Annotated in this window: 78 protein-coding genes and 1 tRNA gene (2 of these 79 cut by a window edge); 47 read left to right on the top strand and 32 right to left on the bottom strand. The window is 66.0% G+C overall.

What is annotated here, in order from left to right; translation table 11 throughout:
* Window positions 1–317, top strand: partial view of a DMT family transporter gene (locus IG122_RS14425; RefSeq protein WP_193184667.1) — the final stretch only. It extends 604 nt beyond the left edge of the window; 317 of the gene's 921 nt are visible here — the last part of the coding sequence; its start codon lies off the left edge, out of view; the stop codon is at window positions 315–317.
* A gap of 15 nt (window positions 318–332) precedes the next feature.
* Here IG122_RS14425 and IG122_RS14420 read toward each other — a convergent pair whose 3' ends face one another.
* From IG122_RS14420 to cobS, 6 genes are all read right to left on the bottom strand, one after another.
* Window positions 333–800 carry a DUF2269 family protein gene (locus IG122_RS14420; protein ID WP_193184665.1) on the bottom strand — a complete coding sequence of 156 codons (468 nt, stop codon included), beginning with the start codon at window positions 798–800 and terminating at the stop codon, window positions 333–335.
* A gap of 86 nt (window positions 801–886) precedes the next feature.
* Window positions 887–1804 carry a dihydrodipicolinate synthase family protein gene (locus tag IG122_RS14415; RefSeq protein WP_193184663.1) on the bottom strand — a complete coding sequence of 306 codons (918 nt, stop codon included), beginning with the start codon at window positions 1802–1804 and terminating at the stop codon, window positions 887–889.
* Between the two features lie 128 nt (window positions 1805–1932).
* Window positions 1933–2538, bottom strand: coding sequence for an SCO family protein (locus IG122_RS14410; protein ID WP_193184661.1), 606 nt, complete (start codon window positions 2536–2538; stop codon window positions 1933–1935).
* 71 nt (window positions 2539–2609) lie between these two features.
* Window positions 2610–3281, bottom strand: coding sequence for a lipid-binding SYLF domain-containing protein (locus IG122_RS14405; protein ID WP_193184659.1), 672 nt, complete (start codon window positions 3279–3281; stop codon window positions 2610–2612).
* A 76-nt stretch (window positions 3282–3357) separates the two neighbouring features.
* On the bottom strand, window positions 3358–3981 hold the full coding sequence (locus IG122_RS14400; protein ID WP_193184657.1) for a histidine phosphatase family protein: 624 nt from the start codon (window positions 3979–3981) through the stop codon (window positions 3358–3360).
* Window positions 3978–4793 (bottom strand): adenosylcobinamide-GDP ribazoletransferase, encoded by an 816-nt coding sequence (cobS, locus tag IG122_RS14395; protein ID WP_193184656.1) that lies wholly within the window; start codon window positions 4791–4793, stop codon window positions 3978–3980. Before cobS ends, IG122_RS14400 begins: the two co-directional genes overlap by 4 nt.
* Window positions 4794–4920: 127 nt before the next feature.
* Between cobS and cobT the strand changes: the two genes are divergently transcribed.
* Together cobT and IG122_RS14385 are read left to right on the top strand one after the other, a co-directional pair.
* Window positions 4921–5955, top strand: coding sequence for a nicotinate-nucleotide--dimethylbenzimidazole phosphoribosyltransferase (gene cobT, locus IG122_RS14390; RefSeq protein ID WP_193184653.1), 1035 nt, complete (start codon window positions 4921–4923; stop codon window positions 5953–5955).
* Window positions 5956–5975: 20 nt separating this feature from the next.
* Window positions 5976–6584 (top strand): NUDIX hydrolase, encoded by a 609-nt coding sequence (locus IG122_RS14385; RefSeq protein WP_193184652.1) that lies wholly within the window; start codon window positions 5976–5978, stop codon window positions 6582–6584.
* On the opposite strand, the gene IG122_RS14380 is transcribed toward IG122_RS14385, so the two are convergent.
* Both IG122_RS14380 and IG122_RS14375 read right to left on the bottom strand, forming a co-directional pair.
* A complete protein-coding gene (locus IG122_RS14380; RefSeq protein ID WP_193184650.1) occupies window positions 6569–7402 on the bottom strand; it encodes an ABC transporter permease in 834 nt (277 codons plus the stop codon). The two genes, IG122_RS14385 and IG122_RS14380, sit on opposite strands and share 16 nt — an antisense overlap.
* Complete coding sequence (locus tag IG122_RS14375) at window positions 7399–8166, bottom strand: ABC transporter ATP-binding protein (RefSeq protein WP_193184648.1); 768 nt, start codon at window positions 8164–8166, stop codon at window positions 7399–7401. Before IG122_RS14375 ends, IG122_RS14380 begins: the two co-directional genes overlap by 4 nt.
* Window positions 8167–8274: 108 nt before the next feature.
* Here IG122_RS14375 and IG122_RS14370 point away from each other — a divergent pair, with 108 nt between their 5' ends.
* Both IG122_RS14370 and IG122_RS14365 read left to right on the top strand, forming a co-directional pair.
* Window positions 8275–9642, top strand: a complete 1368-nt coding sequence (locus tag IG122_RS14370) for an ActS/PrrB/RegB family redox-sensitive histidine kinase (RefSeq protein WP_319024891.1) — start codon at window positions 8275–8277, stop codon at window positions 9640–9642.
* Window positions 9643–9707: 65 nt separating this feature from the next.
* A complete protein-coding gene (locus IG122_RS14365; protein ID WP_193184644.1) occupies window positions 9708–10262 on the top strand; it encodes an ActR/PrrA/RegA family redox response regulator transcription factor in 555 nt (184 codons plus the stop codon).
* Between the two features lie 96 nt (window positions 10263–10358).
* Here IG122_RS14365 and IG122_RS14360 read toward each other — a convergent pair whose 3' ends face one another.
* Window positions 10359–11603, bottom strand: a complete 1245-nt coding sequence (locus IG122_RS14360) for an EAL domain-containing protein (protein WP_193184642.1) — start codon at window positions 11601–11603, stop codon at window positions 10359–10361.
* Between the two features lie 334 nt (window positions 11604–11937).
* On the opposite strand from IG122_RS14360, the gene IG122_RS14355 reads away from it, so the two are divergent.
* The 4 genes from IG122_RS14355 to IG122_RS14340 are packed head-to-tail and all read left to right on the top strand — an operon-like array spanning window position 11938 to window position 17737.
* Window positions 11938–13317, top strand: a complete 1380-nt coding sequence (locus tag IG122_RS14355; protein WP_193184640.1) for an outer membrane beta-barrel protein — start codon at window positions 11938–11940, stop codon at window positions 13315–13317.
* Window positions 13318–13326: 9 nt separating this feature from the next.
* Window positions 13327–13914, top strand: a complete 588-nt coding sequence (locus IG122_RS14350; RefSeq protein ID WP_193184638.1) for a polysaccharide biosynthesis/export family protein — start codon at window positions 13327–13329, stop codon at window positions 13912–13914.
* A gap of 8 nt (window positions 13915–13922) precedes the next feature.
* A complete protein-coding gene (locus tag IG122_RS14345; RefSeq protein WP_193184636.1) occupies window positions 13923–16307 on the top strand; it encodes a GumC family protein in 2385 nt (794 codons plus the stop codon).
* Between the two features lie 29 nt (window positions 16308–16336).
* The gene (locus IG122_RS14340; RefSeq protein WP_193184634.1) at window positions 16337–17737 is read left to right on the top strand and encodes an undecaprenyl-phosphate glucose phosphotransferase; all 1401 of its coding nucleotides are present in this window, start codon (window positions 16337–16339) and stop codon (window positions 17735–17737) included.
* Here IG122_RS14340 and IG122_RS14335 read toward each other — a convergent pair.
* From IG122_RS14335 to IG122_RS14310, 6 genes are read right to left on the bottom strand one after another with little or no spacing between them, the layout of a single operon-like run.
* On the bottom strand, window positions 17731–18645 hold the full coding sequence (locus IG122_RS14335) for an NAD-dependent epimerase/dehydratase family protein (RefSeq protein WP_193184632.1): 915 nt from the start codon (window positions 18643–18645) through the stop codon (window positions 17731–17733). The genes IG122_RS14340 and IG122_RS14335 overlap by 7 nt on opposite strands.
* Window positions 18645–19421 (bottom strand): WecB/TagA/CpsF family glycosyltransferase, encoded by a 777-nt coding sequence (locus tag IG122_RS14330; RefSeq protein ID WP_193184630.1) that lies wholly within the window; start codon window positions 19419–19421, stop codon window positions 18645–18647. Before IG122_RS14330 ends, IG122_RS14335 begins: the two co-directional genes overlap by 1 nt.
* The gene (locus IG122_RS14325) at window positions 19418–20590 is read right to left on the bottom strand and encodes a glycosyltransferase (RefSeq protein ID WP_226893575.1); all 1173 of its coding nucleotides are present in this window, start codon (window positions 20588–20590) and stop codon (window positions 19418–19420) included. The genes IG122_RS14330 and IG122_RS14325 overlap by 4 nt, the downstream gene beginning before the upstream one ends.
* Complete coding sequence (locus IG122_RS14320) at window positions 20587–21738, bottom strand: glycosyltransferase family 4 protein (RefSeq protein ID WP_193184626.1); 1152 nt, start codon at window positions 21736–21738, stop codon at window positions 20587–20589. Before IG122_RS14320 ends, IG122_RS14325 begins: the two co-directional genes overlap by 4 nt.
* Window positions 21707–23008, bottom strand: coding sequence for an O-antigen ligase family protein (locus IG122_RS14315; protein WP_193184624.1), 1302 nt, complete (start codon window positions 23006–23008; stop codon window positions 21707–21709). The genes IG122_RS14320 and IG122_RS14315 overlap by 32 nt, the downstream gene beginning before the upstream one ends.
* A 3-nt stretch (window positions 23009–23011) precedes the next feature.
* Window positions 23012–23833 carry a glycosyltransferase family 2 protein gene (locus IG122_RS14310; protein WP_193184623.1) on the bottom strand — a complete coding sequence of 274 codons (822 nt, stop codon included), beginning with the start codon at window positions 23831–23833 and terminating at the stop codon, window positions 23012–23014.
* A 147-nt stretch (window positions 23834–23980) separates the two neighbouring features.
* On the opposite strand from IG122_RS14310, the gene IG122_RS14305 reads away from it, so the two are divergent.
* A complete protein-coding gene (locus tag IG122_RS14305; RefSeq protein WP_404924609.1) occupies window positions 23981–24607 on the top strand; it encodes a methyltransferase domain-containing protein in 627 nt (208 codons plus the stop codon).
* On the opposite strand, the gene IG122_RS14300 is transcribed toward IG122_RS14305, so the two are convergent.
* Together IG122_RS14300 and IG122_RS14295 are read right to left on the bottom strand one after the other, a co-directional pair.
* A complete protein-coding gene (locus tag IG122_RS14300) occupies window positions 24597–26213 on the bottom strand; it encodes a hypothetical protein (RefSeq protein ID WP_193184619.1) in 1617 nt (538 codons plus the stop codon). The two genes, IG122_RS14305 and IG122_RS14300, sit on opposite strands and share 11 nt — an antisense overlap.
* Window positions 26200–26976, bottom strand: a complete 777-nt coding sequence (locus IG122_RS14295; RefSeq protein ID WP_193184617.1) for a hypothetical protein — start codon at window positions 26974–26976, stop codon at window positions 26200–26202. Before IG122_RS14295 ends, IG122_RS14300 begins: the two co-directional genes overlap by 14 nt.
* A 53-nt stretch (window positions 26977–27029) precedes the next feature.
* Between IG122_RS14295 and IG122_RS14290 the strand changes: the two genes are divergently transcribed.
* A complete protein-coding gene (locus IG122_RS14290) occupies window positions 27030–28415 on the top strand; it encodes an oligosaccharide flippase family protein (protein WP_193184615.1) in 1386 nt (461 codons plus the stop codon).
* 32 nt (window positions 28416–28447) lie between these two features.
* Here the strand turns inward: IG122_RS14290 and IG122_RS14285 are convergent, their stop codons facing one another.
* From IG122_RS14285 to IG122_RS14275, 3 genes are all read right to left on the bottom strand, one after another.
* Complete coding sequence (locus IG122_RS14285) at window positions 28448–32074, bottom strand: FG-GAP-like repeat-containing protein (RefSeq protein WP_193184613.1); 3627 nt, start codon at window positions 32072–32074, stop codon at window positions 28448–28450.
* Between the two features lie 214 nt (window positions 32075–32288).
* On the bottom strand, window positions 32289–36038 hold the full coding sequence (locus IG122_RS14280; RefSeq protein ID WP_193184611.1) for an FG-GAP-like repeat-containing protein: 3750 nt from the start codon (window positions 36036–36038) through the stop codon (window positions 32289–32291).
* A 362-nt stretch (window positions 36039–36400) separates the two neighbouring features.
* Window positions 36401–52105 (bottom strand): hypothetical protein, encoded by a 15705-nt coding sequence (locus IG122_RS14275; protein ID WP_193184610.1) that lies wholly within the window; start codon window positions 52103–52105, stop codon window positions 36401–36403.
* Window positions 52106–52495: 390 nt separating this feature from the next.
* Here IG122_RS14275 and IG122_RS14270 point away from each other — a divergent pair, with 390 nt between their 5' ends.
* Window positions 52496–53167 (top strand): glutathione S-transferase family protein, encoded by a 672-nt coding sequence (locus tag IG122_RS14270; RefSeq protein ID WP_193184608.1) that lies wholly within the window; start codon window positions 52496–52498, stop codon window positions 53165–53167.
* A gap of 51 nt (window positions 53168–53218) precedes the next feature.
* Here the strand turns inward: IG122_RS14270 and IG122_RS24095 are convergent, their stop codons facing one another.
* Window positions 53219–68776 (bottom strand): calcium-binding protein, encoded by a 15558-nt coding sequence (locus tag IG122_RS24095; RefSeq protein ID WP_319024890.1) that lies wholly within the window; start codon window positions 68774–68776, stop codon window positions 53219–53221.
* A 386-nt stretch (window positions 68777–69162) separates the two neighbouring features.
* On the opposite strand from IG122_RS24095, the gene IG122_RS14135 reads away from it, so the two are divergent.
* The 3 genes from IG122_RS14135 (at window position 69163) to IG122_RS14125 (ending at window position 71895) form a co-directional block, all read left to right on the top strand.
* A complete protein-coding gene (locus tag IG122_RS14135) occupies window positions 69163–69747 on the top strand; it encodes an SIS domain-containing protein (RefSeq protein WP_193184606.1) in 585 nt (194 codons plus the stop codon).
* Window positions 69747–71222, top strand: a complete 1476-nt coding sequence (gene rfaE1 / locus IG122_RS14130; RefSeq protein WP_193184604.1) for a D-glycero-beta-D-manno-heptose-7-phosphate kinase — start codon at window positions 69747–69749, stop codon at window positions 71220–71222. The genes IG122_RS14135 and rfaE1 overlap by 1 nt, the downstream gene beginning before the upstream one ends.
* Before the next feature lie 130 nt (window positions 71223–71352).
* Window positions 71353–71895 carry a cupin domain-containing protein gene (locus IG122_RS14125; protein WP_193184602.1) on the top strand — a complete coding sequence of 181 codons (543 nt, stop codon included), beginning with the start codon at window positions 71353–71355 and terminating at the stop codon, window positions 71893–71895.
* On the opposite strand, the gene IG122_RS14120 is transcribed toward IG122_RS14125, so the two are convergent.
* On the bottom strand, window positions 71876–74059 hold the full coding sequence (locus IG122_RS14120) for a tetratricopeptide repeat protein (protein ID WP_193184600.1): 2184 nt from the start codon (window positions 74057–74059) through the stop codon (window positions 71876–71878). The two genes, IG122_RS14125 and IG122_RS14120, sit on opposite strands and share 20 nt — an antisense overlap.
* Before the next feature lie 127 nt (window positions 74060–74186).
* Here IG122_RS14120 and IG122_RS14115 point away from each other — a divergent pair, with 127 nt between their 5' ends.
* The 4 genes from IG122_RS14115 to IG122_RS14100 are packed head-to-tail and all read left to right on the top strand — an operon-like array spanning window position 74187 to window position 76499.
* Window positions 74187–74936 carry a biotin/lipoate--protein ligase family protein gene (locus IG122_RS14115; RefSeq protein WP_193184598.1) on the top strand — a complete coding sequence of 250 codons (750 nt, stop codon included), beginning with the start codon at window positions 74187–74189 and terminating at the stop codon, window positions 74934–74936.
* Between the two features lie 18 nt (window positions 74937–74954).
* Entirely contained in the window at window positions 74955–75977 is a 1023-nt protein-coding gene (locus IG122_RS14110) for a DUF6352 family protein (RefSeq protein ID WP_193184596.1), read from the top strand.
* 32 nt (window positions 75978–76009) lie between these two features.
* Window positions 76010–76210: a DUF6494 family protein gene (locus IG122_RS14105; RefSeq protein ID WP_193184594.1), complete on the top strand. Its 201-nt coding sequence runs from the start codon at window positions 76010–76012 to the stop codon at window positions 76208–76210.
* A 4-nt stretch (window positions 76211–76214) separates the two neighbouring features.
* Window positions 76215–76499: a hypothetical protein gene (locus IG122_RS14100; protein ID WP_193184592.1), complete on the top strand. Its 285-nt coding sequence runs from the start codon at window positions 76215–76217 to the stop codon at window positions 76497–76499.
* Between the two features lie 15 nt (window positions 76500–76514).
* Here IG122_RS14100 and IG122_RS14095 read toward each other — a convergent pair whose 3' ends face one another.
* Window positions 76515–78548: a 4Fe-4S binding protein gene (locus IG122_RS14095; RefSeq protein WP_193184590.1), complete on the bottom strand. Its 2034-nt coding sequence runs from the start codon at window positions 78546–78548 to the stop codon at window positions 76515–76517.
* Window positions 78549–78668: 120 nt separating this feature from the next.
* Here IG122_RS14095 and IG122_RS14090 point away from each other — a divergent pair, with 120 nt between their 5' ends.
* The 12 genes from IG122_RS14090 to IG122_RS14040 all read left to right on the top strand — a co-directional run bounded on the left by IG122_RS14090 (window position 78669) and on the right by IG122_RS14040 (window position 88851).
* Window positions 78669–79211 (top strand): DUF3305 domain-containing protein, encoded by a 543-nt coding sequence (locus IG122_RS14090; RefSeq protein ID WP_193184588.1) that lies wholly within the window; start codon window positions 78669–78671, stop codon window positions 79209–79211.
* Window positions 79204–79827, top strand: coding sequence for a DUF3306 domain-containing protein (locus IG122_RS14085; RefSeq protein ID WP_226893573.1), 624 nt, complete (start codon window positions 79204–79206; stop codon window positions 79825–79827). Before IG122_RS14090 ends, IG122_RS14085 begins: the two co-directional genes overlap by 8 nt.
* A gap of 170 nt (window positions 79828–79997) precedes the next feature.
* The gene (locus tag IG122_RS14080; protein ID WP_193184586.1) at window positions 79998–80600 is read left to right on the top strand and encodes a TorD/DmsD family molecular chaperone; all 603 of its coding nucleotides are present in this window, start codon (window positions 79998–80000) and stop codon (window positions 80598–80600) included.
* Between the two features lie 91 nt (window positions 80601–80691).
* On the top strand, window positions 80692–80886 hold the full coding sequence (locus IG122_RS14075) for a twin-arginine translocation signal domain-containing protein (RefSeq protein WP_193184584.1): 195 nt from the start codon (window positions 80692–80694) through the stop codon (window positions 80884–80886).
* 111 nt (window positions 80887–80997) lie between these two features.
* The gene (locus IG122_RS14070; protein WP_193184582.1) at window positions 80998–83868 is read left to right on the top strand and encodes a formate dehydrogenase subunit alpha; all 2871 of its coding nucleotides are present in this window, start codon (window positions 80998–81000) and stop codon (window positions 83866–83868) included.
* Window positions 83869–83880: 12 nt separating this feature from the next.
* Window positions 83881–84477 (top strand): formate dehydrogenase FDH3 subunit beta, encoded by a 597-nt coding sequence (gene fdh3B / locus IG122_RS14065; RefSeq protein WP_193184576.1) that lies wholly within the window; start codon window positions 83881–83883, stop codon window positions 84475–84477.
* Window positions 84478–84661: 184 nt separating this feature from the next.
* Window positions 84662–84868 (top strand): hypothetical protein, encoded by a 207-nt coding sequence (locus IG122_RS14060; protein WP_193184574.1) that lies wholly within the window; start codon window positions 84662–84664, stop codon window positions 84866–84868.
* A gap of 19 nt (window positions 84869–84887) precedes the next feature.
* Entirely contained in the window at window positions 84888–85970 is a 1083-nt protein-coding gene (locus IG122_RS14055; RefSeq protein ID WP_193184572.1) for a formate dehydrogenase subunit gamma, read from the top strand.
* A 21-nt stretch (window positions 85971–85991) separates the two neighbouring features.
* Window positions 85992–87365 (top strand): c-type cytochrome, encoded by a 1374-nt coding sequence (locus tag IG122_RS14050; RefSeq protein ID WP_319024889.1) that lies wholly within the window; start codon window positions 85992–85994, stop codon window positions 87363–87365.
* Window positions 87366–87378: 13 nt separating this feature from the next.
* Window positions 87379–87510, top strand: coding sequence for a hypothetical protein (locus IG122_RS24325; RefSeq protein ID WP_264299725.1), 132 nt, complete (start codon window positions 87379–87381; stop codon window positions 87508–87510).
* Window positions 87510–87878 (top strand): c-type cytochrome, encoded by a 369-nt coding sequence (locus IG122_RS14045; RefSeq protein ID WP_193184568.1) that lies wholly within the window; start codon window positions 87510–87512, stop codon window positions 87876–87878. Before IG122_RS24325 ends, IG122_RS14045 begins: the two co-directional genes overlap by 1 nt.
* Window positions 87879–87951: 73 nt before the next feature.
* Window positions 87952–88851 (top strand): helix-turn-helix transcriptional regulator, encoded by a 900-nt coding sequence (locus IG122_RS14040; RefSeq protein ID WP_193184566.1) that lies wholly within the window; start codon window positions 87952–87954, stop codon window positions 88849–88851.
* A gap of 21 nt (window positions 88852–88872) precedes the next feature.
* Here IG122_RS14040 and IG122_RS14035 read toward each other — a convergent pair whose 3' ends face one another.
* From IG122_RS14035 to IG122_RS14025, 3 genes are read right to left on the bottom strand one after another with little or no spacing between them, the layout of a single operon-like run.
* A complete protein-coding gene (locus tag IG122_RS14035) occupies window positions 88873–89703 on the bottom strand; it encodes a substrate-binding domain-containing protein (protein ID WP_193184564.1) in 831 nt (276 codons plus the stop codon).
* 35 nt (window positions 89704–89738) lie between these two features.
* A complete protein-coding gene (locus IG122_RS14030; protein ID WP_193184562.1) occupies window positions 89739–90518 on the bottom strand; it encodes an ATP-binding cassette domain-containing protein in 780 nt (259 codons plus the stop codon).
* On the bottom strand, window positions 90511–91218 hold the full coding sequence (locus IG122_RS14025; RefSeq protein WP_193184560.1) for an ABC transporter permease: 708 nt from the start codon (window positions 91216–91218) through the stop codon (window positions 90511–90513). Before IG122_RS14025 ends, IG122_RS14030 begins: the two co-directional genes overlap by 8 nt.
* A gap of 187 nt (window positions 91219–91405) precedes the next feature.
* Between IG122_RS14025 and boxC the strand changes: the two genes are divergently transcribed.
* The gene (gene boxC / locus IG122_RS14020) at window positions 91406–93058 is read left to right on the top strand and encodes a 2,3-epoxybenzoyl-CoA dihydrolase (RefSeq protein WP_193184558.1); all 1653 of its coding nucleotides are present in this window, start codon (window positions 91406–91408) and stop codon (window positions 93056–93058) included.
* A 51-nt stretch (window positions 93059–93109) separates the two neighbouring features.
* Window positions 93110–94558 carry a benzoyl-CoA 2,3-epoxidase subunit BoxB gene (gene boxB, locus IG122_RS14015; protein ID WP_193184556.1) on the top strand — a complete coding sequence of 483 codons (1449 nt, stop codon included), beginning with the start codon at window positions 93110–93112 and terminating at the stop codon, window positions 94556–94558.
* Between the two features lie 66 nt (window positions 94559–94624).
* Here the strand turns inward: boxB and arsB are convergent, their stop codons facing one another.
* The 3 genes from arsB to IG122_RS14000 are packed head-to-tail and all read right to left on the bottom strand — an operon-like array spanning window position 94625 to window position 96598.
* Window positions 94625–95704, bottom strand: coding sequence for an ACR3 family arsenite efflux transporter (arsB, locus tag IG122_RS14010; RefSeq protein WP_193184554.1), 1080 nt, complete (start codon window positions 95702–95704; stop codon window positions 94625–94627).
* 25 nt (window positions 95705–95729) lie between these two features.
* Complete coding sequence (locus IG122_RS14005) at window positions 95730–96248, bottom strand: arsenate reductase ArsC (protein ID WP_193184552.1); 519 nt, start codon at window positions 96246–96248, stop codon at window positions 95730–95732.
* Window positions 96245–96598, bottom strand: coding sequence for an ArsR/SmtB family transcription factor (locus IG122_RS14000; RefSeq protein WP_193184550.1), 354 nt, complete (start codon window positions 96596–96598; stop codon window positions 96245–96247). The genes IG122_RS14005 and IG122_RS14000 overlap by 4 nt, the downstream gene beginning before the upstream one ends.
* Before the next feature lie 104 nt (window positions 96599–96702).
* Here IG122_RS14000 and IG122_RS13995 point away from each other — a divergent pair, with 104 nt between their 5' ends.
* From IG122_RS13995 to IG122_RS13985, 3 genes are all read left to right on the top strand, one after another.
* Window positions 96703–97716 (top strand): ArsJ-associated glyceraldehyde-3-phosphate dehydrogenase, encoded by a 1014-nt coding sequence (locus tag IG122_RS13995; protein WP_193184548.1) that lies wholly within the window; start codon window positions 96703–96705, stop codon window positions 97714–97716.
* Window positions 97713–98978: an organoarsenical effux MFS transporter ArsJ gene (gene arsJ / locus IG122_RS13990; protein WP_193184546.1), complete on the top strand. Its 1266-nt coding sequence runs from the start codon at window positions 97713–97715 to the stop codon at window positions 98976–98978. The genes IG122_RS13995 and arsJ overlap by 4 nt, the downstream gene beginning before the upstream one ends.
* Before the next feature lie 71 nt (window positions 98979–99049).
* The gene (locus IG122_RS13985) at window positions 99050–99367 is read left to right on the top strand and encodes a nucleoside triphosphate pyrophosphohydrolase family protein (protein WP_193184544.1); all 318 of its coding nucleotides are present in this window, start codon (window positions 99050–99052) and stop codon (window positions 99365–99367) included.
* Here IG122_RS13985 and IG122_RS13980 read toward each other — a convergent pair.
* The gene (locus IG122_RS13980; RefSeq protein WP_193184542.1) at window positions 99364–100407 is read right to left on the bottom strand and encodes a methyl-accepting chemotaxis protein; all 1044 of its coding nucleotides are present in this window, start codon (window positions 100405–100407) and stop codon (window positions 99364–99366) included. The genes IG122_RS13985 and IG122_RS13980 overlap by 4 nt on opposite strands.
* Window positions 100408–100817: 410 nt before the next feature.
* On the opposite strand from IG122_RS13980, the gene IG122_RS13975 reads away from it, so the two are divergent.
* From IG122_RS13975 to IG122_RS13940, 8 genes are all read left to right on the top strand, one after another.
* Entirely contained in the window at window positions 100818–102374 is a 1557-nt protein-coding gene (locus IG122_RS13975) for a calcium-binding protein (RefSeq protein ID WP_193184540.1), read from the top strand.
* 30 nt (window positions 102375–102404) lie between these two features.
* Window positions 102405–105119 (top strand): glycosyltransferase family 2 protein, encoded by a 2715-nt coding sequence (locus IG122_RS13970; protein WP_193184538.1) that lies wholly within the window; start codon window positions 102405–102407, stop codon window positions 105117–105119.
* Between the two features lie 115 nt (window positions 105120–105234).
* Window positions 105235–106425, top strand: a complete 1191-nt coding sequence (locus IG122_RS13965; protein WP_193184536.1) for a thiolase family protein — start codon at window positions 105235–105237, stop codon at window positions 106423–106425.
* A 14-nt stretch (window positions 106426–106439) separates the two neighbouring features.
* Window positions 106440–107192, top strand: a complete 753-nt coding sequence (locus tag IG122_RS13960) for an SDR family NAD(P)-dependent oxidoreductase (RefSeq protein ID WP_193184534.1) — start codon at window positions 106440–106442, stop codon at window positions 107190–107192.
* 12 nt (window positions 107193–107204) lie between these two features.
* Window positions 107205–109013: an acyl-CoA dehydrogenase gene (locus IG122_RS13955; protein ID WP_193184532.1), complete on the top strand. Its 1809-nt coding sequence runs from the start codon at window positions 107205–107207 to the stop codon at window positions 109011–109013.
* Window positions 109014–109099: 86 nt separating this feature from the next.
* Window positions 109100–109975 (top strand): 3-hydroxyacyl-CoA dehydrogenase family protein, encoded by an 876-nt coding sequence (locus IG122_RS13950; RefSeq protein WP_193184530.1) that lies wholly within the window; start codon window positions 109100–109102, stop codon window positions 109973–109975.
* 129 nt (window positions 109976–110104) lie between these two features.
* Complete coding sequence (locus IG122_RS13945; protein WP_193184528.1) at window positions 110105–111913, top strand: isocitrate dehydrogenase kinase/phosphatase AceK regulatory subunit; 1809 nt, start codon at window positions 110105–110107, stop codon at window positions 111911–111913.
* 16 nt (window positions 111914–111929) lie between these two features.
* Window positions 111930–112913: a zinc-dependent alcohol dehydrogenase family protein gene (locus IG122_RS13940; RefSeq protein ID WP_193184526.1), complete on the top strand. Its 984-nt coding sequence runs from the start codon at window positions 111930–111932 to the stop codon at window positions 112911–112913.
* 121 nt (window positions 112914–113034) lie between these two features.
* Here the strand turns inward: IG122_RS13940 and IG122_RS13935 are convergent.
* Both IG122_RS13935 and IG122_RS24085 read right to left on the bottom strand, forming a co-directional pair.
* Window positions 113035–113111: transfer RNA gene (locus IG122_RS13935), tRNA-Arg, on the bottom strand.
* A gap of 496 nt (window positions 113112–113607) precedes the next feature.
* The gene (locus IG122_RS24085) at window positions 113608–113763 is read right to left on the bottom strand and encodes a hypothetical protein (protein ID WP_226893572.1); all 156 of its coding nucleotides are present in this window, start codon (window positions 113761–113763) and stop codon (window positions 113608–113610) included.
* On the opposite strand from IG122_RS24085, the gene IG122_RS13930 reads away from it, so the two are divergent.
* From IG122_RS13930 to gpt, 3 genes are all read left to right on the top strand, one after another.
* Window positions 113753–114670, top strand: a complete 918-nt coding sequence (locus IG122_RS13930) for a hypothetical protein (protein WP_319024888.1) — start codon at window positions 113753–113755, stop codon at window positions 114668–114670. The two genes, IG122_RS24085 and IG122_RS13930, sit on opposite strands and share 11 nt — an antisense overlap.
* Before the next feature lie 128 nt (window positions 114671–114798).
* Window positions 114799–115233, top strand: coding sequence for a DUF4864 domain-containing protein (locus tag IG122_RS13925; RefSeq protein ID WP_226893571.1), 435 nt, complete (start codon window positions 114799–114801; stop codon window positions 115231–115233).
* 109 nt (window positions 115234–115342) lie between these two features.
* On the top strand, window position 115343 holds a 1-nt sliver of the coding sequence (gene gpt / locus IG122_RS13920; RefSeq protein WP_193184522.1) for a xanthine phosphoribosyltransferase. The gene runs 497 nt beyond the window's last position; a 1-nt sliver of its 498-nt coding sequence is all that appears in the window; only part of the start codon is in view: it crosses the right edge, with 1 base visible at window position 115343; the stop codon falls past the right edge of the window.

Raw genomic sequence — 115343 nt, 5'->3', positions numbered from 1 at the left:
TCGTCGCCTCGCTCGGCACCCTGCCGCTGATGCTGGCGGCGGACGGCTTCTATCCGCTGATGGCCGATCCGGGGCCGACCGACTACGCCATGCTCGGCCAGATCGCGATCTCCTCGGTCGCCTATATCCTCTATTTCGAGGTGCTGAAGCGGGCCGGGCCGGTCTTTCTCAGCCTGGTCTCCTACATGGTCAACCTGTTCGGCCTGTTCTGGGGCTGGGTGGTGTTCGGCGAGATCCACTCGCTCTGGATCTGGGGTGCGGTCGGCTGCGTCTTCACCTCGATGATCCTGGTCAATCTCGGCCGCCGGGCGCGCTGAGGCGGACGTCGGCGGTCAGAGCGACGGCCGGGTGAGCATCAACCAGACGATGGCGAGCACGGCCCCGAAGGCCGGGAAGCCGAAGGCGAACCACCAGCGGTAGAGCCTGTAATACTGCGCGGGCAAAGGCGTTCCGGCATCGCGCGCGGCGATCGCGAGATTGCGCATCCTGATCTGCATCCAGACGACCGGGAGCCAGAAGGCGCCGACCAGCACGTAGAGCAGGAGCGACCAGGCGACCCAGCCCTGCAGGATCGGCCAGCCGGCCTCCCGCGCCAGCAGATAGCCGGTGACCGGCTGAAGAACCACCGCGCTGGCGGTGAAGACGGTATCGGCGAGGACGACGATCCCGGCGACATGCGCGACCAGCCGCGCATCCCCGCTCCGGTGGGAGACGACCATGAAGAAGGCGATTCCGGCCCCGGTTCCGAGCAGGACCGTCGCTCCGATGACGTGCAGGAAACGGAGGATATCGTAGGTCATCTTCCTTCCTTCGCCTGTCCGCTGGGCCGAAAAAGAAAACGCCCCGGCCGGGACCGGGGCGCTCTCACCGAAAATGTGCCGGTGCCTTACGCGGCCAGCGCGAAGTTCACCGCGTCGAGTTCGGCGACCAGCGAGCTGGCCTTTTCCGCCGGCAGCGGCATGAACGGGGCGCGGACATTGCGCCAGCTCGCCTTGCCGCTCTCGCGGGCGAGCAGTTCCTTCAGCGCCGCGGCGGCCGGATAGTTCTGCAGCGTCAGGCGCTCGCGGGTCAGCTGCTCCTGCAGCGCCTCGGCATCGGCCGAGCCGGCTTTCCAGGCGCTGTAGACCTTGGCGCAGCCGCCGACCGTGACGTTGCCGGTCGCGGTGATGGTACCGACGCCGCCAACCTTCAGCACGTCGAGCAGGTAGCGCTCGGTGCCGGCGAAGACGTCGAAGCCCGGGAACTTCTCGGCCATCGCCTTCATGTTCTCGAAATCGCCGGAGCTGTCCTTCACGCCGCAGATCAGGCCCGGGAATTCCTGCAGCAGGCGGCCGATCAGGTCATGGCTGAAGGGCACCGCGGACATCTGCGGGAAGTGGTAGAGATAGACCTTCATGGCGTCGCTGCCGACGGCCTCGAAGGTGCGGGCGAAATGGGTGAAGAGGCCCGCGTCGCTCGGGTTCTTGTAATAGAAGGGCGGCAGCATCAGGACATGCTCGATGCCGATCTCAAGACTCTTCTTCGTCAGCGCGACGGTATCCGGCAAGGCGCAGCAGCCGGTGCCGATCATCAGGCGGTCCTTCGGCAGCTTCGAGGCGCCGAGCTTGTCGAGGAAAGTCAGCCGCTCCTCGACGGAGAGCGAGTTCGCCTCGCCGGTGGTGCCGAACAGCAGCACGCCGTCGCAGCCTTTATCCAGCAGCCAGGCGGTATGCTCGAGGGTGAGGTCGGTATCGACCGAAAGATCGTCGTTGAAGGCGGTGAGGCCGGCGGCCATCACACCCTTGATGCGCGGGCTGGAGCTCATGCGCGCTCTCCTTGTCTGGCAGGGCGAAAAGAAGCGGGAGCTTAGTCCGGCGCGGATTTTCCGGCAAGCGGGGCCGCGCCCGCGATGCGGAAGAAGTTTCGTGCCGGAGGGGCTGAAATCGGCGGGTTTTACCCGGCGATGCGCTTGGTCAGGTCTGCGGCGATCTCGCTTGGCTCGCTGTTGAAGCCGTAATGGCTGACATAGCGGCCGTCCGGCCCCATCAGATAGGTCACGGTCGAGTGGTCCATCAGATAGTCGCTGAATTCCTCGCTCTCGACCTTCTGGTAGAACACCCGGTAGGCCTTGGCGACCTCGGCGATCTGTTCCGGCGTGCCGGTCAGGTAATGGATCTTGTCGTGGAAATGCTGCGAATAGGCGGCCAGCGCGGCGGAGGTGTCGCGCGCCGGATCGATGGTGATGAAGACCGGCTCGACCTTGTCTCGGACGGTGGGCTCCAGCATGTCGAGCGCCTGGGTCACCACGGTGAGTGTCGTCGGGCAGACGTCCGGGCAGTAGGTGTAGCCGAAGAAGACCATCATGTAGCGGCCCTTCAGATCCTCGTTCGAGAGCGTCGCACCGGTCTCGTCGGTCAGGCTGAAGGGGCCGCCGACGAGATCCGCGGTCTCCAGCTGGCCGATCCGCCCGCCGCTGACCAGCCAGTAGCCGGCGGCGATCGAGCCCACGAGCGCGAGGCCGAGGAAGGAGACGAGGAAGAAGAAGGTCTTTTTCGACATGAATCTATCCGGAAATCTCTGCCGGTCCGTTTCCGGACCGGCCGTTCACGGCGCAATATGGCGGCGCGGCCTCAGTATTTCGAGAGTGCGTTGCGCAAACCGTCCGCCTCGGCCGAGGTGAAGCGCCTTTCTATCAGGATTTGCTTGGGAGAGGCGGCGGTGCGGTAAAACGCCTCATTCTGCTCGGGCTGGGTCTTGATCACCGCTCCATCGAGGGCGCCGCCGCCGAAGAGGCCCTTGGACTTGGCGAAGGCGATGAAGTCCGCACCGAGGGACCCGGCGCTGGAGGCCCCGACCCCGCCGCCGATGGTGCCGACCGCGACGCTCGCATCGGCGCCGAATTTCAGCTGGTCGCTCATCAGCGAGTTCAGGCCCTTCTCGGTCATCACGACAAGCAGGATCTGTTTCGCCTCGACGCCGATCTGCAGGCCGATGCTGCCGGCGGTGAGCGAGTAAAAGGCGGGATCGCTCCAATTGCCCGGTCCGGTGCGGGCGACGAGCACGCCTGTGCCGTATTCGCCGCCGACGATGAGCCCGGCCTTGACCAGCTCCGGGATGATCAGCACGCCCTTGGCCTTTTTCAGATAGTCGGCGACCGGGCCGACCACGTTGGGATCCGTGGTGAGGTCCTGCAGCGTCAGGCGCGCCTTTTCGACGGTGAGGGCGGGGCTGTCGCCGGCCCGCGCCGGGCCGGCCAGAAGTGCGGTTGCGAGCAGCAGTGCGGCAAAAATCGTGAAACGCATGATTGGTCCCCTTTGGCCCTGGCCGTCTGTACGGCGGGCAAAATACTAAATGGCGCTTGTGGCGGGAATGTGAAGGTCAAAGCCCGGCCGGAAGGTTCGTGCCGCGCAGCCGCCAGGAGGGCTCTCCGGCGTCGTTCGCGAAGTGATCGGCGAGGCTGAGGGAGAGCGGCGCGATCTCGAGCGACAGGGCGACCTCCGGTGTCAGTTTCAGCACTACCGCGAGTATGGCCCGGATCGATCCGCCATGGCCGACGAGAACAATCTCGCGTCCCTTGAACCGGTCGTTGAGGGTCGCGACGGCAGGCGCGACGCGCGCCTGGAGGTCGGAGAAGCTTTCGCCGCCTGGCGGGCGGTTGCGGGCGGGGTCGTCCCAGAAAGACCGGTAATCTTCCGCCCCCGTCTCTGAGAGTGCCGCGTGGGTCAGGCCTTCCCAGGCACCGAAATCCTGTTCGCGGAACGCTTCCTCGACGATCACCTCGCCCGGTGTCCATCCCGTATCGCGCAGCATCCGGGCAGTGTCGGCCGTCCGCCGGAGCGGCGTGGTGATCAGCACCGCGCTCTCCGGCAGCCGGGCCGCGATCCCGCGCAACAGGTCCGGGTCCCGATCTGCCGCCGCGACGTCGGTCCGGCCGTAGATCGTGCCTTTTTCGACGGCGGCCGGGGCGTGCCGCAGCAGGTGCCAGCGGGTCACGGCGCTCATAGCGGCCAGAGGAACCCGGCGGCACCGGCCGGAAGCGCGGAAAGGGTCAGCAGGACGAAACACTCGACCACCTGCTCGCTGCTGCCAAGCACGTCGCCGGTATAGCCGCCGATCTGGCGTTGCGCGAGCAGGGCGGTGGCGAGAATGGCGAGGCTCGTCGCGGCAAGGGCCGCAATGAATCCGATACCGGGGAGGAGCGAGAAGGCGAGCAGCGTTCCAAGGGCGACGCAAAGCCCGGTGGTGACTGCTTTCGGCCGTCCGGCTCCGGTTCCGAGACCACTCGACGTCGCCGGGGCGAGGAAGAAGGCGATCGGCAGGATCGCGCTCCGGCCGAGGATCTGCGCCGCCGCGAAGGCGAACGCGGCGAGGATAGGGGAGGCGATGGCGATGTTGGCGAGCGCGGCAGCCTTGAGTCCGGTCGCGAGTACCAGCGCGAGCACGCCGTAGCTGCCGACGCGGCTGTCCCGCATGATCTCGATCTTGCGTTCTTTCGTGGCCCCACCGCCGAAGCCGTCGGCGAGATCCGCAAGACCGTCTTCATGCAGCGCGCCGGTGAGGAAGGCGGTGACGGCCAGCGCGCCGAGCGCGGCCGCGAGCATCGGCAGGCCGGCCGAGGCGCCGAGCCAGAGCACGCCGCCGCCGAGCGTACCTGTCAGGAGCCCGATCAGCGGAAAGGCCCAGCCCGCATGCATCAAGGGGCGATCCGTACGGACGGGCGCCGGGACGGGCAGACGGGTCAGGAACATCGCGGCATGGGCAAGGTCGTCGGCCCACCAGGGGCGCCGCACGGGCGCTGGTCTCTCGCTCGCCATCTTTCCCCGCTCTCGTCGTGCCGGATTGCCTTCGCGGCGGCGCGGGCCGTCGCCCGCGGACTATGCATTGGCCGCCCGGACCTGTATAGGGGGCGGCAATCCGAAAGACACTTCCCGGCTGGCGATCATGAGCGACGAACGTTTTACCCCAGAGAGCGCGACCTTCGACGAGATCCGCGGCCTGTTCCGCGCGCTGCCGCCCGCCGATCTCGAGGCGGGCACCGACGCGGCCAGCCGCGAGGCGCAGCTGACCAAGCCGGCGGGCGCGCTCGGCAAGCTGGAGGAACTGACGCGCTGGGTCGCCGCCTGGCAGGGCAAGCATCCGCCGAGCGTCGCGCATCCCCGGATCTGCGTCTTCGCCGCCAATCACGGCGTCACCGCCAAGGGCGTCTCGGCCTACCCGTCGGACGTCACTCATCAGATGGTGCAGAACTTCATCTCCGGCGGCGCCGCCGTGAACCAGCTCGCCGAGCTGTTCGACGCCGATCTCCGTGTCTACGAGATGGCGCTGGAGCAACCGACCGCCGACTTCACCGAAGCGCCGGCCATGTCCGAGGACGAATGCGCCAAGGCGATAGCCTATGGGATGATGGCGGTGGAACCGGGCATAGACCTGCTCTGCCTCGGCGAGATGGGGATCGGCAACTCGACCTCCGCCGCTGCGATCTGCCACGCACTCTACGGCGGCGCGGCCGAGGACTGGACCGGCCCCGGCACCGGCGTCACCGGCGCCGCCTATGCGGCCAAGGTGAAGGCGGTGGCCGACGGCGTCGCCCTGCACAAGGCGCGTACCTCGGACCCTCTGGAACTCTTCGCCGCCGTCGGCGGTCTCGAACTGGCGGCGATCACGGGGGCCATTCTCGCGGCGCGGATGGGCCGGGTCCCGGTACTGCTCGACGGCTTTGCCTGCACGGCGGCCGCCGCGGTACTCCACGCCGCCGATCCGCGCAGCATCGAACATTGCCAGGTCGCGCATTGCTCGGCCGAGCCGGGCCACCGGCTGCTGCTGGAAAAGATCGGCAAGGCGCCGATCCTCGATCTCGGCATGCGGCTCGGCGAAGCCTCCGGCGCGGCGGTCGCGATCGGCATTATCAAGGCTGCCGTCGCCTGCCACAACGGCATGGCGACCTTCGCCGATGCCGGCGTCAGCGGTCCGGCCTGAGCTCCCGGGGACATCATCCCATGCCGAAGCCCTGGCGCGTGCTCGACAGCCGGATCAATTACAGCGACCGGTACGTCACCCACCGCATGGACCGCTGCGAGACCGCGCACGGCGTCATCGTCGAGCCCTATCATGTGATCGAGCTGCCGAACTGGGTGAACATGGTCGCGGTGACCGACGACGCCCGGGTTCTGATGATCAACGAGTACCGCCACGGGATCGGCGAGGTCGTGTTCGGCCTGCCGAGCGGCACCGTCGATCCGGGCGAGACCGATCCGCTCCGGACGGCGCAGCGCGAGCTTGCCGAGGAGACCGGGGCCGAGGCGTCGCACTGGGTCGAGACCGGCCGGATGTTCCCAAACGCCGCGGTCAACTCCAACACCTGCTTCAGCTTCCTCGCCACCGGCGCCCGGATCACCGGAGAAACCTCGTTCGACGAGGCCGAGGATATCGAGACCGTGCCGGTGCCGCTGGACGAGCTTTACCGCCGGCTGCTCGCGCGCGATCTCCGGATGACGGCGATGCATCTGGTCGGGCTGCACGAAGCCGGGCTCTATATCCTGACCTCGGGCGATCCGAAGGTGGCACGGCTGAAGGAGATCCTGGCGCCGCTCTATTCGCCGAGCTGAAGCAGCCGTCCGTCGCGCCGGGCGCTGCGGTAGGCGAGCCAGAAGATGAACGCGCCGATCGCGAAATAGATCACGTTCATGACCATCGCGCCGGCAATCAGGTCGAGCCTGAAATCGCCGTGGAAGAGCACCGCGCGCATGCCCTCGAAGACATAGGCGGACGGCGTGCACCAGGCGATGGTCTGGAGCCATTCCGGCATGGTCTCGACCGGGTAGTAGACCGCCGAGATCGGTGCGAAGGCGAAGACCAGCACCCATGCGAGGCTCTCCGCACCGAGGCCGAAACGCAGGATCACGCCGATCACCAGCAGGCCGACTCCCCAGCCCATGAAAAAGAGGCAGGCCATGAAGGCGACCAGCGGCAGGCCGAGAGAGAAGATCGAGAACTGGTAGAAGACGATGGCGAGCAGGGCCGGCGGCACCGCGCCGATCAGGGTCCGGAACAGGCTCATCGTCATCAGCGCGACGACAAACTCGTGCGGCCGGAGCGGGCTGACGAAGAGATGGCCGAGATTGCGCGACCACATCTCCTCGAGGAAGCAGATCGCAAAACCCATCTGCCCGCGGAACAGGATGTCCCAGAGCAGCACGCCCGCCAGCAGTACGCCCGCCGCGCCCGCGATCCAGCTCGACTCGCCGATGAAGAACTTGGTGACGAAGCCCCAGAGGATCATCTGCATGGTCGGCCAGTAGGCCATCTCGATCAGCCGCGGCCAGGAATTGCGCAGCAGGTAGAAATAGCGCAGCGCCATGGCGCCGATGCGGCCGACGGAGAACAGCGAGGCCGGCGGCGGGGTGAAATCGGTGTTCCCGCTCATGCCGTCTCCCGGTCGTCTTGTTTGGCCTGTGCCGCGCCGGTCTGCCGGGCGACGTCGAGAAACACCTCGTCCATGGTCCTGCGTCCGTATTTTGCCAGCAGCTCCGCCGGGCTTCCCCGATCGACGATTTCCCCCTTGCGCATCATCAGCACCTTGGAGCAGAGCCGTTCGACTTCCTGCATGTTGTGCGAGGCGAGCAGCAGGGTGGCGCCGTTCTCGCGCTGATAGGTCTCGAGATATGTGCGGATCCAGTCCCCGGTATCCGGGTCGAGCGACGCCGTCGGCTCGTCCAGCAGCAGCACCTTCGGCGTGTTGATCAGCGCTTTGGCAAGGGCGACGCGGGTTTTCTGACCGGCCGACAGCTTGCCGGAGGGCCGGTTCATGAAATCCTCCATGTCGAGCTGCGCCGCCAGTTCGGCAATCCGCGCTTTCGGATCCGATACGGAGTAGAGCCTTGCATAGACCATGAGGTTCTCGCGCACGGTCAGGCGATGCGGCAGGTCCACATAGGGCGAGGAGAAATTCATGTAGGGCAGGGCGCGGTAGCGGTCGGTCGCCATGTCGCAGCCGAGGATGGAGACGCTGCCGCCGGTCGGCTCCAGCAGTCCCAGCATCATCGCGATGGTCGTGGTCTTGCCCGCGCCGTTGCCGCCGAGCAGACCTACGGTGGTTCCGGCCTCGGCGGTGAAGCCAACGCCGCGCACGGCGTGAACCGCGCCATAGCGCTTTTCCAGATCCCGGACGTCGATGACCGGCTTGCTCATGGGTTCAGACTCTATGGATGTGCAGTTCAGGGTGCGCCGAAATGGGCATCGCGACCTTAGCCCGTGCCGTGCTAGTGGACAATGACGGAAACCTCGGAGACGGCGCGCGTGGCCAAAGAGCGCAGGAATCTGGAAGATCTCGAAGTCCGGTTCGGCCTGGCCGACGGGCTTGGACCGGCGGGCGTGCGGACGCTGGTGATGATCCGCTGGGTGGCGCTGATGGGCCAGCTTATCAGCCTGCTCGTGGTGCATTACGGGCTCGGGTTTCCGCTGCCGCTGGAGATCACGCTCGGGATCGTCGCCTTCGGCGCGTTCTACAACGTGGTCTGCCAGACCCTCCGCCAGGGCGGGCCGGTCCGCAGCGGTCGGGTCGCCGCCTTCGGCCTCGCCTTCGACATCGCGCAGCTCGGCTCACTGCTCTACTGGACCGGCGGTCTCGAAAATCCGTTCGCGCTGATGCTGATCGCGCCGGTCACGGTCTCGGCGACCATCCTTTCCGGGCGGGCGACCGTCTGGCTGAGCTTCCTCGCCCTGGTTTCGGCATCCGCCCTCGCGGTGGTCCATCGGCCGCTGCCTTGGCCAGGCGACGGTCTGGAGCTGCCGGACATCTACGTCTTCGGCCTCTGGGCCGCGATCGTCATCGCCACCCTCTTCATCGCCGGCTACACCTACCGCGTCAGCCGGGACGCGCGGCGCATGTCGGACGCCTTTGCCGCCACCCGCCTCGCGCTCTCCCGCGAGCAGCAGCTTTCCGCCCTCGGCGGGCTCGCCGCCGCGGCAGCCCATGAGCTCGGAACACCGCTCAGCACCATCGCCGTCGTCGCCCGCGAGCTGCGCAAGGATATTCCCGAGGACAGCGAATGGCGGGAGGATCTGGATCTGCTGCTGAGCGAGACCGCGCGTTGCCGGGATATCCTGACGGAATTCTCCCGCCGGCCGGATCAGGACACGCCGGGTCCGTTCAAGACCGTTCCCTTCAGCGCCGCGGTCGAGACCGCCGCCGCACCGCATCAGCGTGACGATATCGTCGTGATCGTGGAGCAGCACGGGCCGGGCGGCGCGCTCGATCTCGATCTCGAACCGGCTGACGCGGAGGAAACGGTTGCCGCGGACCAGCCGCGCGTGGTGCTGACGCCGGAGATGAACCAGGGGATCGGCACGCTGGTCCAGAACGCCGTCCAGTTCGCCGCGGAGACGGTCGAGATCACGGTCTATTGGGACGACAGCATGGCATCGGTCATCATCGAGGATGACGGGCCGGGTTTCTCACCCCTTGTGCTCGACCGGTTGGGCGAACCCTATGTCTCCAGCCGGTCCGGCAAGGACGGTCATATGGGGCTCGGCATCTTCATCGCGAAGACGCTGCTGGAACGTGGTGGCGCCACGCTTTCCTTCTCCAACCGGGCCGAGGGCGGAGCCCGCGTGGCGATTCGCTGGCTCCGGTCCGACCTGGAGGCCGGGGTGACGGATTCTTGACCCCACGCAGTTTTCCTTTATTAACCGGAAAGGGGCCGGACCGGCCCGAATGGCGGAGACGCTAGGTGACTGACGATCAGATCGGGGTCGACGAGACCCGGAAATTGCTTGTGCTCGACGATGACGAGCCGTTCCGCAACCGGCTGGTGCGGGCGATGGAGAAGCGCGGTTTCAGCGTGACCAGCGCCGGCTCGGTGGCCGAGGGACTGGAGGCGGTGAAGAACGATGCGCCGTCCTATGCGGTGCTCGACATGCGGCTGACCGACGGCAGCGGCCTCGATGTGGTGACCGCACTGCGCGAGGCCAATCCGGATGCCCGCATCATCATGCTGACCGGCTACGGTAATATCGCGACCGCGGTCGCCGCGGTGAAGGCGGGCGCGGTCGATTACCTGCCGAAGCCGGCCGACGCCGATGCCGTCGCCGCCGCGCTTTTGGATCACGAGGAAGCGCTGCCCCCGCCGCCGGACAATCCGATGTCCGCCGACCGGGTGCGCTGGGAGCATATCCAGCGGGTCTTCGAGCAATGCGGCCGCAACGTCTCCGAAACCGCCCGGCGCCTGCGCATGCACCGCCGCACCCTGCAGCGCATCCTGAACAAGCACGCGCCGCGGGGGTAGTTCACCTTCCGCTCCTTATAAAGGTTGTCATCCCCGCGTTTGCGGGAATGACGACGGAGTAGCGGGTGCAAGGGCCTGAAGGGCGCGCGGGTGGCCTTACACCACCCGGCCTTCCGAGGTCAGCAGCTTGTCGATATAGCGGCCTTGGAACATCGTGATCCCGAGAGACTGGCCGAAGCGTACCGCCTCGTCGCTGTCGCAGCGGGTCAGGATGATGCGGGCACGGCCGCAGCGGTCGACATGTTCCTTCAGTTCCGTGGTCCGGGCGCCCGACATGTCGTCGGCCATGTCCGGGCTCCAGATCAGCTTCAGGAGGTCGAGGCCGAGCCGTTCGCGGTCGATGAACTGCAGTGTGAGATGGTTCAGCCCGTCGAGACAGATGCGGTAGCCGCGCTCGCGCATGAAGTCGCGCGCGAACATGTAGGCGCCCATGTCACCGAAGATGTCGATCTTCTGCAGCTCGATCACGACGGTACCGCGGGCGACCGCCTTCAGGCTCGAGTCGAAGTTCAGGAAGGGCGGCGAGAGGATCGTCTGCACGTTCAGATTGACGCTGAAGGAACTCGCGATCGAGCTGTCGTCGTTACGGATCAGCAACGATAGCATCCGCGCGTCGAGCGTCTGGGTCAGGTGCTGGAAGAGCCAGAGATTCGAGGCGAGGTCGAATTCCGGCAGTACCGTCTGCTGCAGGTCGTGGATCGAGATGAAGAGCTCGCGGAAGACCGGCTGCGGATTGGGGTTGTTCGGCGTCAGGGCGCAGACCGGCTGGCGGCGCATCAGATTGGAGAGGTCGGCGCGCTGCAGGAAGGATTCGAGCTTGCCGAGCTGCTCCGGATCGAGCGGCTTGCGCGAACCCTTGGTCCGCGGATCGACCTTCTGGTCGGCGCTGACGGCGAGCCGCGACTTGCGCTCACGCTCGCGGTGCATCTGCTTGACCAGCTCCAGCAGGTCCTCGTACTGGGTCGCGACATTGTACCAGGAACAGAATCGGGCGAGGTCTTCCTCCTCGTCGCCCTGGGAGAGCGGGTCCTCGGAGAAGAGATAGCGGACCTTCATGATCGCCGCGTCGATATCCTCGACGGTGGCGTCCTTGCAGACGAAGAACAGATCCGAATTGCTCAGGATGAAGATCTGGCCCTCGTAGTTCTGGACCATGCCCTCAAAGGTCGCCGCCGCGATCCGGATATGGTGGTCCTGGCGGTTCTGCGGGCGGAGGCGCGACAGATGGATGTGAACGGCCATGCGGCCATCCACGTTCCGTCCGAGGCGCTGCAGATAGTCGAGCAGCAGGTATTCCTGGCTCGGGCCCCGATTTCGGTTCTGGACTTGGCTGAGCGCCATGCGGTCCTCCGCTTAAAACTCAGTAGGGCCGTTTCCCTGGCTCTTTCTTACCATGCCGCCTATTGCGCAGGCACCCGGTAAATCACCGGAAACCGCGGGGCGCGGACGGCGTGCGATCGAAAAGGCTCAGGATGGCCGGGCGGTATCTCTACCGCGAAAAAACGCACTTTCACATAAAAAGCCACCAAATTTTTACGTTTCCGTGGCCATCATGAGTTACGTCACCTAACTATGCTCATAAAAATGTTTTGTTTCAATGGATAATTCGACTACTTTAAAGCGCTGCCTAAGCGCAGCCAAACCGAGTTCGGGATAGAATCAGCTGGCCGGTCACATGGACTTTTCGCAATCGTGGCTTCTGTGCGGGCGGAGCCGCACGGTTTGGTCAGCCGGCAAGGGGCTGGGCGGCCTGGCGTTTGCCCTGCTCGCGCTCACGACCGTCGCGCTTCCCGCCGCGGCACAGCTCGCCGGCAAGGAGTCGGTCCAGGGGCGGCCGCGGCTCGACTTCCAGAGTTACGGCCTTTCCCTCGACATGCTGACCCGGCCCGGGGATACCTCGGATACGGCCCGGCTCGGCGGCAGCTTCGATCTTTTTCCACGCGTGACGGTGGATGCGGGTCATGACAGCAATATCGTGCGCACAACCGACAACGAGATCGATTCCGGCTTCACCGAAGTGAAGGCCGCGGCCGCACTCCGGTCGAACTGGACCAATCACGAGGCGCTGCTGATCGTTAGCGTGGACGACCGGAGGGTAGGGGAGTCCAGCCGGGAGAACACCACGGACATCAGTCTCGGCGCAGCGGGCCGTTACGATCTCGGCGAGGAGCTTTTCGCGCGCGGTTTCGCCGAAGCCAAACGCGGACACATCCGGCGTGGCGACGATGCCGATCCCGGCGCGGCGTTCGAGCCGCTGACCTATAACCAGTATCTCGCGGGCGTGACCTACGACGACCGGCAGAACGACCGGCTCTTCTCCCGCGTGGTCGGCGAGGTGTTGCATCGGGACTACAACCCGACCGATGGCGTCAACCGGAGCTCGCTCGACCGCACGTCCCTCAACCTGCGCGGCCTCGTGGGGGTTTCGACGGGCGGCGAATACGATCTCTTTGTCTCGCCGGGCCTGTTGCGCGAGATGTTCGTCGAGAAGGCCTCGCAAAACCAGGATTCGACCCGGCTTACCCTGACCGTCGGAACGGCGCGGGACGTGACCGGTGTCAGCGCCTTCACCGGCCGGGTCGGGATGTCGCACCGTATCTTCGACGAAGGCTCGCGGTCGCCGCAGACGGACTTCGTTGCCTCCGCCGGGCTGCTCTGGAATCTCACGCCCGTCATGACCTTCACGGCTGGCGCCGCGATCGAGAATCAGCAATCGGACGATCCGTCCTCTGGAACGAAGCTCACCCACGGCTTCAATGCCGGGCTGGACTACGACCCGTTCGACCAGCTCATCTTCAACGCCTATTTCTCCTACGCCAACGAGGACTTCCAGCAGATCGAGCGCGAGGACGACGATTACCTGGTCGGTCTGAAGGCGACTTACCTCATCAACGAGTACTTTTTCGCCGGCCTAAGCCTCGAGCACGAGGTGTCCGACTCGACAGTGGCGAGCCGCGATTTCGAGGCGACCACGGTCGCTTTCCGGCTCGGGATGAAGCTCTGCTGCCGTATTGACGAAGGCGTCGTCGATCCGTTCAATCTCGGACGGCTCTAGGAGAGAGTGATGTGGTCTGACCTCATTCTCGCATCGAACCGGCTTACGGCCCTCGCGTTGTTGGGGCTGTGCCTCGCGCTTGCCGCCTGCGCCTCGTCCGAAGTCGACGAACTGCCGCCGCCCACGACACCGACCATCGCCGAATACCGGCTGGTCGAAGGCGACCGGGTCGCGGTGACCGTGTTCGGCCACGAGGAACTTTCCGCCATCGTCGATATCGCCGAGGATGGAAAACTGGAACTGCCGCTGGTCGGCAAGGTCGAGGCCCGCGGCAAGACCGCGCTGGAGCTGCGCGCGCTGGTGACCGAAATCGTCGACCGGCAGTTTGTCATCGATCCGAAGGTCGATATCGTGATCGCGCGCTACCAGCCGTTCTACGTGCTGGGCGAGGTGAATACACCCGGGAGCTACGATTTTGTGCTCGGTCTCAACATGCGCAAGGCGGTGGCCGAAGCCGGCGGATTTACCCGCCGCGCGGCCAAGTCGCAAGTGCTGCTGACCCGGCGTACGGAGCACGGGCAGACCGTGCGCGACGTCAGTCTCGATACCTCGGTCTATCCGGGCGACGTCATCGAGATCAAACGGCGCTGGTTCTAGGGGGGCGGATGGCGAACGTCACGGCATTCCCGAGAGGACGGCGCGGCGGCGAGGCGCCGTCGGCGCTGTTCGCCGATCCGCTGGAAACCGGAGAGACCTTCGATCTGTGGCGGCTGGTCTCCGTCATGCGGCGGCGCTTTCTGCTGATCCTGACGGTGCTGATCCTGGTGCCGCTGGCGACCGGTCTCGTCGTGTTCTCCATGAAGCCGGTCTTCTCCGGCAGCACCAAGCTGCAGATGAGCGAGCCTGGCGGGACTTTCAACATTCCGGGCCTCACCCTGCCTCAGGGCCTCGGGACCGGAACCACGAACCTTCCGACAGAGACCGCCTATCTGAGGTCGCGGGCCTTCGCATCGAAGGTCATCGACAAGCTGGAACTGGACCGGGTTGCCGAGTTCAACCCGGCGCTGCGTTCGGAAGCGGACACGGTGTGGGGCAAACTCAAGAGCGGAGCGGGCGAACTCGCCGCAATTCTGCATATCGACAAGGCCCTCTCGCACTGGTCTGAGGCCGCCAACGCCTGGCTGGTCGACAATCTCGGGCTCGATCTCGGCAAGCTCGCCTCGCCCGGGTCCGGCGAGCCCGAGAAACTTTCTCCCGAGGCGCTCTATGCCGAGGTCACCGACACTTTCCTCGACCAGCTGACGGTCGACGGGGAACAGCTCTCGCGGGTCATCACCATCGAGTTCCAGAGCAACGACGCGACTCTCGCGGCGCTGGTGCCGAACACCATCGCCGACATGTTTCTCGAACAGAAGCGCGATCAGCGCGACGAGGCGGTGCGGCAGTCCAGCCGATGGCTGACCGACCAGGTCGCGGCGCTGCAGGAACGGGTCCTGCAGTCGGAGGAGAAGCTCGAGCGTTTCCGCCGCGAGGAAGGCCTGCTCGACGTGCGCGGCACGGAATTGATGCGCCAGCAGCTCATCAAGCTGAACGATCAGTTGATCCAGGCCAGCACCGAACGGGCGGAGCGCGAGGCGCGGCTGCGTCAGGTCCAGCTCCTGATAGACCAGCAGGACGGTACCGAAAGTCTGGCGCCAGTGCTCGCCTCCCAGCTCATCAACAATCTGCGGCTCCAGGAATCGCGGATCCAGCAACGTCTCGCCGAACAACTGACGACCCTGCGCGACGGCCATCCCGACGTCATCAAGACCCGCCGGGAACTGGAGGACGTGCGCACGACGATCGCGGGCGAGGTGCGCAAGATCGTGCAGTCGATGCGCAACGAGACCGAGATCGCGCGGGTGCGCGAGGCGAACGTGCAGAACGCGGTCTCGGAGCTGAAAGCAACGATGGAAGGCCAGACGGAGGCGGAAATCGCGCTCCGGGCGATCCAGGCCGAGGTGGCCGCGAACCAGAATCTCTACGAGATCATGCTGAACCGGCTGGCGGCGGTGGATATCGAGCAGCGCGAGCCGGAGCAGGCCGGCGCCGAGGTGATTTCCCGCGCCGTAGCGCCCCGGGTGCCGATCGCGCCGAAGAAAAAGCTGGCGGTGCTTGCCTCGGTCCTGGCGGCGATGATTCTCGCCGCGCTGCTCGCGCTGCTGATGGATTTCCTGATCCGAGGCTTCAAGAACGCGAAGCAGGTGGAACAGGCGACCGGCCTGCCCGTGATTGCCAGCATTCCGCTGTCGCAGCATGTGAGCGATGCGAAGACGCCGCTGTTCGAGTTGGTCCGCCGCCGCCCGGGCTCCGCTGCCGGCCAGGGCATCCGCAAGCTGCGCACCGCGCTCAACCTGCTCGGCGAGGGCAAGCCGATCCGCTCCGTGCTGATCACCTCCTCCATTGCCGGCGAGGGCAAGTCCTCGATCGCGCTCGCCCTGGTCGTCAATGCGGTTTCCGCCGGTTTGCGTGTCCTGATCATCGATTGCGACACGGTCAGCGGTACGGTCACCAAACAGCTCAACGGGGATACCAGCCGCGGCCTCAAGCAGTTTCTGCAGGGCGAGGCGGAAATTGAGGACGCGATCGAGTTCGATCTCGGTCTCGGAATCCATTACGTCGCAACCGGCGGCGTCATGTCGAGCTCGGACGATCATTTCGCGTCGCGCCGCATGGCGGAGCTGTTGCGGTACGCGGAGAAGAATTTCGACTTCACGGTGATCGATTCCGGCCCGGCGTCGGTTGTGTCCGATACCCTGGTCCTGGTGCCGCAGGTGGACGCGACGGTCTTCGTCATCGAGTGGGAGCGGACCCGCCGCGAAACCGCGGAGCAGACCATCCGGGAGATCTACGAACTCGGCGAGAACCTCTCCGGAATCGTGATATCGAAGAACAACCTCCGGATTCAATCGATCGACGGCGGCGCCGAAGCCTATGACGGCCAGTATTACGGCGTCGATTCAAACGTCTCCCTCGACGCCGAGGAGCCCGGCTGGGCCAACGCGCGATGAGTCCGTCACGGGCCGGGACGGCCTGACCGATGCAAAACAGATCGCTCATCTGGCTCGCCGTCTGGCTCGCTATCCTCGAGGCCGTCAGCCTCTACGCCATCAACGTGGTCAGCTATGCGGTTCGGAACGGAAGCTTCGTTCTGCCCGAACGCTACGTCCTCGCCGGACTGTTCCTTTGCGCCCTTTACCTGATCTGCGGCAGCAACCAGGGCAGTTACGCCTTCCACCGCAGCGACATCGAACGTATCCACGCGATGCAGTCGCTACGCTGCTGGCTCGGAACGATGGTGATCTTCATCGTCGCGCTGTTCGCCTTCAAGATCTCGGAGGATTTCTCCCGTTTCTGGCTGGTGGAGATGGTGGTCGGCGGCAGCGTCGGCCTCGTCGCGGTGCGGACCCTCGCGCTGGCCTGGGTTCGGAAGGTACGGCGGAGCGGCTGGTTCTCCGCCAGTATCGCCGTCCTCGGCTCGCCTCGCCTGGTCAAAGAGGAGACCCTCACCCTGGTCGCCGGCCAGGGAGGTGCGACCCGACTGGTCGGCGGCTTCGTGGGCGACGGTCTCGGCAACGAGTATTTCCAGGACGTGCCGCTTTTCGGCAGCGAGGAAAGCCTTCATCGCATCATCGCGGCCGGACGGGTCGACGATGTGCTGCTGTGCTACGAGCCGGGGGACGAGAAGGCGTTCCGCACAGCACTTGCGCGGCTTCGCGAACAGCCGGTCAATATCCGCCTCCAGCTGCCCGGTTATCTCGCCGGCGTCCCGGTCCTGGGTATCGATCGGGTCGCGGGAGAGACCGGTATCATACTCGCGGACGTGCCGATCGGCGGTTGGTCGAGCGTGCAGAAGCGCTTTGTCGACATCGTGCTCGGAAGCGTGATGATCGTCGCGTTGGCGCCGGCCATGCTTGCGATCGCCCTCGCGGTCCTGTTGACGACGGGGCGGCCGATTTTCTTCCGCCAGCGCCGTTTCGGCTTCAACAACGACGAGTTCACGATGCTGAAGTTCCGCACCATGCGGAACGACGGCACCGGCTCCGCGGACGCCGGAACGCTCAAGCAGGCCACGCGCGACGATCCCCGTGTCACCGCGCTCGGCCGTGTCCTGCGGCGCACGAGCCTCGACGAGCTGCCGCAACTGCTGAACGTGCTCGGCGGCAGCATGTCACTGGTCGGCCCGCGTCCCCATGCCGTCGCCCACAATCGCCAGTATGCCGGGATCATCGACGGATATCTCGGCCGCCACCGGGTGAAGCCGGGCATTACCGGCTGGGCGCAGGTCAACGGGCTCCGCGGCGAGACCGATACGGTCGACAAGATGCGCCGCCGCGTCGAACTCGATCTCTATTACATCGAGAACTGGTCCCTCGGCTTCGACCTGAAGATCCTCGCCCTGACCGTTATAGAGGTCGGCACCGGGCGGTCCGCCTACTGATCTTCCCCGCGCAGCCAGGCCACCGTTTCCGTCAGCCCGTCTCCGAGCCTGACTTCGGCCTGGAAACCTAGGGTATCGAGGGCGTGCTGCGGGTCTCCGCGGGAATGGAGGATATCGCCGGGACGTGCCGGGCCGTGTCTGAGCCTGAGACCGGCGCCGCACGCCGCCGCGATGGCCCGCGTCAGCTCCAGAATGCTGATCGCCTGTCCGGTACAGCCGTTCACGGTCAGCGCTGCCTCCGGATCGCGACTCATGGCCGCGAGGAAGAGGCGGACGATATCGCCGACATAGATGAAATCCCGGCTCTGGTGACCCTCGCCGTTGATCGTGATCGTCTCGCCGGCAAGGCAGGCGGAAACGAACCGCGCGATCACCCCGCTATAGGGCGAAGCCGGATGCTGGCGCGGCCCGTAGACGTTGAAGGGCCGGATGATCGTGGCGCGCGGGCCGAGCGTCAGGACCGCGCTCTCGCTCTTGAGCTTGTGCTCGCCATAGGCGGAAAGCGGCGCGCATTTTGCGGTTTCGGCGACCGGGTCGGAACCGGCGTCTCCGTAGACAGCTGCGGAGGATGCGTAGACGAGCGGGATGCCGTGCGTTCGCGCCGCGGCGACGGCATTGCGAGTGCCGCCGAGATTGACTGCCTCGGCCCGATCGGGGTTTGCTGCGGCCGCCTCGACCGAGGCGATGGCGGCGAGATGGACGAGGCCGTCGCACTGTCTTGCGATCACTGAAAGCCGCGCGCCGTCGGTCACGCAGCCCCGCTCGAGATCGGCCCCCGGTGGCAGGTTGTCCTCCTGTCCGCTGGAGAGATCGTCGAGGACGGTCACCCGGTGGCCCTCTCGGACGAGCGCATGGGCCAGATGGCCGCCGATGAAGCCGCAGCCGCCGGTGATGAGATAGCGCGCCATCAGACCCGGCCCCGGCGGCGGCACCAATGGGCGCAGAGGTCGAGCAATGCGAACCAGAGGAAACGGGTATTGTGCACGAGATAGCGCCGGGCGAGGCGGCCCGGTTCGGCAAGCAGGCGATGCAGCCATTCGAGGCCGAGCGAGCGAACCCATGCGGGGGCACGTTCCAGCCGCCCCGACATGAAATTGAAGGCGGCGCCGATGCCGATCAGCGTCGCGTCGATCCCGGCGCTGTGCCGAGCCATCCACCATTCCTGGCGCGGGCAGCCGAGCCCGACGAAGACCAGCTTCGCGCCGCTCGCGCTGATCCGGGTCGCCACCTCCGGGTCGAAGTCCGGCCGTTCGGGAAGTTTCGGCGGGGACTCCCAGCCGGCGACACGGAGCTGCGGGTGCCTCTCCGACAATGTCCGCTTCAGGGCGTCGAGTTCGTCCGGCAGGCCGCCGAAGAAATAGACCGGGAGCGCTTCCGCTTCCGCGCGCGCGACAAGCCAGGGTGCGATCTCGGGCCCCGCGACCTGTTCCGCCTCGGCGTGTCCTTTCAGCCGCTGGATCCAGCTCACCGGCTTGCCGTCGGGCAGCACCAGGGCGGCCCCGTCCATCACGGCGGCGAAGGCGGAATCGGTGCGCGCCAGCGACAGGGGATGGGTGGCGGCGACGCAGACATAGGCCGGCGCTCCCTTTCGGGCGAGACAGAGGATGGTCTCTCCGAGGGTGGTGAGCGACCCGGCGGCGACCTTCCGGCCAATCACGGGCACCGTGGGGGTTCCGCCGCTCATGCCGCGACCCTGCCCGAGATCAGCTCCTCGTAGAGCGCAAGCTTCGCGGCTGTCGTCTTTTCCGCGGTGAAACGGGTTTCGTAGCTTTGTCTTGCCTGCGCGCCCCAGTCCCTGAGCCGGGCCGGATCGGAGAGCGTTTCGGCGATGACGCTTTCCATCTCCGCCGGATCGAACGGATCGAACACGCGCCCCGTCCGTCCGTCCTCGACCAGTTCGCCAAGAGCGCCGATCCGTGACGCGGCGACCGGGAGGCCGGAGGCGAAGGCCTCCGCCAGCGTCATCGGGAAATTCTCGTAGCAGCGCGATGGCAGGACCGAGAGCGCGGCGTGGCGCATTTCGGCGGCGATCTCCTCCGGACCGAGCGTGCCAAGCGCGACGGCCCGGCCCTCCCTGACCGCTGCGTCGAGCACCGGCCGGTCCGGCCCATCGCCGATGACCCGGAGCGGCGGCCAGTCCCGGCGCCAGATCTTCAGCAAGGCGGCGATGCCTTTCTCCTCCGAGAGCCGTCCGATATAGAGCGCGCCCTCGCGGGGGCCGCTTGCGGGTGCGGGCGCGAATGCGGCGCCGGGGCTGTTTCCGATCACGGCGATCCGGCCCGCCGGAAAGCCGCCGGCGACGAAGCGGCCGCGGGAGAAGTCGGTCAGCGCGATGAAACGGCCGACTGCGTGGTGCCAGGTGCCGCGCCTCCGGTGGACGTCGATCATCCGGGCGAGCGCAAGGGACCCGGGATAGGAGTTCCGGTAGCAGCGGTGGAGCACGGCCCGGTAGGGGTTGGCGCCGACGCAATCCTCGCAGATCCGTCCGTCCCGCATCAGCAGGGCAGAGGCGCAGATGTTGCGGTAATTGTGCAGGGTCTGGACCACCGGAATGCCGAGATCGCCCGCGGCATCGTAAAGCGACGCGGTGATCAGCGGGAAGATGTTGTGGGCATGGATTATGTCCGGTCCCGCCGCCGCAATCTCGGCTTTCAGCTCGTGCCGGAGAGCCTCGGTCCCTGGAAGCTGCCAGGCCGTCCGGGCTGCGTCCCACGGCGAGCGGATGGACGCATTGTCGCGTTCGAGCAGGGCGACCTCGTGTCCCGCGTCACGGAGCGCTGCCATTTCGGCCTCGACGACACGATCCTCGCCGCCGGCCTGCTGGTAGCGGCAATGGGCAAAGAGGATCCTCATCGGCCCCATACCGCGTCGATGGCTCCGATCATGCGCCGGAGCGTATTTCCGTGCGAGAAACGCGCCGCTGTGCGCCGGGCGTCCGCCGCCATCGACGCGCGTTCCTGCGGCGGGGCATCGAGGGCGCGGGCAAGCGCGGCATCGGTCGCCGCCGGGTCGAGCGGATCGAACAGCCAGCCGTTCTCACCCTCCCGGACCATCTCCTCGGCGGCCTGGGAGAGGCGGCTGGCGAGCACCGGCAGGCCCGCCGCCATGGCCTCGTTCACCACGAGACCCCATTCGTCGGCCAGGGTCGGAAAGACGAAAAGATCGCGGTCGACGAGAAGGTCCGGGATCGCTTCATAGGGGCGGTTGCCGATCAGTTCGAGTTCGAGGTTCGCCGGCAGGTCCGCGCTTTCGAGGCTTTCCCGCTCACCGCCGTCGCCGACGAGGCGCCAGTGCAGTTTCCGTTCCGGATGCGCCGCGCACCAGGCCTTGAGGCGAACGAGAAAGGGCCGGAGACCCTTGCGCGGGATCAGGCTGCCGACAGAGACGAGACGGAGCGTGCCGGCGGGGTCGGGCTTGGGTTCCGGCAGGTTCTCGAACCGGTCGAGATCGGTCGACTGGTGGATGGCGAAGATGCGGCCGGACGGAAATCCGATTGTCTCCAGATAGCGGGCGCCCGAGGTCCCGTTCGTCACTGCGCCGTCCGCCATGAAGGCGATCAGGCGCCTCAGGGCCGACCGCAATGGTCCGCGGCCCCGTTCCGTCTGCTCGGACACCGTCGCCCAGATCAGCAGCCGGGTGCGGCGGCCGGCGAGTGCGGCGAGGCGGCGATAGAGACCTGCCTGCAGGCTGCGCAAACCGAACTCGCTGCTGATCATGACATCCGGGGCGAGACAGGCGAGGCGCGGTAGCAGGTCCCAGGAGAGATGGACCGTCAGGTCCTCCGAGAATCCGTCCGGATGGCCGCGCCGGTAGGGCAAGGTTATCGACCGAATCCTGCGGACATCGAGCCCCCCGCTTCGGGCCTGCCACGGGCGGTCCGCCTCCATCTCCGTAGAGACCAGCACCGTCAGCCGGCGGACCTCCCGCTCGAGCGCGCGCAGCAGGGCCACCCGGTAGGGCGGCACGAAATTAACGAGCAGAGCGACGGAGCAACGGGGCATAAGGCAGCGATCCGAGCACCAGGCCCGAGAGAATGAAGATGGGAACCATGTTGTAGAAATAGATCAGCACATTGTCGGTCAGCATCAGGGCGAGCAGGGTGATCTGCGCCAGCCCGGTCGCGGCGCCGAGCGACGTCTCGCGCGCGCCCCATTGCTGGAACCGCTTATATTGCCGCCGGCAGGCGAGCATCATGGTGCCGAAGGCGCCGAACCAGAGCAGCAGTCCGATCACCCCGTAATCGTGCCAGATCCTGAGATAGTCGTTGTGAGGCTGCTCGATACCGGCGTGCAATGTCTCGAGGGCCTCGGAACTCGAGGCCGGACCCTTGCCGATGATCGGTGCCTCCATTGCGGAGTTGATCACCGTCGTCCAGGCGGCGATCCGGCCCATGGTGTTGATCTTGACGCCGCCGACCGCGGCCGAGAGGTCTCCCGAGAAGAAACGCTGCTTCAGCGGCTCGAAATTGAGCAGGAGGAAGGCGGCGAGGCCGACCGCCGCGACGAGGATCGCGATCAGGCGGACCCAGCCGGTAAAGCTGTCCAGCCGCATCTGCGCCAGGACGAAGACGCCGAGCCCCATTCCCATCGCCGCGCGCGAGAGCGAGAGCACCACGACGGCGTAGAGGAAAAGCGCAAGCCAGAGATCGCTCCGCGAGCCGTGCCGCCAGTAGCCGCAATGGATGGCGATGCCGATCAGCAGGAAGCCGGCGAGGGAGCGCGGCGCGAAGATCTCGGTATGGCCGAAGCCGAAGACCGGAATCGCGAGCACGTAGATCACCGCCGGAATCCAGATCGCGATCAGAACCGCACGCACGATGGCACGGCTCGGCGAGCGGATACTCATCGCAACCTGGGCGGCGACGATGAGGGAAAGAATGCTGGAGATGATGACGACGGTGTTCTGAATGCCGGGAACGGTCAGCCGGTAAAAGATGAAGCCGTAGGCGATCCAGGCGGTGAAGAGCAGGAACATGAAGACCGGCCAGCGCGTTTCGCGCACCACGTAGGGCCGCATCATGAAATGCATCACCAGCAGCAGCACGAAGAGCAGAGACAGAAACCCGCCGAGCGAGATCGCGGGGATGACGCGGAACTGGGCCGGAATGGTGACCAGTGCCTGGGCGAAGATGATGGTCATCAGCAGCGAGACGCTGAGCGGCGCCGCCTGCCCGAGCCGCCGCGCCTCCATGGCGCTCCGGTATATGGACCGGTGCACCCGGGGCGCCGGCACGTCCTCGGTGCCCGTACCCTCGGGCCTCCGGTTGTCCATGGCTCAGGCCACTCCCTGCCGGGGGCGGATCTGATGTGCCAGCGCTTCGGCGCCGTTCTTCGCCATCCGGGCCGCCGCGGCGAGCTGGGCCCAGAGCGGGATCGTCATTCCCGCGCGGGCTTCGGCGTGGATGCGGGCGAGGGCGTTCATGTAGTCCCGGCGGTCCTTCGCCGCGAAATAGCTGTCGTCCCGGCGCTCGCGCAGGCAGGTGACGGCACTGCTGTGGCGGATGCCGCCAACGCGGAGCAGGCGGAAATAGAAACTGTAATCGACGCAGATATCGAGGCTCTCGTCGTATCCGCCTGCCGCGTCCCAGGCCGTGCGCCGGAACAGCACGGTGGAATGTACCAGCCGGTTCGAGACATAGAGCGCCGCCGGGGAGATGTCGGTCACGGTGACCGCAGCGGGATCCGCCGGGGGCGGGGCGGGCGGTTCGTGTTCGAACACCAGCGCTTCCGAGCAGGCCATGGCGAGGCCGGGATCGGCCTCCAGCAACGGCAGGGTCACGGCCAGGCGGTTCGGAAGTGCGATGTCGTCCGCATCGAGAATGGCGATGTGGTCTCCTCGCGCGGCCCGGATCGTCCGGTTGAGGGCGGCGGCACGGCCGCAGCGCTCGCCGCGGATGATCGTGAGGTTTGGGAGCTCTCCCTTGAGCGCTTCGGCCACGGCGGCGGTGCCGTCCGTCGAGCCGTCGTCGAACAGCAGGATCTCGATCGGCCAGTCCCCCTCCATCGCCGCCGCCGAACGCAGCGCCCGCGCGACGAAGCGCTCGGCCTCGTAGGCGGTGGTCACAACGGAGACGGTCGGGGTTTCGTCCGCCGGCATGGATCCTCTGAACAGCACGCGAATCGGGAGCGTTTAACCTATCAGATCGCCTCCGCCTCGTATATCGTGCGAGCCGGTGACTTATCGTGATTTCTGAACCGTTTGCGCCGCATTTTTGTGCGTATTGGTTAAATGAACGTGAGCAGGATGGGCCTCAGGCGAAAAATATCGGAGCTTTTTCTCCGCCCGCTCCGGGATCGTGCGGCGGAACGCAAGCTGCGTGCGGCGGCCGCGGCGGGTACGCCGCTCCGGATCGTGCTCGGCGGCGCGGCGCCGGAGGCGGGCTGGCTCGGCTCCGATATCGGCTTCTTCGATGCCACCGACCCGGCGGTCTGGGCGGATCTCGTCGGTGCCGAGGGCAGGGTCGAGCGTCTGCTGGCGGAGCATGTGTTCGAGCATATTCCGCCGGAGCTCGTCCCCGCCGTGCTGGCGAATGCCTATCGCTATCTCGAACCCGGGGGCACGATCCGGATCGCGGTGCCCGACGGGCACAATCCGGACCCGGATTATATCCGCCATGTGGAGCCGGGCGGCATCGGGCCCGGCGCCGACGACCATAAGCAGCTCTTCACCGTCGAGAGCCTGAGCGCAGCCCTCGCGGCGGCCGGGTTCACCGTCGAGCCGCGAGAATGGTTCGATGCCGGCGGCGACTTCCACGAGGAACCCTGGATTGCCGAGCGCGGACATATCCATCGCTGCCGGCGCTTCGGAACGCCGGACAAGAGCTTCCCCTCCTCGCATCTCTCGTTGCTGGTGGACGGGATCAAGGCGTGAGCAGGATCCTGTAGACAGCGCGTGCGATCTCCCCTTTCGGCGGGGGCGGCGCGGCGCGGGACCAGACCCTAAGCTTTCCCGACATTCCATATTGCGGTTCAGTGCCCGGAACGGGAGCGAGCGGCTCTTCCGAGACCAGACGGGCGCCGTCCAGGGCGAAGTCCTTGCCGTTTTCCGTGGCCTCGATATCGCCGGCGAGCGGAAGCCAGGGCAGATGCAGGAGGTCTCCGTCCTCCGGCTCGTTCGTGATCAGCGCGTCCGCGATCTCGATCGAGTTCTCCGAGAAACGGAACCTGCGTTCGAACCGGAGACTGCCGGTCTCTCCGACGATCCGGTCCGGACCGGCCCAGCGGAACAGGGCGCCGTCGAGGACGGAGCGGAAGCGGCCCGATGCCGCCTCGAATACCGGAAGCGGATGGGCCAGCGCCCCGTAGATGCTCCCGGGCAGCTTCTCTCCGCCGTAGGCCGGCAGGGGCCGCGCGCCGGAGGCCGTCACGATATAGGGCAGTGGCTGGGCCGCCGTCAGGCCCGCATGGGGCAGGGTGACGATGGCGGAATAGGCCGGGTTGCGGAAGACCCGGATACCGTCCTTGAGGCTATCTTCGCCGCGAAACGGTTCGGGCTGGGCCGACGGTGCAAATCCTTCGAGCTGCTCCGCCGCCAGTTTCAGAACTGCTCCCGAGAAGGCGAGATAGTCGGCTTCGTTATTGTAGGAATGCCAGCCGATCCGTTCCTGATGCGGATGCGCCGGCACCGGTTCGACCTCGGTGCGCTCATCGGCGCCTTCGATCATGAGCGGGAGCGTTCCGTCGGGGCGGACTGCGGCCTCCAGGCGATCGAGCACGGCGCCCAGCAGAGCCTCCGCGCCGGGGTCTGCCAGCCCGAGCCGGAGGCCGAAGGCGAGCGCGAGACTGGCGGCGGCATAGCCGAAACTCTGCAACTGCCCGCGCCCGACGGCATTGACCTCGCCGGCGTGAAGCGCAGTGCGCTGCAGCGCCTGGAGCGCCGCGGCGAAACGATCCCGCAGGAACCGGGAGGGCTCCTTGAGAACGGCGATCTGGTAGCCGAGCAGGGCGGTCATGAAGGCGTGATATTGCTGTGTCGGCGCCCCCCGCTGATCCTCGATGAAACCGGCGGGCTGCTGGTAATGCGCGAGGGCGATCCGCCGTTCGAGTCGGCCGAGCAGGCGCCCGGCGGGGCGTCCCTCCATGATCCGGACGGTGCTTCTGAGCAGCATCCAGTTGGCGACGCGATTGCCGACGAAGCCGGGCTTGCCGAGCACATCACAGCTGTTCGCGAAGCCGGCGGCGGAACCGCCGCGAAACAGGTCGGCCAGCGCGAAGCGGACGAACTCCCAATGGTAGGGGTTCTGCCAGGCACCGATCCGCGCCCGCTTGTCCTGGTCCCGGAGCCGCGCGAGCCCGGCCTCGAGATCCTCTGCGTAGCGCTCCGGCCAGCGGCGCCAGAGCATGCAGGCGAAGGCGGTGCCGTAGAACTCGGTTTCCCGGAACCCCCGGTCGCGGTCGCATTGTGTGGCCAGTGCGTCGGCAATGCCGCGCGCGATTGTATCGAGACGACCGGAGAGAGAAGGATCAGTGACCGTCAAAATCAAGCTCCATCGCCAGGGCCAGGGTCTCGCCCGCGGGCACGCCGGCAAGCCCGCTCGCCTGCAGCTGCAACGCGCCCGCACCGCCGCGTTCCGCCGCGTACCAGAGCGCCCGGCCGACCCCCGGCAGCGCGAGCAGCGCGCGGCTCGCGCCGTCGGGCAGGGAGAGCCGGAAGAACCGGGTGAACCAGCGAATCCAGAGCTGGGCGTAGGGCGGTTTCGGCAGCAGCCGGGCATGCACGACCCAGCCCTCGGGTGCATCGCGGACATAGAGCACTTGTTCGAACCAGGGGCCGGTCGCCGCCTCCGTCACGCGGACCGTCACTGTCCCGTGCGGGCCGGAGAGACTGGCACGCGGCACCGGATGCTGGTGGTAGAGATCGCGCCCTTCGTGACCGAACCGGTCGCCGCCGATCTTCGCTTCGGTGAAGGAGTCCCTGGAAAAAACCGCGCGCAGGACAAAATCCTGAAAGAGCGAAGGCGAAAGCGTGGTAAGCGAAGCCTTCAACATGAGCCGCTGCGGGCTGACGGCGGAAGTGATCTTTGCTTCCCAGGCGCCCTCGGCCATTTCGACCGACAGGTGCCGTTCGCCGGTTTCGGGGCCGATAAACGGCGCCTGATCGTCTATAATGCGGGCGCCATATCTTTCGGGCGCAAAGGTGAAGAACGAGTGACGGTCGGCTGTTTCTATTCCAAACGCAGTGCCTTCGATGGCGCCGATCCGGATCGCGGCCGGCAGTCCCTCAACCCAGTCGCACTCCATCCGCTCCGCCTCATGCACTTCCGCCCAACCGACGGTGTTCCGGGAGCCAGCATATGACGACCGGCGGCGATCCGCAAAGCACCGAGCCACCGGTTCTGCCGACTGCGGCCGGATCCCTTGCGCGGTTTCTGGAAAGCCCGCGCAGCTACGCGCTCGTGGTTCCGACTGTGAATGCCTGCGTGGCCGCGACCGGTCTCTTCATTCCCTGGTTCATGGAGCCGGTCTCCTTCGGGCAGTTCATCCTGATCTCCACCTTCGTGCAGTATCTCTGGCTGCTCGATCTCGGCACTTCGCAGCTGATTACCCGTACGGCCGCGCGGATGAAGCAGGCCGGCATGGAGCGGCCGGGCGGGGTCAGGGTACAGGGGATCCTCTGGACCCGGTTCTATCTCGCGACGATCGCCATCACCTCGGCGCTGCTGCTGGCCTATTTCTTCCGCAATTCCTTCAAGGTGCCGCTGCCGATGCCGGCGACGCTGCTGGCGATCACCGCCGGCGGCGTGCTTTTCATCCTGATGGGTCATCTCGCGCTCTACCGGGGGCTGTCGAATTACGTCCAGTTCACGGCGAACAACGCGATCGCCCAGGTCGGCCTCACCGTGCCGCGCGTCCTCGGCCTGTTCTTCGGCGGCCTATCCGGCTGTTTCTCGGTGCTGATCCTCTGGTTCGGCGGCATAGCGGTGAACATGCTGCGGCGCGACCCGCTCGATATCCGTTACCGTCCGAGCCTGCCGCGGGTCCGGCGCACCATCGTCGCGGCCTTCCCGCTTTTCGTCTCGGTCTCGCTCTGGAGCTTCTTCATGATGGCGAACCGCTGGTTCGTCGCCGACCTCGCCGACCCGGAGACCTACGGCCAGTTCTCCTTCGCCGCCGCGGTGCTCGGGCTCTATGCCGGGACCTTCGGCACCATCGCGCAGGCCTATTATCCGAAACTCTCCGCCGAGGCCTATGCGGCCGAGCCCTTCGCGCTCTCTCCGCGCGTGGTCAACGACGCGCTGAAACTGGCGCTGGTGATCTCGGTACTCTCCAGCATCGGCGTGCTGACCGCGAAGCTGATCGTGCCGCTGGTCTACAGCGCCTATGCCGAGGCGGTTCCGGCACTGAAGATCTTCCTGGTCGCCGGCATTCCGATGATCATGGCCTCCTGGCTGATGCCGATCGCGATGTCCGCGCGGACCCGTCCGAGCCGCGAGATCGTCACCGTCTATCTGCTGGCGATCGCGACGCTCTGGGCCGGCACGGTGATCGGTTATCGGATGGCCGAACTGGAGGGCGTCGGTATCGGCGTGATCGTGGCGTCCTATGTCATGCTCGGCGGCCAGTCGGTCCTGCTGCGCCGCAGCCGCGTGCTGTCGATCCGGGACGCGGCCCGGCTGGTCGCCACGGTGGTGCTGCTGAGCGGCAGCGTGACTCTGCTCAGTGTTTTCGTGGCGCCCTGAGGGCGCCACGTTTCCGCTGACTTTCCGGTCGATCACACGAGGTCTGTCCAGAGATTCCCGGTGAGACCCGCCCGGCTGATGTTCGCACCGTCCATTTCCCAGATCGAGACCTGGCCGGTCGTGCCGCTGGCGATCTGGATGTCGGCCTTGCCGTCGCCGTTGAAATCCTTCACCTCGCCGAGAGTCCAGCCGTCCTGAAGGTTTCCGACGAACGCCTTCTCCGATGTTCCGCCGGCATCCATTTCCCAGACTGAGACGGCCGTCCCGTTGGAAACCAGCAGGTCGGCCGAACCGTCGCCATTGAAGTCGGTGACGGAATGGATCGACCAGCCCGAGCCGAGCATTCCCGTGTAGGTCTGCGCGGTGGCCGTGCTCCCGTCCATCTCCCATGCCGAGACCACACCGTTCTCGTTCCGTGTCAGGATATCGGCCTTGCCGTCGCCGGTCAGATCCGCCACGGCCTCGATCTCCCAGCCGTCTCGCAAGGTGGCTGTATAGCCCTTGTTGCTCGCGGTTCCGCCATCCATCTCCCAGACAGAGACGACTCCGGTTTCGTTCTTGATCAAGATGTCCTGTTTGCCGTCGCCGTTGAAGTCGGCGATGGCCTCGATGTTCCAGTCGGCGCTCATATTGCCGGCATAGGTCTTTTCGCTGGCAGTACCGCCGTCCATGACCCAGACGGAAACCGCACCACCCTCGTTTCGGGCAAGAATGTCGGTCTTCCCGTCGGCGTTGAAATCGGCGAGGGCCTCGATGGTCCAGTCGGAGCCCATCCGTCCGGCATAGGATTTCTCCGCCGCCGTACCGTCGTTGCCCATGACCCAGACGGAGACGGCCCCGGTATCTTGCCGGATCAGGATGTCCTCCTTTCCATCGTCGTTGAAATCGGCGGTGCCCTCGATGGTCCAGCTTGAATCCAGCCGGCCCGCGTAGGTTTTCTCTGCCGCGGTCCCGCCATACATGCGCCAGACCGAGAGTGTCCCGTTGTCGCCGACCATCAGGACATCGTCGTCGGTATCGCCGTCGAAATCGGCGATGGAGCGTATCGAGAACGTTTCTTGCGTGCCCAGTCCGCCGGCATCCTTTTTCGTCAATGCCTCCGCCCCGTCGAGGGTCCAGATCGAGATCCGGTCCTCGGTTGAGGTCAGCAGGAGATCGGTCTGTCCGTCGCCGTTGAAGTCGCCCGTATGAGTAATCTCCCAGCCGGGGATTTCCGCCGGGGTGAAGCTGACGACGGTCGTGCCGTTCTCGATCGTGGTGGAAAGCGAGTCATATTCGCCGACGAGCCCGAAGACCGCGTCCGCGGTGCCGTCGCCGTCACTGTCGACCGTGACGAAGGTCTGACCGTTCTGATAGCTCATCCTGAAGCGGCTGTAGCCGAGTTCCGCATCGGAAATGACCAGCCGGTCGTTCTCCGTCATGTCGGCGATGGCGTCGCCGTCGAGTTCCGTCAGGGTCGCGACGAAGACGTCGTTTCCGTCTCCTCCGTTCAGGATGTCGCCGTTGCTGCCGGCCCCGCCGTGGATCGTGTCGTCGCCGTCCCCTCCATCGACGCTGTCGAGTCCGTCGCCGGCATAGATCACGTCGTTTCCGGCATTGCCGTAGATCAGGTCGCCGGCCCCGCCCGCATGGATCGTGTCGTCGCCCGCAAGACCGGTGATGGCGTCGATGGCCTCGCTGCCGGAGAGCGCGTCCCCGGCGTCGGTGCCCGTGACCTGGTTCCAGATCAGTTCGTAATGTTCGACACCGTGGAAGCGGCTGATATCGCTGTCGTCGGTGGTGTAGACGGTATCGTTGCCCGCGCCGCCATAGATGACGTCCGAGCCGTCGTCGTAGATCACGTCGTCGCCCGCATCGCCGTAGATCGTGTCGATACCTTCGCCGCCGCTCAGCGTGTCGTTTTCCTCGCCGCCGGAGAGCACGTCGTTGCCCGCGCCGCCCTCTAGAAGGTCGTTACCCCTGCCGCCGGAGATCAGGTCGTCCCCGTTCTCGCCGAAGAGGGTATCGTTGTCGTGCCAGCCGATGACGAGATCGTTTCCCTCGCCGCCGCTGATCACATCGTCGCCGCTATGGCCGACAAGCGTGTCGTCGCCCGCATCGCCGATCAGAAGGTCGTCGCCGGCGAGACCGCTCATGCTGTCCGCTCCGGCGCCGCCTGAAAGCGTGTCCGCGTCGGCGTTGCCGACGACGATATCGTCGCCATCCCCGGCGAGGATCAGGTTGCGTCCCTCGGTGCCGCTGAGCGTGTCGCTCTGGTCCGTGCCCGAAGTGAGGTCGTAGAGATAGCGGATTTCCTCGATGCCGATGAAGCGCGACTCGTTGCCATAGGATGTCGTCCAGACGGTATCCACGCCGTCTCCGCCGTAAACGATATCGGCGCCGTCGTCGTAGAAGACATCGTTCCCGTCGCCGCCATAGAGCGTGTCGGCTCCCTTGCCGCCGTCGATGGTGTCGTCACCGACGCCACCGAAGAGATTGTCGTCACCCTCGCCGCCGTCGATGGAATCATCTCCGGCGCCGCCGTAAAGGATGTCGTTGCCGCCGAGGCCGGAGAGCGTGTCGTTGCCCCCACCGCCGTCGATGGCGTTCGCGGCCAGTGTCCCGATGAGGCTGTCGGCACCGTCTCCGGCGGAGATCGTGTCCAGAGGCACGAGAACGACTTCCTCGACGCCGATGAAGCGCGAACGGTCGCTGTCGTCAGTCGTGTAAACGGTATCGTTGCCTGCGCCGCCATAGATGATGTCGAGACCGTCATCGTAGATCGCGTCGTCGCCGTCGCCGGCAACGATCGAATCGGCTCCGGCCCCGCCATAGATCAGATCGTCGCCGCCGCCGCCGTTGATCGCATCGCCGCCGTCGTCGCCATAGAGCGTATCGAGACCCGATCCGCCTGAAATGACGTCGTTGCCGCCGCCGCCATAGACCAGGTCGTTGTCGTTGCCGCCGCGCAAGGTATCCTTGCCGAGACCGCCATCGATCGTGTCGTCGCCGTCGCCGCCGCCGATTTCGTCTCCGACCACAGTGCCGGTCAGGATGTCCGGGTCGACGCTGCCGGTGAGGGTGACCGCATCCACCCCGACGATCGATTCGACATCGACGAAGCGGCTCAGGTCCGACGTGTCGTTGGTGTAGACCGTATCGTTGCCGTCGCCGCCATAGACGATCTCGTCGTCGTCGGCATAGATGATGTCGTTGCCCGCATCGCCATAGAGCGTGTCCAGGCCCGCGCCGCCGTAGAGCGTGTCGTTCCCGTCGCCGCCATAGAGAATATCGTTGCCGTCATTGCCGAAAAGCAGGTCGTCGGCACGTCCGCCGGAAACCGTATCGTCTCCTGCATCGCCGAACAGCGTGTCCCGATCGTGCCATCCGATGACGAGGTCGTTGCCGTCGCCGCCATAGATCAGATCGTCGTTCTCGTGTCCGACGAGGGTGTCCTCACCGGCGCCTCCGAGCAGGGTGTCGTCGCCGGCGTCACCGCTCAGCCGGTCGTCTCCATCGCCACCGTCGAGACTGTCGTCCCCGGTGCCGCCGACAATCGAGTCGGCGCCTCCCTGTCCCTGAAGCGTGTCGTTTCCGACGACGCCATACAGCGTGTCGTCGTCGCCGGTTCCATCATAAAAATCGTTGGAATCCGTACCCTCGAATAGCGTCCCAGCCATGTGAACCTCCGCACACAGGTTTAAGAGACACCTAGAAGCAATATGTCTTTGTGAGGGCGGCAGGTACTCCGCGCGGCTCCGGTCCTCAGGGGGCCGGTTGTCCGCTGCCCGGCTCCTCGGGCGTCAGCCGGAAGGGGAGCCGAAACGGAGAGATTCTTCGGTGCCGAGAAGGGCTTTTTACCCAGGAAGCGACATAACCATCACTGTCATGTGGTTATACTAAGTCGCTCCAGAGATTGCCAGTCAAACCTATTTCCGTGACGGAGCCGCTGTCCATTTCCCAGATCGAGACCTGGCCGGTTTCAGTGTTCTCGAGCTGGATGTCGGCAGCGCCGTCACCGTCGAAATCCGCCGCAAGACCCGGTTGCCAGCCCTCGATCAGCGGCCCGGCGAAGGCTTTTTCCGAGGTGCCGCCGGCATCCATTTCCCAGATCGAGACATAGCTATCGTTGTCGGTGATGAGCAGGTCGGCTGAGCCGTCGCCGTTGAAATCCGCGATCTGCGCGATATCCGAACCGGCGCTGAGCTTGCCCGTGTAGGTCTTGGCCGTCGCGGTGCCGCCGTCCATTTCCCAGACCGAGACCACGTCGTCCGCGCTCCGGGTCAGGATGTCCGCCTTGCCGTCGCCGGTGAAATCCTCGGTGGACTCGATGCTCCAGCCGTCCCCGAGCTTGCCCGCGTAGGATTTCGCGGTGACGGACGCACCGTCCATTTCCCAGACCGAGACGGCGCCGTTCTGGTCCTTGATCAGCAGGTCGTCCTTGTTGTCGGCGTTGAAATCGGCGACCGCCTCCAGATCCCAGTCGGAGCTCATATTGCCGATATGGGCCTTGTTCGCGGCCGTGGCGCCGTCCATTTCCCAGACCGACACGTCGCCGCTCTCGTCATTGCGGAACAGCAGGTCCGACTTGTCGTCCGCATTGAAGTCGGCGACCGTCTCGAGCTTCCAGTCGGAGCCCATGTTGCCGACATAGGATTTCTCGGATGCGGTGGCGCCGTCCATCAGCCAGACGGAGACCGCGCCGTCCTCGTGGCGCAGCAGGATGTCGGTTCCGCCGTCGGCATCGAAATCGGTGGTCGCGGCGATTTCCCAGCCGTCCTGCAGCAGGCCGGTAAAACCTTTCTCCACGACCTCCCCGTCCTCGACTTCCCAGACCGAGACCACCCGGTCGGTGCTGTCGAACAGCAGGATGTCGTCGTCGCCGTCGCCGTCGAAATCGGAGATCGTGTGGAGCTCGAAGTCGCCGACCCGGGTAAGGTTGCCGGCATAATTCTTTGCAAGCGGCGTGGCACCGTCGAGGGTCCAGATCGAAACGTCGCCGTCCTCGGACGCGACCAGCAGGTCCTGCTTGCCGTCTCCGTTGAAATCGCCCGACCCGGCGATCGACCAGTCCGTGTGCTCGGGCTCGGTCGAGAAAACGATCGACGTGTTGTTGTCGGTCGTCGAGGTGTTGACCGACTGATACTCGCCGTTGACGGTGAAGCTCGCGTCGGCGTTGCCGTCCCCGTTCGAGTCGATGGAAACCACGGTTGTTCCGGAACCGGGGGTGACCGTGACATCTTCATCGGAGAAGGCGGCGCCCTTGATAACGACCGAATCGCCGTCCGTGAGGTCGACGATCGTATCCCCGTTCACTTCCGCGGCACTGCCCTCGAAAGTATCGTTGCCGCCGCCACCGGCCAGCGTGTCGGCGTCGGCGCCGCCGCTGAGAATATCCGCACCCTCGCCGCCGGAAAGCGTATCGCTTCCGGCTCCTCCGTCGAGCAGATCGTTGCCCTCTCCACCGTCCAGGAGGTCGTTTCCGCCATCGGCCGAGAGCGTGTCATTGCCCAGGCCGCCCGAGAGCGTGTCGTTGCCAGTGGTCGTGACCGCCAGATCGTCGCCGTCTCCGGCATCGATGCTGTCGGCGCCGCCACCGCCGGAAATGGTGTCGCTGCCGCTGCCCCCGGAGAGCGTGTCATTGCCGTAGGAGCCGCTGACCTGGTCGTCGCCCGGGCCGGCATCGACCGCGTCGTTGCCTCCGCCGCCTTCGATGGTGTCGTTCCCGTCGCCGCCGTCCAGCGTATCGTTGCCGCTCTCGCCCCGGATCGAATCGTCGCCGGTGCCGCCATCGAGGCTGTCGTTCCCGCCGGCCCCCGAAATGGTATCGTTGCCTGCACCGCCGGAAATCGTCTCGTTTTCCCAGGTGCCGGTGAGGGCATCGTCGCCGTCGGTTCCGGAGATCGGACCTTCGCTGAAACGGAGGGTGGTGCCGCCGCTCTCTGCGGTCGCCGTCGCGGCTCCGAAGCTGCCGTTGAGGGTGAAGCTGATATCGGCCGAACCGTTCCCGTCGGTGTCGATGGAAACCGTGGAGACGCCATTCTCGCTGGTGACCGTCACGGCATCCGCCGTGATGCTGAGACCGTCGAGATGAACGGATTCGTCGATGTCGAAATCGGCGATATGATCCCCGTCCAGATCGGCGGCCGTGCCGGTGAAGACGTCGATGCTGTCGCCGCCGCTGACCGTGTCCGCGCCCGCGCCGGAATTGATCGTGTCGATGCCGGCACCGCCGAGGATGGAATCGGCGCCCGCGCCGCCGTTAATGTTGTCGGCGCCGCCGCCGGCGGAGATGGTGTCATTGCCCGCGCCGCCGGACAGTTCGTTATTGCCGGACGCCGCGACGATCAGGTCGTCGCCGTCACCGCCGTCGACGGAATCGTTGCCGCCTTCGGTGTGGATCGTGTCCGCGCCGGCGCCGCCGCTCAGGGTTTCGTTGCCGTAGCTGCCATAGATGACATCGTCATCGTCGCCGGCGTCGACACTGTCCGCTCCGCCGCCGCCGTAGATCGTGTCGTTGCCGTTTCCGCCAAGGATCGTGTCGTTGCCGGAGGTTGTGCTGATCCAGTCGTTCCCGGGGCCGCCGTCGACGAAATCGTTCCCGCCGCCGCCCGAGATGGTGTCGTCGCCTTCGCCGCCGGAGAGGGTGTCGGCCGCCCATCCGCCGGTGATCGCGTCGTTGCCGCCACCGCCGTCGATGCTGTCGTTGCCGCCCAGTCCGACGAGCTGGTCGTCGCCGAGCCCGCCCTGGATGGTGTCGTTCTGGTAGGCGCCCGAGACGGTGTCGTTGCCGTCGCCGCCGTCCAGGCTGTCGGCGCCCGCTCCGCCGGTGATCAGATCGTCGCCCGTACCGCCGAGGATCGTGTCGTTGCCCTGGCCGCCGGAGATCGTGTCCTCACCCGCGCCACCGTCGAGCAGGTTGGCGCCGCTGGTGTCGCGCAGCACATCGTTGCCGTCGCCGCCGCTCAGCGTGTCGTTGCCGACGCCGCCGCTCAGCGTGTCGTCGCCGATATCTCCGAGGATCGTGTCGTTCCCGGCCTCGCCGTAGAGCAGGTCGTTGCCCTCACCGCCGTCGAGCAGGTCGTCGCCCTGGCCGCCATAGATCGTGTCGTTCCCGGTCCCGCCGGAGATCGTGTCGGCGCTGTTGCTTCCGGACAGGGTCTCGTCATCCGGACCGGGTCCGCTGAATTGCAGCGCCGAATCGCTGCCGGTCGGTGTGACGGTGACGGTGTCGAATACCCCGTCGAGCGTAAAGCTGACATCGGCCGATCCGTTTCCGTCCGTGTCGATGGAGACCGTCGTGGTGCTCCCGTTGTTCGACAGGGTGACGCGGTCCGAGGTGAGGACCAGGCTGGACAGCAGAACGGTTTCCCCGTCCTCGTAATCGATGATGCGGTCGCCGTCGAGTTCCGCCGCGGTAGCGACGAAGGTGTCCGTGCCGGTGCCGCCTGCAAGCGTGTCGGTGCCGTCGCCGCCTTCCAGGACGTCGTTTCCGGTTCCGCCATAGACCTGGTCCCTGCCGGCATCGCCGTACAGGTAATCGTCGCCACCGACCCCGGAAATGGTGTCGTTGCCGCCGAGACCGTAAATCGTGTCGGCGCCGGCATCGCCGACAAGGAGGTCTTTCTTGCTCGTACCGTCCATGGTTCCGCTCAGAACACTTCTTCGATCATCTTCAGACCCGGAATTGGGTCGTCAGTCTTGCAGAAGCCTACCGCAACCGCCGAGCGGCGGAAGGATACACCCCTGTATCTACCTGAAGTTTATGTAATCAATTACCGCACGCTTAGGATTGCTCGGTATGCGATTCGGCCATGCGTATTGTGAGGGCGTCACGCTCAAGATGGATAAAATGTTTTAAGAATTGGTTTTCTTTGCGGGTATAGCTGGGCGAGCGGTCGTGGAAGCGGCGTTTCGCCGCATACACGGTTATTCGCCGGCGACATCCCGCCGCCCACGCTGGCCCCAAACCGGGACCCCACCGCCCGGACCGGCGGCGTCCAGTGCTAAACCAGATCGGCCCAGAGATTGCCGGTGAGCCCGGCGACGACCACATCGGCACCGTCCATCTCCCAGATCGAGACCTGGCCGGTTTCGGTGTTCTGAAGCTGGATATCGGCCGTGCCGTCGCCGTTGAAGTCTGCGATCTTGCCGATCTCCCAGCCTTCCTGAAGCCGGCCGACATAGGCCTTCTCCGAGGCGCCGCCGGCGTCCATTTCCCAGAGCGAGACCACGCCGTCGCCGTTGGTGGTCAGAAGATCGTTCGAGCCGTCGCCGTTGAAATCGGCGATATGCTCGATCTCCCAGCCCGCACCGAGCTTGCCGACATAGGTCTTGGAGGAGGCGGTGCCGCCGTCCATTTCCCAGACCGAGACCGCACCGTCGGCGCTCTGGGTCAGGATGTCGGCCTTGCCGTCGCCGGTAAAGTCCTTCACCGACTTGATTTCCCAGCCCGCGCCGAGCTTTCCGGCGAAGGATTTCTCGGAGGCGGTGCCGCCATCCATTTCCCAGACCGAGACCGCGCCGTCGCTGCCGACTGCCAGGATGTCCTGCTTGCCGTCGCCGTTGAAGTCCGCGACGGTCTCGATTTCCCATCCGGCGCCGAGCTTTCCGGCATAGGACTTGCTGGAGGCGGTGCCACCGTCCATTTCCCAGATCGAGACACTGCCGTCCGTGCTGTTGCGGACCAGCAGGTCGGCCTTGCCGTCGCCGCCGAAATCGGCGATCTGCTCGATCGTCCAGTCGGAGCTCAGCTGTCCGGCATAGGAACGACTCTCGGTAGTCCCGCCGTCCATCTGCCAGATCGATACCGCGCCGTCCTGGTGACGCAGCAGGATGTCATGTCCGCCGTCGCCGTCGAAATCCGCCGTCCCGGCGATTTCCCAACCGGCCTGGATACGGCCCGAATAGGCTTTCTCGCTGGCCGTTGCGCCGTCCATTTCCCAAACTGAGACCGCCCCGTCGCTCGATTTCAGCAGGATGTCGTCGTCGCCGTCGCCGTCGAAATCGGCCACCGTCTGGATCTCGAAGTCGCCGCCCCGGGTGAGCGAGCCGGTCGCCGCTTTCTCGATCGGCGTCGCGCCGTCGAGGGTCCAGACGGAAACGCCGCCGTTGTTGGATGTCAGCAGCAGGTCCTGCTTGCCGTCGCCGTTGAAATCGCCGGTGCTGTGGACCGACCAGACCAGCTTGTCGGAAAGATCCGGCTCCGTGGAGAAGGAGAGCGTCGTGTCACCGGCGCTCGCCGCCGCAGTGACCGACCGGAACTCGCCCTCGATGGTGAAGCTCGCATCCGCCTCGCCGTCGCCGTCGGAGTCGATCGCAACTGTGGTTACGCCGTTCGAAACCGTCAGCGTGACATTGTCGGAGGTAAACTCGGCGCCCCGGATCAGCACGGAATCGCCGCTGGTGAGGTCGCTGATCGTGTCGCCTGCGACCTCGGCCGCGCTGCCCGCGAAGGTGTCGTTGCCGGCACCGCCGGTCAGGGCATCCGCGCCCGCGCCGCCGGAGATGAGATCCGCGCCGTCGCCGCCGAAGAGGGTATCCGCTCCGGCGCCGCCCTGGAGCGTGTCGTTGCCGAAACCGCCGTCGATCAGATCGTTGCCGCCGGCCCCCTGGAGCAAGTCGTCGCCCGCGAGACCGCTGATCGTATCCGCGTCCGCCGTTCCGGATAGCGTGTCCGCGCCTTCGGTCGCCGTGACTTCTGTGGAGAAGGCGAGCGCCGTGCCGCTGCCCGACGCGCTCACGGTCACCGAATGGAAGGCGCCGTCGAGCGTGAAGGTCGCATCGGCGTTTCCATCGCCGTTGGCGTCGATGGTCACGGTGGTCCGGCCGCCGGAGACACTGAGCGACACCGCGTCGCTGTCGAAGCTCGCATCGGCGATCACCAGGTCGCCGCTCTCCGGATCGAAATCGCCGATCGAGTCGCCGTCGAGATCGCTGAGCGAGCCGACGAAACTGTCCGCGCCGTCGCCGCCGACAAGGGTGTCGGCACCGGAACCACCGACGATCCGGTCATCCCCCGCACCGCCGCCGATGACGTCGTCACCGGCACCGCCGTCGAGGGTTTCGGCATTGTCTCCGCCGGTGATCTGGTCGTTGCCGTCGCCGCCGGCAATGCTGTCGGTGCCCCCGCCGCCGGAGATCGTGTCGTCGCCGGCCCCGCCGTCGAGCGTCTCCGCGGTCGAACTGCCGGTGATGACGTCGTTGCCGTCGCCGCCGCTGACATTGTCCGCGCCGCCCAGGTTGACGATGGTATCGTTGCCTTCACCGCCGAGCACCGTGTCGACATCGCTGCCTGCGGTGATCTCGTCGTCGCCCGCGCCGCCGTCGAGCACGTCATTTCCGCCGCCGCCGGACAGCACGTCGTTGCCGTCGCCGCCCGAAAGGGTTTCGGCATCGCCTGCGCCGACCAGGGTATCCTCGCCGGTTCCGCCATCGAGCATGTCGGCGCCCACGCCGGCCGATAACATGTCGTTGCCCGAGCCGCCGGAGAGCGTGTCATTGCCCGCGCCGCCGGTGAGGGTGTCGTCACCGTCACCGCCATCGATCGCGTCCGCGTCGTCCCCGCCGTCGAGCACATCGTTTCCGGCGCCGCCATCGACCGAATCGTCACCGTCCCCGGCGAGCACCGTGTCGTCGCCATCACCGCCGCTGATCGTGTCGGTACCGCCGTTCGCGCTGATCGAATCGTCGCCCGCGCCGCCATCGAGGAGATCGTCGCCGTGGCCCGCGCCCAGCTCGTCGTTCCCGGCGCCGCCATGGATCGTGTTGTTGCCGTTGTCGCTCAGCACGGTGTCGTCGCCGTCGCCGCCGTCGAGCACGTCATTGCCCTCGCCGCCGTCGAGCAGATCGTCGCCGTCAGCGCCGCTCAGCGTGTCGTCGCCCGCTTCTCCGCTGAGCGTATCGCCGTCGAGACCGCCATCGAGCAGATCGTTGCCGGCTCCGCCGGAGAGGTTGTCGGAGTCAGCACCGCCGGACAGCGAGTCTTCGCCGGTTCCGCCGGTCAGGGAATCATTCCCCGCGCCGCCGGTGATCTGGTCGTTCCCGTCCCCACCATCGAGCGCGTCGTCGCCGCCAAGCCCGTCGAGCGTGTCGTCACCCTCGAGGCCGGTCAGGGTATCGGCGCCTTCGAAGCCGCTGATCGCATTGTCGTCTTCGGTCGCCTGTTCGTCGGCAATGACAATGTCCTCGACATTGGAGACCGTGAGGCCGTCGAGGTCGGAGCGGGTGTCGACATAAAGCGTGTCATCGCCCTCTCCGCCGTCGATGACTCCACTGTCGCCGGCATAGAGCGCGTCGTTGCCGGCGCCGCCGGAGACGGTATCGCTGCCGTCCGTCGCGTAGAGCGTGTCGGATCCTTCGCCGCCGTCGAGGAGATCGTCACCGGAGCCGCCGTCGAGAACATCGGCATCCGCGCCGCCGGAGAGAACGTCGCTATCGGCGCCGCCGGACAGAGTATCGCCGCCGTCGCCACCGGAGAGGGTGTCGGCCCCGTCGCCGCCCGTCAGGGCGTCGTTTCCGGCTCCGCCGGTGACCTCGTCGTTGCCGGCGCCACCATCCAGGACATCGTCGCCCGCAAGGCCGTCAAGCGTATCGTCGCCGCCAAGTCCGGAGATTGTGTCCGCGCCCTCGAAGCCGCTGATCCGGTCGTCGCCCTCTGTCGCCTGCTCGTCAGCAATGACGATGTCTTCGACATTGGAGACCGAGAGGCCGTCGAGATCGGAGCGCGTGTCGACATGGAGCGTGTCGTCGCCGTCGCCGCCGTCCACGATGCCACTGTCGCCCGCGTAGATCGCGTCGTCGCCGGCGCCGCCGGAGACGGTATCGCTGCCGTCCGTCGCATAGAGCGTGTCGCTGCCGTCGCCGCCGTCGAGAACGTCATTGCCTTCACCGCCGTGGAGGACATCCGCGTCCGCGCCGCCCGACAGTGTGTCGGAGCCGGTTCCGCCGGAGAGCGTATCTGCGCCGCCGCCGCCGGTCAGGGCGTCGTCGCCCGCGCCGCCGGTGATCTCATCGTTGCCGGCCCCGCCATCCAGCGCGTCGTTCCCCGCGCCGCCCTCAAGCGTGTCGTTCCCGCCGAGCCCGCCGATCGTGTCGTCGCCGGCGGTCCCGACGAGGCTGTCGTCGCCTTCGGTCGCGGTGACGTCCGGCGAGAAGGAAATGGAGGTCTTGCCGTCCGCCGTGCTGGTCGTGACCGAGTGGAACTCGCCGGTCAGCGTGAAGGTCGCATCGGCAGTGCCGTCGCCGTTGGCGTCGATCTCGACCGTGGTGGTGCCGTCGGCATAGGTGAGGGTCACCGCATCGTCGCCGAACGAGGACCAGCCGATGACCAGGTCGCCCTCTTCCGGATTGAAGTCGGCGATATGGTCGCCGTTTAGGTCCGTCAGGCTGCCGACGAAGCTGTCCGCGCCTTCGCCGCCGGTCAGGGTGTCGGCATCGTAGCCGCCCTCGAGCGAATCGTTGCCCGCGCCGCCGTCGATCACGTCCGCGCCATACTCGCCCTTGACCGTGTCGTTGCCGTCGCCGCCGGAGATCTCGTCGTTGCCGTCACCGCCGTTCAGCGTGTCGTCGCCGGCCTCGCCGAGCAGCGTGTCCTCGCCCTCGCTGCCGTGCAGGGTGTCATTGCCCTCACCGCCCGACATCAGGTCGTCGCCGGCGTAGCCGCTCAGGAAATCGTTCCCGGTGCCGCCGACGAGGGTGTCCTCGCCGTCGCGGCCGTCGATCGAATCGTCGCCCTCGCCGCCATCGAGACTGTCGCCGGTAGTGTCGAACAGGCGCCCGCCGGTCAGGGTGTCGTTGCCGGCACCGCCATAGATCGTGTCCGACCCCTCTTGGCCGTTGAGGACGTCCTGATCGTCGCCGCCATCGATGACATCGTTGCCGGTGCCGCCGTTGATCGTGTCGACGCCCGCGCCGCCGGACAGCGTGTCGTTTCCGGCGCCGCTATTCAGGTTGTCGTTCCCGGCACCGCCGTCGGTCAGGTCGTCTCCGTCACCGTCGCTCAGGTAGTCGTTCCCGGCGCCGCCGGACAGCGTGTCGTTCCCACTGCCGCCGAGCAGGCGGTCATCGCCGTCGTCTCCCTTGAGGAGGTCGTCATCACCGCCTCCATCGAGCGAGTCGTTGCCGCTGCCGCCGACCAGCGTATCGTTGCCGTCGTCGCCGGTGAGGCCGTCGTCGCCCACGCCTCCATCCAGCAGATCGTTGCCGTCACCGCCACTGATCACGTCGTCTCCGCCGAGACCGGAGACCGTATCGTTGCCGCCGAGCGCGGAAATGGTATCGCTGTCCGCGAAACCGGAGATCAGGTCATCGCCTTCGGTCGCCTGCTCGTCGGCGATGACGATCTCCTCGACATTGCTAACCGTCAGGCCGTCCAGATCGGAGCGGGTGTCGACATAAAGCGTGTCGTTGCCCGCGCCGCCGTCGACCACACCGGAATCCCCGGCATAAAGAACATCCGCGCCGCCGCCGCCGGAGAGCGTGTCGCTGCCGTCGGTACCGTAGAGCGTGTCATTGCCCGCACCGCCGGAGATCTCGTCGTTTCCGGCGCCGCCGTCGAGCACGTCGTTGCCCGCGAGGCCATCAAGCGTGTCGTCACCTTCCAGACCGGTCAGGGTGTCCGCACCGTCGAATCCGCTGATCGCGTCGTCGCCTTCGGTCGCCTGCTCGTCTGCGATGACGATCTCTTCGACGTTGGAAACCGTCAGGCCGTCCAGATCGGAGCGGGTGTCGACATAGAGCGTGTCGTCGCCGTCGCCGCCATCGACCACGCCGTCGCCCGCGGCATAGAAGACATCGTCCCCAAAACCGCCAGAGAGCGTATCGGCGCCTGCACCGGCGTAGAGCGTATCGTTTCCAAGGCCTGCGTCGATCAGATCGTTGCCGTCGCCGCCATCGATGAGATCGTTGTTGGCGTCCCCGGACAGGGTGTCGTCGCCGCTGCCGCCGTAAAGCGTGTCGTTGCCGAAACCGCCGTCGATCAGGTCGTTGCCGTCGCCGCCGCTCAAGGTGTCGGCAGCGTCGCCGCCGGAGAGTGTGTCGTCGCCGGTTCCGCCAGTCAGCGCATCGCTGCCCGCCCCGCCGGTGATCTCGTCGTTTCCAGTGCCGCCATCGAGGACGTCGTCGCCTGCAAGGCCGTCGAGCGTGTCGTCGCCGCCGAGGCCGGAGAGGGTGTCGCTGCCCGCGAATCCGCTGATCGCGTCGTCGCCGTCTGTCGCCTGCTCGTCGGCGATGACGATGTCCTCGACATTGGAGACCGTGAGGCCGTCGAGGTCGCTGCGCGTATCGACATAGAGCGTGTCGTTGCCGGCACCGCCGTCGACCACTCCGCTGTCACCGGCATAGAGCGCGTCGTCTCCGTCGCCACCCGAAAGCGTGTCGGTGCCGGCGGTCGCATAAAGCGTGTCGGACCCATCGCCACCGTCGAGGAGATCGTTTCCAGCGCCGCCATCCAGAATGTCGGCATCCGCGCCGCCGCTAAGAGTGTCGCTGCCAGCACCGCCCGAAAGTGTGTCCGCGCCGGTTCCGCCCGAGATTTCATCATTACCCGCACCGCCATCGAGGACGTCATCGCCCGCCAGGCCGTCGAGCGTATCGTCGCCGCCAAGACCGGAGAGGGTGTCCGCGTCTGCGAAGCCGCTGATCGCATCGTCGCCGTCTGTCGCCTGTTCGTCGGCGATGACAATGTCTTCGATATTGGAAACCGTCAGCCCGTCGAGGTCGGAGCGGGTGTCGACATAAAGCGTGTCGTTGCCGTCTCCGCCGTCCACGACGCCGCTGTCGCCGGCGTAGATCGCGTCGTCGCCGGCCCCGGCGGACACGGTGTCGGTGCCGTCCTCGGCATAGAGAACGTCGTCGCCTTCGCCGCCGTCCAGAAGATCGTTTCCGGCGCCTCCGTCCAGAACGTCAGCATCGTCCCCACCGGAAAGATTATCGCTGCCAGCGCCGCCCGAAAGTGTGTCCGCGCCCGTGCCGCCGGTCAGCGCGTCATTGCCCTCGCCGCCGGAGATCGCGTCGTTTCCGGCGCCGCCATCGAGGGCATCGTCTCCGGCAAGGCCGTCGAGCGTGTCGTTTCCGCCGAGGCCGGAAAGCGTGTCCGCATCTTCGAAGCCGGAGATGGCATCGTCACCCTCGGTCGCCTGCTCGTCGGCGATGACGATGTCTTCGACATTGGAGACAGTGAGGCCGTCCAGGTCGGAGCGGGTATCGACATAGAGCGTATCGTTGCCGTCTCCGCCGTCCACGACGCCGCTGTCGCCGGCGTAGATCGCGTCGTCGCCGGCGCCAGCGGAAACCGTATCCGTGCCGTCCTCAGCATGGAGAACGTCATTACCTTCGCCGCCGTCGAGCAGATCGTCGCCCGCCCCGCCGGAGAGGGTGTCCGCGCCCGCGCCGCCGGTCAGCGCGTCATTGCCGTCGCCGCCCGAAATTTCGTCGTTTCCTGAACCGCCATCGAGCACGTCGTCGCCGGCGAGCCCGTCCAAAGTGTCGTCGCCTGCGAGGCCGGAGAGGGTGTCGGCATCGGCGAACCCGCTGATGGCATCTTCGCCGTCTGTCGCCTGTTCGTCGGCGATGACGATGTCCTCGACGTTTGAAACCGTCAGACCGTCGAGGTCGGAGCGGGTGTCGACATAGAGCGTGTCGTTGCCGTCTCCGCCATCCACGACGCCGTCGGAGCCAGCATAGATCGCATCGTCCCCGGCCCCGGCGGACACGGTGTCGGTGCCGTCCTCGGCATAGAGAACGTCGTCGCCATCGCCGCCGTCGAGGAGGTCATTTCCAGCGCCGCCATCCAGGAGGTCGGCATCGTCGCCACCCGAGAGGATGTCGCCGCCCGCACCGCCGGAGAGAATATCAACCCCGGCGCCGCCCGTAAGCGCGTCGTTGCCGTCGCCGCCTGCGAGCGCGTCGTTTCCAGCGCCGCCATTGAGGCTGTCGTCACCGGCGCCGCCATCCAGAAGATCCGCATCCGCGCCGCCGTCGAGGGCGTCGTTTCCGGCGCCGCCGCTGATCTGATCGTTTCCGGCGCCGCCATAGAGCGCATCGTCGCCAACGCCGCCGTCGAGCGTGTCGTTGCCGGCTCCGCCATAGAGCTGGTCGTTGCCCGCCCCGCCATCCAGCAGATCGTCGCCTTCGAGACCGGCGACGATGTCGTCGCCGCCGAGACCCGACACGGTGTCGTTGCCCGCGAGTGCGGAGATCGTGTCGTCATCCTCGAAGCCGGAAATCAGGTCATCGCCGTCTGTCGCCTGCTCGTCCGCGATGACGATGTCTTCGACGTTGGAGAAGGTCAGGCCGTCCAAATCGGACCTGGTGTCGACATAGAGCGTGTCGTTACCCTCGCCGCCATCCACGACACCGCTGTCGCCGGCGTAGAGCGCGTCGTTGCCCGCACCGCCGGAAAGGGTATCGGCTCCGTCGGTCCCGTACAGGACGTCGTCGCCGTCACCACCCTGGAGGAGGTCATTGCCGGCACCACCGTCGAGAACGTCAACATCGTCTCCGCCCGAGAGAGCGTCGTCGCCTGCACCGCCGGATAGTGTGTCCTCACCGGCACCGCCGGTCAGGGCATCGTTTCCGCCACCGCCTGAGATCTGGTCATTGCCGGCGCCGCCGTCGAGCACGTCGTCGCCCGCGAGTCCGTCCAGCGTGTCATCGCCGCCAAGGCCTGAAAGGGTGTCGCTGCCGGCGAAGCCGGAGATCGCGTCGTCGCCCTCGGTCGCCTGTTCGTCGGCGATGACGATGTCCTCGACATTGGAGACGGTCAGGCCGTCGAGGTCGGACCGGGTGTCGACGTAAAGGGTGTCGTTGCCGTCGCCACCATCCACGATGCCGCTGTCGCCCGCGTAGATCGCGTCGTCGCCGGCGCCAGCGGAGACCGTATTCGTACCGTCCGTCGCATAAAGCGTGTCAGCGCCTTCGCCACCGTCGAGGAGATCATTCCCGGCGCCGCCATCCAGGATATCGGCGTCATCGCCACCCGAGAGGGTATCGCTGCCGGCGCCGCCGGACAGTGAGTCCTCACCGGTTCCGCCGGTCAGGGCGTCATTCCCTGCGCCGCCGGTGATCTGATCGTTTCCGGCGCCGCCGTCGAGCACATCGTCGCCCGCGAGACCGTCCAGTGTGTCGTCGCCGCCAAGGCCGGAGAGGATGTCGGCATCGGCGAAGCCGCTGATGGCGTCATCGCCTTCGGTCGCCTGTTCGTCGGCAATGACGATGTCCTCGACATTGCTGGTCGTCAGGCTGTCCAGATCGGAGCGGGTGTCGACATAGAGCGTGTCGTTGCCCGCGCCGCCGTCGACCACGCCGTCGGAGCCCGCGTAGAGCGCATCGTTGCCGCTGCCACCCGAGAGCGTGTCGGTACCGTCGGTTCCATAAAGAACGTCGTCGCCATCTCCGCCGTCCAGCGCATCGTTTCCGGCACCGCCGTCGAGAACGTCGGCATCGCCGCCGCCCGAGAGGGTGTCGTCGCCCGCATTGCCGGAGAGGGTATCCGCGCCGGTGCCGCCGGTCAGGGCATCGTTGCCTGCGCCGCCGGTGATCTCGTCATTGCCGGCGCCGCCGTCGAGCACGTCATCGCCCGCGAGGCCATCCAGCGTGTCGTCGCCGCCGAGGCCGGAGAGGGTGTCGGCGCCTTCGAACCCGGAGATGGCGTCGTCAACCTCGGTCGCTTGTTCGTCCGCGATGACGATGTCCTCGACATTGGAGACGGTCAGACCGTCGAGGTCGGAGCGCGTGTCGACGTAAAGGGTGTCGTTGCCTGCGCCGCCATCCACGACACCGTTATCGCCGGCATAGAGCGCATCGTCTCCGGCGCCGCCCGAGACGGTATCGGTACCGTCTGATCCATAAAGAACGTCGTCGCCGTCGCCACCGTCGAGCAGGTCGTTACCCGCGCCGCCGGAGAGGGTGTCGGCTCCTGCACCACCGCTCAGGGAATCGTCGCCGGACCCGCCGGTGATCTGGTCGTTACCAGCGCCGCCGTCGAGCATGTCGTCGCCCGCGAGCCCGTCCAGTGTGTCGTCGCCGCCGAGGCCGGTAAGGGTGTCGTGGCCAGCGAAGCCGCTGATGGCGTCGTCGCCTTCGGTCGCCTGCTCGTCTGCGATGACGATGTCTTCGATGTTGGAGACGGTGAGGCCGTCGAGATCGGCGCGCGTGTCGACATAGAGCGTGTCGTTGCCGTCGCCACCGTCCACGACACCGCTGTCGCCCGCGTAGATCGCGTCGTTGCCGGCGCCGGCAGAGACGGTGTCTGTGCCGTCCGTAGCATAAAGCGTATCGGAGCCTTCTCCGCCGTCCAGCAGATCGTCTCCAGTTCCGCCGTCGAGGACATCTCCGTCCGCGCCGCCCGAGAGGGTATCCGCATTTGCGCCTCCATAAAGCGCGTCAATGCCGCCGCCGCCTTCGAGCGTGTCGCTTCCCGCGCCGCCCGAAAGCGCATCTGCGCCGGTTCCCCCGGTCAGGGCATCGTTGCCTGCGCCGCCGGTGATCTGATCATTGCCGGCACCGCCGTCGAGCACGTCGTCGCCTGCGAGACCGTCGAGAGTATCGTCGCCGCCAAGGCCGGTAAGGGTGTCGCCGCCTGCGAAACCGCTGATGGCGTCATCGCCTTCCGTTGCCTGCTCGTCGGCAATGACGATGTCCTCGACATTGCTGATCGTCAGGCCATCCAGATCGGACCTGGTGTCGACATAGAGCGTGTCGTTGCCGGCGCCGCCGTCGACCACGCCGTCGGAGCCCGCATAGATCGCGTCGTCGCCGGCACCGGCAGAGACGGTGTCTGTGCCATCCTCGGCGTAGATCGTGTCCGAGCCGTCGGCGCCATCGAGCAGGTCGTTCCCGGCACCACCGTCCAGGACGTCGGCATCGTCGCCGCCGGAAAGGCTATCGCTGCCAGCACCACCCGAAAGTGAGTCCTCACCGGTTCCGCCGGCCAAGGCATCATTCCCTGCGCCGCCGGTGATCTGATCATTGCCGGCACCGCCGTCGAGCACGTCGTCGCCTGCGAGACCGTCGAGAGTATCGTCGCCGCCAAGGCCGGTAAGGGTGTCGCCGCCTGCGAAACCGCTGATGGCGTCATCGCCTTCCGTTGCCTGCTCGTCGGCAATGACGATGTCCTCGACATTGCTGATCGTCAGGCCATCCAGATCGGACCTGGTGTCGACATAGAGCGTGTCGTTGCCGGCGCCGCCGTCGACCACGCCGTCGGAGCCCGCATAGATCGCGTCGTCGCCGGCACCGGCAGAGACGGTGTCTGTGCCATCCTCGGCGTAGATCGTGTCCGAGCCGTCGGCGCCATCGAGCAGGTCGTTCCCGGCACCACCGTCCAGGACGTCGGCATCGTCGCCGCCGGAAAGGCTATCGCTGCCAGCACCACCCGAAAGTGAGTCCTCACCGGTTCCGCCGGCCAAGGCATCATTCCCTGCGCCGCCGGTGATCTGGTCGTTCCCTGCGCCACCGTCGAGCATGTCGTCGCCCGCGAGCCCGTCGAGCGTGTCGTCGCCGCCGAGGCCGGAGAGAGTGTCTCCATCGGCGAACCCGGAGATCGCATCGTCGCCTTCGGTCGCCTGCTCGTCGGCGATGACGATGTCTTCGACATTGGAAACCGTCAGGCCGTCGAGATCGGACCTGGTGTTGACATAGAGCGTGTCATTGCCGTCGCCGCCGTCTACGACGCCGCTGTCGCCGGCGTAGATCGCGTCGTCGCCCGCGCCGCCCGAAAGGGTATCGGCGCCGTCGGTTCCATAAAGAACGTCGTCGCCGTCGCCACCGTCGAGGAGGTCATTTCCGGCGCCGCCGGTGATCTGATCATTGCCGGCGCCGCCGTCGAGCACATCGTCGCCCGCGAGGCCGTCGAGCGTGTCGTCGCCGCCGAGGCCGGAGAGGGTGTCCGCATCGGCGAACCCGGAGATCGCATCGTCGCCTTCAGTCGCCTGTTCGTCGGCGATGACGATGTCTTCGACATTGGAAACCGTCAGGCCATCGAGGTCGGAGCGGGTATCGACATAGAGCGTGTCGTTGCCCGCGCCGCCATCCACGACGCCGCTGTCGCCGGCATAGATCGCATCGTCGCCATCACCGCCGGAAAGCGTGTCGGTTCCGACTTCGCCGTGCAGGGTGTCGTCGCCCGTGCCGCCGAGTAGCAGGTCGTTCCCCGTGTCGCCGACCAGAAGATCGTTGTCGGCTCCGCCGCTCAGGGAGTCGCTGTGCGCACCGCCATAGAGCGTATCGGAACCCGCTCCGCCCTTGAGCGCATCGCTTCCTTCGCCGCCGGTGATTTCGTCGTTGCCCGCACCGCCGTCGAGCACGTCGTTGCCCGCGAGGCCGTCCAGCGTGTCGTCGCCGCCGAGGCCGGAGAGGGTATCGTGGCCGGCGAAGCCGGAAATCGCGTCGTCGCCTTCGGTCGCCTGCTCGTCGGCGATGACAATGTCTTCGACATTCGAGATCGAGAGGCCGTCGAGGTCGGAGCGGGTATCGACGTAAAGGGTATCGTTGCCGTCGCCGCCATCCACGACCCCGCTGTCGCCGGCATGGAGCGCGTCGGCGCCAGCGCCGCCGGAAAGGGTATCCTTGCCGTCCGTACCGTACAGGACGTCGTCGCCGTCACCACCGTTGAGGACGTCATTGCCGGCACCGCCGTCGAGGAGATCACCGTCGGCGCCGCCCGACAGGCTGTCCGAACCCGTTCCGCCGGAAAGGGTGTCTTCGCCGGTTCCGCCGGTCAGGGCGTCGTTACCTTCGCCGCCCGTGATCTGATCGTTCCCGGCGCCGCCGTCGATCACGTCGTCGCCCGCGAGACCGTCCAGCATGTCGTTTCCGCCGAGGCCGGAAAGTGTGTCCGCATCTTCGAAGCCGGAGATGGCGTCGTCGCCCTCGGTCGCCTGCTCGTCGGCAATGACAATGTCTTCGACATTCGAGATCGAGAGGCCGTCCAGATCGGACCGGGTATCGACATAGAGCGTATCGTTGCCGTCGCCGCCATCGACCACGCCGCTGTCGCCCGCGTAGATCGCGTCGTCGCCCGCGCCAGCGGAGACCGTGTCGGTGCCGTCGGTCGCATAAAGCGTGTCGGACCCATCGCCACCGTCGAGGATGTCGTTCCCGGCGCCACCGTCGAGCACATCGCCGTCCGCGTCACCCGAAAGGGTATCGCTGTCCGCGCCGCCGGAGAGAGTGTCCTCACCGTTTCCGCCGGTCAGGGCATCGTTACCTTCGCCGCCCGTGATCTGATCATTGCCGGCGGCGCCGTCGAGCGCATCGTCGCCCGCGAGGCCGTCGAGCGTGTCGTCGCCGCCGAGGCCGGAGAGGGTGTCCGCATCGGCGAACCCGGAAATCGCGTCGTCACCTTCGGTCGCCTGTTCGTCTGCGATGACGATGTCTTCGACATTCGAGACGGAGAGGCCGTCGAGGTTGGAGCGGGTGTCGACATAGAGCGTGTCGTTACCCTCACCGCCGTCGACCACGCCGCTGTCGCCGGCATAGAGCGCGTCGTCTCCGTCGCCACCCGAAAGCGTGTCGGTGCCGGCGCCGGCGGAGAGTGTGTCCGCGCCGTCGCCGCCGTCCAGCAGGTCATTGCCCGCGCCGCCGTCGAGAAGGTCGTCTCCGGCGAGACCTGAAACCGTGTCGTTGCCGCCGAGGGCGGAAATGGTGTCGCCGTCGGCGAAGCCGGAAATCAGGTCGTCGCCTTCGGTCGGCTGCTCGTCGGCGATGACGACGTCCTCGACATTGGAGACGGTCAGGCCGTCGAGGTCGGAGCGGGTGTCGACATAGAGCGTGTCGTCGCCGTCGCCGCCATCGACCACGCCGCTGTCGCCGGCATAGAGCGCATCGTTGCCGGCCCCGCCGGAAAGCGTATCGCTGCCGTCAGTGCTGGAGAGGACATCGTCGCCGTCGCCGCCGTCGAGCAGGTCGTTGCCGGCCCCGCCGCCCAGGGTGTCGGCGCCGTCCCCGCCGGAGAGGGTGTCACTCCCCGTTCCGCCGTCGAGCAGATCGTTACCGGCCCCGCCCTCGACGATATCGTCTCCGTCGCCGCTGGAAACCGTATCGTTTCCGGCGAGGGCGGAAATGGTGTCCGCATCGTCGGTCCCGTCGATGCTGTCGTCGCCGCTCGTGCCGGTGACCGGTCCCGTGACGAAGGTCAGGCTGGTGCCGTTCTCGCCCGCCGTGACATTGATCGACTCGAAATTGCCGTCGACAGAGAAATAGTAGTCCGGCCAGCCGTTGCCGTTTTTGTCGATGACCACATAGGTGGTGCCGTAATAGTTCTGTAGCGAGACATCGTCTGCATCGAGGGTCTGATCGGTCAGCAGCAGGGTATCGCCGCTCTCGAGCCCTTGCAGATGATCGCCCTGGAAATGGGAGGCGCGGCCTGTGATCAGGTCGTTCCCGGCACCGCCGTCGATCGTGTCGCTGCCTTCGCTGACATAGATGGTGTCGTCTCCGGCGCCGCCGGAGATCACGTCGCTTTCGCCGCCGCCGTTGATGCTGTCGTCGCCGTCGCCGCCAAGGATCGTATCCTTGCCATAGCTGCCGCTGAGGCTGTCGTTCCCGTCACCGCCCTCGATGACGTCGTTTCCGCCGCCGCCGGAGATGGTGTCGTCGCCGCCGCCGCCGACGAGGGACTCGCTGCCGTAATCGCCACGCACATAGTCGTTGCCGGCGCCGGCCAGGATTGTGTCGTTGCCACCGCGCCCCGAGACGGTGTCGTCGCCCGAACCGGCGTCGATGTAATCGGTACCGGACTCGCCGGATACAAGGTCGTTGCCGTCACCGGCGTAGATCGTATCGTTCCCGCCGCGCCCGGAGATGGTGTCGTCGCCGGCGCCGCCGTCGACATAGTCGCTGCCGGAATCCGCGGAGACGAGATCGTCGCCGTCGCCGGCATAGATGGTGTCGGTACCGCCGCGTCCGTAGATCCGGTCGTCGCCCGCACCGGCGTCGATGTAATCGTTGCCGGAATCGCCGGAAATCGTGTCGTCGCCGGCCCCGCCGTCGAGGCTGTCGTGCCCGCCGCGGCCGCGGATCAGGTCATTGCCGTCGCCGCCTGAAATCGTGTCGTTTTTGTAGTCGCCGGAGATGGTGTCGTCGCCTGCCTCGCCCTCGATCCGGTCGTTGCCCGCGCCGCCTGCGATCCTGTCATCGCCTTCGCCGCCGTAGATCGTGTCGTTGCCCTGGCCGCCGGTGATGGAATCCTCTCCCGCGCCGCCGGAAAGCAGATTGTTGCCGCTGTCGTCGCGCAGATAGTCGTCGCCGCCGTTGCCGAGGATCGTGTCGTTTCCGGAACCGCCGGAAATCGTTTCGTTGCCGCTCCCGCCATGGAGGAAGTCGTCGCCGCTGTCGCCGAAGAGGCTGCTGCTGTCCGCGCCGCCGTAGAGAATATCGTTTCCGGCGCCGCCCGAGGCCCTGTCATTGCCGGCGCCGGTATGGATGGTGTCGTTTCCGCTGCCGCCCGACAGCGTATCGTTTCCGTCACCGCCATAGAGGAGATCGTCGCCGTTGCCGGCGTCGATATAGTCGTCGCCGCTATCGCCGAAAAGCTGGTCGTCGCCGTCCCGGCCGGAGAGAGTGTCCCTGTCGCCGAGCCCGGAAATGGTGTCGTTGCCGGAAGATCCAGTGATGTAGTCGCGACCGTCGTCGCCCGTGATCAATCCGCTCTGGGATTGCGGGTTCGCGTCGTCGTCTCCATCATTGTCGCGGTCCCGCCACTTTCCCATTCTATGCTCCAGAGCCCTGGTGTCTGGCCGGCAGGATTCTCCCGCCGGGCGATCAGTGCATCACACGCCGCCCCATATAGGGCTAAAAAGCGGATAATTTCAATAAAAGTTTATCTAATTTCATCCTATTGGATGGTGCACCGTAGCTTCCGACGGTAGACCTTAACCTCTAAAATTTAGTTAGTTTTTTGCCGGGTGTTAAATTTTTACGCCGTGGGAATAGGAAATATTGCGGCCGACACCACTGGACGTTCCACGGCACGGCCTTGCGTGCAACATTCGGCGGCACCGGTGCGCGACGCATCCGGAATGCGTGAAAATCCGGAGCCGGGGCGGCGCGAGAGAGCGCTTCGAGGCCGGTGACGAACTCGATCATCTGGGAGAACGTGCATGACGATCGAACTCTGGGGCAGGCCGACATCGGCCCGCACGCAGAAGGTCCTGCTGGCGCTGGCGGAACTCGGACTGCCCTACAAGCTGACTCTGGCCAGCGCGACGATGGGGGCCGACGGGCATGTGGCCAAGGGAAACCGGGCCTTCGGGGTCGTCGATACGCCGGAATACCGGGCGATGAATCCGAACGGCACCGTGCCGACGATCCGGGACGGCGGGTTCGTGCTCTGGGAGTCGAACGCGATCCTGCAATATCTCGCCATGACCTACGACCCTGCCGGATTCTACGGCAATGACATAAGGCGCTTCGCGTCGGCGGCGCGCTGGATCATGTGGGAGAATAATGAACTGATCCCGCCGATGCACAATCTGGTGAAACACACGATCCGGCTGCCCCTGTCCGAGCGCGATCCAGGGGTTGCGCAGCAATCTCTGGAGCGGCTCGAAAAGACCTGGAACCTCGTCGAGGAGCAGCTCGGACGCACCCGGCATATCGCCGACGATTCCTGGAGCTACGGCGACATTCCGATGACCATCCGGGTGCATCGCTGGGCTTTGCTGCGCGGCACGGATGTGCTGACCCCGAACATCGCGCGCTACTACGGAGTGATTTCGGCGCGCCCGAGCTTCGAGGCGGTCCGGGATCCGGACATGCATGTGGCGGGATAGATGATCGGGATGACCGGACGGGACCGCCGGGCCCCGTTCCGTCGCTGAAGATCAGATGAACTGAGTGTCCACGTAATAGTGGCCGCCATAGACCGCGCGCTTCAGCTCGCCCTCGTCCATTTCCCAGAAAGCGATGCCGTTTGTGTTGGCATTGGTCACCTGGATGTCGGCCTGGCCGTCGCCGTTGACGTCGGTGATGGCGGTGATCGACTCGCCCGCGCCAAGGCTCTTCACGTAAGTCTTCGAGATCGCCTGCGCCCCGTCCATCTCCCAGACCGAGACCGCGCCGCTCGAGGTGTTCTCGGCCAGGATATCGGCCTTGCCGTCGCCGTTGAAGTCGGCCATGCCGCGGATCGTCCAGTCGCCGGAAAGGTCGCCGGCATAGCCTGCGTTCAGACGGGTTGTGCCGTCCATCTCCCAGACCGTGACCGCGCCGGTGGTGCCGTTGCGGGCCAGCATGTCGTCCTTGCCGTCGCCGTTGAAGTCGGCGAAGCCCTCGATCGACCAGCTGGAACTCAGCGATCCGACATAGCCCTTGTTCGAGGCGACGCCGCCGTTCATTTCCCAGACCGAGACGGTGCCGTCCGTGCCGTTGCGCAGGAACAGGTCGTCGGTGCCGTCCCCGTTTAGGTCGGAGACATGCTCGACCTTCCAGTCGGCGCCGAGATTGCCGGCAAAGTTCTTCGCGGAGGCGGTGCCGCCGTTCATTTCCCAGACCGAGACGGAATTGTCGCTGCCGTTGCGGATCAGCAGATCGTCCTTGCCGTCGCCGTTGAAGTCGGCCACCGCTTCCAGCGTCTCGTCGGTGCCGATCGTGCCGGCGAAGCTCTTCTCGACCGGGGTCGCGCCGTCCATGCGCCAGACGGAAGCGGCATCGTTCGCGGTGTTGCGGGCGATGAAGTCCATCTTGCCGTTGCCGTCGAAATCGCCGGTGCCGAGGATTTCCCAATCGTTGCCGAGGAAGCCGGAGAAGCCCTTGGACGGCTGCGAGATACCGTCCATCTCCCAGACCGAGACCGCGTCGTTGGCGCCGTTGCGGATCAGCAGATCCTTCGTGCCGTCGCCGTTGAAGTCTTCGATCGCCTCGACCGTCCAGTTGCCGTCGAGATTGCCGATGAAGCTGCGCTCGACGCTGACCGAGCCTTCCATCTCCCAGGCCATGACGCGGCCGGTGGAGGCATTGTGCCACAGCATGTCGTCGTCGCCGTCGCCGTCGAGATCGGTCGCGGCCAGAAGCCTGTGGCCGGACTCCCAACCCGCGTTCGAGGTCAGCTCGATCTGCTCGACATTCTGGAAGTCGGCGCCGCTGCGCGCTTCGCGAATGTCGATGAAGGCCCGGTCGAAGCCGGCACCGCCGTCGATCACCGCATCGTCGCTGTCGGCATAGAGGCTGTCGCTGCCGTCGCCGCCATGCAGGCTGTCCGCGCCGCTGCCGCCGGTGACCCGGTCGCTTCCGTCGCCGCCATAGATCACGTCATTGCCGCCGAGGCCGTCGATCGTGTCGTTTCCGGCGAGGCCGTCGAGCACATCGTCCTCTTCCGTCGCCGTCAGGACATCGTCGCCCGCGGTGCCGGTGATCGCGTCATCCTCCGGCTCCTCCTCGACAGCTTCCGCCGAGAAGGTGAGGGTGGTATCGCCGTTGCCGGAGACCGTGACGCTCTCGAACGAACCGGTCAGCAGGAAGGAGGTATCCGGCACGCCGTCCTTGTCGGTGTCGAGCCAGACGCGGGTGTTCGCGCCGTCGGCCATCAGGCTGACATCGCCGTCGCCGAGCTCGACCCCGGTCAGGACGATGGAGTCGCCGTCGGAATAATCCTCGATCCGGTCGCCTTCGAGTTCCGCCGCCGAACCGCGGAAGATGTCGCTGCCGCTGCCGCCGCTGAGCACGTCCGCGCCGGTCCCGCCGGAGAGCACGTCGTCACCGTCACCGCCGACGAGCGTGTCGTTCGGCTCGGCATCCATGATCTGGCGCAGCGAGACATTGTCGATCAACGCGCCGTACTGGTCCGAGGTGCCGTCGGCGTCGCCGCCGCTGAAGGCGATCACGTGGGCGCCCGCCGTCAGGCTGACGGTCAGCGTCTGATGTGTCCATTCCTTGGCGGCGTCGTCGATTTCCAGAACCTTCTGACCGTCGACCCAGACCGTCAGCTCGCTGGTCTCGGAGATCTGGCCGCCGCGCTCGCGGGCCGCGAAATCGAAGCTGAAGCGGAATTCGCCGTCATCGGCCACCTGGACCGTCTGCGCCATCAGCACATTGGTATCGCCGGAAGTACCGCCGTTCTCCGGGTGGCTGTCGAGCTCGGCGACGTGGTTGTCGTCCGCCCAGTCGTCCGGCTGTTCCGGTGCGCCGTCGAGCACGCCGCGCTGGATCTCGATCGGCGCCGTGCCGCCCGTTGTCGGGGTGAGGTCCTCGGCGGTCCAGCCGTCGACCGCTGTGAAGGTTCCCCAGTTTCCGTGCTGCAGGGAGCCGGGCAGGTTCTCGAAGTCGCCGTTGACGATCAGCTCCGCACCGAGCTGCTCGGTCGTATCCGCATCGCCGCCGATCAAGGTGTCGTTGCCGTCGCCGCCTTCCAGCCGATCGTTGCCCGCGCCGCCATCGATCACGTCGTTGCCCTGCTGGCCGGCGGCGTAATCGTCCCCGTCGCCGCCGATCAGGGTGTCGTCGGCCGCAGCCGAGGCGGTCGGGTCGGTGGTGACCTCAATGCTCCGGATCAGATAGTCGCTGCTGTCATGTGCGTTGCCGTCGTCGCCGCCCGCATAGTCGGTCGCGGAGAAGACCAGCCTGTCGAAGCCGCCGTCCACATTGATGGAGACGGTGGTCTCGTCGCCGCTCGCCGCGGTGAAGTCCGCCTCGCCGACCAGCTGTCCGTCGCGATAGGCCGCCCAGTGACCCTGCTCGCCGCCGTTCCCCTCGTTGGAGAACAGCCGGAGGATTTCGACAGACGCGCCGTTGGCGATGTCGTCGAAATCGACGATCAGCTCCTCGGAGAAGCCGAGCGCCGGGTCGTAGCCGAGCTGGTCCGGGATTCCGCCCGGGGTCATCGTGCCTTCGACGCCGAGCGCGTCGCGTTCTACGACGATATTGTCGACGCTGGCATCGCTCTGGCTGCCGTTCTCCAGCGCGCGGGTCGCGGTCACGGTAAAGCCGCTGCCGGTCTCGCCGAAGTTGGAGCTGTCGATGCGGATGGTCTCGGGCTCGCCGGCGGCCGCGGTCGCGCCGTCGCCATAGAGCGTATCGTTGCCATCGCCGCCTTCGAGACGGTCGCTGCCGAGGCCGCCGCTCAGCGTGTCCTCACCGGCGCCGGCAGTCAGCGTGTCGTTGCCTGTGCCGCCGTCGAGCAGATCGTTTCCGGTACCGCCGCCGAGCGTGTCGTCGCCCGCGTTACCGAGCACCGTATCGTCGCCGGCCGCGCCGGTGACAGTATCGTTGCCCGCACCGCCGGACAGCAGGTCGTTGCCGTCGCCGCCGTCGATCGTGTCGTTGCCGCCGAGCCCGTCGATCGTGTCGTCGAGCATGTTGCCGCTGAGGCTGTCGTCGCCTTCGGTCGCGGAGAGCTCTGCCGGCTCCGCCGCGGTGAAGCTCATCGTCGTCTTGCCGTAGGCGTAGGAGGTTTCGACCGCGGTGAAGACGCCGGTCATGGTGAAGACCGCTTCCGGACGGCCATTGCCGTTGGTGTCGATCGAGACCGTGGTGTTCCCGTTCTCGACCGTCAGCGTGACGTCGTCCTCGTCGAAGCGGCAATTGGCGATCACCAGGTCGCCGTCTTCGGCACTGTAGTCGGCCAGCGTGTCGCCATCGAGTTCGGAGAGCGTGCCGAAGAAGGTGTCCGCGCCCGCGCCGCCCTCGAGGGTATCGCTGCCGGATTCGCCTTCGATCCAGTCGTTTCCGTCGCCGCCCCGGAGCAGGTCGTTGCCGCTGCCCGCGGTCAGGATGTCGTTGCCCGTGCCGCCGTCCAGCGTGTCGTCGCCGCGTCCGCCGCCGAGGCTGTCGCGGCCGTCGCCGCCATAGACAATGTCATTCCCGTCGCCGCCGGTGAGCGTGTCGTTTCCGTCATTGCCGAATACCGCATCATCGCCATCGCCGCCGTCGATCGTGTCCGCGCCGATGCCGCCGGAAAGCACGTCGTTGCCGTCATTGCCGCGGATCAAATCGTTGCCGTCGCCGCCATCGACGTTGTCATCGCCCTTGCCCGCGACGAGATAGTCGCTGCCGCCGCCACCATAGACAGTGTCATCGCCATCGCCGGCGGACAGATGGTCGTCGCCTTCGCCACCATCGAGGGAGTCGTTTCCGTCTCCGCCATCGATCGTGTCTCTTCCGTCACCGCCCATCATGGTGTCTTCGCCGGCATCGCCGCTAAGACGGTCATCCTGATCGCCACCGTCGATCAGATCGTCGCCCTCGCCGCCAGTGATCTTGTCGTAGCCCTGATCCCCGTAGAGCACATCGTTGCCAGCGCCACCGGTCAGCTGGTCATGGTCCTGGCCTCCCCGAAGGGTGTCGTTCCCGTCGCCGCCGACCATGTGGTCCCAGCCATTGCCACCGTCGAGGCTGTCGTCGCCGTCGCCACCACTGAGTGCGTCGTTCCCTTGATCGCCGACGAGCGTGTCATTGCCGCTTCCGCCGTCAAGCACGTCGCCGCCTTCGCCGCCGTCCAGCAGGTCGTCGCCATCCTCGCCGAAGATGCTGTCATTGCCCTGATTACCGTAGACGACGTCGTCGCCTTCGCCGCCATGCACCGTGTCGTTGCTCTGCAGTGCGGAGACGGTATCGCCGCCTTCGGTCCCGGTGATGTCGTCGGAATGCGGCGTGCCGATGATGACCCGGCCCTGCACTTCCTCGGTGAAGACGAGATCGGTGCCGCCGCCGTTTCCGGTGGCGATGACGCCGCGATATTCGCCGTCGATGGTGAAGCTGGCATCGGCGCCGCCGCCGTCGATCTCGACCGTGGTCCGGCCGTTTGCGACGGTCAGGGTGATGTCGTCCGCATCCAGGCTTGCATCGGTCACGCGGACCGTTTCGCCGCCCTGGTAATCCTCGAGCGTGTCGCCGTCGAGCTCGGCCGCGGTGCCGCGGAAGAGATCCTGGCCTTCGCCGCCGACGAGGGTATCCGTGCCGGTGCCGCCGTTCAGCGTATCCGCACCGGCGCCGCCCTCGAGGCTGTCGTCGCCGCTGTTGCCGTCGAGCCGGTCGTCGCCGTCTCCGCCATCCAGTGCGTCGTTGCCGGAATTGCCCGCGAGCCAGTCATTGTCGGCGCCGCCGTCGAGGGAGTCGTCGCCCTGGTTGCCCCAGAGCACATCGTTGCCGTCGCCGCCGATCAGGGTCGCGTCCTGGTAATCGTAGCGGTTGCTGGCGAGGTCGAGCACGTCGTCGCCGGCGCCGCCGTCGATCACCTCTATGCCGCCAAGGCGCTCGCCGCCGAAATCGAGGGCGATATTGTCGTTGCCGTCCGTACCGGTCAGCGTGTCGACGCCATTGACGCCATCATCGAAGTAATTGTCGTACTGGGCGTGGCCCGGATCGGTCGGCTGGAAGCTCTCCGCGTCGCCGAGCAGGGTCGGGTTTTCCGGATCACCGGTCTGGTAGTGGCGGATGGCGCTGCCGGAGTCGGCGTTCCACTGATAGAGGTCGCCGTCCTCGCCGCCGTTCAGATTGTCGCGCCCGTCGCCGCCCGCGAGCGTGTCGGAGCCCGTGCCGCCGACCAGCGTGTCGTTGCCTGCGCCGCCTTCGAGGCTGTCGTCGCCCGCGTCGCCGGAAAGCTTGTCGTTGCCGTCATTGCCGGAAAGGACGTCGTTGCCGTCGCCGCCTTCGAGCACGTCGTTTCCACTGCCGCCGTCGAGCGTGTCCTCGCCCGCACCCGCGGTCAGCGTGTCGTTGCCGGTACCGCCGTCGAGACTGTCATTGCCGTCGCCGCCGCCGAGCGTGTCCTCACCCGCGCCGCCGAGCACGGTGTCGTCGCCTGCGCCGCCGGTTACGGTGTCGTTTCCGTCACCGCCGTCGACCAGGTCGTTACCGTCGCCGCCGTCGATCGTGTCGTCGCCGCCGAGTCCGGTGATGGTGTCGTCGCCCTCGGTGCCGGTCAGGCTGTCATCGCCCTCGGAGGCGGTGATGTCCGGCGAGAAGGAGAGGGAGGTGCTGCCGCCGTCCGTCACCGCAGTGACCGAATGGAACTCGCCGGTCAGGGTGAAAGTGGCGTCGGTGCTGCCGTCGCCGCCCGCATCGATCCGGACCGTGGTTTCGCCGTTCTCGTAGCTGAGCGAGACCGCGCTCTCGTCGAATTCGGCGTTGGCGATGACCAGATCGCCCTCTTCCGGATCGTAATCGGTGATGCTGTCGCCGTTCAGGTCCGTCAGGCTGCCGACGAAGCTGTCCGCCCCGCCGCCGCCGGCCAGCACGTCGCTGCCCTGGCCGCCTTCGAGAACGTCGTCGTCGTCGCCGCCCGAGAGCACATCGTCGCCGATGCCGCCGGAGAGTTCGTCCGCGTCCGCGCCGCCGATCAGCGTGTCCGTGCCTTCGCCGCCCTCGAGCGTATCGCTGCCGGCGCCGCCATCCAGCATATCGGCGCCGTTGCCGCCGACCAGGCTGTCGTCGCCGTCGCCGCCCGCAAGCGCGTCGTTTCCGGTACCGCCGTCAAGGTTGTCATTACCCGCACCGCCGGCCAGCGTGTCGCTGCCGTCGCCCGCGACCAACGTGTCGTCGCCCTCGCCGCCGTCCATCGAGTCGTTACCGGTATGGCCGTCGAGGCTGTCGTTGCCGCTGCCGCCATCGAGCACGTCGTCGCCGTTGCCGGCGGAGAGCGTGTCGTCGCCCGCGTCGCCGGACATCGTGTCGTCGCCGGTATGGCCGTCGAGGCTGTCATTGCCGTCGCCGCCCTCGAGCACATCGTTGCCGTCGCCGCCGGACAGTGTGTCCTCGCCCGCGCCTGCGGTGAGGACATCGTCGCCGGTATGGCCGGACAGGATGTCGTTTCCGTCTCCGCCGCCGAGCGTGTCGTTGCCTTCACCTCCGAGCACGGTGTCGTCGCCCGCGCCGCCGGTGACGGTATCGTCGCCGAGCCCGCCATCGACCAGATCGTTGCCGTCGCCGCCGTCGAGTGTGTCGTTGCCCTGGCCCGCCGTCAGGATGTCGTCGCCGCTGCCGCCGTCGAGGCTGTCATCGCCGAGGCCGCCACCGAGCGTGTCGTTTCCGGCCCCGCCGAGCACGGTGTCGTCGCCATTGCCGCCGGTGACGGTATCGTCGCCGTCCATGCCGTCGAGGAAGTCGTTGCCGTCGCCGCCGTCGATGGTGTCATTGCCGGCTAGACCGGTGATCGTGTCGTCGCCGCTGGTGCCGACCAGGCTGTCGTCGCCCGGGGTCGCGGTGACGTCCGGCGAGAAGCTGATGGCGGTGGCGCCGTTTTCCGTTGTGGTTGTAACGGAGTGATATTCGCCGTTGACCGTAAAGGTCGCCTGCTCGCCGCCCGCATCGATCGTGACAGTGGTCTGGCCGTTCGCATAGTCGAGGCTGACCGCGTCATCGCCGAACTCGGCGTTGGCGATAACCAGATCGCCCTCGTCGGCGTCATAGTCGGTGATCACGTCGCCATCGAGATCCGAGACGTCGCCGACGAAGCTGTCCGCGCCGTCGCCGCCAGTCAGTTCGTCGCCGCCCGTGCCGCCTTGGAGAATGTCGTTATCCGCGCCGCCAACCAGCGCGTCGTTGCCCGCGCCGCCGGAAAGAGTGTCACTGCCGTCGTCGCCCTCAAGCGTGTCGTTGCCGTCGCCCGCATCGAGCCTATCGTCGGCCGCGCCGCCCTGAAGCGTATCGTCGCCGGCATCGCCGATCAGGTTGTCCTCGCCTTCGCCGCCGTCGACCAGGTCGTCACCATCGCCGCCGAGAAGGAAATCGTTGCCGTCACCGCCGTCAAGCGTGTCGTTACCGCTGCCGCCTTCGAGGAGATCGTCGCCGGCATCGCCACGAAGAACGTCATCACCAGCGTCGCCCCGAACCAGGTCACCTCCTTCGCCGCCCTCGACGGTATCGTCGCCGTCGCCGCCTTCGATCGTGTCGCTGCCGGCCCCGCCCTGCAGCAGGTCGTTGCCGGTACCGCCATCTAGCGAGTCGTCACCGTCAGCGCCGGCCAGGACGTCGTTGTCCGCGCCGCCGGAAAGCGTGTCATCTCCGTCGTCGCCCGAAAGGCTGTCGCTGCCGTCGCCGCCCGAAAGCCGGTCGTTATCCGCGCCGCCTTCCAGGATGTCGTCACCCGTGCCGCCGACCAGCGTGTCGTTGCCGGCGCCGGCCGTCAGGGTGTCGTTGTCCGCGCCGCCGTCGAGGCTGTCATCGCCGAGGCCGCCGCCGAGCGTGTCTTCTCCGTCGCCTCCGAGCACGGTGTCGTCGCCCGCGCCGCCGGTGACTGTGTCATTTCCGTCCATGCCGTCGACGAGATCGTTTCCGTCACCGCCGTCGATGGTGTCGTTGCCCGCCAGGCCGGTGATGGTGTCGTCGCCGTCCGTGCCGACGAGGCTGTCATCGCCCGGCGTCGCGGTGACGTCCGGCGAGAAGCTGATGGAGGTGGCGCCGTTCTCCGTCGTCGTGGTGACGGAGTTGTATTCGCCGTTGACCGTAAAGGTCGCGCTCTCGCCGCCCGCGTCGACGGTGACCGTGGTCTGCCCGTTCGCGTGGGAGAGGGTGACCGCGTCGTCGCCGAATTCCGCATTCGCGATCACGAGATCGCCTTCGGCCGCATCGTAGTCGGCGATGCTGTCGCCGTTCAGATCGGAGAGATCGCCGACGAAGCTGTCCGCCCCGTCGCCGCCGGTCAGTTCGTCGCCGCCCGCGCCGCCTTCGAGGAGGTCGTCGCCGCTGCCGCCGACAAGGGTGTCGGTACCGTCGCCGGCCGTCAGAGTGTCGTTGTCCGCACCGCCGTCGAGGCTGTCGTCTCCGAGACCGCCGCCGAGCGTGTCGTCGCCGGACCCGCCGATGACGGTATCGTCGCCGTCCGCACCGGTAAGCGTGTCGTTGCCCGCGCCGCCGTCGACGAGGTCGTTGCCGTCGCCGCCGGTCATGGTGTCGTCGCCATCGCCGCCGAGCAGCGTGTCGTCACCGGATCCGCCGTCGACCAGGTCGTTCCCGGATCCGCCGTCTACACTGTCGTCACCATATCCGGCCTCGACGGTATCGTCGCCGTCCTCCGCCAGGATCGTGTCGGCGCCGAGCGAGACCTCGCTCTCGGTGGTGAACTCGATGCTCTTGACCAGATAGTCGCTTGAGTCGCTGCTGCCGTTCGGACCGTTCGCGTAATCGGTCGCGGTGAAGACCAGCTTGTCGAAGCCGCCGTCGACATCGATCGACAGCGTGACCGAGCTGCCGCTGCCGGCCTGGAAGTCGGACTCGCCGACCAGCTGACCGTCGCGCCAGGCCGTCCAGTGACCCTGCTCGCCGCCGCTGCCCTCGTTCTGGAAGAGGCGGGTGATCTCGACGCTCGCGCCGGTCGCCATGTTGTCGAATTCGACGATCAGTTCCTCGGAGAAGCCGAGACCCGGATCGTAGCCGAGCTGACCGCCAGGACCGCCGGTATTGCCGTCGACGCCGAGGCCGTCGGAGCTCGTGGTCACATTGTCGACGCTCGGCTCGCTGCGGCTGCCGTCTCCCAGCGCGCGCGTCGCGGTGATGCGGAAGCCGCTGTCGGTGGAGGAGAAGTTGCTGGCGTCGATGCGGCCGGTCTCGACCACCGGGTCGGTGGCTTCCGTGCTGTCGCCGTCGCCGGAGAGACTGTCGTTTCCACTGCCGCCCTCGAGACGGTCGTTGCCCGCGCCGCCGACGAGCGTATCGTCGCCTTCGCCAGCGGTCAGTGTGTCGTCGCCGGTGCCGCCGTCGAGGCTGTCATTGCCGAGGCCGCCGCCGAGCGTGTCGTTGCCCTCGCCGCCAAGCACGGTGTCGTCGCCCGCGCCGCCGGTGACGGTGTCGTCGCCTTCCATGCCGTCGACAAGATCGTTGCCGTCGCCGCCATCGATCGTGTCGTTGCCGGCAAGGCCCGTGATGGTGTCGTCGCCGTCGGTTCCGGTCAGGCTGTCGTCATATGGAGTCGCGCCGCCGACCGTGTCGTTGCCGTCGCCACCCGAAACGGTGTCGTTGCCGTCGCCGCCCGAAACGGTGTCGTTGCCGTCGCCGCCGGAGACGGTGTCGTTGCCGTCGCCGCCCGAAACGGTGTCGTTGCCGTCGCCGCCCGAAACGGTGTCGTTGCCGTCGCCGCCGGAGACCGTGTCGTTGCCGTCACCGCCGGAAACCGTGTCGTTGCCGTCGCCGCCGGAAACGGTGTCGTTGCCGTCACCGCCGGAAACCGTGTCGTTGCCGTCGCCACCCGAAACGGTGCTGTTCCCGAAGAACAGCTTCGTGTCGCCGTTGACCTCGGTCGTGGTGACGGTGTTGTAGTCGCCGAGCACCGTGAAGGTCGTATTGGCATTGCCGTCACCGTCGGTATCGACGGAAACCGTGGTCCGGCCCTCGACGGTTTCAAAGGTGAAGTCGTCGGGGCCGACAATCGCGCCGTCGATCCGGATGACGTCGCCGGCATCCTGGTTGTAGTCCGCGATGGTCTCGCCGTTCAGCTCGTCGGCCGTGCCTGCGAAGGTGTCTGCGCCGTCGCCGCCATAGAGCAGGTCGGCGCCTTCGCCGCCACGCACTTCATCGTTGCCGGCGCCACCGAGCACGGTGTCGTCATCGGCGCCGCCGTCGACGTAATCGTCGCCCGCGCTGCCGAACAGCAGGTCTTGGCCTGCGCCGCCTTCGACTCTGTCGTCGCCGGCACCACCGACCAGCGTGTCGTTGCCCGCGCCGCCGAGCATTGTGTCGTTGCCCGCATCGCCAAGCGCCAGGTCGTCACCATCGCCGCCGGCCATGGAATCGTCGCCGTCGCCGCCGACCAGCGTGTCGTTGCCGGTGCCGCCGTCGATGGAATCGTTGCCGAGGCCACCGAAGATCATGTCGTTGCCGGCACCGCCGTCGAGAACGTCGTCGCCGCTCGCCGCGACCGCGCCGTCGCCGGAATCGCCGTCGCCAACGATCACGTCATCGTCGTCGCCCCCGCTCAGCGTGTCGTCGCCGCTGCCGCCGGTAACCGTATCGTCGCCTTCGCCGCCGGTGACCGTGAAATCACCCTCGTCGAAGCCGCCGTCACCACCTGCCGTCGTATCGTCGCCGCCAGCGGTCGTGTCGCCGCCGCCCGCCGTGGTGTCATCGCCGCCCGCGGTCGTGTCGTCGCCACCAACCGTGGTGTCATCGCCACCCGCCGTCGTGTCGTCGCCACCCGCCGTGGTGTCATCGCCACCGGCCGTCGTGTCGTCACCACCCGCGGTCGTGTCGTCGCCACCCGCAGTCGTGTCGTCACCGCCCGCGGTCGTGTCGTCGCCACCCGCCGTGGTGTCATCACCGCCAGCCGTCGTGTCATCGCCGCCCGCGGTCGTGTCGTCGCCACCCGCCGTGGTGTCATCGCCACCGGCCGTCGTGTCGTCACCGCCCGCGGTCGTGTCGTCGCCACCCGCCGTCGTGTCGTCACCGCCAGCCGTCGTGTCATCGCCGCCCGCGGTCGTGTCGTCGCCACCCGCCGTGGTGTCATCGCCACCGGCCGTCGTGTCGTCGCCGCCCGCGGTCGTGTCATCACCGCCCGCCGTCGTGTCATCGCCGCCAGCCGTCGTGTCATCGCCGCCCGCGGTTGTGTCATCGCCACCGGCCGTCGTGTCGTCACCACCCGCCGTGGTGTCATCGCCGCCCGCGGTCGTGTCATCGCCGCCCGCGGTCGTGTCGTCGCCACCCGCGGTCGTGTCGTCACCGCCAGCCGTCGTGTCATCGCCGCCCGCGGTCGTGTCATCGCCGCCAGCCGTGGTGTCATCGCCGCCAGCCGTCGTGTCATCGCCGCCCGTGGTCGTGTCGTCGCCACCTGCCGTCGTGTCGTCACCGCCTGCCGTGGTGTCGTCGCCACCCGCGACGGTGTCATCGCCTGCACCGCCCGAAACGCTGTCGTCCGGCTGGTATTCGTTCCAGTCGTCGCCGAGCACGGTGTCCTCGACGCCGTCGCCAAAGATCGTGTCGTTGCCGTCGTTGCCGTTCAGCGTGTCGTTTCCGGCGCCGCCGATCAGCAGGTCGTCGTCCGATCCGCCGTCGAGGCTGTCATGGCCGTCGCCGCCCTGGAGCGTATCGTCGCCCGCGCCGCCGCTCAGGACATCATCGCCGTCGCCGCCATCGACCAGATCGTCGCCGTCATCGCCGAGCACGGTATCGTTGCCGCTGCCGCCCGCGACCGTGTCGTTGCCTGCGCCGCCCTCGGCGAGATCGTCGCCGTCTCCGCCGAGAAGGGTGTCGTCGCCCGCGCCCGCGGTGAGCGTGTCGTTTCCGGTGCCGCCGTCGAGACTGTCATTGCCTTCGCCGCCGCCGAGCGTGTCGTCGCCCGCGCCGCCGAGCACGGTATCGTCGCCGTCCGCGCCGGTCAGCGTGTCGTTGCCTTCGCCGCCGTCGAGCACGTCATTGCCCGCGCCGCCGGTCATGGTGTCGTCGCCGGCCCCGCCGGAGAGCGTATCGTTCCCGTCGCCGCCCTCGGCGAGATCGTTGCCGTCCCCGCCGAGCACGGTATCGTCGCCCGCGCCGGCGGTCAGCGTGTCGTTTCCGGTGCCGCCGTCGAGCAAGTCGTTGCCTTCGCCGCCGCCGAGCGTGTCGTCGCCCGCGCCGCCGAGCACGGTATCGTCACCGTCCGCGCCGGTCAGTGTGTCGTTGCCGTCGCCGCCATCGACGAGATCGTCACCCGCACCGCCGGTCATGGTGTCGTCGCCGGCCCCGCCGGAGAGCGTGTCGTTCTCCGAGCCGCCATCGACGCTGTCGTCACCGTCGCCCGCGAGGATCGTGTCGGATCCGCCGTCGCCGGTGATGCTGTCGTTGCCGCCGGCACCGCTCAGCATGTCATTGCCTTCGCCGCCGATCACCGTGTCGTCGCCTTCGGAGCCGATGACGGTGTCGTTGCCGTCGCCGCCGATCAGGAAATCGTTGCCTCCGGCGCCGTCGATATAGTCGCTGCCGCCGCCGCCGTTGAGCGTGTCGTCGTCATCGGTGCCGATCAGCGTGTCGTCGAGGGACTCGGTGGTGAAGCGGAGTTCGGAATGATCGCCGTTCTGGACAACCTCAACGCCGGCGAACTCGCCGTTCAGGGTGAAGGTGGCGCCCGTGCCGTTGCCGGTGTCGATCTCGACAATGGTCTGGCCGTCCTGCGCGGTCAGCGCGACGTTGCCTTCCGCGATCTGGGTGTTTTCCAGACGCACGACATCCTGGTCCTCGTAATCGGCGATCAGATCGCCGTCGAGCGAGGCCGGGGTGCCTGTAAAGGTGTCGCTGCCGGTGCCGCCGGCGAGCGTATCGCTGCCGCTGCCGCCGTCGAGCAGGTCGTTGCCGCCGGCGCCGCTCAGGAGATCGTCGCCGCTGCCGCCGTCGAACCTGTCGGCATAGTCGCTGCCGATCACGGTATCGTTGCCGGCGCCGGCATCGATGCCGAGACCGATGAAGCTGCCGTCGATGTAGTCGTCACCGCCGGTGATGGAGTTGAAGACGTCAAGCAGCTGGTCGCTGCTGACGGTCACCCCGTCGTCTGTGAATTCGAAATCCTCGACCTGGCGGTTGCCTTCGGTCCAGCGATTGATCTGAACCAGGTCGTCATAATCGGCGATGTCCTCGGCGCCGTTCTCTCCCACGCCGACATAGAGCGTGGACCCGTTGAGAGAGAAGGTCGTGTTGTCGACCATCCCGTCGCCGACCAGCTGGAGGCGATCGGCGGTGCCGCCGTCCATATCCACCGGCGAATAGACGGTGCCGAGCGGGGACCGCCCGGTATAGACATATTCGTCGAGGATCTGATCGTGACCTTCGCCGGCCCGGTAGACATAGGTGTCGTTGCCGCCGCCGCCGCGCAGTTCGTCATCACCGGCGCCGCCGGAGAGCGTGTCGGACGCCGCCGCCTCGTTGATCGTGCCCTGCGAGCCGCCGCTGCCGCGGATCGTGTCGTCGCCGGTCCCGCCGATCAGCAGATCCTCGCCGTCCCCGCCGTCGATATAGTCGTTGCCGCTGCCGCCATCGATCGTATCCCGGCCGGTTCCGCCGCCGACGACATCGTTGCCCTCGTCGCCGAGGCCAAGATTGTCGCCGTTGCCGAGCCGGATGGTGTCGTCGCCTTCGCCGCCGCTGAGAGAATCGTTTCCGCCGGCGCCAACCATGGAATCGTTGCCGCCCGCACCGTCCATCGCGGTGTTTTCGGGGCCGCTCCAGCTCAGGACGTCGTCGCTGGCGCTGCCGGAGATGTTCTGCAACATCTCGTGGACATCCATCTGGGTGCCGTCGCCGAACTGGAACGTCTCGACCCGGTTCAGGGAGTCGCGCCAGTCGGTGATCGTGATCTGGTCGTCGAGATCGAAAATGTCCGTAGCGCCGTCGCGGATACCGACGATCAGGTCGTCGCCGACCAGATTGATCCAGAGATCGTCGGCCGTGATGCCGTCTTCGAAGGCGATGGTGTCGTTGCCGGCGAACTCGTCGCGGCTGAAAAGCACGATTTCGCCGCTGGGCGTCAGCTGGGTGTGGAAATACTCGTCGTGAATTTCGTCACGGCCGTCACCGACACCGTACTGATAGAGGTCGTTGCCGCCGCCGCCGCGCAGGGTATCCGCCCCCGCGCCACCGGTCAGGGTATCGTTTCCGGTATTCTCGTTGATATTGCCCAGCTCGCCGCCGGAGCCGCGGATCAGGTCGTCGCCGTCTCCGCCCTCGAGACTGTCGTCGCCTTCGCCGCCGTCGACCGTGTCGTTGCCGCCGCCGCCCTCGACGGTGTCGTTGCCCGCCTGACCGAGAAGGCTGTCATTGCCTTCGTTGCCGTAGACACCGTCATCGCCGCCGCCCGCGGCCATCGTGTCGCCGCCGTCGCCGCCACCGAGCGAGTCCGCGCCAGCGCCGCTGCTGACCAAGTCGGCACCGTCTCCGGACGTTACCGTGATGCTCTCGGTCCCGCTCCACTCGATCGTGTCGGCGCCATCGGTGCCCGAGACGTTGTCCAGGATATCCTGAGTTGACCAGACGGATCCGTCGGAGAACTTGAACTGCTCGATCCGGCGATTGGCGTCCGACCAGTTCCGGATCACCACCATGTCTTCCGAGTCGAAGGGGTTCACCCCCGGCTGCAGGACGGCGACATAGAGATTACCGTCGCTGATCGTGATCCAGAGATTGTCCGGCGTGATCCCCGGGCCGAAATTCAGCGTGTCGAAACCGCCGTTGCCTTGCTGTACCGGCTGCAGACCGCCAAGGGGGTTTTCCGGGTAAAAGTGATATTCGTCGAGAATTTCGTCGCGGCCGTCGCCGATGCGGAATTCGTAGGTATCGTTCCCGCCACCGCCGCGCATCGTATCGTTGCCGGTGCCGCCGTCGAGCGTGTCGTCGAAAGGAAGTTCGTTGATGGAGCTTTCAGCCCCGGCGCTGCCGAGAAGAACGTCGTCTCCGCCGCCGCCGACGATGGAATCCTCCCCGCCGCGGCCGTCGATCGTATCGGCGCCGTTGGTCCCGACGAGGGTATCATTCCCGTTCGTACCGTTAAGCTCGGCCATACCAAACTATCTCTTCAATCGCACATGTTGTGCGTTGACGTCCTCAAAGCGCAAATTATCGCAGGATTTTATTAAGAAACGGCGAAGAAGTCCGCCTTTTACACTGCGTTGTGCATACATGAGAGCGTCTCTTTCTGTGACGAAAATAGCTTTTAGCACAAGCTACTATAAATACACTACAAGACGCGGAGAAAAAATCAATAAAATTCGATCTAATTTTCTTCGATATTCCGAAAACGCGGTTTTCTTGATGCGCCCGGCCGCATTTGGGATAACGTCGGCGCGCCGGATCCGAAGCGCGATCGGCGCCGATCAAACTGCTTGCGCGCCGCGGTTATGTCCGGCCGAAAAGAGCACAACCAATTGGGGCCGGAGCCCGAGTTAAGATGAATCTCAGCGCCTACTTCGAGAGCGAACTGGATGAGCACCTGAAAGTCGCCGCCGCCGTCCGGGAAACGCTCGCGGCGCCTTTTGCCGACCTGACCGAGAAATGCGTGGCCTCGATCCGGAACGGCGGCAAGATCCTGTTCTTCGGCAATGGTGGTAGCGCCTCCGACGCGCAGCACCTGGCGACGGAATTGACGGTCCGCTACATCACCGACCGCGCGGCGATCGCGGCGATCGCCCTGACCACGGACGGTTCCGCGCTGACGGCGGCGGGCAACGATCTCGGTTTCGAGCGCCTGTTCTCCCGGCAAATCGAGGCGCTCGGCCGGCCGGGCGACGTCGCAATCGGGATCTCGACCTCGGGCCGCTCGCCCAACGTTATCGCCGGACTGAAGATGGCTCGCGAGAAAGGTCTCGTCGCGGCCGGTCTGTCCGGCGAAACCGGCGGGGACATGGTCGGACTCGCGGACCCGCTGATCAGGGTGCCGCACCGGGCCGCCGCGCGAATTCAGGAAATGCATATCACGATCGGCCAAGCACTCTGCGGCGCGATCGAGATCCAGCTTGGCCTCGTGGAGGGGTAATGACGCACGATTCCGATCTTGCGGCGAAGGTCGACTCGCTCGCCGGCGTTCGACTTCTTTGTGTCGGCGATGCGATGCTCGACCGGTTCGTCTACGGAACTGTCGACCGGATCTCGCCGGAAGCGCCGGTGCCGGTGCTCCGGATCCAGCGCGAGACAGCGATGCTCGGCGGTGCCGGAAACGTGGTCCGCAATCTCGTGGCGCTCGGTGCCGAGGCCTGTTTCATCTCGGTCATCGGACGCGACGCGGCGGGCCGCGAACTGACCGGGCTGGTCGCGGAGGAAGCGGGTGTCGAGAGTCACCTGCTGACCATTCCTGGGCGCGAGACCACGATCAAGGTCCGCTATGTCGCGGGCGCGCAGCAACTGCTGCGCGCGGACCTGGAGAATGTGGATGCGATCGATGCCGGGGTCGAGGAAGACCTGATTTCGCGCGCAATCGCGGATCTGGAGCAATCCTCCGCCCTGGTGCTGTCCGACTACGGCAAGGGCCTGCTCAGCAGAGCCGGGCTGACACAGCTGATCGGCGCGGCGCGGAAGAAGGGACGTCCCGTCATCGTCGATCCGAAAGGCAGCGATTACGGCCGCTACAGAGGCGCCACGGTGATTACGCCGAACCGGCGCGAGCTGTCCGAGGCGAGCGGGATGCCGGTCGACAGCGTCGAGGCGATCGTCGCCGCCGCGCGCCATATCATTGAAACCGCCGGGATCGAGTCCGTTCTGGTCACCAGAAGCCAGGACGGCATGACATATGTGAGCGGCGATCCGAAAGCCGAGCCGCTGCATTTCGAGGCCGTCGCACGCGAAGTCTTCGACGTCTCCGGCGCGGGTGACACGGTTGTCGCGGTGCTGGCCGCGGCGCTCGGACGGGGTCTGCCGATCGCCGCCGGGATCGAACTCTCCAATGCGGCGGCCGGGATCGTCGTCGGCAAGATGGGAACCGCGGTGGCCTATGCCTCCGAGCTCGCTGCCGCCTTTCGCGCGCACGATCTGCTGCAGGGCGAGGTCAAGGTCGCATCCGCCGATATCATCGCCAACCGGGCGAAGGAATGGCGCGACCAGGGCCTGCGCGTCGGCTTCACCAACGGCTGTTTCGATCTGCTGCATCCGGGACATGTCTCGCTGATGCGTCAGGCCAAGGCTGCCTGCGACAGGCTCGTGGTCGGACTGAACAGCGATGCGTCCGTGGCGCGCCTGAAAGGCCCGACGCGGCCGGTTCAGTCGGAAGCGTCCCGGGCGGCGGTGCTGGCTTCGCTCGCGACCGTCGATGCGGTCGTCATCTTCGGCGAGGACACGCCGCTGGAGCTGATCAAGACGGTCCGCCCCGACGTTCTGGTGAAAGGCGCGGACTACACGGTCGAGACCGTTGTCGGAGCCGAATTCGTCCAGTCTTACGGCGGCAAGGTGGTTCTGGCGCAGCTCGAAGACGGGCACAGCACGACGGCCACCATCGCCCGGATGAACGCCGGCAAGTAGCCGGTTTGCGGTTTCTTTCGGCATCGCATCCGTTGTCATCCTCGTCCGTTAGGAGGAGAATGCCTCCATTCTCATTTCGCCGGCGTTCGAACCGGTGGCAAAAGTCGAATAAAATCAAGGGAGATCAGGCATGACCTACGGTCTGAAGGAGTTCTGTCGCGAGAGCCACGACATTCTGGCCGCAAACAACAACGCGAACGGCCGGGACGCGGTCCGCAAGAATCTCGAGAAGCTTCTCAAGAACGATGAATTCGTCGAGGAAGTCTGCGGCAAGGACGCGCCGGTCGGCGTGACCGAGCTCTACCGGGACGACGATCTGGAATTTGTCGTCCTCGCCCATGTCAACGAGAAGCCGCACGCCTCTCCGCCGCACGATCACGGGACGTCCTGGGCGATCTACGGACAGGCGAAGGAATATACCGACATGAGCGAGTTCCGGCGCGTCGACGGCGGCAAGGGCGACGGCGCGGCGGAGATCGAGCATGTCAAGACCTACCGCCTGAAGCCGGGCGATGCCGGCTTCTACGACGTGCGGGAAATCCATGCGATCGATTATCCGGCCAAGGCTTGCTTTGTGCGCGTAACCGGCCGTCCGCTGGAGAACGAGCCGCGGCTGCGTTACGACATGGAAACCGGCAAGGCCGAGCTGATCGCTAACCGCTCCGCGAGCTGACCGCTTCCGCGAGCAGATTGCCGAGATCCCGGGACGCTCCGGCCGTTTCGACGACGGCCGGACGTGCCGCCAGGATGCGCTGGACGATCTCTTCGCGGCGCCCGGGATCGTTCGCGATTTCCACCGCCTTTGCCGCATAGTCCGCAAGGTCCGTTGCGATGCAATCCGTGACCCGCATGGTGCAATAGAGCCCGTAGGTCATGCGGCCCCGCATGTAGGGGCCCGGCCAGGTGATGACCGGCGTTCCAGCCGCGAAACCGCCGAGCGTCGTGTTGCTGCCGCCGAAATGGATCGGGTCGAGCATCACGTCGGCCGCGCCGAGCAGGCGTATGTAGTCGTTCTTCGGCAGGTAGGGCAGAAACCGGACCCGCTCCATGGTGTGGCCGAGGACGGCTGACAGCCGGGATTTCAGCCGCGCTGTCCATTCGGGGTTGGCGCCTTCGATCAGGCCAAGAGTCCCGTGCGGATCGCGTGTGAGGATATCCGCCAGAACGTGATCGTAGTCCGGATGCAGCTTGAACAGGTTCTGCGGGCAGAGATAGAGCGGGCGCCCCTCCGGAAGATCGAACTCCGATTTCGCCGCCGGAGGCGGAACCGCCTCGTCGCGATAGACCATCGGGATGCTCGGGCAGCGGATCAGCCGTTCCGAATAATGCGCCTCTGCCCCTTCCGGCTCGAAGCAATCGGGGGAGAGATAGGCGTCGATCGTGTCGATCCCCGTCGTGACCGGATGCCCCCAGGTCACCCATTGCACGGGCGCGAGCCTCGTATGGGCGAGGAAATAGGTGAAGGGCTCCATCCCGATATCGGTATAGAGCAGGGCGTCGAGCCGGCAGTGCGCGGCGATTTCCGCGGCGCGCCCGATCTCCGCCGGCAGCTCGACGACCCGGTCGAACCCGGCCGCGATCTCGGCTGCCGCCTTGTCCCGAAGGCCCGGCGGGCGAAGGAGTGTAAGGCGGAAGCGCGACCGGTCGAGACCCGTAACGAGCCGGCCGAAAACCGCGCCGATCGTGTGCCCGGCAAGATGTTTCGAACATATCCCGAGTTCGATACGGCCGGTCGGCGGCTTGGCGCCGGCGCAATGCGGCGCGGTGAAATTGAGCGCCGGACAGGCGCGCCGGTAGAAGGCGCTGATCCCCTCGGCGAGAACCCGGTCGTTGCGGCCATGATAGACGAGATAGAAATTCGCCGCGCCAATCTGCTCCAGCGGGTTCGAGAGACGAATGTGGCCGGCCTCGGGTGAGGCGAGAAATTGACCGATCTTCTCTCTCGCCGCGTCGATCTGTTGGAGACTTTCGGGAATGACCGGAAGAACGAGCGCCCGGCGGACGGGAAAGCCCGGATCCTCCGGGTGCCTATGGATCGCGGCGTCGAAGGCGTCGAGTGCGGCATCGTAATGACCGGCACTTGCCAGCGCTCCGGTCAGGTTGCGGGTGATCGCCACCCTCTCCGGCGCGGCTGCGACGGCCCGGCGATAGAGCGCGATCGCACCGCGGATTTCGTTGCCGTCCCAGAGAGCGATCGCGAGATCGTTCAGTAACGTGGCGTCTCCCGGTGCGAGGAGAACGGTGCCTCTGAAGTCGTGCACTGCCTCGCCGGTGCGCCCTTCGCTCTTCAGTGCCTGCGCCCGGTTGGCGAGGACGGTTCCGGAGGCAGGCTGGAATTTCAGCGCACGTCCATAAGACGCGATGGCGCCCGACATATCGCCGGTTTCCTGAAGAGCCAGGCTGCGATTGTAGAGCTGGGCGAAACCCGAGGGGTCGAGCAGGATCGCTGCGCGGAATGCCCTGTCCGCCGCCGCCATGTCGCCAAGCCGTTTGCTCGCGGCGGCACGGGCGCTCCAGAGCGTGGCATCGAACGGCCGATGTCTGCAGGCCGTTTTCAGGGCGGAAAGGGCATCCTCCGGCCGGTCGGCATCCATCAATGCGTAGCCGAAATTGAGCCGGAAATCGTGCCGTCCGGGATCGGCGACAAGCGCTTTCCCGATGCATGCCGCCGCGGGCAAGGGCCGCGCCGCCTGCAGGAGGGCGGTGCCGAGCAGGTGCCACCCGTCGGCCTGCTCGGGCGCCGCCGTCAGAGCTCTGCGGTAAGCGGTCGCCGCTTCGGCGATTCGGCCGGCGGCGTGCAGGCTGTGCGCCGTGACGAGCAGTCCGCGAACCTGCACCCTTGCTCCCCTTTTCCGTCTCACTCTGCCGCTGGCTACCGACTCGCTTATCATGGCGCGCCCGGATTGGCGATTCCCCCATGACAGCCTCCACCGGCGTGCTAGTTTCGGGCCAAGGGAGTGAAACATGCTGGACGAACTGTCCTTTCCGCCGATTTACCGGCCCTGCCGGGTCTTGCCGGGCACGGATGTCGAGAATGCCGCCGCCGAAGCCGCACGCGGGGGCGCCGATCCTGCGAGCCTCTATTGGCTCGACAGCGCCGAGCGGCTCGAATGCGCGATCGTGCTCGGTCCGGATCGGCCATTCTCGGAGACGCTCGCGGCCGTGCATGTCGCAATGGTGGCGCTCGGCGACTGTCTCGGCGCGCAGGTGCCGCCGCAGGTCGAGGTGCTGTTCGGCTGGCCGGACCGGCTGATCGTGAACGGGGGGCTCGCCGGGGGCGTGTCCCTGACGGTCGACCCGGCACTCTGGGGCGATCCGTCCGACCCGGTGCCGGACTGGGCGGTGCTCGGTGTCAAGCTGGCGATGATGCCGGCCGCCGATGCGCCCGAACCCGGCATGACCCGCCAGCGCACGACATTGCTCGACGAAGGCTGCGGAGACCTGACCACGGGGGATCTGCTGGAAAGTTTCTCCCGCCATTTTCTGCTCTGGACCAACCGCTTTCTTTCCGAAGGCCTGCGTCCGATTGCCGACAACTGGCTGCCGCGCGCCGCCAAGCGCGGGGAAGCCGTGGAACTGAAACTCGCCGGCAAGGAGTGGCGTGGAAAGCTGCTTGGCCTCGACGAGAAAGGCGGTCTGGTGCTCGGCGAGTCGAAAACGCCTCTCGTGCCGTTGACCGAGGTGCTGCGGAAACCGACATGGTCTCTCGACTGACAATGCGGGCGGAAATGGATGACTGAGGCGAGAGAGTTCTGGATCAGTTCGGGCTACGCGTTGCTGGACCGGACCGCGGACGGCCGTCTCGCCGTCACCGACGCCTTCCTGCGCGCGCTCTTCGCCCGGCCGGAGATCGCCCCGGTCGCGGAATCCTGCGCCACGGAACGCAGTCTGCACGCCGCCTTGCTGGAGGATCCGAGGCGCCCGGTGAGCGATATGGAACTGGCGGCATTCGGCGATCCGGACGGGCGGGAGAATTACCAGATCGTGCTCGGCTTCCGCGATGCGCTGCTGGCGGCGGACAGCCTCGAATCCTTCTATCTCTCGACCTTCCGTGAGGGGGTCGTTTCGATCCCGCCGCTGTTCCTCGATCAGGTCGCCCATGTCGTCGCCCGCAACATGCTCTATGGCGTGACCGACCCCTTCCGGGCGAGGGCGGCGGAGCTGCTGTTCCGCAGCCAGCGCGTGACCCTGCAGGAGGGCACCGTGATGTGCGCCGACGAGGAGATCGTCGACATGCATGCGGCGGGTCAGGGCTACAGCTCTCTCGAACGCCTGATCGCGGAGAACGACACGCCGCTCCGCTCCGTCGAGCTCGATGTGCTAACCGAGGAGAATGCGGAGATCTACTGGGGCCGCAGCGACCGTTTCGACACGGTGCTCGACCTGACTTTCACCCGCCCGGGCCTTGACGCGCTCTGCCGCGTGCTGGAGCTCTGGGTCGACCACTTCCTCGGGGTCGAGGTCTCGGTGACGCCGGTGCGCAGCATCGCGGACGAGAAATGGGTCTGGCATGTCGGCCTCGACGCGACCTCGAGCGCGATCCTGAATGCGCTCTACAAGGGCGAGGAGGTGCCGGAAGAGCAGCTGGTCAATCTGGTCGCCCTGTTCCGCCTCGAATTCAAATCGCCGGAGGCGATGATGCCGTCGATCGCCGGGCGCCCCGTCTATCTCGGTCTCGCGCAGGACCCGTCCGGGGTGCTGCGGATGAAGCCACAGAACCTGCTGGTCAACCTGCCCCTCGCGACGCCTGCCTGAGAGCCGGCGGATCCGCAAACATGGAGAGAGCGATGAACGAAGACATCTTCAACATGAGCGTGCGCAAATTCCTGAAGAAGGTCGGCGTGACCTCGCAACGCGAGATCGAGACCGCGATCCGCAAGGCCGTCGAAGAGGGCAAGGTCGGGGCCGCGACGGAGGCGAAGGTTGTGCTGTCAATCCCGGCGGCGGGCCTCGAAGTCACCATCGACGGCACCATCGAGACCGAGTAGCGCCATGGCCGGGGGCTCCTTCATCGACAGTTGGCGCGCCCGGGCCGTTGCCGGGCTGGTGCTGGCCGGCGCGGTCGCCTCGCTCGCCTATCTCCATCGCGACGACATCGCTGGACTGACCGGCGGGCAGCCGGTCGCGCTTCCCGCGAACGGACCGCTCGCCGAATGTCTGGCCGAGCGCTATGGCGCGGTCGACAAGATGCGCGAGGAAGGCATCATCGACGAGGCCAAGCACCAGCTTTTCCGCCAGCGCGCGGCGGCGATGTGCCAGGACCGGTTCGGCGGCTGATGCCGCCGCTCCGTCTCAGTGAATGCTCTCGTCCTCGTCCGAGACCTTGCCGCCGAGATAATCCTCCGTCGTTCGGACCGCGGGCCGCGCGCCGCCGCGCATCGGATCGTCCTTGCCTTCGAACTGGTCGACCACACGGCAGTCCTCGCACATCTGCAGGCGGCGCGCCGCCTCCGGCGATTTGAACATCGGGTGCTTATCGGCCAGCGTCTTCACGATCCGCTCGATCGAGCTCTTCGCCGCGAAGGGCTTGTCGCAGCGAATGCAGTGGAACGGCTCCTCCTCCTTCATCACCACCGGCGATTTCGCCCCGGTCAGGAAGTTCAGCCGCGGCTCCAGCGTGATGGCGCTTTCCGGGCAGGTGTTCTGACAGAGCCCGCACTGCACGCAATTGTTCTCGATGAAGGAGAGCTCCGGCTTGTCCGGATTGTCCTGCAGGGCACTCGCCGGGCAGGCGCCGACGCAGGCGAGGCAGAGCGTGCAGGCATCCACGTCGACCGCGATCCGGCCATAGGGGGCTCCGGGAGGCAGGGCGATCATGTCGACCGGCTGCGGCGAGGCCAGCCGGAGCTGGGCCAGCGCGGTGTCCATGATCTCGCGCTTGCCACCGAGCGCCAGGAAGGGCCGCGGCGTCACTCCGTCGGTCTTCGGCATCGACCAGAGCCGCGCTTCGACGGCATCCGGGTCCGCTTCGATCAGGAGCTCGACCAGGCCGCTCTCGAAGCCGAGCGCGGTCAGTACGGTCTCGGCGAGCCCGATCTGGTTCGCGAGCCCCGAGATCTCGTCGCGCTTCGTCGGATGCGCGTAGAGCACGACCCGTCCGACCCCGTTCGCGAAGGCTGCGGCGAGGAAGTCGAGCCCGACCTGCGTCGTCTGGGTTACCGCGAAGGGCAGGACATGCGCGGGCAGGCCTTTGCCGAAACGCGCCATCATGTCGATCACGGCGCCGCCATGCTGCGGGTCGTGGACGAACAGGGTGGCATGCCGGCCGCCGGCATCGCGATAGGCCTGCATCATGGCCGTGAGGCGCTCGATCAGCGTGGCTGTCGCCGGGAAGGTGTAATGCGCCGCGCCGGTCGGACAGACCGAGTTGCAGGCGCCGCAGCCGCCGCAGATGTAGGGATCGAAGGCGACCACGTCGCCGTCCGGACTGATCGCGCCCGCCGGGCAGACATCGATGCAGCGCGAGCAGCCGGTCTTGCGGCTGCGCGAATGGGCGCAGAGGTCGGCATGGAAATCGACATAGCGCGGCTTGGCGAACTCGCCGACCATGTCCGAAAGCTCGAACAGTGCCTTCTGCACCGCGACCGGATCGCCGGGATCGGGCCGGAAATAGCCGTCGCGCTTTTCATGGCCGGTGAAGAGCGGCGTTTCTCCGGTCAGGTCGAGGATCAGGTCGCAGGTCGACATCGCACCGTCCTGCGGCCGCTCGAAACGGAAGGCATCCCGGCTCGCCGGGTCGGCCGGGGCATAGCGGTCGACTGCGATCTCGAAGGCACCGAGATGCCCCTCGGCACGGGCGATCCGCCCCTGGAACACCGGCACGTCCATCACGGCGGGCGGGATGATGTCGTCGCTGTCCTTCAGCAGCAGCGTCACGTCGAGCCGTGCGGCGAGCTGGCGCGCGGCGTCGAGCGCGGCCTGGTCCTTGCCGTAGACGAGGCAGACTCCTTCCGAGGTCAGCGGAACCTGCGTCGTCGGCGCGCCGCTGACAGCGGCCTCCGCGATGAGAGCGGCGATCTTGGGGCCGGCCTTCGCCGCTTCTTCCGACCACCCGGCGCGCTCGCGGATATTGACAAAGGAAAGGGTGTCTTCCTCGCCGTTCTGTTCCGCCGCAACTTCGCTGAAAAGCGGCGCTTCCTGGGTACAGCAGACCGTCAGAGGGCCTCCCGCGGCTGCCGCATCGCGGAAATTTCCGAGCTGCGCACGGCAGAGTGCTGAGTGGATGAAAGGTGCCGTGCCGCCCTTAGAGAGCGCAGCGGCGCTCGCATCCAGGGGCATGGAGCCGTTACAATTGCAGATCAGCAGCCGCCCGTTTTCGGTGGCCATATCTCTCTCTCCCGCGCGCCTTGTTTCGTTGAGGCTTTCCTGTGCACGCTTTTGCTACACATATTTGCAACAGGGAGCGGCCGGGGCAATGACCCGGCGAGGGGAATCCAAGGAGTGGAAATGGAACGCAGCCGGACAATCCCGGTTGGTGTCGTGCTGGAGCGCCGAAAGCTCGACAATCCCTGGCAGGATTTCAGCTGGAGCGCCGTCTCCGTCATCGTCGGCGCACCGGAGGCGACCGAATGGAAGTTGCTGGACAAGGCCGAAGGCGTCGAGCGTTTCCATGCGGCCACACTCAAGCTGACGCTCTATCGCGGAGAAACCGAGGCCTACAAGGTGAACCTGGCGGGCACGCCGTCGGTCTATGTGGTGCTGCGCCAGAACGACGATCCCGAGTCCGAATTTGATGTCGTGCCGTTCCTGGCAACGGCGTCGGCCTATGAATCGCAGGACTATCTCGACTCGGGCGAGGAGATCGTCGATGCGGTGCCGATGCCGGACGGGTTGATCGCCTGGGTGCAGGATTTCTGCGACCAGCACCACGAGGACGAGGTTTTCGTCAAGCGCAAGCGCAGCGACCACCGCCGCGAGCAGGACAAGTTCGCCCGCCGGCCGCGGGTCGACGGGCCGCGAGACAGATCGGGGAGGCGCCGTCTTGTCTGATCGCAGCGACATTCCGGGACGGGGTTTTCTCGGCCGCTGGTCGGAGCGCAAGCAGGCGGCGCGGGAAACGATTGTCGAGGAGGCGCGCAAGGCGCGCGGCGGCGCGGCACCGGCGCTGCCCGAGGAAGCGCCCGAGCCGGCGCTGCCGGAGCTTTATAACGGCGACGAACGGGAAATGACGGACGAGGAGCGGGCCGTGGTCGCCACGCTGCCCGATATCGACAGTCTCCACGCCGACAGCGATTTCACCGCCTTCATGCAGAGCAATGTCCCCGAATTTCTCCGCCGCCGGGCGCTGAAGGCGCTCTGGCGCCTCAATCCGATCCTGGCGAATGTCGATGGCCTGGTCGATTACGGCGAGGACTATACGGATGCCGCTAGAGTGATCGAGGGCATGCAGACCGCCTACAAGGTCGGGCGCGGGTTCCTGACCGACGAGGATCTCGGGATCGAGAAAGAAAGCGACGAGGAGGGCACGGAAGACGGGGAAGACGTCCTGCAGGCAGAGGCGGACTCCTCTGAACAGAAGCGTCCGGAAAGCGAGCTTGCTGAATCTCCGGAAGTGCCGGATGGCGAGGAGTCCGACGATGATGTCGGCGACGGAGATCTGGTCTGAGGTGTCTCGTCCGCATGGTGGAAAGCCGGGGAAGCGCCACACGTGAATATGTGGACTTCGGCCCTGAGTGAGCGTAGCGTTGAACTGCTGGAAAATCGGGCTAAATGTCCGGAAATGTTTAAGTCCGCAGCCGTAATCGGCAAAGCGGGCACGCTAGGGAGAGAGGGTCGGTGACAGAAACCGCCCGCAGTCTGGTGTCGGAAGAAGACGCTGTTCGCGCGCACTGGTATGGCTTGCTCGCGCATTTTCTTGCGCGTCCGCCAGCTGTCGAGAGCCTCGAGATTGCCAGGAGCCTCGGTGGGGATGACACCCCGCTGGGCCGGTCGGTCGCCGCGTTCGCGGCTGCGGCCCGCGCTGCTACGGCGGAGTCTGCCGACGAGGAATATCACAAACTTTTCTACGGTGTCGGACGGGGCGAACTCGTCCCGCACGGATCCTATTACCTGACCGGTTTCCTGAACGAGAAGCCGCTGGCGGACCTGCGCGACGATCTCGCGAAACTGGGTGTCGCGCGTGCCGACGAGGTGAAGGAGCCGGAAGACCATATCGCCGCGCTCTGCGACGTGATGGCCGGCATGATCCGGGGTGACTTCGGCCCGGCCTGCCATCTGGAGCGCCAGGCAGAATTTTTCGACAAGCACATCGCCTCCTGGGCGGAGAAGTTCTTCGAGGACCTGGAAGGCGCGAAAGCCTCGGTTCTCTACATGCCCCTCGGCTCGATCGGACGGCAGTTCATCCAGATCGAGGGCGAAAGTTTCCGCATGCTCGGCTGAGGCCGGGCGGCGGTTGATCTCTTGCGCCGGGCACGGGCCGGCGACGGAGCGACATATCGGACCCGTGCGGAAAAGAACGGAGTTTGGTGAGATGGCGAATGCAAAAAAGCCCGAATCCACGCGCCGTGATTTCCTGAAATTGTCGGGCATTGGCGCTGCCGCCGGTGCCGCGGCGATTGCCGGAGCGCAGAAACCAGCCGAGGCCGCGGAGCGGCCCGGCAAGGTCAGTGCCGGCTATCAGGAAACCGCGCATGTGAAGACGGCATACGCCTTATCCCGCTTCTAGGGCGGATAGGGCAGGGCCGTCCCCACGGGGAGAGCCCAGGGCACCGCATGCTGGGGTGTCTCTGAAACATAAGCGGTCGGGCAAAGAGGCCGTAATGTTCGGGAGAACGATATGTTGATGAAGAAGACAGGCGGGCGCACTGCGTCCTCGCGCATGTCTCGCGCTCTGACCGGCCAGGCCGGCAGCGCGATCGACCGGAGAACGTTCCTGAAACGCTCCGGAATTACCGTCGGCGGTATCGCCGCGGCATCCGCCCTCGGCGGCGGCATGGTCAAGAAAGCTGAAGCGCAAGCCAATCCGTTGGCCGGGATCGAGAAGATCCGTTCGGTCTGCACCCACTGTTCGGTCGGCTGCACGGTCGAGGCGGAAGTGCGGAATGGCGTGTGGATCGGCCAGGAGCCGGGCTTCGACAGCCCGTTCAACCTCGGTTCGCACTGCGCCAAGGGCGCCGCGGTCCGCGAGCACGCCCATGGCGAGCGCCGGCTGAAATATCCGATGAAGCTGGTCAACGGGAAGTACCAGAAGATCAGCTGGGAGCAGGCGATCAACGAGATCGGCGACAAGATGTTGCAGATCCGTCAGGAGAGCGGCCCGGATTCGGTCTACTGGCTCGGCTCGGCCAAGCACAGCAACGAACAGGCCTACCTGTTCCGCAAGTTCTACGCCTTCTGGGGCACCAACAACGGTGACCACCAGGCGCGTATCTGTCACTCGACCACGGTCGCGGGTGTTGCCAACACCTGGGGCTATGGCGCGATGACGAACAGCTACAACGACATCCACAACAGCCGTGCGATCTTCGTCATCGGCGGCAACCCGGCCGAGGCCCATCCGGTCTCGCTGCTCCACCTGCTCCGGGCGAAGGAACAGAATTCGGCCCCGCTGATCGTCTGCGACCCGCGCTTCACGCGCACCGCGGCGCACGCGACCGAATATGTCCGCTTCCGTCCGGGTTCGGACGTGGCGCTGATCTGGGGCATTCTCTGGCACATCTTCGAGAATGGCTGGGAAGACAAGGAATTCATCCGCCAGCGCGTCTGGGGGATGGAAGAGATCAAGGCCGAGGTGAAGAAATGGACGCCGGAAGAGACCGAGCGGGTCACCGGGGTTCCGGGCTCACAGCTCCGCCGCGTCGCGCGCACCATGGTGAACAATCGTCCGGGCACCGTGATCTGGTGCATGGGCGGCACCCAGCACACCAACGGCAACAACAACACCCGGGCCTACTGCATCCTGCAGCTGGCGCTCGGCAACATGGGCAAGGCCGGCGGCGGCACCAACATCTTCCGCGGCCATGACAACGTGCAGGGCGCGACCGACCTCGGCGTGCTGTCGCACACCCTGCCCGGCTACTACGGCCTCGCCACCGGCTCCTGGAAGCACTGGGCGCGGGTCTGGGACGTCGATTACGACTATCTGCTCGGCCGCTTTGGCGACAAGAAGCTGATGGAATCCAGCGGCATTCCGGTGTCGCGCTGGATCGACGGCGTGCTTGAGGACAAGGCCAATATCGACCAGCCGGAGAATGTCCGGGCGATGGTGCTGTGGGGTCATGCTCCGAACTCGCAGACCCGAATGGTCGAAATGAAGAAGGCGATGGAGAAGCTCGACCTTCTCGTCGTCGTCGATCCCTATCCGACGGTTTCCGCCGTGCTGCACGACCGCAAGGAAGGTGCCTACCTCCTGCCGGCCTGCACCCAGTTCGAGACCTACGGCTCGGTGACCGCCTCCAACCGTTCCATCCAGTGGCGCGAGAAGGTGGTGGATCCGCTCTTCGAGTCGAAGACGGACCATGAGATCATGTATCTCTTCGCCGAGAAGTTCGGCATGGCCGACCAGATGTTCAAACACATCAAGGTCGAAAACAAGGTTCCCTTCGTCGAAGACGTGACGCGGGAAATCAACAAGGGCATGTGGACCATCGGCTATACCGGCCAGTCGCCGGAACGGCTGCGCAAGCACATGGCCAACCAGCACACCTTCGACAAGACCTCGCTTCAGGCGAAGGGCGGTCCGTGCGACGGCGACTATTACGGCATGCCGTGGCCGGCGTGGGGCACTCCGGAAATGAACCATCCGGGCACCCCGATCCTGTACGATCCGTCCAAGCCGGTCTCCGAGGGCGGTCTCACCTTCCGTGCGCGTTTCGGCGTCGAGCGGAACGGCGAGAACCTGCTTGCGGTCGATTCCTACAGCGCGAATTCGGAAATCAAGGACGGTTATCCGGAATTCACCATGGCCATGCTGAAGAAACTTGGCTGGGACAAGGATCTGACCGACGAGGAGCGCAAGACCATCGAGGCGATCGCGGGCGACAAGACCAATTGGAAGACCGACCTTTCCGGCGGTATCCAGCGCGTCGCGATCAAGCACGAATGTGCTCCGTTCGGGAACGCCAAGGCGCGTGCCGTGGTCTGGACCTTCCCGGATCCGGTGCCGCTCCATCGCGAGCCGCTCTACACCTCCCGCCGGGATCTCGTGGCCGACTATCCGACCTACGAGGACCGGAAGTCGTACCGTCTGCCGACGCTCTACGCGTCGATCCAGAAGAACGACTTCTCCAAGGACTTCCCGATCATCCTCACCTCCGGCCGTCTGGTCGAATACGAGGGTGGCGGGGACGAGACCCGGTCCAACCCGTGGCTCGCCGAGCTGCAGCAGGACATGTTCATCGAGATCAATCCGCGCGATGCCAACAATGCCGGCATCCGTGACGGAAGCATGGTCTGGGTGACCGGTCCGGAAAACGGCAAGGTCAAGGTCAAGGCAATGGTCACCGAACGGGTCGGCACGGGCGTCGCCTTCATGCCGTTCCACTTCGGCGGGCATTTCCAGGGAGCGGATCTCCGGAGCAAGTATCCGGACGGTGCGGATCCCTATGTCCTCGGCGAATCCACGAATACTGCGCAGACCTACGGTTACGATTCGGTCACGCAGATGCAGGAAACCAAGGCGACCCTCTGTCGCATCGAGCCTGCGTAAGGGAGCGAAACAATGGCACGTATGAAGTTCCTTTGTGACGCCGAGCGCTGCATCGAATGCAACGCCTGTGTCACGGCCTGCAAGAACGAGCATGAGGTTCCCTGGGGTGTGAACCGCCGCCGTGTCGTCACGATCAATGACGGCAAGCCCGGCGAACGGTCGATCTCTGTGGCCTGCATGCACTGCTCGGACGCGCCCTGCATGGCGGTGTGCCCGGTCGACTGCTTCTATCAGACCGACGAGGGTGTGGTTCTGCACTCCAAGGATCTGTGCATCGGCTGCGGCTATTGCCTCTATGCCTGTCCGTTCGGAGCTCCGCAGTACCCGCAAGCGGGCAACTTCGGCAGCCGCGGCAAGATGGACAAGTGCACCTTCTGCGCCGGCGGTCCGGAAGACGACCATAGTTCGGACGAGTTCCAGAAATATGGCCGCAACCGTCTCGCCGAGGGCAAGCTGCCGCTCTGCGCGGAAATGTGCTCGACCAAGGCCCTTCTCGCGGGCGACGGGGACGTTGTCTCCGCCATCTACCGTGAGCGGACCGTGGCCCGTGGCTTCGGCTCCGGTGCCTGGGGCTGGGGCACGGCCTACGACCAGAAGACGGGCGGCTAAGCGCTCGATCCCGGAGGCCGCCCCGGCGGCCTCCGGTCTGGTCCGCGACCTATTATGATAGTTTGTTCGACATCAACCGGACCCACGGCGTCGCAGGGCGCCGTGGGTTTGGTCGATGGCGGTCCGTCGACGCGGTGCCCAGACCGGGCACGGCCGGCGGCAATGCTCAAGGAGTGAGACGGACATGGATAGAGCACGTCCGGTCGTGTTCCGCGGACTGGCCCTCGCCGCGCTGGTGATGGTGCTGCTGGCCGGTTGCCGCGAGAGCGAACAGGACAGGGTCCTCCTCTACAAGAAAGGCACCTATCTCGGTGCCAAGGATCAGTCCCTTTCCGATGAGACCCTGACGGAGATCCGCGATCGGGGTCGCCGGCAGAGTTTCGACCTCTAGGCGTCCGGGAGAGAATCGCATGACGAAACCGACCTTCTTCAAGCATCTCGGCGGTCTCTTTCTCGCCGTGTTCCTTCTGACGGGCGCCGCTTCCGATACGGAACTCGCCCTCGTGCAGAGTGCCGCCGCGCAACAGGCGGGTGAGGTGCCGGGCAATACGCTCGGAACCTCCAGCGACTCCGATTTCTGGCGCCAGATCCGCCAGGGCCAGCAGGGACAGGTCTCGATCCCCAATGCCCAGGCCGGCGTGCTGATCCAGTCAGAGGGCGACAATTGGCGTGCCTTCCGCAACGGTCCGCTGTCGCTCTACGGCGCCTGGGCTTTGCTCGGCATCCTCATTCTTCTCAGCCTGTTCTTTATCCTGCGCGGCCGGATCAAGGTCGAACACGGGATGAGCGGCAAGCTGATCGAGCGTTTCAACTCGGTCGAGCGTTTCGCGCACTGGCTGACGGCGACAAGTTTCGTCGTGCTTGGGCTTACCGGGCTCAACGTGCTCTACGGGCGTTACGTGCTGTTGCCGGTCATCGGCCCGGACGCCTTCTCGGTGATCACGATCGCCGGGAAGTACCTGCACAACTACATCGCCTTCGCCTTCATGGTCGGCGTCGTGATGATGTTCGTCATGTGGGTGAAGCACAATATCCCGAACCGGCTGGACCTGATCTGGCTAGCGCAGGGCGGCGGTCTGTTTTCGAAAGGCGTCCATCCGCCCTCGAAGAAGTTCAATGCGGGCCAGAAGCTGATCTTCTGGTCGGTGATCATCGGCGGTGCCTCGATCAGCGCGTCCGGTATCGCCCTGCTGTTCCCCTTCGAGCTGCACATGTTCGGCAAGACCTTCGGCATCCTGAACATGTTCGGTGCCAATCTTCCGACAGACCTGACGGTGATGCAGGAGATGCAGCTTTCGCAGCTCTGGCACTCGATCGTCGGCATCGGCCTGATCGTGATCATCGTCGCGCATATCTATATCGGCTCCATCGGTATGGAAGGCGCGTTCGACGCCATGGGCAGCGGCTTGGTCGACGAGAACTGGGCGAAGGAGCACCACAGCCTCTGGGTCGAGGAGGTGCAGGCGCGCCAGGCCTCGTCCGGCGCGGACTGACGCGCTCAGGCAGGAGCGAATGTGGTGCACGGAGCCACCGCTTTCTCCTCTACATCAGGCGCCGCGATCCGAAGATGGATCGCGGCTGCCATCCTGTTTGCAGCAGCCCCGGTTTCGCCTGCGGATGCCGAGCTGATAGGCCACGGGGGGCCGGTGCACGCGATCGCTGTCGCCCCCGACGGCAGGACCGCGCTGACCGCCGGGTTCGACTATTCGATCATCTACTGGGATCTCCCCGACGAGCATGCTCGCAGGGTCATGTATGGCCATGACGCTGCGGTGAGCGACGTTGCCTTCCTGCCCGGCGCTTCCCGCGCGGTCTCCGGCGGCAATGACGGGGCGGTCTATCTGTGGACCCTCGGCGAAACCCAGCCGGAGAGGCTCCTGGCACGGCACGAGGGGCGGGTGAGCGCAATCGCGGTGTCGCCCGACGGGACCGCTGTCGCCTCGGCTGGTTTCGACGGTGTGGTCCGGATCTCAGGACTCGAAGCGGACGAGCCGCCCGCCGTCCTGAAGGGGCATTCCGGCCCTGTCAACGCCGTTCAATTCACGGCTGACGGGGCGCGTGTCCTTAGTGCGGGGTATGACGGCACGGTGCGGATCTGGACTCTGGTGTCCGATGCGGTCCCCGAGACCTTTGCCGAAATCGGTTTGCCGGTGAACCGGCTCTTCCTCGCGCCCGACGGTCGTACTCTGGTGGTTGCCGGAACCGACGAGGCGGTGCGGCTGTTCGACCTCGAAAGTGGCGAGGAGCGGCGCTTCATGCTCGGGCACGAGGCTCCCGTTCTCTCGATCGATGTCGACCGTGCCGGGACCCGTTTCGCGACCGGGGGCGCGAACGGACAGATCGTGCTCTGGTCGCTCGCCGACGGCCGGCCGCTGCAGACCCTACGCGGGCACAAGGGGCCTGTCTGGGCGGTTGAATTCACGCCGGATGGCCGCGAGCTTCTGTCTGCCGGCCGCGATGCGAAGGTGGCTCGCTGGGACATCGACAGGGGCGTCGAGATCGGCGCGAAGAAAGCGCCGGAAACCGCCTTCTATGTGCCGGAGGGCGATGCGCTCGCCGCCCGGGGAGCCGCGCTCTTCGGCACCTGTGCCGTATGCCATACCCTCACGCCGGATGGCGGCAACCGTGCCGGACCGACCCTGTTCGGCGTCTTCGGACGCCGGGTAGGCAGCGTCGACGGCTATCCCTATTCGAAGGCCCTGCAGGAAAGCGACATCGTCTGGACCGAGGAGACGATCGGCGCTCTGTTCGAGAAAGGCCCGGAGCATGTCGTGCCGGGAACCAAGATGCCGCTGCAGCGGCTTGGCAGCCGGGAAGACCGCAAGGCCCTGCTGCATTTTCTGAGAGAAGCCCTCGCCGAGGCGGAACGCCGTGCCGGGAAAAATTAGGGAGACCGTCTACATGAAAGCATTTGTCACTGCCCTGGTCGGGATCGCCGTCCTTTCCGCTATCGCCTGGTTCGTGCTCGGCCAGCTCGACTTCAGCACGAGCCACGTCAACCAGTCCGCGACGGGCAGCGTCCGGCTCGAGTGATGTCGCGCTGGCTCCCGGCGTTTCTGCTGCCGGCCCTGCTGATGCCTGGTGGCACAACACTCGCGCAGGATGCCGGTCCGGTCGCCGCCGGGCGGGCGATCGCGCTCCAGCACTGCGCGCGCTGCCATGTGATCGACCCCGCGAACGGCCTCGGCGGGATCGGCAGCACGCCCTCCTTCAAGCTGCTGATGACGCTGCCCGACGGGGAACACAGGTTCGTCACCTTCTTCGACCGCCGTCCTCATGGCGCCTTCATTCGCATGGAAGGCGTCGAACCGCTGACGACGCTGCCGCCGAGCGCGGCGGAGATCAAACTTAGCGCGGACGATCTCGACGCGATCCTCGCCTTTGTCCAGACCCTGAAATAGGGCCTTCATTGACGGCAGGGGGTCCCGTCAGTAAGGCTCTTGGTCGCCAATCACCGCGGGTCGATCCAAGCCGATGACGACGCCTCCAGCTTTCCTGACCGTGCGCGAACTCGCCGACCTGCTCCGGGTGAAGGAGCGGAAAGTCTATCAGCTTGCTGCCGACGGCGAGGTTCCCTGCCGCCGTGTTACCGGCAAGCTGCTCTTTCCGCGTGAGGAGATCGAGGCCTGGATTACCGGCGATACGGTCGTCGAGCGCGACGCGGCTTCTCATGCGCCAGGCCCCGAGCGTCCCGCTATCGTCGCGGGGAGCCACGATCCCTTGCTGGACTGGGCGATCCGTGAGTCGGGTGCCGCTTTGCCGACGCTGTTCGATGGCAGTCTCGACGGGCTCGCGCGGTTCCGGAGCGGGCAGGCGGCGGTCGCGGCAATCCATATACCCGAGGCGGCGGGCGCGCGCTGGAACATCGGCGCGGTACAGGAGCTGGGGCCGGCCCGGGATGCTGTGCTGATCTCCTGGGCGAAACGGTCGCGCGGTCTCGTCGTGGCCGCCGGCAATCCGCTCGGTATCGCCGGTGTGAAGGATCTTGCCGGAAAACGCCTTGTTGCCCGTCAGGAGAGCGCGGGCAGCCAGGTCCTGTTCCGGCAGCTGTTGGAGCACGAGAACATGAACGGGGACGCGGTCCAATGGAGTGCCCCCCCGGCGCGGACGGAGTCCGAGCTTGGCGAGGCGGTACGCACCGGACGCGCGGATGCGGGGCTGGGGCTGGTGTCCGCCGCCGGGCAGAGCGGCCTGACATTTCTTCCCCTGGTCGAGGAAGAGTTCGATCTGCTGGTCGACCGGAAGTTCTATTTCGAGCCGCCGTTCCAGGCCTTGCTCGCCTTCGCCCGGAGCGCGCTCTTCCGCGAACGGGCGGCAGAGCTGGGCGGGTATGACATTGCGGAACTCGGCCGGGTCCGCGACAACGCGCCCTGACCCGGCCGGTCCGCGACGTTATCAGTTCGCGTTGGCGAAGAACAGCTGCTGGCCGTTCAGCATGTAGCTGTTGATCGTGGCCTGGCCTTCCGGTCCGGTCACCCAGTCGATGAAGGCCTGACCTTCGGCCTGCTTCACCTTCGGATGCTTGGCCGGGTTCACCAGAATGACGCCGTACTGGTTGAACAGGACCTTGTCGCCCTCGACCTGGATCTTGAAGTTGGCCTTGTTCTTGAAGCTGATCCAGGTGGCCCGGTCGGTCAGTGCGTAGGCGCCCATGCCTACAGCGGCATTGAGCGTCGCGCCCATACCGGAGCCGGTCTCGCGGTACCAGGAACCGCTCGCGGCCGAGGTATCGACACCGGCGGCCTTCCAGAGCGCCTTCTCCTTCTTGTGGGTGCCGCTGTCGTCACCGCGCGAGGCAAAGGGAGCCGCCGCCGAGGCGATCATCTTCAGGGCCGCCGGGGCGTCCTTCATGCCGCCGACCTTCGCAGGGTCGGCCGCCGGGCCGACGATGACGAAGTCGTTGAACATGACGTCCTGGCGTTTCACCCCGAAGCCCTCGGCGACGAACTTCTCCTCAGCGGGCTTGGCATGCACGAAGAGGACGTCCCCATCGCCGTTCCGTGCATTCTTCAGCGCCTGGCCGGTCCCAACGGCCACGACCCGAACCTCGATTCCGGTCTTTTCGGTAAATTTCGGCAGCATGTAGTCGAACAGTCCCGAGTTCTGCGTCGACGTGGTGGACTGCACGATGATGAACTTGTCGGCCGCAAGCGCGCTGCCCACGCTGCCGGCGGCGACCAGTGCCGCGACGACAAGCCCGCCAATAAACTGCTTCAGATATCTCATCTTGTTCGCTCCCTCTGATCGATCTTGCTTACGTGTCATCGGCCGTCCGGCAGATGTAGCCGTCCGGCCAGGAAGTCGCGCGCGGCTGCGCTCGACGGTTGCTTGAAGAAGGCTTCGGCCGGGCTGTGCTCGGTGATCCGCCCGCGATCCATGAAGACGATGTCGGCGGCGAGGCGGCGCGCCTGATGCAGGTCGTGACAGATCATCACGATCTTGCAGCCGCGCCGGTCGGCGGCGCGGATCAGCGCCTCGATCGCGGCCGTCGAGACCGGGTCGAGGCTCGCGGTCGGCTCGTCCAGAAACAGCACATCCGGCTTCAGGCTGAGGGCGCGCGCGACGGCGAGGCGCTGCTGTTCGCCGCCGGACAGAACGCGTGCCGGACGTTTCGCAAGATGCGCGATGCCGGCCTCATCCAGGGCTTCCTCGATGCGGCGTGTCCTCTCGGCGCCCGGAACCCCGGCGGCCTTCAGCGCATGTTCGAGATTGGCGGCGACGGAGCGCCGTAGCAGGACGGGTTTCTGAAACACCATGGCCTGGCGCTGCCGAATCTCGCGGGTTGCCGGACCGCCCCGCCAAAGCACCTCGCCGCCATGCGGTTCGAGCAACCCGTGCAGCAGCCTGAGAAGGACGCTCTTCCCGGCACCGTTCGAGCCGAGGATCATGGTGATTCCGCCCTCGGCGATCTGCAGCGAGACAGTGTCGAGGATTGTCAGCCCGTCCGGCGCGAAGCGCAGCGCATCGGCCCGGAGGGGCAGGAGCGCGTTCCGTTGCGCGAACGAGGCATTCCTGCTCGCGGTTTGCGACAGATTATTCATAAGCGAACCGCCGTGCCGTGCCCTTCAGCGCCATCAGGGCCGCGTTCACCGTGATTGAGATGCCGATCAGGATCAGGCCGAGCGCGAGGGCGAGGGCGAGATCGCCCTTCGATGTTTCCAGAGCGATCGCCGTTGTCATCACACGGGTCACGTGATTGATGTTGCCGCCGACGATGATCACCGCGCCGACCTCGGCGATGGCGCGGCCGAAGCCGGCGAGCGCCACTGTGATCAGCGAGAAGCGCGCGTCCCAGAGCAGGGTGCCGAGCGTGTCCAGCGGCCCGAGCGAGAGCGAGCGGAGCTGCTCGTCATATTCGACATGCAGGTCGGCGATGACCTGCCGGGTCAGCGCCGTCGCGATCGGGGTCACGAGGACGGTCTGCGCAATCACCATCGCCGTCGGCGAATAGAGCAGCGAGAACGCGCCAAGCGGCCCCGCGTTCGAGAGCAGCATGTAGATCGCGAGGCCGACCACGACCGGCGGCAGGCCCATCATCGCATTGGTGAAGATCAGCAGCGCGCCGCGCCCCGGAAAGCGGAAGATCGCGATCGCCGCACCGAGGGACATGCCGATCGCGCAGGCCGCCAGGGTCGCGGAAAGGCTGACCCTCAGCGACAGGAGAACGATCTCGGCGAGCTCCGGATCGGCCGAGAAGATCAGTGCGAAGGCAAGCGAAAATGATTCTGCAAAATCCTGCATATTGTGACGTTACATGCAGAAATTTTCGCAAGCGAGTCGGAATTCCACTTTGTGGACAGCGGTTTCCAAGGCGAATGGATCAACATGCAAAATAATGCATGTCAATTTTCGCGTTTGCATTATATTGCGTTGACGAGACAAGAACCGGCCAGGCTCGAAGAGCGGCAAAAACGGGAGAGGCGCTGCAATGATGATCGATTTCCGGACCGATCCGACCCGCTACAAACACTGGAAGCTGGAGTTCGACGGCCCGCGCGCCGATCTCGTCATGGATGTGGACGAGAAGGGCGGCCTCTTCGAGGGTTACGAGCTGAAGCTCAATTCCTACGATCTCGGCGTCGATATCGAGCTCTACGACGCGATCCAGCGCCTGCGCTTCGAGCATCCGGAAGTGAAGGTCGTGGTGCTCCGGTCCGCGAAGGACCGCGTGTTCTGCGCCGGCGCCAACATCCGCATGCTCGCGGGCGCGGCCCATGCCCACAAGGTGAACTTCTGCAAGTTCACCAACGAGACCCGGAACTACATGGAAGAGGCGAGCGCCGAGTCCGGCCAGAAATATCTCGCCGCGGTGACCGGCGCCTGTGCCGGCGGCGGCTACGAACTCGCGCTCGCGACCGACCATATCATCCTGACCGACGACGGCTCCTCCTCCGTCGCCTTGCCGGAAGCACCGCTGCTCGCCGTGCTGCCGGGCACCGGCGGTCTGACCCGCGTCACTGACAAGCGCAAGGTGCGCCGCGACCGCGCGGACGTGTTCTGCGCGATCGAGGAAGGCATCAAGGGCAAGCGTGCTGCCGACTGGGACCTGGTCGACGAGGTCGCGCCGAATTCGAAATTCGACGAGGTGGTCGCCGCCCGCGTTGCCGCGATGGCGGCGAGTTCCGACCGGCCCTCCGACGCCAAGGGCATCGCCCTGCCGAAGGTCGAGCGCGAGATTGACGGCGATCTCGTTCGCTACAGCCTGGTGACGGTCGAGATCGATCGCGACGAGCGCAATGCGACGATCCTGATCAAGGGTCCGGAGGAGGATGTGCCCGCGGATACCGACGCACTGGCCGCGCTCGGCACCGACTACTGGATGCTGAAGCTCTGCCGCGAGCTGGACGACGCGATCCTGCATCTGCGCCTGAACGAGCTCGAGATCGGCACGCTGATCTTCAAGACCGAGGGCGACGGCGCGAAGGTGCTGGAACACGACGCCTTCCTGGCCGCGAACCGGAGCAACTGGCTCGCCCGCGAGATCCTGCTCTACTGGAAGCGGGTGATGAAGCGGATCGACGTCACCTCGCGCTCGCTGGTGGCGCTGGTCGAGCCGGGCAGCTGCTTCGCCGGCTCGCTCGCCGAACTGCTCTTCGCCTGCGACCGCTCCTACATGCTGGAAGGCCAGCTCGACGGCGACAACCGTCCGCCGGCGGAAATCGCCCTCGGCCCGGCGAATTTCGGCCCGTTCCCGATGAGCAACGGCCTGACCCGTCTGCAGACGCGCTTCCTCGGCGAGCCGGAGACCCTGAAGGCCGCGGAGGGCAGCATCGGCGAGAGCCTCGATGCGGAGCGCGCCGACGAGCTCGGCCTCGTCACCTTCATCTTCGACGATATCGACTGGGAGGACGAGGTCCGCATCTTCCTCGAGGAGCGCGCCAGCTTCTCGCCGGATGCGCTGACCGGCATGGAGGCCAACCTCCGCTTCGCCGGTCCCGAGACCATGGAAACCAAGATTTTCGGACGGCTGACCGCCTGGCAGAACTGGATCTTCCAGCGCCCGAACGCCGTCGGTCCCGAGGGCGCGCTCGGCCGCTACGGCACCGGCCGCAAGCCCGAATATGACATCAAGCGGGTCTGACCCCCGCCCCAGGGAAAATAGGCGGAACCCGAACAGAGGAGGAAACGCCCCATGAACGAGATCCTGAACGTCAGCTACGACACCAAGATCCCGAACAACATCAATCTCTCGAGCGACCGCAAGATCCTGAAGGCGCTGGAGCAGTGGCATCCGGGTTACATCGACTGGTGGATGGACCAGGGCCCGGAAGGCTTCCAGACCTCCGATGTCTATCTCCGCACTGCGGTCAGCGTCGACCCGAAGGGCTGGGCCAAGTTCGACTATGTGAAGATGCCCGACTACCGCTGGGGCATCCTGCTGGCGCCGCAGGTCGAGAACCGCAAGATCGCCTTTGGCGAGCACAAGGGCGAGGATGTCTGGCAGGAGATCCCGGGCGAATACCGCGCCATGCTGCGCCGCCTCGTGGTGATCCAGGGCGATACCGAGCCCGCCTCGGTCGAGCAGCAGCGCTTCCTGGGCGCAACGGCACCGTCGCTCTACGACATGCGCAACCTCTTCCAGGTCAATGTGGAGGAAGGCCGGCATCTCTGGGCCATGGTCTACCTCTTGCAGAAATATTTCGGCCGCGACGGCCGCGAGGAAGCGGGCGAGCTGCTCAACCGCCGCTCCGGAGATGCGGACAAGCCGCGCATGCTTGGCGCCTTCAACGAGGCGACGCCGGACTGGCTCTCCTTCTTCATGTTCACCTTCTTCACCGATCGTGACGGCAAGATGCAGCTCGAGAGCCTGGCGCAGTCCGGCTTCGATCCGCTCTCGCGCACCTGCCGCTTCATGCTGACCGAGGAAGCGCACCACATGTTCGTCGGCGAGACCGGCGTCGGCCGCACCGTGCAGCGCACCTGCGAGGCGATGCGCGAGGCCGGCATCGAGGATCCATACGAGATCGAGAAGATCCGCGCCCTCGGCGTGATCGACCTGCCGACGATCCAGAAGAAGGCGAACCTGCATTTCTCGCTCTCGCTCGACCTCTTCGGCTCCGAGGTCTCGACCAACGCGGCGAACGCCTTCAACGCGGGCCTCAAGGGCCGTTTCCAGGAAGAGCGGATCGACGACGACCACCGGCTGGTCAACGACACCTATCCGGTGCTGAAGCTGGTCGACGGCGAGATCAAGATGGTCGACGAGCCGGCGCTCTCCGCCCTCAACATGCGGTTGCGCGACGATTATGTCCGTGACTGCCAGGGCGGCATCAACCGCTGGAACCGTCTGATCACCAAGGCCGGGATCGATTTCGAGATCAAGCTGCCGAACGTGGCCTTCCACCGTCATATCGGCGAGTTCCGCAACATCCACACGGATCCGGACGGCAAGCTGCTGAGCGACGGTGAATGGGGCGCGCGGCGGGACGAGTTCCTGCCGAATCTGGAAGACGGCGACTATATCGCCTCGCTGATGAGCCCGGTGCGCGAGCCCGGCCAGTTCGCGAGCTGGATCTCCGCGCCGCGCGTCGGCATCGACAACAAGCCGGGCGACTTCGAATACGTGAAGATCCACGACTGATTTCCCGATCTTTCCTCCCTTGGAAATTCGGGCTCTCACCCGGGCCGCTTAGGCGGTCCGGGTTTTTTATGCGCGTGAGAACCAGCTCTGCGTCCTGTTCGCGAAGGCGACCAGCGACAGCATCACAGGCACCTCCACAAGCACGCCGACCACGGTGGCAAGTGCAGCGCCGGAATTGAGGCCGAAGAGACTGATGGCGACGGCGACCGCGAGCTCGAAGAAGTTCGAGGTGCCGATCAGGGCGCAGGGCGCGGCGATATTGAAGGGCACGCCCCACGCCTTCGCCCAGCCGTAAGCGATGGCGAAGATGCCGTAGGATTGCAGCACCAGCGGCGCGGCGATCAGCGCGATGGTCAGCGGCTGCTCCAGCACCGTCTGGCCCTGGAAGCCGAACAGCAGCACGACGGTGGCGAGCAGGCCAAGCACGGAGAAGGGTTTCACCCGCGCGGTGAAATCGTGGACGACCTGTTCGCCCGCATCGTGACTCGCGGCCTTCGCCGTGAGGTGGCGGCGGGTCAGGTAACCGGCGCCGAGCGGGATTACGACATAAAGCACCACCGAGAGCAGCAGCGTCTCCCACGGCACGACGAGATTTGTGACGCCAAGTAGCAGCCCGCAGATCGGCGCGAAGGCGACGATCATGATCAGGTCGTTCACCGAGACCTGGACCAGCGTGTAGGTCGCGTCGCCCCTTGTCAGGGTCGACCAGACGAAGACCATCGCGGTGCAGGGCGCGGCGCCGAGCAGGATCAGGCCTGCGATGTATTGCTCCGCGTCGGTCGGCGGGATCAGATCGCCGAAGAGATAGCGGAAAAAGAGGATTCCGAGCGCCGCCATGGTGAAGGGTTTGACGATCCAGTTCACCGTGAGGGTGATGACGAGACCCTTCGGCTTCGAGCCGATGCTTTTCAGGCTCTCGAAATCGACCGCCACCATCATCGGATAGACCATCGCCCAGATCAGTACGGCGACGACGATATTGACCGAGGCGTATTCGAGCCTTGCCAAGGTCTCGAACAGGCCGGGCGCGACATTGCCGAGCGCCACGCCCGCCGCAATGCAGAGCGCGACCCAGGCCGAAAGCCACTTCTCGAAAAACCCGATGCCGCCGGGAGCGGCCTCATGGGCCGCCGTTTCAGTACTCATGCGCGATCGGGTCCTTTCGTTCGTGTCAGGCGGGTTCCGCCGATTTGGCCGAACCCGCGATATCGTCAAGGCGCTGCTGCAGGGCAAGCCGGTCGAGGCCGTGGATCGGCAGGTTGACGAGGATCCCGATCCGCGTGTTCAGCATGCGGAAGGCATCGGCGAAGGCAAAGCGCTTTTCCGCCTCGCTGCCCTCGACCGCGGCCGGATCCGGCACGCCCCAATGCGCCGTCATCGGCTGGCCCGGCCAGACCGGGCAGGTCTCGTTCGCCGCGTCGTCGCAGACCGTGAAGACGAAATCCATCTGCGGCGCGTCCGGCTTGCCGAACTCGTCCCAGTTCTTCGAGCGCAGGGTCTCGAGCGGGTAATTCTGGTTCCTCAGGAAATCGGCGGTGTAGGGGTGGATCTCGCCGCGCGGGTTGCTGCCGGCGCTGAAGGCCTTGAAGCGGCCGGCCCCGGCGCGGTTCAGGATGGCTTCGGCCATGATGCTGCGGGCGGAATTGCCCGTGCAGAGAAAAAGCACGTTGTAGGTCTTGTCACCGGTCATCGCTCTGTCTCCGGAGTGGTGCCGCAGAAGGCGGCGGTCACGGCGAGCTCGCCGCAAATGTCCGGGTTCCCGTTACAGCAATCCTGTGTCAGGAAAGTTACAAGCCGGCGCATCGCATCGATCTCGACCGCGTAGAAAATGTTCCGGTGCTGCCGCCGGGCATGCACCAGCCCCGCCCGCTCAAGCTGGGCGATGTGGAACGACAGGCTGGACCGCGAGACGCCCGCCTCTTCCGCGAGGGCACCGGCGGAAATCCCGGACGGACCGGCCCGCATCAGCAGACGGAACAGTCCGAGCCTGTGTTCCTGGGCGAGCGCGCCGAGCGCGGCGATGGCGTCTGTATCGTTCATTTCAATGATTCAAATATCATTGAAATAAGATTCGGCAAAGATTAATTTGCGCCGCTCGCCAGGGAGGCGGACCATTGCGGTCGTCGCGGGCAGGGAGAACCGGCATGGGTGCGCGTATTGCGATCAACGGCTTCGGGCGGATGGGCCGGCTGGGCATGCGGGCCCGCTGGGGACTCGACGATCTCGAGATCGTCGCCATCAACGACCCGGCCATGACACCGGAGATGGCGGCGCATCTGCTCGAATTCGACAGTGTGCACCGGCGCTGGGACCGCGAGGTCGGCTGGACCGAGCGGGGGATTGTGGTGGACGGTCGGGAGATCCCGCTGACCGCCCATGCCTCGCCGAAGGAGAGCGCCTGGAGCGGCGATGCGGTCGATATCGTTCTCGAATGCAGCGGCCGCTTCAAGAGCGCGGCCGCGCTCGCGCCTTACTACGAAAAAGGCATCCGCAAGGTGATCGTCTCCGCCCCGGTAAAGGAGGAGGCGGCGCTCAACATCGTCATGGGGGTCAACGACCAGCTCTACGATCCGGCGAAGCACCACCTGCTGACCGCCGCCTCCTGCACGACGAACTGCCTCGCCCCGATGGTCAAGGTGGTGCATGAGGGGATCGGCATCCGGCACGGCGCGATCACCACGATCCACGACGTCACCAACACCCAGGTGATCGTCGACGGGCCGCACAAGGACCTGCGAAGGGCGCGCTCCGCCCTGAACGCGCTGATCCCGACCAGCACCGGCTCGGCAACCGCCATCGGACTGATCTATCCCGAGCTGCAGGGACGGCTGAACGGCCATGCGGTCCGCGTGCCGCTGCTGAACGCCTCGCTCACCGACTGCGTCTTCGAGCTGGAGCGCCCGACCAGCATCGCCGAACTCAACGAGATGTTCGTCGCGGCGGCGGCGAGCGGGCCGCTCGAGGGCATTCTCGGCTTCGAGGCGCGGCCGCTGGTCTCGACCGATTTCACCGACGATCCGCGCTCGGCGATCGTCGACGGCCCCTCGACCATGGTGGTGAACGGAACCCAGGCGAAGATCTATGCCTGGTACGACAACGAGTGGGGCTATGTGAACCGGATGATGGAACTCGCCGCCAAAGTGGCGCAGAGCCTGTGAGCGCGGCGGCGGAAAGCGGCGCGCGCCCGGCGGACGGGCGCACCTACGCGGCGGTCACGGCGGCCTACTGGGCCTTCACCCTGACTGATGGCGCGCTGCGTATGCTGGTGCTGCTGCATTTCCACCGGCTCGGCTTCACGCCGCTCGATATCGCGGTACTCTTCCTGCTCTACGAGGCGATGGGCATCGTCACCAACTTTCTCGGCGGCTGGATCGGCGCCCGCTTCGGGCTGAAGATCACGCTCTTCTCCGGGCTCGCGGTGCAGATCGGCGCCCTGTTGATGCTCTCCCAGACGGACCCTGCCTGGACCATGCTGTTCTCGGTCGGCTATGTGATGACGGCGCAGGCGCTCTCCGGCATTGCCAAGGACCTCACCAAGATGAGCTCCAAATCGGCGGTGAAGCTGGTGGTCGCCTCGGAGGGCGACGGACTGCTGTTCAAATGGGTCGCGATCCTGACCGGATCGAAGAATGCGCTGAAGGGGGTCGGATTCCTCCTCGGCGGGGTCATGCTGCAATGGCTCGATTTCGCGCCCTCGCTTTACCTGATGGCGGGGATGCTCGCCGCCGTGCTGGGGACGTCGCTGCTGACGGTGACCGCCGATCTCGGTAAGGCGAAGACCAAGATCGCCAAGCGCGATCTCTTCGCCAAGAGCCGGGAGATCAACTTCCTTTCCGCGGCGCGAATCTTCCTTTTCGCCTCGCGCGACGTCTGGTTCGTCGTCGGGGTCCCGGTCTTTCTCTATGACCGGCTCGGTTGGTCCTTCGACCGGGTCGGGCTCTTCATGGCCGCCTGGGTTGTCGGCTACGGAATCGTCCAGGCCGCGGTGCCGCGGTTCCTGAGGAAGACCAGAGATGCCGGGGCCGCGGCGCGCGGAGCCGCTATCTGGGGCGGCTTGCTGGCGCTGCTCCCGGCGCTGATCGCCGCCGGTCTCACCCCCGGCCTGCTGCCGGCGCTGCCGGTTCTCACTCCGTCCGTCATCCTGATCGGCGGTCTGCTGGTTTTCGGCGTGGTCTTCGCGGTGAACTCGGCGCTGCATTCCTACCTGATCGTCGCCTATTCCGACGCGGACAAGGTGGCGCTCAATGTCGGCTTCTACTACATGGCCAATGCCGTCGGGCGCTTCGCAGGGACCCTCCTGTCCGGGCTGGTCTATCAGCTCGCCGGCCTGACCGCGACGCTCTGGGTTTCGGCGGGGATGGTCGCGCTCGCCGTCCTGCTGACCCTGCCATTGCTGGCGCCGCGTCCGGAGCGCATCTGATTTCTTTCACTTGACGCCGTTTTCCTGCTGATCGAAAATGAGAACAAATAAGGAACGAAAAGGCTGGGCGGATGCTGAAATCTCTGACGGGAAAATTCGAGAGAGCATCGCAGGATTACGCGCTCGGTTTCGGGATCGAGCGCGACCCGGACTGGTATCTGCTGAAATTGCAGGAAGAACTCGGCGAGCTGACCCAGGTCTGGAACCGCTACAGCGACCGGGGACGGCGCGGGGATCTCAGCAACGAGGACCTGCATCTGGCGCTGGAGAACGAGGCGGCCGATGTGCTCGGCCACATTCTCCTCTTTGCCCATCGCTTCGGTCTCGATCTGCCGTCCGCGATCGAGCGGAAATGGCGGTTTCGTCCCGAACCAACTGAAAAAACCTAGCGCGGCGCCTGTACGACGCAGCCGTACCAGCCGAGACCCTCGTAGGTCTCGTAGCCGGGGGTCTTGTGGAAACCGATCACGGTGCCGTCGGGCATCGAATAATGGCCGCTGCCGCGTCCCTCGGTGCGGAGATCGAACCGTTCCTCCAGCACACCCTTGCCGTCCGAGGCGGCAATGACGCGGAAGTCGGCATCCAGCAGCAGGGCTCGGGAGCGGGCGGCCTCGGATCCGTCGAAGCGCACGCCCTCGACGATGGTCTGGGCCTGCGGTCCCCAGTCGAAATGGATGCCGAGCACACCGAGAACCTTTCCGCGGCTTTCCCCGTTCTCGCGGATCGCGGCGGCATAGGTCGCGACCGGCTGGCCGTCGAGCTCTTGGGCGGCGGCGATATCCGCGACCGAATACTCGTCGCCGTCCGCCGTCGCCTTGGCGTTGCGGAACCATGCCGCGTTCGCGGCCGAGTGACCGCGCACGTGGTAGCGGTCCGGGCGCCCGTTGGCGACGATGGTGCCCTTGGCGTCGCAGATCCAGAGATCGAGATAGACGGTATAGGCCGAAAGGATGACGCCGAGCCGCTTGGAGGCATAGGCCGACGCGTCCTCCGACGGGCTCGCGAGACAGTCGACAATGGCGCTGTCGGTCGCCCACCAGCGCACGTCGCAGGTGCGCTCGAAAAGGTTGCGGTCGATCAGCTCGACGGCATTCAGCGAGAGATCGACCAGGCGCTGTCCCTTCAGCTGGTCGACGATCGAGCGTCCGATCCGTTCCAGCATCTCCGCCTTGCCGGAAAGTTCCGAATTGAGCGTCTGCGCGATCTGCTCGATCTCGGCCGAGACGCCTTTCACCTCGTCCGCGACGACCGCAAAACCGCGCCCGAGTTCGCCGACCCGAGCGCTCTCGATCAGCGCGTTCAGCGCCAGCATCTTGGTCCGCCCGGTGATGGCCTGGATTTCGGCGATCTTGGTCTCGGCGGTGGTGCGGACATCGGCGGTCAGTGTGACGATCTGTTCCGGATCGGTCTCGGCGTCGGGCATGCTCATGTGGAGATCCTGCGAGGGCGGGAAAGTACTGAGGAGAGTGCGGATAAGCTTATGGAATCACAAAACCTGCATTTTTTATAAGCAGAAAATGTAAAAGCTTAATTAATAAGCAGAATTCTGATCAGGGTCATTCGATGGTCCCGCTCCTGAGTAAAAGCCGCGTATTCAGAGCAAAAACGGCGACCCTGCCAGATCGTTATCAGAGAACGCCGCGAAACTTGCGGAAAGATAAGAACAAAGCGGTGTGATATTCTTCATATCCAAAGCGACACCATAATCTACATCATGAGCTCGTTTCATGGCCGTATCTGTCTGTTCGTCTGAAAATTGGCAAGACTGAGAGACGGCGCGAAAGACAGCACTGCAGTACCGGGCGAGCCGGGGGTGGAAGACTCGAAAGGGTTGCGGCAATGGCGGTCATAGTTGGTAGCTCAGGCGACGATGTCCTCTCTGGCGGCAGCAGCGCTGATACCCTGATCGGCGGCGACGGTAACGATTTCCTCGACGGCGGCGCCGGGAGCGACTCGCTGTCCGGAGGCGCCGGCAACGACAGTCTGTACGGCTCCGACGGCAACGACACGCTTCTCGCGGATTCCGGCAATGATTTCCTCGACGGCGGCGCCGGCCAGGACAGCCTGAACGGCGGGGCCGGCGACGACACGCTTTCTGGCGGCGAGGGTGCGGACACGCTTGCCGGCGAAAGCGGCAACGATTTCCTCGACGGCGGAAACGGGGCTGACACCATCCTCGCAGGCAACGGTAACAACACCCTCTCCGGTGGGGCGGGCGACGATTTTCTCTGGACCGAAGCCAATCTGGTCACCGGGGGCAACGATCTGATCGTTGCTGGCGACGGCGACGATCAGATCTATTCCTTTGCCGGCGACGACACGGTTTATGGCGGTAACGGCAACGACTACATCTACGCGTTCAACGGCAGCGATTCCCTGTTCGGCGGCGCCGGTAGCGATACGTTCATCGGCGATGCGGGCAATTTCGCCGGCGACACGATCGGCGATTTCGAGGCCGGCGACACCATCACGATCTTCCTCACCGATCTGAGCGCCTTCAACGGACAAGCGGCGACGGGCACGATCAGCACGGGCGCCGGGACATTGACCCTTACGGGGATGTCCGCCGACAGCGGCACCTTCTCGGCCACTTACACGGGCGATCGCACCCACATCACCCTGGTCGCACCGACGGCGACCACGCAGTCCGGGACGGCGGGTGACGACGCGCTTGTCGGAAGCGACTCGCGCGACATCCTCTACGGCGCTGCCGGTAGCGATACGATCAGTTCCGCCGGAGGGTCCGATCTGGTCTACGGAAACCAGGCAGACGACCGGATTGTCGCGGGTGACGGCGCGGATACCGTTTTCGGCGGTCAGAATGCTGACCTGATCTATGGCAATGGCGGTGCCGATATCCTTTACGGCAATTTCGGAGCCGACACGCTTTTCGGCGGGCAGGACAGCGATCTGCTCTACGGCGGGCAGGACAACGACTTCCTTATGGGCGGTGCCGGCTCGGACACGATGGACGGCAACAAGGGCGACGACACGCTCTCGGGCGGCAGCGGCGCCGACTATTTCGTGGCCCGGTCGAATGGCGGCAACGATGTCGTCCTCGACTTTTCCGCTTCGGACGGCGATGTGCTGCGCATCAATATCGACGGCACGTCGATTTCCGGACTTTCCGATCTTCCCGCGGTCGTCGGTTCTGACGTGAATGGTGCGCTGGTCGTCACCGTCGGATCCTCGACCGTCACGCTGAACGGCGTCGCCTCGACGGACGGGAGCGCCGTCAACGTCGAACTGGTATCGGGCGGGCAGACCGTCGTGACGGGGACGCTCGGAGGCACGTCGAACGCCGGTCTGGCGCAGGCGCCGCCGGACGACGACACGGAGCTTCACGCACAACTGGCGGCCATCCAGACACCAGCTTATTACGATTACGGTCTCTGACCCCATGTCCGGTCGGGAGGCGTGACCCCGATGGGGCCGATCCTGGTCGCGGGCCCGAACGGGTCCGGAAGCGCTCGGATTGCGGCACGGCTGCAAGGGGCCGGGTTCTTCGCCGGTGCGCGCTGCGACGACGCGTTCCGCTCCCGACCGTTCGAAGCGGTCAGCCAGCGCTTTCTCGCCGCTCTGCTGGAACAGAGCGGCGGTCCGGTCTACGCGCTGCAAGACATCGATCCCCAATTGCGTGACAGGATAACTTCGGCGCTCGACGCCGCTGCGAGCGCGCATCTCCAATCGCCGAGCGGCGGAGGACGCTGGGTACTGGTCTGCCGGGGGCTGGTGTTTTTCCTGCCGTTTCTCCTCAAGCGCTTCCCGGGCTTGCATCTCGTCCAGATTCCCGAGACAGGGCCGGCGCGCATCGCGGAATGGCGCCGAGACGCTGGCCATGGAACCTGGGCCGAAGCGGCCGAAATGATCGCGGCCTTCGCGGATAGAGAACTCGGCGCGCGGTACCACCGGCTGAATACGCAGGATCACGACAGCGAGCTCGAGCTTCTGGTAGGCAGGCTCGGACCCGTGGAGAATCCAGTGGATTACGTTGGCGGAGACCGGGAGTGGAGCGCTTTCGACGAGGCGCTCGAGCAATGCCTGGTTGCACCACTCGCCCCGAGCCTTCCTCTTGCGCCATACCGGTCATGGATCGACCGGATCGAACCGGAATTGCAGAAACGCGCGGCACGCGAAGAGGCGGATCCGGATGTCGACCCGGCGCTCGCGGTCGTTCTTCTGGCGCCGAGCGACGAGATGCAAAGTCAGGCCGCGGCGGACCTTGCGGGCCAGCCCGGATGCGCTGCACTCACACTCGTACTGGAGCCGGCGGCGCCCGAGCCTCCGGGATGGCCGGGCGGGATCCTGCGCACCCGTACTGCTTTCGCGGCTGACCCCGCCGCTTTCCTGGCGGAGATCTGGTCCGCGACCGGCGCCGCGTGGGCTTTCTTTATCGAACCGGGTATGCGGCTGGCGCCGCGCTTTCTGGCCTTGCTCAGGGAGGCGCTTGGCCGGGCGCCGCAGGCGGACCTGATGCATGGAGATTTCGATTTCAGCGATGCCGATGGATCCCGTTTCGCACCGGTCATGAAAGGCGCGGTCTGGGACCATGACCTTGCCTTGCAATGCGACCTGCTGGGGGGCGGTTTCACCATAAGCCGCTCGCTGGGCATGAGGATGGTTGCTCCCGCGCCGGACACGGACGGATCGGTCTTCGTCGAACTCGGATTGATCGCGAGCGAGCAGGCGGAGCCGGAGGCGATCGTCCATATTCCGCATGTCCTGACGCATGTTTCCCCGGCGGAACCGGCGCGTTACGCGGCGGCCCGCCACCGTGCCCTCCGCCGGCGCGGATGGAATGCCGTACTCGAGCCGGGGCCACTACCGGAAATGACGCATGTGAAGTTCGCGGTTCCGGATCCGCGGCCGCTGGTCAGCGTGATCGTGCCGACGCGGGACGGCGGGGCGCGGCTCGCGCGCTGCCTTGACGGGCTTCTGCGCGAAACCGGTTATGCGGATCTCGAGGTCATCGTCGTGGATAACGGGAGCAAGGATCCGGCGACGCTCGAACGCCTCCGGGCGCTGGAGCGCGATCCGCGCGGCCGTGTGATCCGGCACGACCGGCCGTTCAATTTCGCCGAAATCATGAATGCGGCCGTCGAGGAAGCCTCCGGGTCGGTGATCTGCATGCTGAACGACGACGTTTTCGTCCTGCATCGCGGCTGGCTCGCGGAGATGGTCGGGCTCGCGCTCCGGCCGGATGTCGGGATCGTCGGCGCGCTTCTGCTGTTCGAGGACGGCACGGTGCAGCATGCCGGCGTGACCCTCGGGCTGCTCGGTCATGTGGCCGGACACGATTTCCACTACGAGCCGGAATCGCGCCTGCGCCGCCATCCGCGCTATGCGCTGGCCCGGCAGACTTCCGCGGTGACGGCGGCTTGCGCCGTGCTGCGCCGAGACGTCTACGAGCAGGTCGGCGGCATGGATGCGGAGCATCTCGCGGTGAATTACAACGATCTCGATCTCTGCCTGAAGATCGGAGAGGCCGGCTTCAAGGTTCTCTGGACGCCCTATGCCCGCCTGATCCATGCCGAATCCGCAACCCGCGGCAAGGAAGACCTGGCGCGGAAAATGGCGCGGAGCAATGCGGAAGGCGGTCTCATCGCGGCCAGATGGGCCGGGCGCATCGCGAAGGATCCGTTCACGAACCCGAATCTCAGCATCGAACACCCGGCGTTCGAACTGTCGTTCCTGCTCTCCGGTGCGGGAAGCGGGTCGGAGGCGGCCGAGCTGTCCGGTCGGGAACGGCTGCTCGAGGATGCGCGGGAGGTGGCCAGGGACGCGGGTATTCTGCCGGATAATCTGGCCTTTCACGCCGCCAAGATCGCGCATCATCGGGGGCGGGACGATCTTGCGGCGCGCCTGACGCTCGAAGCCGTGCTACAGGCGCCCGGGGCCTATACGGCGAATCTCGTCGCCGGCACCTGCCTCACGAAGGTGGGAGAACTCGAGCGCGCCCTGCTGTTCTACCGGAATGCGAACCTGATCAGCCCCCAGGCGGTGCGGCCCTGGCTTTATCGCGGGCTGCTTGCCGAACGTCTCGGGCGGGCCGGGGAAGCGCGAGATTTCCTGACCGCGACGTTGCGTCACGACCCGTTCAACGAGCGTGCCAAGGCGGCGCTGGAGCGCCTGTCGCGCTGAGTGTTCCCGTTCGGCCGACAAGCGGCTTGCACCCGCCGCTGGCTTCGGTCCAGAGTCCGGCCACCTGAAACACGAAGACAAGCCGGACTCGGCGAGAACAGGGAGTGACGGGAACATGGCTCAGGAAATCGTGCTTGCCGGCGGCAAGCGGACGCCGTTCGGGGATTTCGGCAAATCGCTGAGGGATATCCCGCTCTCGGCGCTCGCGACCCATGCGGCGAAGGCCTGCGTCGAGGATGCCGAGATCTCGCCCGAAGATATCGATCACGTGGTCTGGGGCAACGTCCTCCCGGTCGATCCCGACGGGTACTATGTCGGCCGGGTGGCGGGCATGAATATCGGCATGAAGGAAGAGAGCTGCGCCCTGCAGGTCAATCGGGCCTGCGGCTCCGGCACCCAGGCGATTCTGACCGCCGCGCAGCAGATCATGACCGGGCACGGCAAGATCGCGCTTGCCGGCGGCGGGGAGAATTTCTCTCGCGGCCCGTTCCTGAACCAAGGGATGCGTTGGGGCGTTGTCCGCGGCGCACAGAGCTTCGAGGACAGCGTCGAGTCCGTTTATAGCGACCCGTTCGGCCACGGCCTGATGGGCGCGACGGCGGAAAACCTGACGGCGGATTTCCAGTACCGCCGCGAGGACATGGATGCCTGGGGGCTGATGAGCCAGCAGCGCGCCGGCAAGGCGATCGCGACCGGCTTCCTCGCCCGCCAGATCGCGCCGATCGAGGTGCCGGAAGGGCGCAAGGGCACGCGACTGATGATCGACGACGAGTTTCCGCGCCCCGACATCACCATAGAAAAGCTGGCCAAGCTGAAACCCGTCTTCCGCAAGGACGGCCAGGTGACGCCGGGCAATTCCAGCGGCGTCACGGACGGCGCCGCCTTCGTGCTGGTCGGCGACCGGGCGGAGATGGAGGCCAAGGGCGTCGCGCCGGTGGCGCGTCTCGTCGACTGGGTGATCGTAGGCGTGCCGCCGCGCATCATGGGCTGCGGCCCGGTGCCGGCGATCCGTGCGCTCTGGGAGAAGCGGGGCATGACGGCTTCCGATATCGATTATTACGAGATCAACGAGGCCTTCGCGGTGGTCAATCTGCATGCCGAGAAGGAACTCGGCATCAGCCGTTCGGTGACCAACCATTATGGTGGCGGCATCTCCATCGGCCATCCGCCGGGAGCGACCGGTGTGCGCATGACCATCACCGCGATGCATCACCTGCAGGAATCCGGTCAGCGCTACGCCTGCATCTCCATGTGCATGGGCGCCGGCCAGGGCATGGCCGTGCTGATCGAGAACCTGAACGCCTGAGCAGGAGACGCAGCATGTCTTTCGACCTGACAGGAAAAACCGCCCTCGTCACCGGCGCCAGCCAGGGGCTCGGCAGCCGATTCGCCGAAACCCTTGCAGCGCAGGGCGCTTCGGTTGTTCTCGCCGCGCGGCAGAAGGCGAAGCTTGAAAGTCTCGCGGGGACGATCCGCGACGCGGGAGGCCGGGCGCTTGCCGTCTCCATGGACGTTACCGATCCGGTCTCGATCCGCGAGGCGCTCGACGTCGCGGCGCAGGCGTTCGGACCGCTCGACATTCTGGTGAACAATGCCGGGATCGCGGTGCAGAAGCCGTTCCTCGAGATGACGCCGGAAGACTACGACCAGGTGCTCGACACCAATTTGAAGGGCTGTTTCCTTGTCGCGCAGGCGGCGGCGCTGCAGATGAAGGAGAGCGGCGGCGGCTCGATCATCAACATTTCCTCGATCCTCGGCACCGAGGTGATCGGCATGCTCTCGACCTATTGTGCCTCGAAGGGCGGGCTGCTGCAGCTCAACCGGGCGATGGCGCTGGAGCTCTCGCGCCACAAGATCCGGGTGAACGCGATCGCCCCCGGCTATATCGAGACGCCGATCAACAGCGAATTCTTCCAGACCCCGCCGGGCCAGCAGATGATCAAGACCATTCCGCAGCGCCGGCTCGGCCAGACGCACGATCTCGACGGTGCGCTGCTGCTGCTCGCCTCGGACGCGGGCGCCTACATGACCGGTTCCGTCGTCACCGTCGACGGCGGTTTCGCGCTGCGCTGACGGGACGCTGAGGTGCAGGACCTGCTGATCCGGGAACGCGATCTCGCCTTCCTGCTGCACGACCATCTGGGCATCGCGCGGTTGGCGGACCGTCCGCGCTTCGCGGGGCAGGGGCGGGAGACCTGGGACGCGGTGATCGAAACCGCCCGGCGCATCGCGGCGGAGAAGTTCCGCCCGCACAACCGCGCCTCCGATCTCGACGAGCCGCGAATCGAGAACGGCAAGGTCGTCGTCCATCCCGACATCGGCCCTGCGATCGCCGCTTTCAGCGAGGCCGGCTTCGCCGCCGCGCATCATGACGAGGCGATGGGCGGGATGCAGCTCCCTTGGGTGGTGACGCAGGCCGCCTTCGCGAACTTCCAGGCGGCCAATCTCTCGACCGTCGCCTATCCGTTCCTCACCATCGCCGCGGGTAACCTGATCGCGGCGCATGGCAGCGAGAGCCAGAAGGAGCGTTTCCTCACTCCCCTGACCGACGGGCGCTTCTTCGGAACCATGATGCTGTCGGAGCCGCACGCAGGCTCTTCCCTCTCCGATGTCCGGACGCTGGCGAAGCCCCTGGAGGACGGCACCTGGACGCTCACCGGAACCAAGATGTGGATCTCCGGCGGCGAGCACGAGATGGCGGAGAACATCGTCCATCTGGTGCTGGCGCGGACGCCGGAGGCGCCGCCGGGCGTGAAGGGCCTCTCGCTCTTCCTTGTGCCGCGCTACAGGCTCGATGCGGACGGCAATCCCGGCCCGGAGAACGGCGTCGTGCTGGCTGGGCTCAATCACAAGATGGGCTACCGGGGCACGGTCAACACGGTGATCAATCTCGGCGAGGGCGCGCCCTGCATCGGCGAGCTGATCGGCGAGCGGAACCGCGGCCTCACCTACATGTTCCACATGATGAACGAGGCTCGCATCGGCGTCGGCTCCGGCGCCGTGGCGCTCGCCTATACCGGCTATCTGCACGCGCTCGACTATGCCCGCACGCGGCCGCAGGGGCGGCATCCGGACGGCAAGGACGCGACGAGCCCGCAGATCCCGCTGATCGAGCATGCCGATATCCGCCGCATGCTGCTGCTACAGAAGGCTGTGGCCGAGGGCGGGCTCGCGCTCTGCCTCGAGGCGGCGCTGCTTGTCGACGACCAGCGCACCCATCCCGACGAGGCTGCGCGGCGGGATGCCGGGCTCCTGCTCGATTTCCTGACGCCGGTGATCAAGTCCTTTCTCTCCGACCGGGCGCTGGAAGCGAACGACGCGGCGATTCAGATCCATGGCGGCGCCGGTTACACGCGCGACTTCCCGGTCGAGCAGTTCTGGCGCGACAACCGTCTGAACCCGATCCACGAGGGGGCCAACGGCATCCAGGCGATCGATCTATTGGGTCGCAAGCTGGGGCAGGCGGACGGGCGCTCCTTCGCGCTGTTCCGGGAGGGCATCGCCGGCACCGTCGCCGCGGCGCGAGCCATCGAGGGTCTTTCTGGTCTCGCGGAGAAGCTGGAGACGATTTCGGAGCGCTTCGCGAATTTGGCGGCGCGCCTGCTTTCGGCGCTTAGCAACGATCCGCGCCGTACCCTGGCGAACGCCGCCGCCTTCATGGACGCCGCGGGTTATATCAGCCTCGCCCGAGCCTGGCTGGATCAGGCTGTTACTGCGGAACGGCTGCTGGCTTCGGGAGAGGCGGAGAGCCCGGAGGAGCGGGCCTTTCTTGTCGGGAAACTGGAGACCTGCCGCTTTGTCTTCGCCTGGCTGCTACCGCGCGCCGGGCCTTTGCTGGCATTGCTGGAGGTCGGAGACGACACCGTCTTCCGCATGCGTGGCGAGTCTTTCTAGCGGGGATCGCTTGAACCGACGCGGTCGAGCCTATACCAAGGCAGCCAACAATTTTCATCGCGCATGAGACCTTCGAGGAGGATGGGATGTCAGTGAACAAGATCGGCGTCGTCGGCGCCGGAATGATGGGCTCGGAGATCGCGCTCGTCTTCGCCATGGCGGGCAAGGACGTGATGATCATGGAGCCGGAGCAGGCGCGCCTGGACAAGGCCGAGGCCGGTATCAAAAAGACGCTGGAGTCCGGTGTCGCCCGGAAGTTCTGGGCGGAAGAGGACATGGCGACCGCGCTCGGCAACATCAAGCTGGTGACCGACCTCTCCGCCTATGGCGACCGCGACCTCGTGATCGAGGCCGTGTTCGAGGACGAGAAGGTGAAGGCCGAGGTCTACAAGACCCTCGACGCGGTCTGCAAGGACGACGCGATCATCGCCTCCAACACCTCCAGCATCTCGATTTCGGTGCTGGCCTCCTACTTCTCCGAGAAGCGCCAGTCCCGTTTCCTCGGGCTGCATTTCTTCTCCCCGGTCAGCCGTATGAAGTTGGTCGAGGTGATCCGCGGCATGGATACCGACGACGCGGTGATCGACGCGGCGCGCAATGCCTGCGTCGAAGCGGGCAAGACCCCGATCGACGTCAAGGACGTGGTCGGCTTCGCCGTCAACCGCATCCTCTTCGCGATGTGGGACGAGGTGCTGCGCCTGGTCGAGGAAGGCGCCTGCACGCCGGAAGACATCGACACCGGCTGCAAGCTCGGCCTCGGCCATCCGGTCGGTCCGTTCGAGCTGATGGACAATATCTCCAACACCCTGAACCTGCAGGTCTGCGAGATCCTGCACGAGGCCTATGGCGAGCGCTTCCATCCGCGCCCGATCCTGCGCCAGGTCGTCGCCGCCGGCCGTCACGGCCGCCGCGCCGGCCGCGGCTGGTACCGCTACGACGAGAAGGGCAAGCGGGTCGGCTGATCCGATTGCATATCCGGGACAGCGGGCGGCCTCGGGGCCGCCCGTTCCGTTTCCGGCCTCCGGATTTCTCCTTCCTCAAGCCGAGTTCCCGGACCATCATCTCGCAGAAAGAGGGGAAGGACGCGCCGCATGATGCAATCGATCCGCCGGGGTGCCGCGACGCTCAGGACGCCGACCATCACGGCGGCGGCGCAGGAAGAGCTGGAAGCCGCCGCCAGCGAAGCGGAACGGATTGAGTCCGTCGCCGCCCTGATCCACGGCGCCTTCACCGATTATTACCGGCGCTTCCGTCAGATCGCCGGGCTCGCCAAGGCCGCCTTCGAGGCGCGGGACTGGCCGGCCTCGATTGCACTCAGCCAGGAACGGCTCGGGATTTACGGCGCCACCGTCGAGGCGCTGGTTCCGGTCATCCTGCTGCATTGCCCCGACGTTCAGGGCCGCGATGCCTTCTGGGCCGAGGTCGAGGAGCGCTATCTGTCGCTGATCGAGGGGCTCTATCACGCCGACCTCGCCTATGCCTTCCTGAATTCCGTACGCCGTCAGGTGCATGCCGGGATGTGGCGGGCCTCGACCTATTCGAGCGCCCGCGCGCGGGACGAGGACAAGGCGGCACGCCCTGTCGTCAGCCGAATTTTCGAGGTTCAGGATGGGCTTGGGGTGGAGCATCTCGTTCCCGTTCTGACGCTGGCCGGTTTCTCCCGGCGATGGCGCGACCTCGACGGCGATGCGGCGGCGGTCGCGGCGCGGATCCTCGAGGAGGCGCCCGGGGCGAACAGGATCCGGGCGATCGAAATGGCGGATGCGGGTTTCTACCGGAACCGGGGCGCCTATCTGGTTGGCCGGCTGCTGATCGAGGGCGGCGATCCGGTGCCGCTCGGCATCGCGCTGCTGAACGAGGCGGACGGCATTCATGTCGACGCGGTGATCCTCGGCGCGGGCGATCTGCAATATGTCTTCAGCTCGACGCTCGCGAACTTCCACGTCACCTCGGAGCATTATCACGAGATGGCGTCCTTCCTCTTCGAACTGATGCCGGACCGTCCTCACGGACTGCAATATTCGACCATCGGCTACAACCATATCGGCAAGATCGCGGTCATCCGGCAGATCGAGCGCGAGCTGAAAGAGAGCGGCGAGCGCCTCGACCATGCGGTCGGGCCGCGCGGCACGGTCGCCATCGGTTTCTCGGCGCCGTCCCTCGGCTATGTCGCCAAGGTGATCCGCGATCATCCGACCGCCGGCTATAAATGGGGCAAGTTTCCCGGCGTGCGCTCGGTGCTGCAGAAATACAGCCGGGTGCACGAGATCAACCGGGCGGGCTCCATGCTCGACAACGTGATCTATTACAACGTCACCCTGCCCGCCGATTACTTCACCGACGATCTCCGCCATGAGATCCTGGAAAACGCGGGCGACAACGTGATCCAGACCGGCGCCGGTCTGCTGTTCCGCCACCTGATTGTGCAGATCAAGATGACGCCCTTCCCGGTCTTCATGGAACAGGCGGACGACGTGCAGGCGGAAATCGCCATCGGCAATCTCGGCCAGTGCATCGCCAACAATGCCGCCGCCAACATTTTCAACAAGGATCTCGACGGCCGGAATTACGGGGTCAGCAAGATCCTGAAGGTCTATCTATTCGACTATGACGCCATCGAGGACCTCACGGACGTCAAGGTGCGCACCAACCAGAACCGATTCGACGGCGAAGAGGACATCCCCGACTGGTTCTTTGAGGAGGGCGTGATCTTCCTGCCGGAGGAGCTGGAGACGCATCTCAGGATCGAGGACCGGAACCTCCGGCGGATTTTCCGCGATTCGCATGGCGAGCTGCTGACCGTGGAATACTGGACCGACATGCAGAGAAGGCTCGAGCAGGGCCAGGTGCCCCGGCTGACGCCGTACCGCGAGGCCTGCCGGTTACATCCGGGCCGTTGATCGTGAGGATGGATGCATGCGGGTGATGCAGTTCGAAAAACCGGGAGCACCGCTGATCATGGCCGATCGTCCGCGCCCCGAACCGGGACCGGGAGAGGTCCTGGTGCGCATCCATGCCTGCGCGGTATGCCGGACAGATCTGCATGTCGTCGACGGCGATCTGACGGATCCAAAGCCGCATGTCGTGCCCGGTCATGAGGTGGTCGGGACGGTCGAGGCATTGGGGCACGGCGTGAAACAGCTCTCCGAGGGCACGAGGGTCGGGGTGCCTTGGCTTGGCTGGACCTGCGGGGAATGCCGTTACTGTCTCGAAGGCCAGGAAAACCTTTGCCCCGAGGCGCGTTTCACCGGCTACACGCTCGACGGCGGCTACGGGGAGTACCTCGTCGCAGATGCCCGCTACTGTTTTCCAATCCCGGAGTTCTATTCCGACGCCGAGGCGGCCCCGCTGCTCTGCGCCGGTCTCATCGGCTACCGCTGCCTGCGCATGGCGGGAGAGGGCCGACGGCTCGGCCTCTACGGCTTCGGGGCCGCGGCGCATATCCTGATCCAGGTCGCGCTCTGGCAGGGGCGGGAGATCTACGGCTTCGTGCGGCCGGGCGACGAGGCGGCGAAGGATTTCGCGCGGTCCCTTGGCGCTGTCTGGGCCGGAGACTCGAGCGAAATGCCACCCGAGGAACTGGATGCCGCGATCCTCTTCGCGCCGGTGGGCGATCTGGTGCCGCAAGCCCTGCGTGCGGTCCGTCCGGGCGGCACCGTGGTCTGCGGCGGCATCCACATGTCGGACATACCGAGCTTCCCTTACGATATTCTTTGGCGGGAAAAGAAAGTGGTCTCGGTCGCCAATCTGACGCGGCGCGATGCTGTGGAGTTTCTGGAACTGGCGCCCAAGGTGCCGGTCCGGACATCGGTGCAGACCTATCCGCTCGACGACGCCAACCGCGCGCTCTCGGATCTGCGGGACGGGAATCTGCAGGGGGCGGCGGTGTTGGTGCCGTGATGCGGCGAAAGCGCCGGGCTCCGACCTGCGGGCGCGCTGCATGGATTCCCGGCGCGAATCCTAGGCTTGCCAACAAATTTGTGGCATCAGCCGGTTAGTTTCTCTGTGTGGGAGAGGTAAGTGGCGCGCCCGGGAAGATTCGAACTCCCAACCTCCTGATCCGTAGTCAGGTGCTCTATCCAGTTGAGCTACGGGCGCTCTCGGGAGCGTGGCGCCCCCGAAGGAGGCCGGAACATACTCAAGGCGTTTTCGAAACGCAAGCGCTTATATCAGGGAATCTTTCGCCGCGTATCTTACGGAATCGTTTGGCAAAACAACTTGTAGGCCCGATTGGCTTTCGTTACTATCCCTACGAAATTCGCGGCTTGCGGCTACCATCAGTGGGGGACTGCGTCGGCAAGCTTCTTTCTTTCTTCAAGACCCCGTACAATCGGGGATGAGGGAAGAGAGGCGTTCTGTCCTTGGGGCGGGACAGCCGGGCAAATTGCTAGGGGGGTCGGCATTGGTCGGTCGAACGGATCTACCTGAAACCGCGGCAAACATAACACCTATTTACAAGGTGACAGCGTCCTATGGTTCTTAATCGCTCGTCGCTCGTTGTCCTGGGCGCAACGGTTCTCCTTCTCGGGGGCTGTTCTTTCTCATCCGACGCTTTGTGGCCTAGCCTTTCAGGTGAAGATCCTGCTGCGGCGAATCAGACACCGACGCAGGTCGCGATCGCGCCTTCGGCGGGTGAGGCGTCCGGCCAGCCAATCATCGCCAGCGGACAGCCGCCTGCGCTCAACACCACGAATTTCGAGGTGCAGCCGCCCCGCCCGGGCGCCGCGACGGGAACGTTCGTGGGCAACAAGGTGGTGCAGCTGCGGGACGATCTCCGGCGTCTGCAGGAATCGATTCGCTCCCATAACGGGGACCTGCAGACCATCCGTCAGCGCACAATCGGCAACGCCCAGACCTACCACCAGTCGGTCGCGGGCATCCGCTCGCGCCTTCAGGTCGGTACCACGCCGGGCAACCCGATGCTGGTTGCCGCCTGGAACCAGTCGCAGGGACTGCTCGAACAGGTGAACGCCGATATCGGCGACATGAACGACCTGTCGAACCGGGTCGCCGCCGACGCCGCGCTCTCGACCTATCTGCTCGATGCCACCCGGGCTGCTTTCGGTCTGTCCGGCGCCGTCGACGAGGACCACCGTCAGCTCGAGGTGCTGGAAGACGATGTCAACCGGACCGTCGTGCTGGTCGACCGGCTGCTGACCGAGCTGAGCGACGACATCCGCCGTCAGAGCCGTTATGTCGCGACCGAGCGCAACGATCTGAACACGCTCGCGCTGGCGATCAAGAACGGCGAGTTCTTCGGCACCAGCCTCGCCGCCCGGACATATGGCATGGGCGGTGCGGAAGTCACCACGACGCCTTCCCTGCAGGGCCGCGGGCTGAGCTCCGCGACCGGTGCTCGCCGGCCGCTGGTGGTCATCCGTTTCGACCGCAGCAACGTGAACTATCAGCAGGCGCTCTATACCGCCGTCAGCCGGGCGCTGGAGCGTCGTCCGGACGCCTCGTTCGATCTCGTCGCGGTGACGCCGTCTGCCGGATCCTCGGCGCAGGTTGCACTCGATACCAGCAAGGCGCGGAAGAATGCCCAGGATGTGCTCCGCGCGCTGACCGATATGGGGCTGCCGCCGAGCCGTGTCGCCCTTTCTGCGACCACCGCCGCCGACGCGTCCAGCAACGAGGTTCGCCTTTTCGTCCGCTGACGGAAGCGACAGATTTCCAGATCAAGGCGCCGTCGGTAAGACGGCGCCTTTTTCATGCGTGGGATTTGTCACGGCCTCCGCCGCTGGACTCATCCACCCTGAACCGTCGGACGTAGGATATTCAGACAATGACGGAAAGGAACGGGATGATGCGCTCGATTTTGGGTCGGTTCCTCGTGCTGTTCGGCCTTCTCCTTGCCGCTTTTCCGGCCGCGGCGCAGGACGCGGAGATACGCGCCACCATCAACCGGCAACTGGACGCCTTCCAGCGCGACGACTGGAGCGAGGCCTTCACTTACGCAAGCCCGGATCTACGGCAGCTTTTCGGTACGCCTGAACGTTTCCGGGACATGGTCCTTGGTGGCTACCGTACCGTCCACCGGCCGCAGCAGGTGAGCTTCCGGGAACTGGATCTTTCGGGACTGCGGCCGGTGCAGATCGTTTTCTTCATCGGCCCGGACGGGCTGGCCTATCTCGCGGCCTACGAGATGGAACAGCAGGCGGACGGCTCCTGGCGCATCTCGGGCGTGCAGATGATCCGCGCCGCCGACAAAGCGGTCTAGCCGGCTGATTTCGGGCGCGCGCCGCCACAGGAAACCTATTGGGCGTTGCGGAAACCGGAGAGGCGCGCTATGTCGCCGGATCGTCAAGTGACCGCGATGGAAGCCAGCCA

This window comes from Nisaea sediminum (assembly GCF_014904705.1).
Taxonomy (GTDB): domain Bacteria; phylum Pseudomonadota; class Alphaproteobacteria; order Thalassobaculales; family Thalassobaculaceae; genus Nisaea; species Nisaea sediminum.
This window is presented reverse-complemented; position numbering and strand designations above follow the sequence as displayed.

Excerpts from the sequence above, each read along its gene's own strand:
- IG122_RS14315 (WP_193184624.1), bottom strand. The coding sequence starts at position 23,008 with ATGGACAACCGGAGGCCCGAGGGTACGGGCACCGAGGACGTGCCGGCG.
- IG122_RS14305 (WP_404924609.1), top strand. The coding sequence starts at position 23,981 with ATGGGCCTCAGGCGAAAAATATCGGAGCTTTTTCTCCGCCCGCTCCGG.
- IG122_RS14380 (WP_193184650.1), bottom strand. The coding sequence starts at position 7,402 with ATGAGCGGGAACACCGATTTCACCCCGCCGCCGGCCTCGCTGTTCTCC.
- IG122_RS14030 (WP_193184562.1), bottom strand. The coding sequence starts at position 90,518 with ATGAATAATCTGTCGCAAACCGCGAGCAGGAATGCCTCGTTCGCGCAA.
- IG122_RS14045 (WP_193184568.1), top strand. The coding sequence starts at position 87,510 with ATGTCGCGCTGGCTCCCGGCGTTTCTGCTGCCGGCCCTGCTGATGCCT.
- IG122_RS13945 (WP_193184528.1), top strand. The coding sequence starts at position 110,105 with ATGATGCAATCGATCCGCCGGGGTGCCGCGACGCTCAGGACGCCGACC.
- IG122_RS14110 (WP_193184596.1), top strand. The coding sequence starts at position 74,955 with ATGACTGAGGCGAGAGAGTTCTGGATCAGTTCGGGCTACGCGTTGCTG.
- IG122_RS14350 (WP_193184638.1), top strand. The coding sequence starts at position 13,327 with ATGTGGTCTGACCTCATTCTCGCATCGAACCGGCTTACGGCCCTCGCG.
- IG122_RS14090 (WP_193184588.1), top strand. The coding sequence starts at position 78,669 with ATGGAACGCAGCCGGACAATCCCGGTTGGTGTCGTGCTGGAGCGCCGA.
- IG122_RS14070 (WP_193184582.1), top strand. The coding sequence starts at position 80,998 with ATGTTGATGAAGAAGACAGGCGGGCGCACTGCGTCCTCGCGCATGTCT.
- IG122_RS13975 (WP_193184540.1), top strand. The coding sequence starts at position 100,818 with ATGGCGGTCATAGTTGGTAGCTCAGGCGACGATGTCCTCTCTGGCGGC.
- boxB (WP_193184556.1), top strand. The coding sequence starts at position 93,110 with ATGAACGAGATCCTGAACGTCAGCTACGACACCAAGATCCCGAACAAC.
- IG122_RS13950 (WP_193184530.1), top strand. The coding sequence starts at position 109,100 with ATGTCAGTGAACAAGATCGGCGTCGTCGGCGCCGGAATGATGGGCTCG.
- IG122_RS13960 (WP_193184534.1), top strand. The coding sequence starts at position 106,440 with ATGTCTTTCGACCTGACAGGAAAAACCGCCCTCGTCACCGGCGCCAGC.
- cobS (WP_193184656.1), bottom strand. The coding sequence starts at position 4,793 with ATGGCGAGCGAGAGACCAGCGCCCGTGCGGCGCCCCTGGTGGGCCGAC.
- arsB (WP_193184554.1), bottom strand. The coding sequence starts at position 95,704 with ATGAGTACTGAAACGGCGGCCCATGAGGCCGCTCCCGGCGGCATCGGG.
- IG122_RS14405 (WP_193184659.1), bottom strand. The coding sequence starts at position 3,281 with ATGCGTTTCACGATTTTTGCCGCACTGCTGCTCGCAACCGCACTTCTG.
- IG122_RS13925 (WP_226893571.1), top strand. The coding sequence starts at position 114,799 with ATGACGGAAAGGAACGGGATGATGCGCTCGATTTTGGGTCGGTTCCTC.
- IG122_RS13995 (WP_193184548.1), top strand. The coding sequence starts at position 96,703 with ATGGGTGCGCGTATTGCGATCAACGGCTTCGGGCGGATGGGCCGGCTG.
- IG122_RS14410 (WP_193184661.1), bottom strand. The coding sequence starts at position 2,538 with ATGTCGAAAAAGACCTTCTTCTTCCTCGTCTCCTTCCTCGGCCTCGCG.
- fdh3B (WP_193184576.1), top strand. The coding sequence starts at position 83,881 with ATGGCACGTATGAAGTTCCTTTGTGACGCCGAGCGCTGCATCGAATGC.
- IG122_RS14280 (WP_193184611.1), bottom strand. The coding sequence starts at position 36,038 with ATGGACGGTACGAGCAAGAAAGACCTCCTTGTCGGCGATGCCGGCGCC.
- IG122_RS14035 (WP_193184564.1), bottom strand. The coding sequence starts at position 89,703 with ATGAGATATCTGAAGCAGTTTATTGGCGGGCTTGTCGTCGCGGCACTG.
- IG122_RS14320 (WP_193184626.1), bottom strand. The coding sequence starts at position 21,738 with ATGCCCCGTTGCTCCGTCGCTCTGCTCGTTAATTTCGTGCCGCCCTAC.
- IG122_RS14075 (WP_193184584.1), top strand. The coding sequence starts at position 80,692 with ATGGCGAATGCAAAAAAGCCCGAATCCACGCGCCGTGATTTCCTGAAA.
- IG122_RS14415 (WP_193184663.1), bottom strand. The coding sequence starts at position 1,804 with ATGAGCTCCAGCCCGCGCATCAAGGGTGTGATGGCCGCCGGCCTCACC.
- IG122_RS14310 (WP_193184623.1), bottom strand. The coding sequence starts at position 23,833 with ATGCCGGCGGACGAAACCCCGACCGTCTCCGTTGTGACCACCGCCTAC.
- cobT (WP_193184653.1), top strand. The coding sequence starts at position 4,921 with ATGAGCGACGAACGTTTTACCCCAGAGAGCGCGACCTTCGACGAGATC.
- IG122_RS14285 (WP_193184613.1), bottom strand. The coding sequence starts at position 32,074 with ATGGCTGGGACGCTATTCGAGGGTACGGATTCCAACGATTTTTATGAT.
- IG122_RS24325 (WP_264299725.1), top strand. The coding sequence starts at position 87,379 with ATGAAAGCATTTGTCACTGCCCTGGTCGGGATCGCCGTCCTTTCCGCT.
- IG122_RS13965 (WP_193184536.1), top strand. The coding sequence starts at position 105,235 with ATGGCTCAGGAAATCGTGCTTGCCGGCGGCAAGCGGACGCCGTTCGGG.
- boxC (WP_193184558.1), top strand. The coding sequence starts at position 91,406 with ATGATGATCGATTTCCGGACCGATCCGACCCGCTACAAACACTGGAAG.
- IG122_RS14095 (WP_193184590.1), bottom strand. The coding sequence starts at position 78,548 with ATGGCCACCGAAAACGGGCGGCTGCTGATCTGCAATTGTAACGGCTCC.
- IG122_RS14385 (WP_193184652.1), top strand. The coding sequence starts at position 5,976 with ATGCCGAAGCCCTGGCGCGTGCTCGACAGCCGGATCAATTACAGCGAC.
- IG122_RS14360 (WP_193184642.1), bottom strand. The coding sequence starts at position 11,603 with ATGGCGCTCAGCCAAGTCCAGAACCGAAATCGGGGCCCGAGCCAGGAA.
- IG122_RS14335 (WP_193184632.1), bottom strand. The coding sequence starts at position 18,645 with ATGGCGCGCTATCTCATCACCGGCGGCTGCGGCTTCATCGGCGGCCAT.
- IG122_RS14340 (WP_193184634.1), top strand. The coding sequence starts at position 16,337 with ATGCAAAACAGATCGCTCATCTGGCTCGCCGTCTGGCTCGCTATCCTC.
- IG122_RS14345 (WP_193184636.1), top strand. The coding sequence starts at position 13,923 with ATGGCGAACGTCACGGCATTCCCGAGAGGACGGCGCGGCGGCGAGGCG.
- IG122_RS14325 (WP_226893575.1), bottom strand. The coding sequence starts at position 20,590 with ATGAGGATCCTCTTTGCCCATTGCCGCTACCAGCAGGCCGGCGGCGAG.
- IG122_RS13985 (WP_193184544.1), top strand. The coding sequence starts at position 99,050 with ATGCTGAAATCTCTGACGGGAAAATTCGAGAGAGCATCGCAGGATTAC.
- IG122_RS14355 (WP_193184640.1), top strand. The coding sequence starts at position 11,938 with ATGGACTTTTCGCAATCGTGGCTTCTGTGCGGGCGGAGCCGCACGGTT.
- IG122_RS14375 (WP_193184648.1), bottom strand. The coding sequence starts at position 8,166 with ATGAGCAAGCCGGTCATCGACGTCCGGGATCTGGAAAAGCGCTATGGC.
- IG122_RS14275 (WP_193184610.1), bottom strand. The coding sequence starts at position 52,105 with ATGGGAAAGTGGCGGGACCGCGACAATGATGGAGACGACGACGCGAAC.
- IG122_RS14400 (WP_193184657.1), bottom strand. The coding sequence starts at position 3,981 with ATGAGCGCCGTGACCCGCTGGCACCTGCTGCGGCACGCCCCGGCCGCC.
- IG122_RS14005 (WP_193184552.1), bottom strand. The coding sequence starts at position 96,248 with ATGACCGGTGACAAGACCTACAACGTGCTTTTTCTCTGCACGGGCAAT.
- IG122_RS14025 (WP_193184560.1), bottom strand. The coding sequence starts at position 91,218 with ATGCAGGATTTTGCAGAATCATTTTCGCTTGCCTTCGCACTGATCTTC.
- IG122_RS14290 (WP_193184615.1), top strand. The coding sequence starts at position 27,030 with ATGACGACCGGCGGCGATCCGCAAAGCACCGAGCCACCGGTTCTGCCG.
- IG122_RS14270 (WP_193184608.1), top strand. The coding sequence starts at position 52,496 with ATGACGATCGAACTCTGGGGCAGGCCGACATCGGCCCGCACGCAGAAG.
- IG122_RS13970 (WP_193184538.1), top strand. The coding sequence starts at position 102,405 with ATGGGGCCGATCCTGGTCGCGGGCCCGAACGGGTCCGGAAGCGCTCGG.
- IG122_RS14135 (WP_193184606.1), top strand. The coding sequence starts at position 69,163 with ATGAATCTCAGCGCCTACTTCGAGAGCGAACTGGATGAGCACCTGAAA.
- IG122_RS14100 (WP_193184592.1), top strand. The coding sequence starts at position 76,215 with ATGGCCGGGGGCTCCTTCATCGACAGTTGGCGCGCCCGGGCCGTTGCC.
- IG122_RS14125 (WP_193184602.1), top strand. The coding sequence starts at position 71,353 with ATGACCTACGGTCTGAAGGAGTTCTGTCGCGAGAGCCACGACATTCTG.
- rfaE1 (WP_193184604.1), top strand. The coding sequence starts at position 69,747 with ATGACGCACGATTCCGATCTTGCGGCGAAGGTCGACTCGCTCGCCGGC.
- IG122_RS14295 (WP_193184617.1), bottom strand. The coding sequence starts at position 26,976 with ATGGAGTGCGACTGGGTTGAGGGACTGCCGGCCGCGATCCGGATCGGC.
- IG122_RS14000 (WP_193184550.1), bottom strand. The coding sequence starts at position 96,598 with ATGAACGATACAGACGCCATCGCCGCGCTCGGCGCGCTCGCCCAGGAA.
- IG122_RS14060 (WP_193184574.1), top strand. The coding sequence starts at position 84,662 with ATGGATAGAGCACGTCCGGTCGTGTTCCGCGGACTGGCCCTCGCCGCG.
- IG122_RS24095 (WP_319024890.1), bottom strand. The coding sequence starts at position 68,776 with ATGGCCGAGCTTAACGGTACGAACGGGAATGATACCCTCGTCGGGACC.
- IG122_RS14040 (WP_193184566.1), top strand. The coding sequence starts at position 87,952 with ATGACGACGCCTCCAGCTTTCCTGACCGTGCGCGAACTCGCCGACCTG.
- IG122_RS14420 (WP_193184665.1), bottom strand. The coding sequence starts at position 800 with ATGACCTACGATATCCTCCGTTTCCTGCACGTCATCGGAGCGACGGTC.
- IG122_RS13980 (WP_193184542.1), bottom strand. The coding sequence starts at position 100,407 with ATGAGCATGCCCGACGCCGAGACCGATCCGGAACAGATCGTCACACTG.
- IG122_RS13940 (WP_193184526.1), top strand. The coding sequence starts at position 111,930 with ATGCGGGTGATGCAGTTCGAAAAACCGGGAGCACCGCTGATCATGGCC.
- IG122_RS14330 (WP_193184630.1), bottom strand. The coding sequence starts at position 19,421 with ATGAGCGGCGGAACCCCCACGGTGCCCGTGATTGGCCGGAAGGTCGCC.
- IG122_RS14105 (WP_193184594.1), top strand. The coding sequence starts at position 76,010 with ATGAACGAAGACATCTTCAACATGAGCGTGCGCAAATTCCTGAAGAAG.
- IG122_RS14115 (WP_193184598.1), top strand. The coding sequence starts at position 74,187 with ATGCTGGACGAACTGTCCTTTCCGCCGATTTACCGGCCCTGCCGGGTC.
- IG122_RS14055 (WP_193184572.1), top strand. The coding sequence starts at position 84,888 with ATGACGAAACCGACCTTCTTCAAGCATCTCGGCGGTCTCTTTCTCGCC.